Raw genomic sequence first — 95,913 nt, 5'->3', positions numbered from 1 at the left:
CATGCCATCCTCTTCGGGCCCGCACGGGACCCGGGGAGTGCACAACGGGCGTACCACGGTTGCCGTTCGGTTCACACCCCCGGAATCCTCAAGTCAGGCCCGGGACGAGATCTGCTGCACCGCCCAGCCGTTGCCGTCGGGGTCGCTGAAGAACAGGAAGCCGACGTTGTCGAGCGGATCGGGCGTCGGATTCGGGTTCTCACCCAGCTTCTGCACGTCGCTGACCGCAACGCCGCGCTCCACCAGCTCGGCGTGGGCCCGGTTGATGTCCGGCACGACGAGCTGCAGGCCCTTGAGCGAGCCCGGGGGCATGTCGGGCACCGCGCCCTTGCCGATGACGACCGAGCAGCCGGAGCCCGGGGGCGTCAGCTGCACGATCCGGACGTCGTCGCTGATGACGGTGTCATGGTCGACGTTGAAGCCGAGCTTGCCGGCGTAGAACTCCTTGGCCCGGTCGATGTCAGAGACCGGGACGATCACCACTTCCAGGGTCCAGTTCACCGGCCCATCCTGACAGGTACGCCGGTCGCGGCGAACCGTCACCCGAATCCCGGGGGTGGCGTCGGCGCGAGCTCCGGCCCCTTTTCCGGCGAGCCGGTCGGTGCGAAGTCCGGTCCCTTGTCCGGCGAGCCGGTCGGCGTGGGCACGGGCTGCGTTCCCGAGGGCGTCGTCGATAGTCCGGAAACGGAGGGTATGCCCTTCGGTGCGAAGAGTCCGGACCGGGTCGGCGAGGGTTCTGGTCCCGGCACGGCCGAACTCGTGGGCGAAGTGGGCGAAGGAGACGCCGGCACGGTCGCGGCCGGGGCATTCGGCACCCGGCCAGGCCCGCGACCGTCGCGCGGTATCCAGACGGCGAGCCCCACGACGGCGAGCGCGAGGGCCACTCCCATGGCCAGTATTCGCAGGCGCCACCCGCTCCCCGCGAACCGTCGCCGGGCGGGTATCGCCGTCGGCGGCAAGGCAGGTTGCAGATCGCCGGCGGTGACCGCCAGCGCCCGGGCCGCCAGCGCCGCGCGCAGCCGCCGCTCTACGGCGCTCACCGCCGCTCCCCCAGCAGGCCGCGGAGCAGGGCAAGCGCCCGGTGAGCCGTCGACTTCACCGTTCCGCGGGACACGTGCAGCACATCCGCGATCTCCTGCTCCGACAGCTCCGACCAGTACCGCAGGACCATCACCTGACGCTGCCGTACCGTCAGCTCCCCCAGCGCCGCCAGCACCTCCCGGTCCCCCTCCCCCATCAGCATCTGGTCCTCGGCGGCCGGGGCCGTGCCCGGCGGAGGCGGCACGTACGCCCGGGCCGTACGCCGGCGCCGCAACGCCGAGCGGGCGGCGTTCATCACGCCGGACGTCAGGTACGCGTCCGGGTCGGCGACCGACCGCAACTCGGCCCCGTGCCGCCGGTAGAGGGCCGCGAACACGTCCTGGACGATGTCCTCGGCCGTACCCAGGTCGTCGACCATGAGCACCGCCAGCCGCACGAGGTGCAGCCTGCGCGCGTGGTAGAGCTCGTTGATCGCCGGGGGCCGGTCCGGCGCGCCCGGCTCGCGGACGGGCGGCGCGGACCCGGACACGGCCGCACGCAGCCACCGCAGCAGGGGCTGCGGCAGCGGAAGCGTGAGGATCATGGGCGGCGCCTGGGTCAGCGGGTGGTCCGGGTGGGTGACGGTACCGCGCCCACGGTCCGCGACGGCATCGGGACGGTCTCCGGCCCGCCGGTCCGCGTCGGGCTCGGAACGGGTCCAGCCGGCCCGGTCGAGCTCGGGGCAGGTCCACCGGTCCGCGTGGGGCTCGGCACAGGTCCGGCGGTCCGTGTCGGGCTCGGCACGGATCCACCGGTCCGCGTCGGGCTCGGCACAGGTCCGGGCGTCGCCTCGTCCGGGCCGGCGCTCGAAGGCAGCGGTACGGGCGTCGCATCGTCGTCGGTCACGGGCGAAGGCACCGGCCGCGGCTTGCCCGAGTCGGCGAACGCGGTAGCGGCGTATCCCCCGCCCAGAATGACGACGGCGGTCGCTGCGACGGTCAACGTGGCGGCACGGGCGGTGAGACGCATCGGCTGAACTCCTGCGAGGTCGGGAACGGGCTCTCGCAGGGAGGGACGCGCGACGCCGTAAAAGGTTGGCGCTGTGATGGTGACGCCGGTCACAGCGCGCGTCTACCTAGACTTCTGGCCGTGCAGCCTTCGATCCGTGCGTACCGCTCCGGGGACCTCGACGCCGTCTACGACATCTGTGTCCGCACAGCCGATGCCGGGGGTGACGCGCGCGGTCAGTACTCCTCGGATCGCCTCATGGGCGACATCTTCGCGGCGCCGTACGTGGTCCTGGAGCCGGAATACGCCCATGTGCTCGACGACGGCACCGGGACGGCGGTCGGTTACGTGCTCGGCACCGCCGACACCGTACGGTTCGCCCGGCGCTATCGCGAGGAGTGGCTGCCGGCGACGGCGGGACGTTATCCCGAGCCGGCCGACCCACCGCTGACGGCCGAGGACGGCATGCTGGCGCTGCACTACCGCCCGGAGCGCATGGTCGTGCCCGGGCTGGCGGACTACCCGGCGCACCTGCACATCGACCTGCTGCCGGAATGGCAGGGCAAGGGCTGGGGCCGCCGCCTGATCGCGGCGTTCCTGAACGGGCTCCGCGCCGCCGGGGTGCCGCGGGTACACCTGGGCATGGCCGAGCGGAACACGGCGGCGCGGGTCTTCTACGACCGGCTCGGCTTCGTCGAGCTGACCGTCCCCGACGCGGGCCCCGTGATCTACCTCGGCCGCGAAACAACGCCCCTGTAGCGCCCGGCCGGCACAGCACGCCTGCGCGGGCTACTCCCCGCGACGCTGGCGGACCTTGGCGAGCGCCTCGGCCAGGATCGCCTCACCGTCCTCGTCCGAGCGCCGCTCCTTGACGTACGCCAGGTGGGATTTGTAGGGCTCGGCCCGCATGCGGCCCGGCGGGTTGGCCCGGTCGAGGCCGGCCGGCTGGCCGCATCGGGTGCAGTCCCAGGTTTCGGGCAGGGCGACGTCTGCGGCGAAGCGGACCTCCATCGAGTGGCCGGCCGCGCACCAGTACGTCACCTCCCGCCGGGGTGCGGGCTCGCTGCGCTCGTCGGGGCGCATCGGGCTGGAGCCGATGCGGCTGCCGCGGATCGCACTGCCACTGGACACGGATGTGACTCCTGTCTTTCAGGGGCGTCATCGCCGGAGAATGCGGCGGTGGTGAGCGGTGGAAAAACAACCGCGCGGCCCGGACGGACCGGACCGCGCGGCAGAGTCTACGACTCTCGGGGCGCCTGGAGGAAGAGTTGCTGACGAACGGTAAGAAAGCGCCCGTTGACAATCTGTTTCAGGAGCCGCCCTGGGTGGTCTTCAGCCAGAGGCCGAGACCGACGATGCAGGCGAACCAGACGATGCCGACCAGGACCGTGTAGCGGTCGAGGTTCTTCTCGGCGACCGAGGAGCCGGCCAGACTGGAGGTGACGCCGCCGCCGAACATGCTGGACATGCCGCCACCCTTGCCGCGGTGCAGCAGGATCAGCAGGGTCAGCAGGATGCTGGTGATGACCAGCAACACGATCAACGTGTAGGCGAACGCGATCGGCATGGTGGGGTCATTCCTCTCGAAGGGCGCAGCAGCGCCCCCACAATAGCGGGCGCGCAAGGAACCGACCGCCCTGGGGCGGCCGGTTCCTCAACAAAGATTCAGCGCTGGACGTGCTCGCGGAACCGGACGATGGAGGCGAACTCCTCGGCGTCCAGGCTCGCGCCACCGATCAGCGCGCCGTCCACGTCCGGCTGCGCCATGATCGCCGCGATGTTGGCCGCCTTCACGGAGCCGCCGTACTGGATCCGCACCGCGTCGGCCGTCTCGGCGCCGTACTTCTCGGCGAGCCGTGCCCGGATGGCACCGCACACCTCCTGCGCGTCGTCAGGCGTCGCCGTCTTGCCGGTGCCGATCGCCCACACCGGCTCGTACGCGATGACGATCTTCTTGACGTCCGAGTCCTTGAGGCCCTCGAGGGCACCGTCGAGCTGGGTGCAGCAGTGCGCCACCTGCCCGGCCGCCTCGCGGATCTCCAGCCCCTCGCCGACGCAGAGGATCGGGCTGAGCTCGTTGGCGAGCGCCGCCTTGACCTTCGCGTTGACCAGAGCGTCGTCCTCGCCGTGGTACTCGCGGCGCTCGGAGTGGCCGACCACCACGTACGAGCAGCCGAGCTTGGCCAGCATCGCGCCGGAGATGTCGCCGGTGTACGCCCCGCCCTTGTGCGGCGAGAGGTCCTGGGCGCCGTACCCGATCTGGACCTTGTCGCCGTCGATCGCCGTCTGCACGCTGCGCAGGTCGGTGAACGGCGGCAGTACGACGGCCTCGACGTCGGTGAGCTGCTGCTCGTTGAGGCTGGCGGCCAGCTTCTGCACCAGGAGGATGGCCTCGAGGTGGTTGAGGTTCATCTTCCAGTTGCCGGCCATGATCGGCCGGCGGGTCACGTCCGCCATGCTCAGCTCTCCAGCGCGGAAAGACCCGGCAGGGTCTTGCCCTCGAGGTATTCCAGCGACGCACCGCCGCCGGTCGAGATGTGGCCGAAGCCGGACTCGTCGATGCCCAGCGTGCGCACGGCCGCGGCCGAGTCGCCGCCGCCCACCACGGAGAAGCCGTCGATCTTCGTGATCGCCTCGGCCACGCCGCGGGTGCCCGCCGCGAACGGCGCCAGCTCGAACACGCCCATCGGCCCGTTCCAGAACACCGTCTTCGCCGACCCGATCGCCTCGGCGAACAGCGCGACCGACTCCGGCCCGATGTCCAAGCCCAACCGGTCGGCCGGAATCTCTGAAATGTCAACCACGTCGTGCGCAGCATCCGCGGCGAACGAGGACGCCGCCACCACGTCCACAGGCAGAACGATCCGTCCGTCAGCCTGGGAAAGCAGCGAGGCGCAGGTGTCGATCATCTCCGACTCGAGCAGCGACTTACCCACCTCATGGCCCTGGGCCTTGAGGAAGGTGAAGCACATGCCGCCACCGACGAGCAGCTTGTCGACCTTCGGCAGCAGCGCCTGGATCACGGCGAGCTTGTCGGAGACCTTCGAGCCGCCCAGCACCACCACGTACGGCTGCTCGGGGCTCTCCGTCACGCGGCGCAGCACCTCGACCTCGCGCAGCACCAGCCCACCGGCGTAGTGCGGCAGCCGGGCCGGAACGTCGTACACCGAGGCGTGCTTGCGGTGCACGGCGCCGAACGCGTCGTCGACGTAATACTCCGCGAAGGCGGCCAGCTGGCCGGCGAAGGCGCCGCGCACGGCGTCGTCCTTCGACGTCTCGCCCTCGTTGAAGCGCAGGTTCTCCAGGAGCAGCACCTGCCCGTCGAGCAGCGCGTCCACCGCGTCCGAAGCCGCCGGGCCCACGGTGTCCGAAGCGAAGATCACCGGGTTGCCGAGCAGCTCACCGAGGCGCTCGGCCACCGGCGCGAGCGTGTACTTCGGGTCCGGCGCGCCCTTGGGGCGGCCGAGGTGCGAGCACACGATGACGCGGGCGCCCGCGTCGCGCAGCGCCACCAGCGTCGGCAGCACCGCGCGGATGCGGCCGTCGTCGCTGATGATTGTGGGATCACTCTTGTCGAACGGGACGTTCAGGTCGGCGCGCACGAGCACGCGCCGACCCGAGACACCCTCGCCGAGCAGGTCGTCGAGAGCCTTCACGCAGCTCAGCCGACCAGCTTGACCAGGTCGACGAGGCGGTTCGAGTAGCCCCACTCGTTGTCGTACCAGCCGACGACCTTGACCTGGTTGCCGATGACCTTGGTCAGGCCGGCGTCGAAGATGCAGGACGCCGGGTCGGTGACGATGTCGGCCGAGACGATCTGGTCCTCGGTGTAGGTGAGGATGCCCTTGAGCGGGCCGTCCGCGGCGGCCTTGATCGCAGCGTTGACCTCGTCGACGGAGGTCTCCTTGCCGGCCTGGAAGGTCAGGTCGGTCGCCGAGCCGGTCGGGATCGGCACGCGCATCGCGAAGCCGTCCAGCTTGCCCTTGAGCTCCGGCAGCACCAGGCTCACGGCCTTGGCGGCGCCGGTCGAGGTCGGCACCACGTTCAGGGCGGCGGCGCGGGCGCGGCGCAGGTCCTTGTGCGGGCCGTCCTGCAGGTTCTGGTCCTGCGTGTAGGCGTGGATCGTGGTCATCAGGCCACGCTCGATGCCGATCGTGTCGTTCAGCACCTTGGCCATCGGCGCGAGGCAGTTGGTGGTGCAGGACGCGTTCGAGATGACCGTGTGCTGCGCGGCGTCGTACAGGTTGTCGTTGACGCCCATCACGATCGTGATGTCCTCGTTCTTGGCCGGCGCCGAGATGATGACCTTCTTCGCGCCCTTGTCGACGTGCGCCTTGGCCTTGGTGGCGTCGGTGAAGAAGCCGGTCGACTCGATGACGACGTCGGCGCCCAGGTCACCCCACGGCAGGTTCTGCGGGTCGCGCTCCTCGAATGCCTTGAACGTCTTGCCGGCCACGGTGATCTCGTCGGAGGTGGCCTTCACCTCGTGCGGCAGGCGGCCCAGGATGCTGTCGTACTTCAGCAGGTGGGCGAGCGTGGCGTTGTCGGTGAGGTCGTTCACACCCACGATCTCGATGTCCGCGCCGGAGGCGAGCACCGCCCGGAAGAAGTTGCGGCCGATACGGCCGAAGCCGTTGATGCCAACCCGGATGGTCACAGGTCGATCTCCTCGTTTCGGTCCGCCGGGTTCTGCGACCGGCGGAGGTATGCGTGCCGACCATTGCTCGGGGCCGGCTGTGACTGGGCCGCGCTGCCGTGCGACGCCGCGTCTGTCGATCGCGGCGTCCCGGCGCGTTCGGCCGTAGCTGCCGGCACCGTCGCCGTCACCCCAGACCCTAGCCGAGAACGTCGGTCGCCCTCGCGTCGGGGCCGCGACCTTATCGTTACTTCAGGTGGACATTTTTCGAGTACGCCCACACCAGTTCACAAACGCATCACCATCCATCGCCCTCAGGCGGACAGGCCGTCGTGGTCCGGGCCGTACTCCCCCGCCGGGCTACGTCGCAGGACACTCCAGCAGGCTTTCGAGGAGATTGAGAGACTTCTCGATGTCCACGGCGGGATCCAGCAGCCACTGCGTCTGGAGGCCGTCCGAGGCGGCGATGACCAGCGCCGCGGCCGCCTCCGGATCGATGTCCGCGCGGATGCGGCCGGCGTGCTGCTCGTCACGCACCAGGGCGGCAAGCAGGCGGCGCAGGCCTTCGAAGCGGGCGGAGAAGAACAGCCGGGACTCCTCGTGGCCGCTCTCCAGGGCGCTCGCCACCAGCGTCGAGTAGAGCTGCACCAGGCCGGGAACCCCGTGGTTGCGGCGGGCGGCATGGGTCATGAGCCCGACGACGGAGCTGCCCTCGGGCACCGGGTCCGCCACGATCGAGCGTTCCTCGGCGGCCCGGTACACCTCGACGAGCAGTTCCTCGCGCGACGCGAAGTAGTGCTTGAGCGCGGCGTGCGACACCCCGATCGCCTCACCGATGGCGCGCAGCGAGGTGCCCTGGGCGCCCCGCTCGGCGAAGACCTCGATGGCCCGGTCGAGGATCTCGCGCCGCCGCCGCACGCCCTTCTCGTACGCGCCGCGCCGGGTCGCACCCGGACTGACTTCGGCCTCCGTCATCGCACCATCCTAGAGAAATGAAAACTTCCACGTGGAGGTTTTCATTGTTACGCTTTCCGCATGACTCCCCACGCCGGCACACCCCTGGACATCCCGGCCCTGCTCAGCGCCCTCACCCTCGAGGAGAAGGCGGCCCTGCTCGACGGCGCCGACTTCTGGCGTACCCAAGGAATCGAGCGTCTCGGCATCCCCTCGGTGATGGTCACGGACGGCCCGCACGGCCTGCGCAAGCAGGCCGGCGACTCGGATCACGTCGGACTCAACGAGAGCGTCCCCGCCACCTGCTTCCCGCCCGCCGCGGGCCTCGCGTCCACCTGGGACGCCGGGCTGCTCACCCGCATCGGCGAGGCGCTCGGCCGCGAGTGCCGCGCCGAGGAGGTCGCGGTGCTGCTCGGCCCCGGCATCAACATGAAGCGCTCGCCGCTGTGCGGCCGCAACTTCGAGTACTTCTCCGAGGACCCGCTGCTGGCCGGCGAACTGGGCGCGGCGCTCGTGGACGGCATCCAGAGCCAAGGCGTGGGCACGTCACTCAAGCACTTCGCGGCCAACAACCAGGAGACCGACCGGATGACGGTCTCCGCCGACGTGGACGAGCGCACGCTGCGCGAGATCTACCTGCCCGCGTTCGAGCGGGTCGTCACCGGCTCGCAGCCGTGGACGGTCATGTGCTCGTACAACCGGATCAACGGCACGTACGCGAGCGAGGACCCCTGGCTGCTCACCGGCGTACTGCGCGACGAGTGGGGATACACCGGCCTGGTGGTGTCCGACTGGGGCGCGGTCAACCGCCGCGATGCCGGCGTGGCCGCGGGCCTCGACCTGGAGATGCCGTCGTCCGGCGGCGCCGGCACCCGGGTCATCCTGGACGCGGTCCAGGCCGGCACGCTCAGCGAGAAGGACGTCGACCGCGCGGCCACCCGCGTGCTGGAGCTGCTGAACCGGGCCCTGCCGGCGCTCGGCCCCGGGCAGACGTTCGACGCCGACGCCCACCACGCCCTCGCCCGTGAGGCCGCGGCCGCCAGTGCGGTGCTGCTCAAGAACGAGAACGACATCCTGCCGCTGGCCCGCACCGGCGGCCCGATCGCGGTGATCGGTGAGTTCGCCCGTACGCCGCGCTTCCAGGGCGCCGGCTCCTCCCAGGTCAATCCGACCCGGGTCGACTCCGCGCTGGACGCGCTCCGGGCCGGGGAGCGCGAGGTGCTCTTCGCCCCGGGCTTCGCCATCGACTCCGACACCGCGGACCCGGCCCTCGTCGACGAGGCCGTCCGGGCCGCCTCCAGCGCCGACGTGGTGGTGCTGTTCCTCGGCCTGCCGCCCGCGTACGAATCGGAGGGCTACGACCGCGACCACATGGACCTGCCGGCCCACCAGGTGGACCTGCTGCACGCCGTGGCCGACGCCAACCCGCGGCTGGTCGTGGTGCTCTCCAACGGCTCGGTCGTGACCGTGGCACCGTGGCAGGACCGGGCCGCAGCCGTGCTCGAGGGCTGGCTGCTGGGCCAGGCCGGCGGCGCGGCGACCGCGGACCTGCTGCTCGGCGCGGCGAACCCGGCGGGCAAACTCGCCGAGACGATCCCGGTCCGCTACGAGGACAACCCGGCACTCGGCGCCTTCCCCGGCGAGCACGGCCACGTCCGCTACGGCGAGGGCCTGCTCATCGGCTACCGCTGGTACGACGCGCACCGCCTGCCGGTCGCGTACCCCTTCGGCCACGGACTGTCCTACACCACCTTCGGCTACGACGACCTGGCGACGACCCCGGACGGCGACCAGGTGGAGGTCGCCCTGACCGTGACCAACACCGGCACCCGGCCCGGCACCGAGATCGTCCAGGTGTACGTGAACGACCCGCAGGCCACCGTCTACCGGCCCGACCAGGAGCTGCGCGGCTTCGCCCGGGTCACGCTGGAGCCCGGCGCGAGCGAGCGGGTCACCGTACGGCTCGGTCGCCGGGCGTTCGCCTACTGGCACCCGGCCCTGCACCGGTGGACGATCGAGGGCGGCGCGTTCGGCATCCGGGTAGGCGCGTCCTCGCGAGACATCCGCCTGGAGACCACCGTCGAGCTGTCCGGCGACGACGTCCTGACGCCGCTCACTCCGGAGTCCACGGTCGATGCCTGGCTGGATCACCCGCGGGCGGGCGGCTGGCTGCGGGATCAGCTGGGCGAGGGCATGTTCCAGGCGATGCTGTTCGATCCGAGGAACGGCCAGATGATGCGGGCGATCCCGCTGCAGCGGCTGTCCCGCTTCCCCGGCTTCCCGGTCACGGAGCCGCAGGTGTTCGAGGCGGTGGCCCGCTTCTCCTGACCCACGTCCGCCGGCCGGCCCGGGGTGCGCCCCGGGCCGCGCCGCGTCGCCCGACCCTTCTCTCCCACCGGGATGCCCCATGTCCGTCACCGCCACGCCCGACGCGCCCGCCGGGCCCGACCTGCGGACCCGCCGCGCCCGGGTCGCCGTCGCCGCCCTGTTCCTCACCAACGGCGCGCTGTTCGCCAACGTCGTACCGCGCTACCCCGAGCTCAAGGACAGCCTGGACCTGAGCAACGCCCTGCTCGGCACGGCCCTGGCGGCGGGCCCGCTCGGCGCGCTCACCGGCGGCCTCTTCGCCTCGGCCGTGATCCGGCTGATCCGCTCGTCCCGGGCGGGCGCGTACGGCATCTCCGTCGTCGCCCTCGGCTTCCTGCTGGTCGCGGTCGCCCCGGCCTGGTGGGCGCTGGCAGCGGCCCTGTTCCTGGCGGGCGCGGCGGACGCCATCGTGGACGTCGCCCAGAACGCCCACGGCCTGCGCGTCCAACGCCTCTACGGGCGCTCGATCGTCAACTCGTTCCACGGCGTCTGGAGCATCGGCGCGGTCCTGGGCGGCCTCATGGGCTCGGCGGCGGCCGGACTCGGCATCCCGCTGGCGGTGCACCTGGGGATCTCCGGCGCGGTGTTCAGCGGGGTCGCGCTGGTCGCGTACCGATTCATGCTGCCGGGTCAAGACCACGCCGACCGGCCCACCGCCGAGGCCGGACACCGTGCCGTCCGCGGCACGGCCGTCTGGATGCTGGCTGCGCTGGGTGTCCTCGCCATCTTCGGCTCCCTGGTGGAGGATGCCGGCGCCTCGTGGGGCGCGCTGTTCCTGACCGAGGACATCGGCTCCACGGCCGCGACCGCCGGCCTGGCCTTCGTGGCCCTCCAGGTCGCGATGACCACGGGCCGGCTGCTCGGCGACCGCGCGGTGGACCGCTTCGGCCAGCGCACCGTGACCCGCACCGGCGGCGCGCTCGCCGCGGCGGGGATGGGCTTCGCGCTGGCGTTCCCGTCGGTGGGCAGCGCCCTGGCCGGGTTCGCGCTGGCAGGACTGGGCACGGCGACACTGGTCCCGGCGGCCATGCACACGGCGGACGAACTGCCGGGCCTGCCGCCGGGCGCGGGGCTGACGATCGTGAGCTGGGTGCTGCGGGTCGGCTTCCTCGCCTCGCCGCCGGTCGTGGGTCTGGTGGCCGACCACAGCAGCCTGCGGGTCGGGCTGCTCAGCGTGGTGATCGCCGGGGTGGGCACCCTGCTGCTCGGCAGGGCGCTGCTCAACCGCCCGTCCCGGGCCTGATCAGCAGGCCATCATCTCCGGGGTGACCGCCGCCTCGGTGTCCGGGATGCCGAGGTCACGGGCTCGCTTGTCGGCCAGGGCGAGCAGTCGCCTTATGCGTCCGGCGATGGCGTCCTTGGTCAGCGGCGGGTCGGCGAGGGCGCCCAGCTCCTCGAGGCTGGCCTGGCGGTGTTCGAGCCGCAGCCGGCCCGCCGAGGTCAGGTGGTTCGGGGCCTCGTCGGCGAGGATCTCCAGCGCCCGGGTCACGCGCGCCGCTGCTGCCACGGCGGCGCGGGCCGAACGGCGCAGGTTGGCGTCGTCGAAGTTGGCGAGGCGGTTGGCCGTGGCGCGGACCTCACGGCGTACCCGTCGCTCTTCCCAGGCGAGCACGCTCGCGTGCGCCCCGACCCGGGTGAGCAGCGCGGCGATCGCGTCCCCGTCCTTGATCACGACGCGGTCGACGCCGCGCACCTCGCGTTCCTTGGCGGTGATCCCTATGCGCCGGGCGGCGCCGCGCAGGGCCAGGGCCGCCTCCGGACCGGGACAGGTGATCTCCAGCGCGCTCGAACGGCCCGGCTCGGTCAGCGAGCCGTGCGCCATGAACGCGCCGCGCCAGGCGGCCACCGCGCAGCAGACGTTCGCGGACACGACATGGGGGGGCAGGCCGCGGACCGGACGGCCGCGGACGTCGAGCAGGCCGGTCTGCCGGGCCAGCGCCTCGCCGTCCTTGACGATCCGGACGATGTAGTGGCTGCCCTTGCGCAGGCCACCGGAGGCGAGCACGTGAACCTCGCTCGGGTACCCGTACACGTCGGCGATCTCCCGCCGCAGCCGCCGCGCAACCGCGCCGGTGTCGAGCTCGGCCTCGACGACCACCCGCCCGGAGACGATGTGCAGCCCGCCGGCGAAGCGCAGCAGGGCGGCCATCTCCGCACGGCGGCAGCACGGCTTGGGTACGTCGACCCGGCTCAGCTCGTCCTTGACCGCTGCCGTCATCGCCATCTCGAAGTCACCTCATGCTGTTTCGCGCTCTTGTTCCGCGGTCTGTGTCGTGCTGGCCCCATCGCCAGTTGCTTAACGATCGGAGCCGAGGACCGGCACCAACGCAGTGCCCAACGACTCAGGATCATGCTTGGGACTGCCGTCCGCAACGGCCAAAGGGGCAAGTACCAGGCGCGCACCGAGAGCCTGGGCGGCCCGGTGCACCGGATCCGGCTCGCCGACCCACTCGGCGTCGGCGAGCACGATGTCGATCTGCAGCTCGGGCAGGTACCAGTGCAGCGCGGCCAGGTGATCGGCGACAGAGAGCCCGAGCGTCTCGTTGTCGGCGGCCAGATTCAGCGTGACGAGCCGCCGCGCCGAACTGGCCACGATCGCCGCGGCCAGCTCGGGCACCATCAGGTGCGGCAGCACGCTGGTGTACCAGCTCCCGGGCCCGAAGATCAGCCAGTCGGCCGCCCCGATCGCCTCCAGCGCGGCCGGGCAGGCGGGTGGCGAGGACGGCACGATCCGCACAGCCTCGACGTGCCCGCTCGTGACGGCTACGGCGTGCTGTCCTCGTACCGTGATCACCTCGCCGGACCGACCGGGATCCGCGCCCCGGACATCAGCCTCGATCCCGACGGCACGGCAAGCCATCGGCAGCACCCGCCCGCGGGCACCGACCATCCGGCCGGCGTGTTCCAAGGCCTCGACCGGGTCGCTCATGAGCTCCATGAGGCCGAGCAGGAGCAGGTTGCCGACGGCGTGGCCGGCGAGGGGGTCGTGCTTGCCGCCGAGGGCGGCGATCCGGCGGTCGGCGTTCGCGCCGGCGGGGTCCGGGGCGGTCGGTCCCGGCTCGCTTTCCGATTCCGCCGCGGGAGCTGGTTCGCCAGCCGGGCCCGCGACGCTTGCCGATTCCGCGGTGTGGCCCGGTTCGCTCGTGGCGGCGATCGTGGCGCGGCGGTCCGGGTTGCCGACCGGGGCGAACCGGTGCTGCATCAGCCGGACCATGAGCTGGTGCCCGGGTTCGTCGTCGGCCAGCGCCGCCAGGGCCATCCGCAGGTCGCCGGGCGGCAGCTGGGCGTCCCGCTCGGCGCGCAGGCGGCCGCTCGACCCACCGTTGTCGCCGACGGTGACGACCGCGGTGATGTCGAGATCCAGCCCGGGCGTGCAGCGCCGGAGGGCCCTGAGCGAGGCGGCCAGCCCGTGACCGCCGCCGAAGGCCACGACCTTGATGGGCCGGCTCGCGTCCCTGGACGGTCCGGCTGCGTCCGCGGTCACTCCCGGCCCAGGTCGCGGTGCGACGAGTGGGCGGAGAGGCGGATGTCGCGCAGCCGGGTCGTCAACTCCTCGGCGATCGCCACGCTGCGGTGCTTGCCGCCGGTGCACCCGACGGCCACGGTCAGGTAGCGCTTGCCCTCCCGCTCGAAGCCCGGCGCGGTCGCCGCGATCAGATTCGCGTACGTGCCGACGAAGTCGCTCGCGCCCTCCTGGCCCAGGACGTACATGCTGACGCCCTCCTCGAGGCCGGTGTGGTCCCGCAGCTCCGGCACCCAGAACGGGTTCGGCAGGAAGCGGGCGTCCATCACGTAGTCGGCGTCGGGCGGCAGGCCGTACTTGAACCCGAAGGAGAGCACGGTGATCCGCAGCTTGCGCGCGTCCTCCCCGCCGAACAGCTCCTCGACGCGGCGCCGGAGCTGGTTGACGTTGAGGTGGCTGGTGTCGATGATCACGTCCGCATGCTCGCGCGCCTCCTCGAGCAGCTTGCGCTCGGCGGCGATCCCATCGGCGAGGCGGCCGTCACCCTGCAACGGGTGCGAGCGGCGTACTGATTCGAAGCGCCGGATCAGCACCTCGTCATCGGCGTCGACGAACACCACACGCGGTGAGAAGCCACGTTCCTTGAGCGCGCGGACGGCACCGGCCAGGTCCGTCGAGAAGGCCCGGCTGCGCACGTCCAGCACCATCGCCGTACGCCGGGCAGCACCGCCGGCCTCGAACGCGAGCTGGGCCATGTCCAGCATCAACGCCTGCGGCAGATTGTCGACGACGTAGAAGCCGACGTTCTCCAGGGCGCGGGCGACCGTACTGCGGCCGCCGCCGGACACCCCGGTCACCACCACGAGGTCGGTACCGGCCTCGTCGGGAGACGGCTCCGGAGCGAACTCCGGCATCGACTCGGTCACGCACTCCTCCTGCACCGCACAGCCGCCCACCCGTCCGGGCGGACACTGCATCCTAGGCCGACAGGGCCGCCGGAGTCCGCCGGACACCGTGTCCACTACTCGATCCGGCTGCCGGGGCAGCTCACGAGCAGCCCGAATTCGCCCTGTGCCGACTCAACAGCGCACCGGGCCGGCCGTATTCCACCCCTTTCCGCAGCTCACAGCGCGTCACCTCAGCACTGCGCACGGGAAGCGCAGCCACCCGGTCAGGCACCCGCTTCGTCGCCGTCCGCATGACGAGAGCCCGGGAAGCAGGCCCCGGAAAGCGGACCCCGGAAAGCGGACCCCGGAAAGCAGGCCCCAGAACTAGGACCCGGGAAGCAGGCCCCAGAACTAGGACCCGGGAAGCGGGGCACGGAACGTGTCCCCGGGCAAGCTGGACCCGGAAGCGAGAAACCGGGAAAGCGGGAAGCGGGACTCGGGAAGCGGGGACAACGTCAGGCGTCCGCTTCGTCGTCACCTCCGTCCGTCGGGCGAGGCACCGGCCGCGCCACCCGGGATCGGTTCGCGCCCGCCTTGGTTCTGCCCGCGCCGCCGGCCGGCGCCGGGATCGCGCCCTCCCCGCCGGCAGCGGAGTCGGCGCCGGCGCGGTCCGCGGCGTCCTTCGTGGTGGAGTCGCCGATCGCCGCCAGGACCGCCTCAGCCGTACGGCGGCCGATGCCCGGGACCTCGGTGATCTCCTCCGGGCTCGCCTGCCCCAGCCGCTTCAACGACCCGAAGTGCCGCAGCAACGCCTTGCGTCGCGTCTCCCCCAGGCCGGGAATGTTGTCCAAGGCGGACGCCGTCATCCGCTTCGAGCGCCGCTGACGGTGGAACGTGATGGCGAACCGGTGGGCCTCGTCCCGGACACGTTGGAGCAGGTACAGGGCCTCGGACGTGCGGGGCAGGATGACCGGGAAGTCCTCGCCGGGCAGCCAGACCTCCTCGAGCCGCTTCGCCAGCCCGCACAGCGCCACGTCGGTGATGCCCAGGTCGGACAGGACCGCCGCGACCGCGTTGACCTGCGGCTGGCCGCCGTCGACCACGACCAGCTGCGGCGGGTACGCGAACCGGCGCGGCCGGCCGGTCAGCGGGTCGACGCCGGGCAGGTCGTTCGTCGCCGGATCGACATCGTCGGCGGGCAGGCCCTTGGAAACGTCACCAGCGGAAAGGTCACCCGCGGAAGGGCCGGAGGGAAGGTCGCCAGGGGAAAGGTCACCCGCGGAAACGTCGCCCGAGTACGGGTCGCCCGAGTACGGGTCGCCCGTGGAAGGGCCGGAGGGGAAGCTGCCGTCCAGGTCGGACAGATCCGCACCAGCACTACCCACCGCCGAAAGAGAAAGCGCAGACGCGGAGGAAGTAGGCCCGGAGAAAGCAGGCGCGGAAGAAGAAGGCGCGTAAGAGAGGGGTGCCGAGGAAGCAGGCGCGGACGCGGGCGAAGACGCCGCAGAAGATGACGAGGACGCCACGGCCGAAGGCGCGGACGCCCCGGACGGGACCGGCGAGAGGCCGGCGAGCCCGGCAGACGCGAGTCCCGAGGCCGACGTAGCAGCGTCGGCCGCGGCGGCAGCCTCCGTCGCCTGGGCGCGATATCGCGCGAACCGCCGCCGCATCACCTCGCTCATCGCGGCCAGGTCGTCCGTGCCGCTGCCGTCCGGGTTGCCGCGGACCGCGAAGCGGCGGTATTCGCTCTTGCGGGCCAGGCCGTCCTCGAAGACGACCATGCTGGCCACCACGTCGGTGCCCTGGATCTGGGAGACGTCGAAGCATTCGATGCGCAGCGGGGCCGTGTCCATTCCCAGCGCCTCGGCGATCTCGTCGAGGGCCTTGCTGCGGGTGGTCAGGTCGCCGGCGCGGCGCAGTTTGTGGCGGGCCAGGGATTCGCCTGCGTTGCGCGCCACGGTCTCGAGGAGGGAGCGTTTGTCGCCGCGCTGCGGTACGCGCAAACTCACGCGGCTGCCCCGGTGCTCGGAGAGCCAGTTCTCGAGCGCGGCGGCGTCCGGCGGCAGGGCCGGCACGAGCAGCTCGCGGGGGACGTCGCCCTCGCCGTGCTCATCGCCGTACACCTGGCTGCAGAAGTGGTGCACGAGGTCTCCGGTCGTCAGGTCCTCGACCTTCTCGACGACCCAGCCGCGCTGGCCGCGGACGCGGCCGTCGCGGACGTGGAAGACCTGGACGGCGGCCTCGAGCGGGTCCTCGGCGAAGGCGACGACGTCGGCGTCGGTGCCGTCGCCGAGCACGACGGTCTGCTTCTCCATCGCCTTGCGCAGCGCGGCGATGTCGTCGCGCAGGCGGGCGGCCTTCTCGAACTCGAGCTCCTCGGAGGCGTCGAGCATGTCGCGCTCGAGCCGCTTGACGAACGTGTCGGTGCGTCCGGCCATGAAGTCGCAGAAGTCGTCGACGATGGTGCGGTGCTCGTCGGCGGTGACGGAGCCGACGCAGGGCGCCGAGCACTTGCCGATGTAGCCGAGCAGGCAGGGGCGGCCGATCTGACCGGCCCGTTTGAAGACGCCGGCCGAGCACGTGCGCGCCGGGAACACCCGGAGCAGCAGGTCGAGGGTCTCCCGGATCGCCCAGGCATGACTGTACGGCCCGAAGTAGCGCACCCCCTTGCGCTTGGCACCCCGCATGACCTGCAGCCGGGGGAACTCCTCGTTGAGGGTCACGGCGAGGAACGGGTACGACTTGTCGTCGCGGTACTTGACGTTGAACCGCGGGTCGAACTCCTTGATCCACGAGAACTCGAGCTGCAGCGCCTCGACCTCGCTGCTGACGGTGACCCAGTCGACGGAGGCCGCCGTGGTGACCATCTGCTGGGTGCGCGCGTGCAGGCTCCACGTGTCGGCGAAGTACGAGTTCAGCCGGTTGCGCAGGCTCTTCGCCTTGCCGACGTAGATGACGCGGCCGGTCGGGTCACGGAAGCGGTAGACACCAGGAGCGTCCGGAATGGTCCCGGGCGCCGGCCGGTAGCTGGACGGGTCAGGCACGGCTCAACACTAATCCCGACCCCTGACAGAATTACCCGACCGGAGGCCCGTTGCCGCCGCCACGGCGTCGGGTCTCCGGCCGGGACATCCGGATCCGGCGGTCAGGGCCCCGCCGAAGAGCGTCCCGGAAACCACCCACCGGAAGGGAAGCGCCTGCTGAGAGCGGCAGGACGGGAGGGCGGCAGAGCGCGTGATCGGGGCCGGGCCGTGTCGGCAGGGGCGTGACCGACCGCGTCACCAAGCCGCGGCGGCCACCACGGGCCGGCCCCAAGACCTCACGCGGCGACGATGTTGTCGCCGTCCACCTTGACCTTCTTCTCCGGCAGCGCCTTGGTCGCCGGGCCGCCCGTGGGCGTGCCGTCGGTGATGGAGAACGAGCTGCCGTGGCACGGGCAGAGGATGTTGCCGCCGTCGACCTTGTTCACCGGGCAGCCCTGGTGCGTGCACACCTTGCTGAACGCCTTGTAGGTGCCCTTCTCGGGCTGGGTGAAAACGTAGTCACCCTTGATGATGCCGCCGCCCTCGGGGACGTCGGCGACCGCCACGAGGGTCTTGCCTCCCCCGGAGCCGGAGTCCGAGCCGGCGTCGGAGCCGGTGCCGCCCGCGTCGGCGCCCTTGCTGCCCGCGGGGGCGGGGTTGTTGGTGAAGTCGCCGCCGTTGGCGCCGGCGGTGCTGCCGGTGCCGCTGGTGTTCGTACCGCACGCGGCGAGGAGGCACCCGGCGCCGAGCGCGCCGGCCCCCACGAGCACGACGCGCCGCGAGGTGACCGTGCCCATGGCGGCGGCCTTCTCGTCGGTGCCCGTGGTCCCGGCGTCCGGACTCGTCTGCACGTCAGTCATCTGTTCGCCAAACCCTTCCAAGAACCCCTGGTCCCGCGCGCTTGCGTCACGCGGCGTCGCTTCCATATACGCGTGCCCCACCGGAGTGGTTCATGGGCGCCGGGAAATTATGGGTCCGGAAAGCCGGAAATATCCAGGGGACAGCGCGGCACCCCTGCTGTTTTCGCAGCAGAGGTGCCGTGGCTGAGAGTTACCTGTGTCCTCGCTGATTTCAGACGGCGGCCTTGGCACGGGACCGGGTGGCCCGCGGCTTGGCGGCCGGCTTCGCGGCGCCGTTGGCCTTGGCGGCGCGCTCGACGGCGGCCGCCGCCCCGGCCGGCTCGCCGGTCAGCCCCAGCATCGGCCGCAGGAAGTGGCCGGTGTGGCTGCCGGGCACCTCGGCGATCTCCTCCGGCGTGCCGGTGGCCAGCATCAGGCCGCCCTTGTTGCCGCCCTCCGGGCCCATGTCGATGAGCCAGTCGGCCGTCTTGATGACGTCCAGGTTGTGCTCGATGGTGATCACGGTGTTGCCCTTGTCGACCAGGCCGTTGAGCACCAGCAGCAGCTTGCGGATGTCCTCGAAGTGCAGGCCGGTGGTCGGCTCGTCGAGCACGTAGACGGTCCGCCCGGTCGAGCGTTTCTGCAGCTCGGAGGCGAGCTTGACGCGCTGTGCCTCGCCGCCGGACAGCGTCGGGGCCGGCTGCCCGAGCCGTACGTAGCCCAGCCCGACGTCGACCAGCGTCCGGAGGTGGCGGTGGATCGCCGGGATGGCCTGGAAGAACTCCGCGGCCTCCTCAATCGGCATCTCCAGCACCTCGGAGATCGTCTTGCCCTTGTAGTGGACCTCGAGGGTCTCCCGGTTGTAGCGCGCGCCCTTGCAGACCTCGCACGGCACGTACACGTCGGGGAGGAAGTTCATCTCGATCTTGATCGTGCCGTCGCCGGAGCAGTTCTCGCAGCGGCCGCCCTTGACGTTGAACGAGAACCGGCCGGGGCCGTACCCGCGGACCTTGGCCTCGGTGGTCTCGGCGAAGAGCTTGCGGACGTTGTCGAAGACGCCGGTGTACGTCGCCGGGTTGGAGCGCGGGGTACGCCCGATCGGCGACTGGTCGACGCCGACGACCTTGTCGACGTGCTCGAGGCCGGTGATGCGGGTGTGACGGCCGGGCACCATCCGGGCACCGTTGATCTGGTTGGCGAGCACGGTGTAGAGGATGTCGTTGACCAGCGTGGACTTGCCCGAGCCGCTGACCCCGGTGACCGCGATGAACTGCCCCAACGGGAAGCCGACGGTGAGGTTGCGCAAGTTGTGCTCGCGCGCGCCCTGCACCACCAGCTCACGCCCCGGCGTCTGCGGACGGCGGGTGGCCGGCGTGGGGATCTTCTTGCGGCCGGACAGGTATGCCCCCGTCGGCGACTGCTTGTTGGCCAGCAGCCCCTTCACCGACCCGCTGTGCACGATCTTGCCGCCGTGCTCGCCCGCGCCGGGGCCGATGTCGACGATCCAGTCCGCCGTACGGATGGTGTCCTCGTCGTGCTCGACCACGATCAGCGTGTTGCCGAGGTTCTTGAGGCGCACCAGCGTCTCGATGAGCCGGTGGTTGTCCCGCTGGTGCAGGCCGATCGACGGCTCGTCCAGCACGTACAGCACGCCGACCAGGCCGGAACCGATCTGGGTGGCGAGCCGGATGCGCTGCGCCTCGCCGCCGGAGAGGGTGCCGGCGCCGCGGTCGAGCGAGAGGTAGTCGAGGCCGACGTCGACCAGGAAGCGCAGCCGGGCGTTGATCTCCTTGAGCACCCGCTCGGCGATCATCTTCTGCCGGTCGTCGAGCTCGATGGTGGCCAGCAGCTCGGCGCAGTCGCCCACCGACAGGTTGCAGACCTCGGCGATGCTCTTGCCGGCGATCGTGACCGCCAGCACCTCGGGCTTGAGCCGCGTGCCGCCGCAGGTCGGGCACGGGATGTCGCGCATGTAGCCCTCGTACTTGTCGCGCGACCATTCGCTCTCGGTGTCGTTGTGCCGGCGCTCGATCCACTGCACCACGCCCTCGAAGCCGGTGTAGTAGGAGCGCTCTCGGCCGTACTTGTTGCGGTAGCGGACGTGGACCTGGTCCTCGGAGCCGTAGAGGATGGTCTTCTGCGCGCGGCTGGGCAGCGCCCGCCACGGGGTTTCGACGCTGAAGCCCTCGGCCTTGGCCAGCGCCTCGAGCAGGCGCAGGAAGTACTCCAGGGTCGAGCCGCCGGACCAGGGCTGGATCGCACCCTCGCGGATGCTGCGCTCCTCATCCGGGATGATCAGCTCGGGGTCGACCTCCTTCTTGGTGCCCAGGCCGGTGCACTCCGGGCAGGCGCCGTACGGCGCGTTGAAGGAGAAGACCCGCGGCTCGAGGTCCTCGATGGCGAGCGGGTGCTCGTTGGGGCAGGCCAGGTGCTCGGAGAAGCGGCGCTCGCGGGCCGGGTCGTCCTCGGGCAGGTCGACGAAGTCGAGCAGGACGACGCCGCCGGCCAGGACGAGCGCGGACTCCACCGAGTCGGTCAGCCGCTGCTTGCTGCTCGCCTTGACGCTCAGCCGGTCGACCACCACCTCGATGGTGTGCTTCTCCTGCTTCTTCAGCTTCGGCGGCTCGGCCAGCGGGTGGACCACACCGTCGACGCGGGCGCGCGCATAGCCCTTGGACTGGAGCTCGGCGAAGAGGTCGACGTATTCGCCCTTGCGGCCCCGCACGACCGGGGCGAGCACCATGAAGCGGGTGCCCTCGGGCATCGTGAGGACGCGGTCGACGATCTGCTGCGGGCTCTGCTTGCTGATCCGCTCGCCGCAGACCGGGCAGTGCGGGATGCCCGTACGCGCGAAGAGCAGGCGCAGGTAGTCGTACACCTCGGTGATCGTGCCCACGGTCGAGCGCGGGTTGCGTGAGGTCGACTTCTGGTCGATGGAGACGGCCGGCGACAGGCCCTCGATGAAGTCGACGTCGGGCTTGTCCATCTGGCCGAGGAACTGCCGGGCGTACGACGACAGCGACTCCACGTAGCGCCGCTGCCCCTCGGCGAAGATGGTGTCGAAGGCGAGGCTGGACTTGCCCGAGCCGCTCAGCCCGGTGAACACGATCATCGCGTCGCGGGGCAGGTCGAGGTTGACGTCGCGCAGGTTGTGCTCCCGCGCGCCGCGAATGATCAGTCGGTCGGCCACAGCCAGCCACTCCGTAACGTCAAATCAATGGGCGCCGCCACCCTAGCCGCGGGGTACGACATTTTCCGGGCCGCCGAGGTACAGCACCGGCGACAGACCCGGAATTCCCGTCACCCCGCCGGGTGAACCATGCCCCGTACGTCCCACACCTCGACGCCTCCGACCTGCTGCGGGGCGGCGCCGAGCAGATCGGTGACGAGGGTCTGCAGGAGGTCGCGGTTCGGGGTGTCCGGAACGAGCACCACCACCGCGGCCCGCCAGTACCTGAGGTCGGCGACCGCGGCGCGCCGGTCGGCGTCCGTGACCACCGGCATCCGACCGTACGCCCCCGCGAGGCGCAGCAGGTCGGCGGTGGGCCGCGGGGCCGCGTTCCAGGAGCCGGTGCGGTCCTGCGGCGGGTTCGCGGGGACCATGAAATATCCGCGCGGAATCTCGTAGTCCAGGCCGGAGAGGGCGAACCAGCGCATTCCGGTACGCCCGGTTGTCACCTCCGGCAGGGGCACCGTGACCAGCGTGCGGCCCTCGGGCACGTACCGCTCCCACATGCGCTGCGCGATGAACGGCGGCGTCACCGGCGCGGCCACCACCGGCAGCGGCTTGGGCAGCACCGGCGCCAGCGCCAGTGCCAGCCCGACCCAGAAGGCGGTCCGCCGCCGCGACGGCAGCAGCCCGGCCCGGTCGGCTGCCAGCGCGAGCAGCACCCCGATGACGGTGGTCGGCACCATCGCGAACCGGGTCACGCTGACCAGATCGATGATCGGCACGTGCGCGATCAGGGCGAACGGCAGCGGCACGCCGGTGTCGTGCCCGGCGACCCGCAGCTCCGGGCCCATCGACATGACCAGCAGCGCCAGGCCGGCGATCATCGCCGCGCGCGCGGCGACCTGGTGCCAGAGCATCCGGCCGGCGACGACCAGCATCACCAGCATCGGTACGCCCCAGAACGTGTTCTCCTCGGTCGGGCTGACGCTCAGCGCCCGCGCCACGACGCCGTTGCCGGCCAGCGACTGACGGGCGTACGCGCCCAGCGACAGCAGGTCGGTGACGAACTTGCCGGGCTCGAACGGCTGGCCGCTGTAGCTCTGCGGCCCGGCGAACTGGCACCACAACGGGTACCCGAGCAGCACCAGAGCGGTGCCGCCCGCCACCCCCAGCCCGAGCAGGAACCGCCGCGCGGCCTCGATGCTCGCTCGCCGGGCGAAGCACGCGTACGCGACCACGAAGACGAACAGGGTCAGGGCGGTGAAGAGCAGGACCTCCTCGTTGAGGAAGACCTGGAGGACTATCAGCAGCCCGAGGAGCACCCCGCCCCGCAGCACCCGGCCGGGCTCGCGCAGCCGCAGCACCTGCCAGACGATGAACGGCACGGCGAACTGCGAGACGAAGTTGATGTGCCCGTTGGCGTGCGACACCAGCGCGGGCGCGAACCCGCACCAGAGGCCGCCGATCCAGGCCGCGAGCGGGCTGCATACCAGATGCCGGGAGAAAACCCACCACCAGGCCGCCGCCGTGCCGGCCAGGCCGAGGGTGAGCAGCAGCACCATCGAGACGCCGGCGCCGAGGAAGTGCGTCACCGGCGCGAACGGCACGGTCAGGGCCAGCACGGAGGTGTTGGCCATGGTGTTCATGCCGTCGGGCACGTTCATCCGGCCGGTGAAGAACGGGTTGTCGCCGTGGAACACCACGCGCTCGCCGTGCGCCAGCATGGCCAGGAAGAACCCGTGGTCGTCGTCGTTGGCGGAGAGCACCCGGCCCGACGGGTCACGCCACAGCTGGATGAGCACGAGCACACCCAGGGCGAGGTAGCTCAGCAGCGCCCAGGCGCCGAAGCGGCGCACGCGGGCCACCGGCGCCCCGGAGGAGGCGAGGTCGGGCTGGTCGGCGACGACCTCTTCTAGCGCGGGCACCGGTGCATTCTGCCAGAGCTCCGGGTCACCACCGGGTCAGCGGCGGGGTCTGCGCCGCCCGGGACCGGCCGCTCCGGCCAGCCGCTCGGCCCGCCTGCCGCTCTCGACGGCAACCTCCCGGTGCAGTTTGCGCCAGCTCTCGAGCCTGCGGGGCGGCAGCTTGCCGTCGGCCAGCGCGGCCTCGACCGCGCACCCCGGCTCGCCGTCGTGACGACAATCACCGAAGCGGCAGCCGGCGGCGAGGTCCGCGACGTCGGCGAAGGCCCGGTCCAGGCCCTCGGCCGTGTCCAGCAGACCCACCCCGCGGATGCCCGGCGTGTCCAGGACGGCGCCGCCGCCGGGAATCAGGACGAGACTTCGGTACGCGGTGGTGTGACGTCCCTTGCCGTCCGCGCTCCGGATCGACTGGACGGGCATCACATCGGTGCCCGCCAGCGCGTTGACGAGGGTGGACTTGCCCGCCCCCGACCGCCCCAGCAGGGCTAGCGTCCGCCCGGGCGTGACGAGTTCGCGCAGCTCGTCGAGCCCCGAGCCGCGCCGTACGCTGACCGGCAGCACGCGTACCCCCGGGGCCAGCTCGCCGAGCTGGCGCGCGACCGCCTGCGGATCCCGTGCGGTGTCGCTCTTGGAGAGCACGACGACCGGCCGGGCGCCGGACTCCCAGGCGAGGGCGAGCAGCCGTTCGACGCGGGCGTCGTCGGGGGCCGGGTGCATCGGCTCGACCACCGCGACGGTGTCCATGTTGGCGGCCAGGACCTGGCCGGTGGAGTCCTTGTCCGCGGTACGCCGGATCAGCGCGGTGCGCCGCGGCAACACGATCTCGACCGTGGTACGGCGATCCGGCCAGCGCCGCAGCACCACCCAGTCGCCGGCGCACGGCAGGTTGGCGGGGTCCGCGGCGGCGCCCAGCAGCAGGCCGCCGGCGAGGCTGGCACGGTGGACGCCGTCGGCGGCCAGCACGGTGCAGATGCCACGGTCGGCACGCAGCACCCGGCCGGCGAGGGCATCGGTGCGGTCGAAGGGACGATAGGCGGACGCGAGCGTCGCGTTCCAGCCCAGTGCGGGCAGGTCGGACATGAGAAACCCTTTGTGGTGTGGGGAAGCGGCGCCGACGGTGGTCAGGCGCGGACTCCCGTACGAAGCCGGGACGCGCGAACGAAAAGCACGGTGCCCACCTCCTCCGCGGGTCTGCGAACGCGTCTGGCATCGACGGTACGGTCGGCGTGACGGCCGGGAAAGCGAGTTTCCGATCGGCTCCGGCCGGGGGCACCGACTAGGTTGGGTGGGTGACGATCGATCCGCTCGTGCTGATGACCGATGTCGACCAGGCGACCGAACGCCTCATCCGTACCGCTGAGGGCCTGGAACCCGGCGCCGAGTCCGCGCCGTCGCTGTTGCCGGGATGGACGATCGGTCACGTGCTGACCCACGTGGCGCGCAACGCCGACTCGTTCACCAATCTGCTGACCTGGGCCCGCACCGGCGTGGAGACACCCCAGTATCCGACGCCGAGGGCGCGCGAGGAGGGCATCGAGGCGGGCCACCGCCGGCCGCTCGCCGAGCAGATCGCCGACCTGCGCGAGTCCCACGAGCGGTTCGCGGACGCCGGCGCGGCGATGCCCGCCGAGGCGTGGGCGTTCCACCTGCCCTCAACGGGCCGGTCGGCGGCGTTCGTGCCGTGGGCCCGCCTGCGCGAGGTCGAGGTGCACCACGTCGACGTCGGCCGCGACTACACGCCCGAGGACTGGTCCGACGCCTTCGCGCTGCGGCTGCTGCGCGAGATCGTCGGCGGCGCGAAGGCGGAGGACGCCTCCGCGCTGGTGCTGCGCCCGCAGGGCCTCGAGCACCCGCTGACCATCGGCGCGGTGACCGACGCCACCGTGGCGATCGGCGGCCCCACCCGCTCCATCGCCGCCTGGCTCGCCGGCCGCGCCGACGGCGCCGACCTCACCGTGTCCCCGGACGGGACCCTGCCCACTCCCCCGAGGTGGAAGTGACGATGACGTACACCGGAAACGTGAGCCCGGGCTCGGCGCCCGCGGTCCGCGAGCTCAACGGCCTGACCGTCACGAAGGTCTCGGTCGGCCCGATGGACAACAACGCCTACCTGCTGCGCTGCGCCTCGGACGGCACGCAGGTGCTCATCGACGCCGCCAACGAGGCCCAGACGTTGCTGAAACTGATCGGCGATGCCGGCCTCGCCGCGGTCGTGACGACCCACCGGCACTACGACCACCACGGCGCGCTCGCCGAGGTGGTCAAGGCCACCGGCGCCCGCTCGATCGCCGGCGCGGACGACGCCGGGGAAATCCCGGGTGTGACCGACACCGTGCGCGACGGCGACACCATCGCGGTCGGCGACTGCATCCTCGAGGTCATCCACGTCGTCGGGCACACCCCTGGCTCGATCGTGCTGCTCTACCGCGAGCCCGGCGGCATCGCCCACCTGTTCACCGGCGACAGCCTCTTCCCGGGCGGGGTCGGCGGCACCCGCGGCGAGCAGAACTTCACGTCGCTCATCGACGACGTGGAGCACAAACTCTTCGACCGTCTGCCGGACGACACGTGGTTCTACCCCGGGCACGGCAACGACTCGACGCTCGGCGCGGAACGCCCGCACCTGGGCGAGTGGCGGGCCCGCGGCTGGTAGCGCTCCGCTACGCCCGCAGCGCCGCGCTGACCTTCGGCGACTCCATGGGCAACGAGAACATCGGGTAGTCGTACGCGATCGCGTTGTCGTGCTCCTCCGCCGAGGTAGCCGCGACGCAGTCGGTGAGGGTGATCACCCGGTAGCCGTTCTCGTACGCGCTGCGCATCGTCGACTCGACGCAGCAGTTCGTCAGGAAGCCGGCGAGGATGACCGTCTCGATGCCGCGGCTGCGCAGGATGAAGTCGAGGTTCGTGCTGGCGAAGGTGTCCAGGCCCCGCTTGCCCTCGATGAGGATGTCGCTCTCCGCGGGGGTCAGGTCGTCGACGATCGCCGCGCCCCAGGTCCCCTTGACGAAGGCGTTGCCGTCCACCACGCCCTTGAGGATTCCGTACGGGTGACGCGACAGCTCGCCGTACCCGGGGGCGAAGGTGATCGGCGCGTGCATGATCGTCACCCCGGCGGCGCGGGCGGCCTCGACGAGCGCGACCGTCTTGGGGAGCATGCCGGTCTTCTCCATCACGGGCGCGACCGCACCGTGCAGGACGCCGCCCTCCGAGGTGAACTCGTTCTGGTACTCGATGAGCACGATCGCCGTCGTCGCGGGATCGAGGTGCAGCGTGTCCGACATGCCCACTCCCTGGAGTTGTGCACTGGGTCACAATCACCCTAGGCGGGTCAGCCCTGGGCGGAAAGGCGCCGGGACGGGCGCAACCCGGACGTAGGGTCGGAGCACCCCTTCGAGCGCTCCGGAGGCACCGATGGATCTGCCCCCTCACCTGCGCTGGCAGCCCAACCCACCCGCCCCCGAGCCGTGGCACTCGCTCGGCGGCCCGGGCCCGGCCATCCCGGGCTGGCTCGAAGAACGCCTCTTCGACCAGCGCATCGTCATGGTCCGCGGCCCGTTGAACGGCCACGCCGCCTCCGGCATCGCCGCCGCCCTGCTGACCCTCGACGCGGCCGGCCCCGAGCCGATCCAGCTGCACGTGGCCTGCGACGGCGGCGACCTCAACGCCGCTCATGCGGTCACCGACGTGATCGACGCGATGGCGGCCCCGGTGCACGCGGTGGTCACCTCGGAGGCGGGCGGTGCGGTGCTCGCCGTCCTCGCCGCCGCGCAGAAGAGATCGGCCTACCGGCACGCCCGCTTCAAGCTGGCGGAGCCGCGCGCGGCCGGGGTGATGGGTACGGCCGACGCGGTCGCCGCGGCGGCCGGGCAGCACCTGCGGGAGCTGGAGGAGCTGGTCCTGCGGCTGGCCGAGGCGACGGGCCAGACGCGCAGCCGCATCGAGGACGACCTGTCCGAGGGCCGCAACCTCAGCGCCGAGGAGGCGAAGGAATACGGCCTCATCGACGACGTGATCGCCGGCAAGGCGTGAGAAACGCCGCGGCGCGGCTCCCCATGAGGGGAACCGCGCCGCGGGATGTTCCGGGTGACCGACTTACTCGGGGACCTTGACGCCCATCGACCGCGCCGTACCGGCGACGACCTTGATGGCCGCGTCGAGGTCGTTGGCGTTCAGGTCGGGGAGCTTGCGCTCGGCGATCGACTTGATCTGGTCGCCACTCAGCGTGCCCACCGTCTGGGTCAACGGGTTGGACGCGCCCGACTGGATGCCCAGAGCCTTGCGGATCAGGAAGCTCGTCGGCGGCGTCTTGTAGGTGAGCTGGTGGCTCCGGTCCTCGAAGACCGAGACGATGACCGGGATGATCTCGCCACGGTTCTTCGCGGTCGCCTCGTCGTACTCGACCTTGACGGCACGCATGTTGGCGCCGGTGGGGCCGAGCATCTTGCCGAGGTCCACCATCGCGGCGTTACCCGCCTCAAGCGCGAGGGTCACCTCATGGGTCTTCTTCTTGGGCGGCATTGCGCAAAAGCTCCTTAGTGTGTGCTGTGCGGGTCCAAGGCAGGTACGGGCCTAAGTCAGGAGCTCGCCAGCATCATCAACGCACGACAACCCCGAGACTTTACTACCGCGCTCGTTCATGGGTCAAAACGCGCATGCGGGGGCACCGTCTCGGGTTCCACCCGCCAGTGTATCTCGGCCTTCGAGGGCCCCTGCCGACGGGCTCAGTACCTGTCGCAGTAGCACGACTTCATCAACGACCGGACGCTGTCGACGTACGCCGGATTGGGCAGCTTCCTGTCCCCGTACATGTCATCGACCGCGCCGCGACCAGCGTTGTAGGCGGAGATGACCATGTTCAGCAGGCACATGCTGCTGTGGGTCCTGCACTTCCCGGCGCTCAGGTCATAGTTGTCGTGGAAGTACGAGTGACCGAACGCCCGGGTCAGCCACGCCAGGTAGTTGGCGCCGAGGACCGCGTTCTCCCGGTAGTCGTGGCTGTCGTACGCCTTCTCGAACCGCTGGTTGATGAACGCCTCGGTGTCGGGCATCACCTGCATCAGCCCGCGCCCGCCGTCGCAGTTGACGTAGTTGGAGGTCCAGCCGCTCTCGTGCCACGCCGTGGCCAGCACCAGCCGCTTCGGCAGCTTGAGCTCCGGCGCCGAGCCGGGCCAGTACGTCTTGCCGGCCGCCGCCGTGAGGGCGGACTCCGCCTTGACCTTCGAGACCGCCTTGCCCTCCCTGGTGGCGCAGGCCGGCATCTCGAAGTTGTTGGGATCCTCGGTCTTCGTCGGCTTCGCCTTCTTCGGCTTCGGCTCGGCCTTCGACGGCGAGGGAGGCGGCGTGGTCGTCTCCTCCGGAACCGGCTCCTCGGTCACCTCGTCCGACGGCGCCACCTCCACCGGAGCCGCGGTGACCGGCTCCCGCGCGGATCCGCCGCCGCCCAGGCCGCAGCCGGCCGCCACGATCAGGGCCACCAGCACACCGGCCAGCCGTTTCATCGATGGTTTCCTCGCCTCGTCCAGCGCAACGCTGGAACGCTAACAGCCCGGACAAGGCGGTGCAGCCCGGCAAATCGGGCGTACGGGACGACAGCCGCCACCGCTTCCGCGGGAGTAAGCCCCGGAGGCCCGACGGCAACCGAGACCAAGGACAATGGGGGTATGCAGACCCGCACCGACCTACGCAACGTCGCCATCATCGCCCACGTCGACCATGGCAAAACCACCCTGGTCGACGCCATGCTGCGCCAGGGGAGCCAGTCCCACGCGCGGGGCGAGATGGCCGACCGAGCCATGGACTCCATGGACCTGGAGCGGGAAAAGGGCATCACCATTCTCGCCAAGAACACGGCGATCAGCTACCAGCCCGCCGACGGCTCGCCCGTCACCATCAACATCATCGACACCCCCGGCCACGCCGACTTCGGCGGTGAGGTCGAACGCGGCCTCACCATGGTCGACGGCGTCGCCCTGCTCGTGGACGCCTCCGAGGGCCCGCTGCCGCAGACCCGGTTCGTGCTCCGCAAGGCGCTGCAGGCCAAGCTGCCGATCATTCTGATCATCAACAAGGTCGACCGGCCCGACGCGCGGATCAAGGAGGTCGTCGACGAGACGTACGAGCTCTTCCTCGACCTCGACGCCGACGAGCACCAGATCGAGTTCCCGATCGTCTACGCCTGCGCCCGCGACGGCATCGCCTCGCTGACTCAGCCCAAGGACGGCACCGTCCCGGAGGACAGCACCGACCTCGAGGTGCTTTTCAGCACGATCCTCGAGACCATCCCGGCGCCTACCTTCCACGAGGACGCGCCGCTGCAGGCGCACGTGGTCAACCTGGACGCCTCGCCGTTCCTCGGCCGCCTGGCGCTCTGCCGCGTCCACGAGGGGACGATCCGCAAGGGCCAGACCGTCGCCTGGTGCAAGACCGACGGCAGCGTCTCCAATGTGCGCATCTCCGAGCTGCTGATCACCGAGGGCCTGGAGCGTAAGCCCGCCGAGAGCGCCGGCCCCGGCGACATCATGGCCGTCGCCGGCATCCCCGACATCATGATCGGCGAGACCCTCGCCGACGCGGAGAACCCGAAGCCGCTCCCGCTGATCCAGGTCGACGAGCCGGCCATCTCCATGGTCATCGGCACCAACACCTCGCCGCTGGTCGGCCGGGTCAAGGGCGCCAAGGTCACCGCCCGCATGGTCAAGGACCGCCTCGACAAGGAGCTCGTCGGCAACGTCTCGCTGCGGGTGCTCCCCACCGAGCGCCCCGACGCGTGGGAGGTCCAGGGCCGTGGGGAGCTGGCCCTCGCGATCCTGGTCGAGCAGATGCGCCGCGAGTCGTACGAGCTCACCGTCGGCAAGCCGCAGGTGGTCACCAAGGAGATCGACGGCAAGGTGCACGAGCCGGTCGAGCGGCTCACCATCGACGCCCCCGACGAGTACATGGGCGCGATCACACAGCTGCTCTCCACCCGCAAGGGCCGGATGGAAGAGCTGATCAACCACGGCACCGGCTGGCTGCGCATGGAATGGCTGGTGCCCGCCCGCGCCCTCATCGGATTCCGTACGGAGTTCCTCACCGAGACCCGCGGCACCGGCATCATGCATCACCTGTTCGAGGACTACGAGCCGTGGTTCGGCGAGCTGCGCACCCGCCAGAACGGCTCGCTCGTCGCCGACCGGGCCGGCGTGGTGACCGCGTTCGCCATGACCAACCTCCAGGAGCGCGGCCAGCTCTTCGTCGAGCCGACCACCGAGGTGTACGAGGGCATGATCGTCGGCGAGAACAGCCGCCAGGACGACATGGACGTCAACATCACCAAGGAGAAGAAGCTGACGAACATGCGTCAGTCGACCTCCGACGAGACGGAGAAGCTGATCCCGCCGCGCAAGCTGTCGCTGGAGCAGGCCCTCGAGTTCTGCCGCGAGGACGAGTGCGTCGAGGTGACCCCCGCGAACGTCCGGATCCGCAAGGTCGTGCTCGACCAGCAGACCCGCGGCCGGGCTGCGGCACGGCGCAAGCACCAGCAGTAAAAGAAGACGCGGGTACGGTGCTCAGCACCGTACCCCCGTCTCTTTTTCGGTCAGGCCTTCAATAACTCTTTCTTCTGGTCGCGTGACGACTTGGCCAGGCTGGCGACCGTGGCGACGCCCAGCGTGCCGAGGATGACGAGAAGAGAGAGCCAGATCGGAATCTCGGGCGCCCAATGCACGCCGTGGCCGCCGTTGATGAACGCCAGCGAATTGGTGTGCAGCGCCTCGAGGAACAGCTTCACCCCGATGAAGGCGAGCACGAACGCCAACCCGATGTTGAGGTAGATCAGGCGTTCCAACAGGCCGCCGAGCAGGAAATACAGCTGCCGCAACCCCATCAGCGCGAACACGTTGGCGGTGAAGACGAGGTACGGCTCCTTGGTGATGCCGAAGATCGCCGGAATCGAGTCGAGCGCGAAGATCAGGTCGGTGGTCCCGATCGCGATCATGACGATGAGCAGGGGCGTGAACAGCCGACGCCCGGTGTCGGTGACCACCGTCATCCGGCCGCTGTCGAAGGAGCTGGACAGCGGGAAGACCCGCTTGGCCCAGCGGATGAGGATGTTCTCCTTGAAGTCGTCCTCGTCGCTCTCGCCGTTCTTCAGCAGCGTCACCGCGGTGTACACCAGGAACACGCCGAAGATGTAGAACACCCACGAGAACTGCTGGATCAGCGCGGCCCCGGCGGCAATGAACGCCCCCCGCATGACCAGCGCCAGCACGATCCCGATCAGCAGCACCTTCTGCTGGAACTGCCGGGGCACATTGAACCGAGCCATGATGATCATGAACACGAACAGGTTGTCGACACTCAGCGAATACTCGGTGAGCCAACCCGTGAAGAACTCCCCCGCAGGCGTCCCCCCGGCGGTGACCCACAACCCCACCCCGAACGCCAACGCCAGCGCGACGTAGAAGGCCACCCACCCGCCGGCCTCCCGCATCGACGGCTCATGCGGCCGCCGCCCGACGATCAGCAGATCGACGGCGAGCATGACGACAAGGGCACCCAGAGTGATGAGCCAAACCCACGTGGAAACGTTCAATGAGGACCTCCGGCAGACACGGTTCATCGCCGCACCGGAATGGGGGACCGGCTCGGCGACGTGCGACTGTCGGAGGTCTCTTCCGCCTCCACCCGGCGGGCGAAGACCACCGGCCCCGGGCACACCCTCGCGGGGGCAGACCGTGTTGACGAGACCGGCGCAGAGGAATACTCCCCTCCTACGGAAGCCATTGTGTCGCATCGGGAGCCGGTGCGACACCTGACCCCGGACAATCGTGTCCAGTCTCTCGCGGGACGGTGACTTCCGGGCCTGAACCGGCGGTTAGAGCAGCTGGCTGGCAATCTGCGACCGTGCAGCGGAGTTGGGGTGCCTGGAGCTGCCGTGTGGGCTGGCCGCCCGGACTCCATTACCTCGCCCGGGACGACGAGTTCGGCCGCCAGTCACTTGCCTCATCCGCTTCTGGTTCCGTCCGGCTCGACGCACGTGTCTGTCCGGCTCGACGCACGGCGCCTCTTCGCCGGCTCACAATCCGCTGGCCATCCTAGGAGGCTAGTTCAGCCTCTTTCGGCGCTCGCCTCCTCGCGCCGAGCGAGATCGACGGTGGCGCTCAGGCCGCCCGGCGCCGCTCACGGCGGCCCAGTCCTTCCCGGCGTCATCCAACCTGAGCCGGCGACGTCAGGCGCGCCGGCAGCTCGCGGCCTCAGCCCGGCTGGAAGCGAGCCCTGCGCCCGCGGTCCTCGAAGCCCAGCTGCCGATAAAGTTGTCCGGCAGGATTGTCGACGTTGACGTCGAGCCACGCCTCCACGGCCCCGTCCGATCGCATCCGCCGCAACGCCTCTGTGACGAGCGCCGCGCCGAGCCCTCGCCCTCGAGCGGCCGGCACGACACCGACCTGCACGATCCACCCGACTGCCGCCGTCAGGAACCCGGCGTCACCGACCCCCTGAACCGAGGCCAGCACCGACCATCCCGGCCGGAAATCCTCGTCGTCGGCCAAGTCCGCGATCCACTCCTCCGCGGTCCACCCCGGAAAGCCGGGCCGCTCACGGAAAGCCGCGTCATAGACCCGGAAGAACCGCTCCGCATCAACGTCCGGCCATCCGCGAACGGTGGTGCCATCCGGCCACCCCGCTTCGGGTACGCCGCGAGCACCCAGGTCGAACCGCAACACGTCCTCGGCGAAGACCTGCCGCAGCCCCCGCTCGACGAACAGCTGGAGGGCCGCGGCGGTCAAGGACTCGGTTTCCACCGTGACGGTCCCGCCCAACCGCTGCCCCTCGGCCAACCCCCAGTCCAGAAGCCGCCCGCCGAGCCCACACGACCGGAACGTCGGATCGACCAGACCGGCGAACGTGGCGCCGTCCCATTCGCTCCCACCGCCGTGACGCTCCCGAGGCGTGACAGAGGCAGCCGCCGCCGGGCCGAAGCCGGCTGCCGAACCGGTGCCGGCCACCGTCGGACCAGACTCGGCCCGTGTCTCGGCCGGACCGGACTGAACCGACGTAACCCCGCGACGTGCGGTAGGCCGGACCGCCCCGGCGGCGACGAGCCCGCCGTCCCCGGTACGCGCCTGCAGATTCACCACCCCGTCCCCGAGCCAGCGACGCCGGAGAAAGCCCGGATCAGCAGACAGCGGGAGCCCACCATCGGCGTCGAGGCACCGCCGCGCCAGCCCCACCAACTCACCCTCCACAGCAAGGGGCGCGACAGTCCACGCAACGGCGTCAGGCGACACGTGCGACAGCGTAGTGAGCACCAGTCAGCGGTCCCACCGACTTCTCGCCGCCGACAGAAGCGTCCGTCGGCCTCGGAATCGTCACTTCACTCCGGCGACGTCCATTCCCCGCAGCTCCTTCTTGAGCTCCGACACCTCGTCACGGATGCGGGCGGCGAGTTCGAACTGCAGTTCCCGGGCCGCGGCCAGCATCTGGTCGTTCAGGTCCTGGATGAGCTGGGCCAGCTCGGCCCGGGCCATGCCCTCGCGGGCCGGGGCCGACGAGCCGCGCGCCTTCGAGCGGGTCTCCGGGACCGGGCCCTTGCCGCGGGACATCTGGCGGCCCGCGCCGCCGACAACGTGGCCGCCGGGGCCATGGCCGCCGATGGCCGTGTCGGTGTCCTCGGCCTCGCGGTAGATGTCGTCGAGGATGTCGTGGATCTTCTTGCGCAGGGGCTCGGGGCTGATGCCGTTCGCCTTGTTGTGGGCGATCTGCTTGGCGCGGCGGCGGTCGGTCTCCTCGATCGCGGCGCGCATCGAGGGGGTCATCTTGTCCGCGTACATGTGGACTTCACCGGAGACGTTGCGGGCCGCGCGGCCGATCGTCTGGATCAGGGAGCGGCCGCTGCGGAGGAAGCCCTCCTTGTCCGCGTCGAGGATCGCGACCAGCGAGACCTCGGGCAGGTCGAGGCCCTCGCGGAGCAGGTTGATGCCGACGAGTACGTCGTAGTCGCCCTTGCGTAGCTCCTTGAGCAGCTCGACGCGGCGCAGCGTGTCGACCTCGGAGTGCAGGTAGCGGACCCGGATGCCGTTCTCGAGCAGGTAGTCGGTGAGGTCCTCGGCCATCTTCTTGGTGAGGGTGGTGACGAGGACCCGTTCGTCGCGCTCGGTGCGTTCCTTGATCTCGTGCATGAGGTCGTCGATCTGGCCCTTGGTCGGCTTCACCACGACCTGGGGGTCGACCAGGCCGGTGGGGCGGATGACCTGCTCGACGTATTCACCGCCGGACTGCTGGAGCTCCCACGGGCCGGGGGTCGCGGACAGGAACACCATCTGGCCGACGCGCTCGAGGAATTCGTCGAAGCGCAGCGGCCGGTTGTCGGCGGCGCTGGGCAGCCGGAAGCCGTGCTCGATGAGGATGCGCTTGCGGGACGCGTCGCCCTCGTACATGCCGCCGATCTGCGGGATCGTCACGTGCGACTCGTCGATGACGGTGATGAAGTCGTCGGGGAAGTAGTCGAGCAGCGTGTACGCCGGGTCACCGTACGAGCGGCCGTCCATGTGCATCGAATAGTTCTCGATGCCGTTGCAGAAGCCGACCTGGCGCATCATCTCGATGTCGTAGGTCGTCCGCATGCGCAGGCGCTGGGCCTCGAGCAGCTTGCCCTGCCGTTCCAGCTCGGCGAGACGCTCGGCCAGCTCCGCCTCGATGTCGCGGATGGCGCGCTCCATGCGCTCCGGGCCGGCCGTGTAGTGCGTCGCCGGGAAGATCACCAGCTGGTCCACCTCGCGCACGATTTCGCCCGTCAGCGGGTGCAGGTAGTAGAGCTTCTCGATCTCGTCACCGAACAGCTCGATGCGGACGGCCAGTTCCTCGTATGCCGGGATGATCTCGAGGGTGTCGCCCCGGACCCGGAACGTGCCCCGCTGGAACGCCATGTCGTTGCGCGAGTATTGGATGTCGACCAGACGGCGGAGCAGCTTGTCGCGGTCGAGCTCCTGGCCGACCTTCACCTTCACCGCGCGGTCGAGGTATTCCTGCGGGGTGCCCAGGCCGTAGATCGCGGAGACGGTGGCGACCACGATGACGTCGCGCCTCGTGAGCAGGGACATCGTCGCGGAGTGGCGCAGCCGCTCGACCTCCTCGTTGACCGACGAGTCCTTCTCGATGTAGGTGTCGGTCTGCGCGATGTACGCCTCAGGCTGGTAGTAGTCGTAGTAGCTGACGAAGTATTCGACGGCGTTGTGCGGCATGAGCTCGCGGAACTCCTTGGCGAGCTGCGCACAGAGGGTCTTGTTGGGGGCGAGCACGAGCGCCGGCCGCTGCAGCTTCTCGATGAGCCACGCGGTGGTCGCGCTCTTGCCGGTGCCGGTGGCGCCGAGAAGAACGGTGTTGCGGTCGCCGCTGCGCACCCGGCGCTCCAGCTCGACGATGGCCGTGGGCTGGTCACCGGCCGGCTGGTAGTCGCTGACGACCTTGAAAGTGCCGTCGAGTCGTGGGATGTCGAGCGCCATGCAGACCACCGTACGTCGGGGGTGTGACAAGTTTCGGCGGGCTCGGTGGAGCGGGTGTTCGGTGGGTGCACAATCTGCTCGTCACCAGGCATTGTCGGGTGTTCCCGGGCGCCTCTACCCTGGTCGGGTAGGCCGCTCGCGGCGGCCGCCCGGACGACCCGGCGCCACCACGAGGCGCCACGGCCGGGACGGAGACTGCAGCCCCGGCACATGCCGGTGAGCGCATCTCGAGAGGTCACGCAACAAGCGTCGACCGGCCGCCGCGAGCGCCCTTTACTGCCGGGCGGCCGCAAGACCGTCACAACCCGGCAGCTCCAGCCTCGTCAGCCCACGCCACAACCGTCGGCGCCCAGGTTCGAAGCAAGCCGGCGACCAACAGCGTCCGCCCCTCAGGCCACCTCACGGCCCGCCGGCCGCCAGCGCCGCCACAAGCCGGCGGCTCCCAGTCCCTCAGCCCGCGTCGCTACCCGGCGGCCGCCACCCCGTAGCCTCCGCCCACTCATGCGCCGCTACCGCCTCCGCATCGAACCAAGGCTCCTTTGCCGCGGCATAGCTCTCGACATCGGCACAGGCCGCCACCCACCGCTCCTTGACCGCCGCATACCCCTCCCGAGCCTCGGGCACCGCCCGCAGGTGGTCGCGCATCAGCAGCGCGAAACGCCAGCCGGGCGAGCCGGTCACCCGGACGTGAAGGTTGACGGACCGGCCCGGATCCGCGCTCCCATGCAGCCGCTTGGGCCAGGTCTTGCCCGGTATCCCCCGGGCGTTGTCGAACCACTCGCCCTCCCGCGGCGGCAGCCCGACGCCGGCCAGCGCATCGGCGAGCTTGTCGGCGTGCTGCAGCGTCGGGACCGCCAGCATCAGGTCGATCAGGTCCTTCGCCGGCAGCCCGGGAACGGCCGTGGAGCCGATGTGCCAGATCTCCGCGTCCCGGCCGAGGGCGGGCCGCAGCGCGTGGTTGATCCGGGCGATCAGCCGGGCCGCCTGCCGCGGCCAGGTCGGATCCGGGGGTACGACCTGCAGGGCCGTCTCAGCGGCCGAGCGACGGCGAAGTCGGAGATTCTTCTCGTACGGCAGGAGCCGCTCCCGCCACAACGTCGTCACCCGGCTCGTCAGCTCGTCGAGCCCCCCGTTGTTGTCGATGACCACGTCGGCGGCGGCGAGCCGGTCGGCGTCGGTGGCCTGGGCGGCGATCCGGGCGGTGGCCTGCGCCTCGGTCATCCCCCGCGTCCCGACGAGCCGGGCGATCCGCACCTCCGGGGCCGCGTCGACGACGATCACGAGGTGGTAGGTCGGGACGAGCCCCACCTCGACGAGCAGCGGCACGTCGTTGACCACGATCGCATCGGGCGGCGCCGCGGCGGATAGTTCGGCCGTGCGGTCGCGTACCCGGGGATGGATGATGTTCTCGAGCCGGCGCCGGGCGGCCTCGTCGCCGAAGACGCGGGCGCCGAGAGCGGGCCGGTCGAGCTCGCCGTCGGCGCCGAGCACCTCGGGGCCCAGGGCGGCGACGACCTCCGCCAGCCCGTCGGTCCCGGCGGCCACGACCTCCCGGGCCAGCCGGTCGGAGTCGATGATCACCGCACCGAGTTCCTGCAGCCGTTGCGAGACGGCACTTTTGCCGGCGCCGATCCCACCGGTCAATCCCACCCTGAGCACGGGCCCAGTATTCCGGGTGCATCGGGTCCTGTCAGTGCGGGTTCGGCAGCCTGTGGACAACTGAGAAACCCCGCCCTCCCGGCCGAAGCCGGATGAGCGGGGTTCTCGAAGCCGGAGCTACAGCTCGCCGATCCGGGGACCGGCGAGCTGCGGTGCCGTGGTGGTCAGCCCTTGCCGCCGGCGAGCTTCTCGCGCAGAGCGGCGAGGGCCTCGTCGGTGGCCAGGGTGCCGGCCGGCTCCTCCGCGGCGCGCGCCGGGGCCGACGACGTGCTCGTGGAGGTGGAGGAGGAGGAGGACGACGAGGTCGTCACGCCACCCGCCGGAGCCGGGTTGAGCGCGGCCTCGGCGTCGGCCTCGCGGGACGCCTGCACCTGCTTGGTGTGGGCCTCCCAGCGCTCGCGGGCGTCGGCGTACTGCTTCTCCCACGCCTCGCGCTGCTTGTCGAAGCCCTCGAGCCACTCGCCCGTCTCCGGGTCGAAGCCCTCCGGGTAGATGTAGTTGCCCTCGTTGTCGTACGTGGCAGCCATGCCGTAGAGGGTGGGGTCGAAGTGCTCCTCGCCCTCCACGAAGTTCTCGTTCGCCTGCTTGAGCGAGAGCGAGATCCGGCGACGCTCGAGGTCGATGTCGATGACCTTGACCATGACGTCCGAACCCACCTGGACGACCTGCTCGGGCAGCTCGACGTGACGCTCGGCCAGCTCGGAGATGTGCACCAGGCCCTCGATGCCGTCGTCCACGCGGACGAAGGCGCCGAACGGAACCAGCTTGGTGACCTTGCCCGGCACGATCTGGTTGATCGCGTGGGTCCGGGCGAACTGGCGCCACGGGTCTTCCTGGGTCGCCTTCAGCGACAGCGAGACGCGCTCGCGGTCCAGGTCGACGTCGAGCACCTCGACCTCGACCTCCTGGCCGACCTCGACGACCTCGGACGGGTGGTCGATGTGCTTCCAGGAGAGCTCCGAGACGTGTACCAGGCCGTCCACGCCACCCAGGTCCACGAAGGCACCGAAGTTGACGATGGAGGACACGACGCCCTTGCGGACCTGGCCCTTCTGGAGCTTGTTGAGGAACTCGGTGCGGACCTCGGACTGGGTCTGCTCGAGCCACGCACGGCGGGACAGGACCACGTTGTTGCGGTTCTTGTCCAGCTCGATGATCTTCGCCTCGAGCTCCCGGCCCACGTACGGCTGGAGGTCGCGCACGCGGCGCATCTCGACCAGCGAGGCCGGCAGGAAGCCACGGAGACCGATGTCGAGGATGAGGCCGCCCTTGACCACCTCGATGACGGAGCCGCGCACGACGCCGTCGTCCTCCTTGATCTTCTCGATCGTGCCCCACGCGCGCTCGTACTGCGCACGCTTCTTCGAGAGGATCAGGCGGCCTTCCTTGTCCTCCTTGGTGAGGACGAGGGCTTCGATGTGGTCACCGACCGACACCACTTCCGCGGGGTCCACGTCATGCTTGATCGACAACTCACGAGAGGGGATCACACCCTCGGTCTTGTAGCCGATGTCGAGCAGGACCTCGTCCCGATCGACCTTGACGACGGTGCCTTCGACAATGTCGCCGTCGTTGAAGTACTTGATGGTCTCGTCGATGGCTGCGAGGAAAGCTTCCTCCGAGCCGAGATCGTCGACCGTGACCCTGTTGGCGCTCGAGGTGGCCTCGATGCTGCTCGTCATGTGGACTGTTGCTCCGAACGGATGGTTTCGTGGTGTCTCTGCGCGCCGCGGAACTGCCGCCGGGCACAGCACGAACAACCGGTGATCACGACGCTGGAGCTTGGCGATCAAGCAGAGGCGATCAAGCGAGCAGGATCATGCTGGGGCCGACGACTTGCGGAACCTGCTCCCTGCCGAGGCACACGATCCGCGAGCGCATCGACTAGCTTACCGTGCGCATTACCACAGGTTGCAAGCCCTCCTACGGACCGAGGCACATTGTTCTGGCGAAACCCACCACCAAGGCCGTTTTGTGCCATTTCTGCGCCTCGGAGCGTCGTCCGTCCCGCCCTGCAACGGTACGGACTGAGCCGGCTCCCGTGATCCCGGGCGACCCGGCCGGCCGTCGCGCGAAAGTGTCGTACTCCCCCCGTACCGTGACCCGGTGATCGAACCTCAGCCCACCACCCAGGCCGCGACGCTGCGCCGGGCGGTGACCGACGACGAGAGCCGCGTCGCCAGCCGGCACTGGTGGGACCTGGACGCGGACGACTACCAGGAGGAACACGGAGCCTTCCTCGGTGATGTGGATTTCGTCTGGTGCCCGGAGCGCCTGCGGGAGGCGGACGCGCGTCTGCTGGGCGACGTGCGCGGGAAAAGGGTGCTGGAACTGGGCTGCGGCGCGGCCTCGGCGGCGCGCTGGCTCGACGGGCAGGGCGCCGAGGTGGTCGCGATGGACCTGAGCGGGGGGATGCTGCGTCATGCGCAGCAGGCCTCGGACCGTTCGGGGGTACGGGTGCCGCTCGTGCAGGCGGACGCTCTCGCCCTGCCGTTCGCGACCTCGACGTTCGACGTGGTCTGCACGGCGTTCGGAGCCGTCCCGTTCGTCGCCGACTCCGAGGCCGTGATGCGAGAAGTGGCGCGCGTGCTGCGCCCGGGAGGCAGCTGGGTGTTCTCGATCACACACCCCATGCGGTGGATCTTCCTCGACGACCCGGGCGAGGACGGTCTCCTGGCGGTACACCCGTATTTCGACCGTCGGCCGTACGTGGAGCAGGACGACACCGGAAACCCGACGTACGTGGAACAGCACCGGACCCTCGGCGACCGCATCCGCGAACTGGTCGCCGCCGGGTTCGTCCTCACCGACCTGATCGAACCGGAGTGGCCGGAAGGCCACGACCAGATCTGGGGCCAGTGGAGCCCCCTGCGCGGCAGGCTGTTCCCGGGCACGGCGATATTCGTCAGTTACTTGCCCTGACCGCCGGGCATCTGCAGGTCATGAGCGTGGAAAAGGGTGCCAAGGTGACCTGGAGCAGCCACGGCCAGCAGGTGCACGGCACGGTCGAGAAGAAGATCACGTCGCGTACGGAAGAAGCCGGACGCACGGTGAACGCCTCCAAGGAAGACCCGCAATACAAGGTCAAGAGCGACAAGACCGGAGGCACAGCAGTCCACAAGCCTGGAGCGCTGAAGGATGACAACTGACACCTACACGGAGTTCAAGGACGCGGTGAACATGACCGCGTCGGAGCTCGAGAAGTGGCTCAAGACGGACGAGTCGCGAGAGGTAGGCCAGAAATCCTCCGGCAACGGCGAGTCCGTGGGGCACGACAGCGGCCGGAAGATCATTCAGATCCTGCACACGAAGAAGGCGGACCTGAACGACTCGGACGAGGCCCACATGCGAAAGGTGGTCGGGTACGTCCACCGGCACCTCGCCCAGCGGCCGTCGGGGGACGTGAAGGACACGAAGTGGCGGTACTCGCTGATGAACTGGGGACACGACCCGCTAAAGAAGTAGGCGGCGACTCGACCTGAGGAACCCGGTCTGACCGCGAGCGTGTGTGGGCCGGATTGTTCTGGCCGGTGGGCCCGCGCGACTGTCTCTTGCGGCGGTCGGGCACCCAGCTCTCCCCCGACTGCCGGGCGCCTGGCTCCCTCCCGACTGCTGGCTGGGCGCTCAGCGCTCCCCTGACTCCTGAGCGCTCAGCGCTCCCCTGACTGCCGGGACAGCCAGCTCTCCTCCGACTGTTAGGCAGCGCAGCTGCCCTCCGACTGCCAGGGGTCGCGCTGTTCTCGACCGACTGCCAGGTGGGGCGGGGCTCACTCCGATCGTCGCGAGCACGGGAAGCTCACCTCGACTGCCGGCGAGGCGCCTGCGACCGTCAACGGCTCGAAGCCGTAAGCGGGTCCGCCGGGCGGCGAGGCGCCCACAGAAAAGCTCGGCCACGGTCTTCTCGGACGGGGGCGGCCACGCCTTCTCAGACGGAGGCGGCCACGCCTTCCCAGACGCAGGCCGCCACGCCTTCCCAGACGCAGGCCGCCACGCCTTCCCAGACGCAGGCCGCCACGCCCTCTCAGACGGAGGCCGCCACGGCGCCTACGTCGAGGAGGCCGGCGAGGAGGGCCAGGGCGGCCGGGACCAGGCGGTAGTAGACCCAGGTGCCGCGGCGGTCGCTGTCGACGAGGCCGGCTTCGCGCAGGACCTTCAGGTGGTGGGAGATTGTCGGGCCGGTCAGCTTGAAGGAACCGGTGAGGTCGCAGACGCACACCTCGCCGCCGCCGGCTGAGGCGATCATGGAGAGGAGCCGGAGTCGTACCGGGTCGCCCAGTGCCTTGAACATCGGTGCGAAAGCCCGCGCTTGGTCGGCCTCGAGAGGCCGGCGCACCACGGGAGCTAACGTCCCCGATTGGGATGTCATCTCGATGGAAGTGCTCGGCATGCGCCCACCCTTGCAGAGCGAGGCAAGTTGCAGAGGCCGGAATCCCGACAGCTCGCTCTCCCGCGCCGGATCCGCACTGTGCTGGGCCAGAATGCATTCCCAGCAACACTTCTCCCGCTGCCTGCGCTACGCCGGAGCCGGGGCTGTAGCACCTGTTAAATCCGAGGTGGACGGTGCTGGCGGAACGCAACCCATCGGTCCGGCGCCGCCGCGGTGAGTCGCGGCGATCTATAGCCGAAAGACCCAGGGCGGTGCCCGAATAGGCTGCGAATCACATCTCCGGCGGCCACCCGATCGGGTGTGTTACGGCTCAGGTACTGGGATGCGGCGGCACATACCTGTCCAAGACCCGACGCGGATTGATTGTTGATAGGAGCGAACAGGGTCCGGGCCGTAGGTCGGGCAGGGCTGGGGCCGCGCAGGCTTGGCTAGGGTCTGCAAGCTGCCGCGAGGCGATGGCTGAGCCTGCCGCGAGCCGGGAGTGGGTCCAGCACTGCCGCGAGGCGAGGGCTGGGCCTGCCGCGAGCAGGGACTGGGTCCAGCACTGCCGCGAGCCGAGGGCTGGAGGCTGGGGCCGACGCGAGGCTGGGGCTGGGGCCGACGCGAGGCTCGGGCTAGGGCTGCTGCGGACCCAGGCCGTTGCGAATCAGAAGCCGCTGCACACCACCGAGCTGCTGCACACCACCGAACCGCTGCAGGCCGGAACGGCTGACAGGCAGGGCCGGCTGACAGGCAGGGCCGGTGGCGGCCGGCGACGGAGAGACGTCGCCGGCCGGGAGTGGTCAGTGGTCGGCGCCGTTCCAGTCCTGGCCGAGGCCTACCGAGACCTCAAGGGGCACCGACAGCGGGTACGCCCCACCCATCTCGCGGCGTACGAGTGCTTCGAGGGTTTCTCGTTCGCCCGGCGCCACGTCGAAGACGAGTTCGTCGTGGACCTGGAGGAGCATGCGGGATTTGAGGCCGGTCTCGCGGAGGGCCTTGTCGACGTGGAGCATGGCGACCTTGATGATGTCGGCGGCCGAGCCCTGGATGGGGGCGTTGAGGGCCATGCGTTCCGCCATTTCGCGGCGTTGGCGGTTGTCGCTGCTCAGGTCCGGCAGGTAGCGGCGGCGGCCGAGGATGGTGGCGGTGTAGCCGTCCTGGACCGCTCGGCGGACGACGGCTTGGAGGTAGTCGCGGACGCCGCCGAAGCGTTCGAAGTATTCGGCCATCAGGCCTCGGGCTTCCTCCGCGGTGATGCTGAGCTGGTTGCTCAGGCCGAAGGCGCTCAGGCCGTACGCGAGGCCGTAGTTCATGGCCTTGATCTTGCGGCGCTGGTCGGGGACGACCTCGTCGACGGGGACGTGGAAGACCGACGATGCGGTGGCCGCGTGGAAGTCGGCGCCGGAGTTGAAGGCTGCGATGAGGGCTTCGTCGCCGGAGAGGTGCGCCATGATGCGCATCTCGATCTGGCTGTAGTCGGCCGTCATCAGGGACTCGAAGCCCTCCCCCACGATGAAGGCGCGGCGGATGCGGCGGCCCTCCTCGGTGCGGATGGGGATGTTCTGCAGGTTGGGGTCGGTCGAGGAGAGCCGGCCCGTGGCCGCCACCGTCTGGTTGAACGTGGTGTGGATGCGGCCGTCGTCGGAGACCGACTTGAGCAGGCCGTCCACCGTGGACTTGAGCTTGGCCACGTCGCGGTGGCGCAGCAGGTGCTCGAGCACCGGGTCGCCGGTCTGGGCGAACAGGCTCTGCAGCGCGTCGGCGTCGGTGGTGTAGCCGGACTTGATGCGCTTGGTCTTGGGCAGGTTGCGCTCGACGAACAGGATCTCCTGCAGCTGCTTCGGCGAGCCGAGGTTGAACTCGCGCCCGACCACCTCGTGTGCCGCCTGCTGGGCCGCCTTCACCTCGGCGGCGAAGTGGGCCTCCAGCTCGGAGAGGTAGTGGGTGTCCGCGGCGATGCCGACGTGTTCCATCTCGCCGAGCACGACCTCCAGCGGCTGCTCCACCTCGGCGAGCAGGCGCTGCGAGGCACCGTCGTCGCGGGAGAGCTCCTCGATGAGGGTGTCGGCGAGGTCGAGGGTGGCGCGGGCGCGGAGCATCACATTCTCCTCGGCCACGCCCTCGTCGCCGAGGCCGTCGAGGGTGAGCTGGCCGTCCTCGGGGCCGTCGACGCGAAGCTCGCGCTTGAGGTAGCGCAGGGCGAGGTCGGTCAGGTCGTACGCCCGCTGGTCGGGCTTGGTGAGGTAGGCGGCGAGGGCGGTGTCGACGCGGACGCCGGCCAGCGCCCAGCCGTGGGCGCGGAAGGCCAGCATCGCCGGCTTCGCGTCGTGGATGATCTTCGGGCGGTCGGGGTCGGCGAGCCAGGCGGCGACCGCGTGCTCGTCCGTCTCGTCGAGCGCGGCGGGGTCGAACCAGGCGGCCGGGCCGTCGCCGGTGGCCACCGCGATGCCGGTCAGCGAGCCCGTGCCGCGGCCGAAGCGGCCGGTGACCGCGACGCCGACCGGGGCGGCCCGGGCGTGCTCGGTGAGCCACGCCGCCACCTGGCCGGTGCGCAGCACGCTGCCGGAGAGGTCGAAGCCGGACTCGGCCTCGGGCTCGACGGCCTCGAGGTACGAATACAGCCGCTCGCGCAGCACCCGGAACTCGAGCGCGTCGAAGACCTGGTGCACCGCCTCGCGGTCCCAGCCCTGCCACTTGACGTCCTCGGGGCGCAGCGGCAGCTCGAGGTCGCAGACCAGCGCGTTGATCTCGTAGTTGCGCATGACGTCGGCCAGGTGGGCGCGCAGGTTCTCGCCCGCCTTGCCCTTGATCTCGTCGACGTGCGCGATGATGCCGTCGAGGCCGCCGTACTGATTGATCCACTTGGCCGCGGTCTTGTCGCCGACGCCGGGGACGCCGGGAAGATTGTCGCTGGCCTCGCCGACGAGGGCGGCCTTGTCGCGGTAGCGCTCGGGAGGCACGCCGTATTTGGCCTCGATGGCGTCGGGGGTCATCCGCCAGACCTCGGAGACGCCGCGGACCGGGTAGAGGATCGTGACGTGCTCACCCGCGAGCTGGAACGCGTCGCGGTCACCGGTGGAGATGACCACCTCGAAGCCGGCGTCGCGGGCCTGGCAGGAGAGCGTGCCGATGACGTCGTCGGCCTCGTAGCCGGGCGCCTCCACCACCGGGATGCGCAGCGCCTCGAGCACCTCCTTCACCAGGCTGACCTGGCCCTGGAACGGCTGCGGGGTCTCGGACCGGCCGGCCTTGTAAGCCGCATACTTCTCCGTGCGGAACGACTGCCGCGAGACGTCGAACGCCACCACGATGTGGGTCGGCTTCTCGTCGCGCAGCATGTTGATCAGCATCGAGGTGAAGCCGAACACGGCGTTGGTCGGCTGCCCCGTCTGCGTGGAGAAGTTCTCCACCGGCAGCGCGAAGAAGGCCCGGTAGGCCAGCGAGTGGCCGTCGAGCAGCAGCAAGCGGGGGGTCTGGGCGTCGTCGCTCACGTCCGAGAACTCTAGTCCCGGGGTACGACAACTCCGCCGACCGCCCCGCCTGCCCGGCAACGTTTCCGCCGATCATGACCGGCGGAAACGCCCCTTACAGCACCTTGCTCAGGAATGCCTTGGTGCGTTCCTGCTGCGGATTGCCGATGACCTCCCGCGGTGGGCCCTGCTCGACGACGACCCCGCCGTCCATGAAGATCAGCGAGTCGCCGACCTCGCGGGCGAAGCCGATCTCGTGGGTGACCACGACCATGGTCATGCCGTCGCGGGCGAGGTCCTTCATGACGTCCAGCACCTCGCCGACGAGCTCCGGGTCGAGCGCGCTCGTGGGCTCGTCGAAGAGCATCAGCTTGGGCCGCATCGCCAGTGCCCGGGCGATCGCCACGCGCTGCTGCTGGCCGCCGGAGAGCTGGCCCGGGTAGTTGTCCATCTTCGCGCTGAGACCGACCCGTTCGAGCAGGGCGGCCGAGCGGTCACGGACCTCGGACTTGTGCTCCCGCTTCACCCGGCAGGGCGCTTCCATGACGTTCTGCAGCACCGTCATGTGCGGGAAGAGGTTGAACCGCTGGAAGACCATGCCGATGGCTCGGCGCTGCGCGGCGACCTCCTTCTCCTTCAGCTCGTGCAGCTTGCCACCGCGTTCCCGGTAGCCGATCAGGTCGCCGTCCACGAAGATGCGGCCGGCGTTGATCTTCTCCAGGTGGTTGATGCACCGCAGGAAGGTCGACTTGCCCGACCCGGAGGGGCCCAGGACGCAGCACACCTCCCCCGACTTGACCACCAGGTCGACGCCCTTGAGCACTTCCAGGGAGCCGAACGACTTGTGCACGGCGTCGGCGCGCACCATCTCGTCGGTCATACCGGACGCCCTCCTGGTCCTACGGCGGAAATCGGGCCGCCGCCCTGCTCCGCGGCGATGCCTTGCAGCTTCTGGCGGGCCTTGCCGGCCGCGCCGTATCCCTTGCTGAAGTGTCGCTCGATGAAGAACTGCGCGACCATCAGCACGCTGCAGATGATCAGATACCACATCACCGCGGCGATGAGCACGGGCAGCACCACGAACGTCCGCGACTTGATGGCGCTGAGCTGGAAGAACAATTCGATGTTCACGGGTACGAACGCCACGAGCGACGTGTCCTTGACCATGGCGATGATCTCGTTGCCGGTGGGCGGCACGATCACTCGCATGGCCTGCGGCAGTACGACCCGGCGCAGCACCTGACCACGGGAGAGGCCCAGCGCCACGGCGGCCTCGGCCTGGCCCTCGTCGATCGACTGGATGCCGGCGCGCACGATCTCGGCCATGTACGCGGCCTCGGACAGCCCCAGCGCGAGCATGCCGGCGACGAAACCGGCGAGCAGGTCACTGGCCTTGATGCTGTAGAACTGCCCGTTGAAGTTGTCGATGCCGAACAGCTGGCCGATCTGCTTGTCGAACGGCAGGCCGAAGCCGACGCGCGACCACAGGATGTTCAGGTTGCCGAAGAGCACCGCGAGCACGAGTCGCGGCACCGCCCGGAAGAACCAGGTGTAGAGGAAGGCCACGCCGCGCAGGATCGGGTTCTCCGACAGCCGCATGACGGCGATGATCACGCCGAGTACCACGCCGATGAGCATCGACGTGACGGTCAGCAGCAGCGTGCCGCGCAGACCCTCGAGCACCGGCCCGGTGAACATGACACCGTGCTTGCCGGGCTCGTACGAGGAGAAGATGAACGACCAGCGGAACTGATCGTTCGTGACCAGCAGGTGCACGAACATCGCGGTGAGCACCGCGAGTACGGCGATGGCCAGCCAGCGTCCCGGATGCCGTACGGGCACGGCCTTGATGGCCTCCGGCCGTGCCCGTTCGGTCGTCGTCTGGTCGCTCATCCGCGGATCAGGAGGCCTGCGGGTTCAGGGCCGGGTCGGTGATCCCACCGGCCTGGACGCCCCACTTGCTGAGGATCGACGTGTACGTGCCGTCGGCGATCAGGGACTCGAGCGCCTTCTCGATGACCCCGCCGAACTCGGCCTGGTCCTTCGGCAGGACGTAGCCGTACGGCGCCGAGTCGTAGATCTCGCCGGCTAGGACCAGCTGGCCGTTGGTCTGCTGGACCGCGTACGCGCAGACCGGCGAGTCGGCCAGCATCGCGTCGTCCTTGCCGGTCACGACGGCGTTGGTGGCGTCGCTCTGGGCCTGGTACTGGTCGATGGTGATCTTCGCCTTGCCGGCCTCGGTGCACTTCTTCGACCGGGCCGTGATGTCGTCGACCTGCACGGTGGCGGTCTGCACCGCGATCTTCTTGCCGCAGGCGTCGTCGGCGTTGATCGTGGAATCCTTCTTCGCCGCCCACTGCGTGCCCGCGGAGAAGTAGGAGACCATCGTGGCCTCCTTCATGCGGTCGGCGTTGACGGTGAACGACGAGACGCCGACGTTGTACTTCTGGCTGGTGACGCCCGGGATGATGCTGTCGAACGAGGCGGACTTCCACTCGGTCTTCAGGCCCAGCTTCTGCGCGACCGCGTCGAACAGGTCGACGTCGAAGCCCTTGACCGTCTTGCCGTCGGCGTCGAGGAACTCGCTGGGCGCATACGTGGAGTCCGTACCGATGGTGATCTTTCCGGCGGACTTGATCGCGGCCGGGACCTTGTCGGCGAGGGCGGTGTCGGCCGAGGCCGACGGCAGGGGGGTGCCCGAGCCGGTGTCGTTGCCGGACTCCTCGCCGCAGGCGGACAGGGACACGGTCATCGCCGCCGCTATGGCCAGGCCGAGGATCGCCCGGTGGCCCGATGAGATACGGAACATCGTCAAATACTCCTTATTGCGGGGGGTGTGGCTCAGGCAACGCCGAGGTAGGCGTCCTTCACCGAGGAGTCGTGCAGCAGTTCGGCGCCGGTACCCGACTTCACGATCCGGCCGGTCTCCAGCACGTACGCGCGGTGGGCGCGCGACAGCGCCTGCTGAGCGTTCTGCTCGACCAGCAGGACCGTCGTGCCCTGCTGGTTGATCTCGACGATGATGTCGAAGATCTGCTGGATCAGCATCGGCGCGAGGCCCATGGACGGCTCGTCGAGCAGCAGCAGCTTCGGCCGGCTCATCAGCGCGCGGCCGACCGCGAGCATCTGCTGCTCACCGCCGGACATCGTGCCGCCGACCTGCTTCTCGCGCTCCTTGAGCCGCGGGAACAGGGTGAAGGCCCGGTCCATGTCCTCTTTGATCTCGGCGCGGTTGCGGCGGGTGTAGGCACCCATCTCGAGGTTCTCGCGCACGGTCATGCCGGGGAAGATGCCGCGGCCCTCCGGCGACTGCGAGACACCGCGGACGACGCGCAGGTCCGCGCGCATCTTGGTGATGTCCTCGCCGTTGAACCGGATGGAGCCCTGCGCCACCGGGCGCAGGCCCGAGATCGCCTTCATCGTCGTGGTCTTGCCGGCGCCGTTGGCACCGATCAGCGCCACGATCTCGCCCTCGCCGACGGTCATGCTGATGCCGTGCAGGGCCTGGATCCGGCCGTACAGCAGCGTGATGTCCTGCAACTCAAGCAGCATCGGTCGGGACCCCCAGGTACGCCGCGATCACCTTCGGGTCGTCCCGCACCTCGGCGGGCGTACCCTCGGCGATCTTCTTGCCGAACTCCAGCACCACGATCCGGTCCGTGACGCCCATGACGAGGCGCATGTCGTGCTCGATGAGCAGGACGGTGACCCCGGTGTCACGGATCTTGCGGATCAGGGCGAGCAGCTCGACCTTCTCCGCCGGCGTGAAGCCCGCCGCCGGCTCGTCGAGGCACAGCAGCGTCGGGTTGGTCGCCAGGGCCCGGGCGATCTCCAGCCGGCGCTGCTCGCCGTACGAGAGATTCCGGGAGACCTCGCCCGCCCGGCGCTCGATGCCCACGAAGCGCAACAGCTCTAGGCTCTTCTCCCGGCCGGCCCGCTCCTCTTTCCAGAACCGGGGCAGCCGGAAGAGCGCGCCGATCACGCTGGTCTTGTGGTGCGCGTCCGCGCCCACCATGACGTTCTCCAGCGCGGTCATCTCCGGGAAGAGGCGCACGTTCTGGAAGGTACGGGCGATCCCGCCGCGGGTGATCTCGTGCTTCTTCCGGCCGACGATCGACTCGCCCTGGAAGCGGATCGCGCCGCTGGTGGGCCGGTAGACGCCGGTCATCGCGTTGAAGCACGTGGTCTTGCCGGCGCCGTTCGGGCCGATCAGGCCGAAGATCTCACCCCGGCGCAGGCTGAAGCTGACGTCGTTGAGCGCCACGACGCCGCCGAAGCGCAGCGTGACGTTCTCGACCTCCAGCAGCACGTCGCTGGCATGCCCTGCCGGCCCTTCCGGTGCCGCCGAGGCGGTGCCGCCGGTCGGGGCCGGCTGGTCCACCGGGCGCGCGTTGGCGTCGTCGAGCTCCTGCGGAGTCTCGATGTGTGGCTCGCTCACTGGGGAGCCACCTCCTTCTCACGGTCCTTGAGCTCCATCGCGCGACGGCGGCTCGGGATCAGGCCCTGCGGCCGGAAGATCATGATCGCGATGATCACGGCACCGAAGATCGCGAACCGGAACCCGAACAGGTCCGTGTGGAAGATCGGGTCCTGGATGCCCCGGAGCCGGTCCGGGATGTACGAGATCAGCGCGCCGCCCAGGATGGCGCCGAAGATGTTTCCGGAACCACCCATCACGACGCCGGCGAGCACCAGGATCGAGAACTGCAGGATGAACGTCTGCGAGTTCATGAAGCCCTGCTGACCGGCGAACATGACGCCGCCCAGGCCGCCGATGAACGCGCCGATGGCGAACGCCCACAGCTTGTACTTGATGGTCCGGACGCCCATGATCTCGGCGGCCTCCTCGTCCTCGCGGATCGCGAGCCACGAGCGGCCCACCCGGCTGCGGTCGAGGTTCCGGACCCCGAGGATCACCAGGATGATCACCGACAGGCCGAGCCAGTAGTACGGCGTCGCGTCGGCCACACCGAAGATCGGCTTGCCGGAGGCGTACGTGCCCGGCGGGTGCGGGATGTCCGAGAAGCCCCGGTCGCCCCGCAGCGTCTCCGAGCTCGTCGCGGAGATACGGATGATCTCCGCGAAGCCCAGCGTCACGATCGCGAGGTAGTCACCGCGCAGCCGCAGCGTGGGCCAGCCCAGGAGCAGGCCCGAGATCATCGCGACCGCCAGCGCGACCGGGATGGCCGCGACCCACGCCCACTCGGTGTGCAGGATGCTGTCCGGCGAGGTCAGCATCGCGACGGTGTACGCACCGACCGCGAAGAAGCCGACGTACCCGAGGTCCAGCAGGCCGGCGAACCCGACGACCACGTTCAGGCCGAGAGCCAGCAGAACGTAGTAGGACATGTTGAACAGGGCGCTCGGCCAGTCGATGCCCTCGGTGACGATCTGCGGACCGATGAGGGGGACTTGCGCCACGTACGGCAGCAAGTAGGCCAGCACCGCGAACACGATGACCAGAACCGTACGGACGGCCCAGTGCTGGCGCCCGAACCAGCCGCGGACACCGCCCGAGGTCCGCCAGTTCTTCTTGTCCGGCGCCTCCGCCGGAACCGTGGTAGTCGCCTCGGTTGTCATGCGCGTGCCCTCCCGAGAGACTCGCCCAGCAGGCCCGTCGGGCGGACCAGCAGGATCAAAACCAGCAGCACGAACGACGCGGCGTGCAGCCACTGCGTGCCGAACAGGCTGGCCGCGTAGTTCTGCAGCACGCCCAGCATCAGACCGCCCAGCAGAGCGCCGCGCAGGTTGCCGATACCGCCGAGGACCGCGGCGGTGAACGCCTCGATGCCCAGCAGGAAGCCGGCGTCGAACCGGGTGACACCGATCTTCAAGTCGTACATGACGGCGGCGACACCCGCCATCAGACCACCGAGCAGGAAGACCAGCGCGATGACCCGGCTCTTGTTGACGCCCATCAGCGCAGCGCTGTCCGGGTTCTGCGCCACGGCGCGGATGCCGCGGCCGAGCCGCGACCGGTTGATGAAGCGGTCGAGCACGAACATCATCACGAGCGCCAGCACGATGATCAGAATCTGAAGATTCGTCACGTGCATGTTGCCGATCACGAAGACGTCGGTCGGCCGGATCAGCTGCGGGACACCAGTGATGTTGCGCTTGGTGATCACGCCGACGGTCTCGGAGATGAACAGCGAGGCGCCGATCGCAGTGATCAGGAACGCCAGCGGGGGTGCGTTACGGCGGCGGAGCGGCCGGTAGGCCACCATTTCGACGCCGAGGGCGGTCAGACCGGAGATGAGGATCGCCGCCACCAGGCCCAGCAGCAGGTAGCCGAGGACCGCGAACACGTTGGGGGTAGCCGAGTTCTGGTCCAGCCCGAAGAATCCCCACACGATGAGACACGCGTAGGAACCGAGCAGGAAGACCTCGGAGTGCGCAAAGTTGATCAGGCGAAGCACGCCGTAGACCAGGGTGTAACCGAGCGCGAACAGCGCGATGATCGCGCCCTGCGCCAGACCCGTGATCGTGAGCGGCCCGATGTCCTGAATCAGACCGGAGAAGTTCACAAGGGGCTCCTGAAACGAAGAAGTCGGTGCGGCCGGAGATCATCCGGCCGCACCGGCCCTACAGAGAGTTACACAGAAATCAGGAGGTCTTGATTTCCTGGTCCGCGATGGTGTTGCCGGCCTGGTCGAACTTGAACGCCCACACCTTGATCGAGGCCGGGTCCAGCTCGCCGGTCTGCGTCCACTTGTACGTGTTCGCGATACCGGTGTAGTTGGCCGTCGACAGGTAGGTGTTCAGCTTGTCCGGGGTCGTGTTGCCCGCGTCGATACCCGCCAGGAAGACGTTCGCGGCGTCGAACGCCACGTCGCTATACGTACCGGCGTCGACGTTCCACTGCTTCTTGTAGTCGGCGACGAACGTGCCGCCCGCCTTCTCCGGCGGGGAGCAGGGGCACGTCACGATCGTGCCGACCGCCGCCGCGTTACCCGCGGCCTTGGCCAGGCCCGGGTCCTTCATGCCGTCGCCACCGAGGAGGACGCCCTTCCACCCGGCAGCCGTCAGCTGCTTCCGGATGAGGCCCGCGTTCTGGTAGTAACCGCCGTAGAACATCGCCGTCGCGCCCGAGGACACGACCCGCTGCACGACCGCCGAGAAGTCGGTCTGCTTGCCGTCGGCCTCGGTCTTGTCGGTCTTGACGACCGCGCTGCCCAGGGTCTTCTTCACCACGTCGGCCAGGCCGGCGCCGTACGCGGACTGGTCGTCGGCGACGAAGACCTTCTGCGCCTTCAGCACGTCCTTGATGTAGTTGGCCGCCGCCGGGCCCTGCGAGTCGTCGTTCGCGACCGCGCGGTGGAACGTCTTCCAGCCGTTCGCCGACAGCGAGACGCGGGTCGCCGACGGGGTGATCGTCGGGATGCCAGCCTCTTCGAAGATCGGGTCGGCGGCCTCGGACTCGCCCGAGAACGGCGGGCCGACGATGCCGAGGATCTTCTTGTCCGCGACCAGGTTACGAGCGACACCCGGGGCCACGGCCGGCTCGCCCTGCGAGTCGAACTTGGTCACCTCGATGCACTTAGAGCCCTTCTTGGTGTTGTACTGGTTGATCGCGAGCTCGAAGCCCTGCTCGATGTTGACACCGAGGTTGGCCGCCGACCCTGTCAGGGCGCCGAAGAACGCGATCTTGTAGCCGCAGTTACCACTGGCCGAGTCGTCAGAGCTGCTGCTGCTGTTGCAGGCAGCGGCACCGGCGACAAGGCCGATCACGGCCAGTCCACCGATGGCTCGTGCGAGAACCTGCCTCAAGGTTGGAACCCTCCTCCATACCGAACCCACCGAGCCACCGCAGGTCGATTGGCACTTGCAGTGCTCCACGACACAACGCCGCCCGTCATGGGGCCGGACGCTATCCCAACTCCTGGCCAGGGGTAAGGGTTCACACGGGCATTCACCGAACCGTTACGTGCGGTGATGCTCACACCGAGAAGGTGTAACAGTCAGGCAGTATCCGCGGGGGTGCCGGACGACTCCTCACCCTCCGCGAGAATCCGGTCGGCAACCTCTCGCATGGTCATCCGGTGGTCCATGGCGGTGCGCTGGATCCACTTGAACGCCTGCGGCTCGGTCATCTGGTACTTGGTCATGAGCTCGCCCTTGGCCCGTTCGACCGACTTGCGGGTCTCCAACCGGTCCGTCAGGCCGGCGACCTCGGACTCCAGCGCGGCGATCTCCGAATACCGGGAGAGCGCGATCTCGATGGCCGGGACGAGGTCCGACTTCTGGAACGGCTTGACCAGGTACGCCATGGCACCGGCGGCCCGCGCACGCTCCACCAGGTCCCGCTGGCTGAAGGCGGTGAGGATGACGACCGGGGCGATCCGCCCGCCGGCGATCCGCTCGGCGGCCGCCAGCCCGTCCATGATCGGCATCTTGATGTCGAGGATGACCAGGTCCGGCGTCAGGTCCTCGGCCAGTCGCACGGCGGTCTCGCCGTCACCGGCCTCCCCGACGACGTCGTAACCCTCCTCCACGAGCATCTCCGCCAGATCCAGCCGGATGAGCGCCTCGTCCTCGGCGATCAGAACCCGCCTGCGCTCGGCACCCGCCTGCGTGTCGGCCACGGAACCCCTACCCCCACCACTCTGCGAAGACGCGACACCCGGGTATCTGGGTGTCACCCCTGACAGCGTAGTGGGTAGTGTGTGTCCTGCTCGTATCGCCGTGGCCAACTCGGCCCCGAACCGGGCACGGCTCGTCCCCGTAGACCAATCGGCAGAGTCGATGGACTCAAAATCCATTCAGTGTGGGTTCGAATCCCACCGGGGACACCAACCAGATCACATGGCCCGGCAACGTCTCGCAGGTTAGCGCAAACCTGGATGCCCAGGCTCCAGGCTTCTCGCCAGCATCCTCGTACCCGACTCCCTTCACCCCCTCGGGCCATGTACGCCGCGAAGATCGGATGTGTGAGAGTGCAGGATCGACTCCACGCATCTGCACAAAGCCCAAGACGCCAGTAAGCGGCGCCCTTCGAGAGGACGCCGCTCGCAATCTAGCCGAACCAAGTCAAATACTCATTTCACCCAAAGCAGGGGAGGTGAGAATTCGACGTCAGGAAATACTAAAGCTACGCGATACCGCACTGCCACAGCTTGTGTAATTCACGGCTCCGGCGATTTTCTGAGCCCGGCACGCGCGAATGGTGATGTATCCTGATGTATTCCCGCCAAGCTGAGAAATGTCGAAGTAGAAATACTTCGTTTCTCCTGAATGGCAGCCGTTGAACGCGTCGACGGATCGAGATGCCTGCTTCGATCCACCAGCATAGACATCCGCCAAGGTACCTGCCGACTTACTGTCACACTTCGTGTCCATCGCACCCAAGGCGAGTTCCAGGTTGCCCGAGGCGTCTACGTTCGCACTACCCGTACCGTAAGCGGAGCTGGCCGACCAAATTGTATTAGCCTGCGCCACGCCAGGCAGCAAGGCGAGTACCGCAGAGGTAGCGCCCACACTTGCAATGACACTCTTCGCAAATCTCAAAAGTTTCCCCGTCTCACTGGTCACATCAGTGTTGATCGCTGCAGCATGATCACGGTAGCCAAACCGCCCTATCTATGCAAGACCACATCGAGGCTCGTTTGTCACATCAATGACAGACCGCCTCGCAGAGGACGCAGCGCAACTCCGACACCGCCGGTAAAGGCGTTGCTTCAGTCCCCGTCGAATGTTTGAGAGACTTCTTGCAGCCAGAGATGCGGGTCCACATGCTGGCCCTCGCCGCAATCGTCGGATGGAACGACTACTCATCGCAACGTTGGTCGAGCCGCGGGTCACCAAGACGACTAAGCCCCTCATTAACCGCAAGTGACCACGCGTGCAGGGGGCTCGTGGGCTCGCAGCAGCGAGTTGCCGAAGGACGCCCGGGCTACCTAAATTCCCCAAATCTCCGGTCGTCGCTTGCGTGGGGTGCTGTCATGGCAGTACCAGAACTGCCAGGAGGCTTCATGTTGTGGTCCGGCTCGTCGCCCCTGACCGTCGTGCGTAACGGGATGTGGGCGCTGCTTCTGCTGACCGGGGTGGCATGGCTGGCGATCGGCTGGAGCGTGCTGCGGCTGGAGCCCGCCGACATCGGGGACGTCGCCGGGCCGGTGCTGCTCTTCGCCGCCGCGACCGAGGTGGTGCGGGCCGTCGCCGGGTCCCGGACGTGGTGGCTGAACGTGGGCATGGCGCTGTTGTTCGCGGCGACCGCCGCGGTCCTGATGACCGACCGCGCCGATTCGTGGACCACGCCGGCCGCGCTCATCGGGTGGTATCTGCTGGTGCGCGGCGCCGCCGACATCGCGATCGCCATGCAGCCTTCGGTCCGGCGGTCGGACGGGAGCCGGGAGACCGACCGGGTGTGGGGGCTGCTCACCGTCGTCGGCCTGGTGGAGCTCGGGCTGGGGTTCTTCGCCGCCGGCTCCTTTGCGCGTACGGCGGAGATGGTCACCGTCATCCTGGGCGGCGCGGCCGTGATCAGGGGCGTCGCGGATCTGGTCTCCTCGTTGCGGCTGCGGGAGGCGTCGGCGGTGGCGCGAGCGGAGCAACTGCTGGAGTTGCCGCCGGAGCGCGCAATCGGCGTGGCCGGGTACGCGGCAGGCATCACGGACTTCGAGGAGGTGCCCCCGCGGGGGTCCCGGCCTCGGCACCGGGCCGAAGCGCGTGGCTCAATGTCCGGATTATCCGATCTGTCCGGTCCGCAGCCGGCCGGGACCGCGTTCGGGCCGATGTCTTCGGCGGGATCCGCGACGATGTCCGGGGCGGAGTCAGGCGCGGGCAGTTTCCACGACGAGGTGCTGCGGACCACCGCGGATCTGGACGCCATGCTGGCGCTGGCCGGAGTGACGGGTTCGGCCACACCGGGCGCCGCGGCGCAGGCGGCCGAGGCGGTGCAGGTCGAGGTGCCGGACACGGCCGAGGGGGCCGAGCTGCCCGGTCCCGCGCAGATCGGGGCCACGCCCGGACAGCCGGAGGGTGCGGCATCGGCCGGCCCGGAGGCGACCCAAGCTCCGGGAGTGATGCAGGATCAGGGCGCCCGGACCGTCGCGATGCCGATCTGGCAGGACCGGCGGGACGTGCAGGACCCGGCCCAGGTGGCGGCCGCGGCCCAGCCGCCGGCCGGCGGGCACGCCCCCACGGGCGGTCCGGCCGCAGGTTCTCAGCCGCAGGGCGACGGGCCGGTGCCGCCGCTGCCGCTGCTGGACCCGGCGGCACACGCGGCCCGTGCCGCCATGCCGGGCATGGACGACACGTCGGTGATCACGCGCGGACGGCTGGTGGACTGAGCGTCCCTGCCACCGGACGCCGACCGGGTCAGGCGCCGACGCGGCGCAGCAGGCCCTCCTGGACCGCGCTGGCGATGTGCACCCCGTTGCGGGTGAACATGCGCCCGCTCGCCAGCCCCCGGCTTCCGCTCGCCGACGGGCTGACGCAGTCGTACATGATCCACTCGTCCGCCCGGAACGGCCGGTGGAACCACAGGGCGTGGTCGAGGCTGGCCCCGATCACGCCGCCCGGGCCCCACACCTCGCCGTGGAACGACAGGACCGAGTCCAGCAGCGACAGGTCCGACGCGTACGTCAGGGCGCACGCGTGGATCAGCGGGTCGTCCGGCAGCGTGCCGTTGATGCGCATCCAGACGCGCTGCTGCTCGGCGGCGTCGCGGTCGCCCGGGGGCACCCAGCCCGGCGTGCTCACGTAGCGCACGTCGATCGCCTGCGGTGCCGCGGCGAAGGCCTTCTTCCGATGCGGGTACTTGGCGACCCAGTCCTGCATCGTCGGGGTCTCCTCCGGCCCCTGCACTCCCTCCGGCGGCGGCGAGTGGTGGTCGAGGCCCTGCTCGGTCACCTGGAACGACGCCGACATGAAGAAGATGGGCTTGCCGTGCTGCTGGGCGGTGGAGCGGCGTACGGAGAACGAGCGCCCGTCGCGGATCGTCTCGACCGTGAAGTCGATGGGGACGGTCGGGTCGCCCGGCCGGACGAAGTAGCCGTGCAGCGAGTGCACGTGGCGATCCGGGGAGACAGTGCGTCCCGCGGCCACGAGCGCCTGGCCGGCGACCTGGCCGCCGAAGACACGCTGGGCACCGACCTGCGGGCTCTCCCCCTGGAACCGGGCCTCGTCCAGCTGCTTGAGGTCGAGCACCTCGAGCAGCTGGTCGACGGCGGCCTGTCCGTGCAGTGGCGCACTCACACGGTGCCCGGGTCCACGAGCGAGCCGAGCTGGTGTACCCGCAGGGTGTTGGTGGAGCCGGGCGCGTTCGGCGGGCTGCCGGCCACGACCACGACGTAGTCGCCGGGCTTGGCCAGGCCGAGGCCGAGCATGCTCTGGTCGACCTGGCGGAACATGTCGTCGGTGTGCTCGACGAAGTCCGTCAGGAACGTCTCGACACCCCAGGAGAGCGCGAGCTGGTCGCGCACCTCGGGCACCGGCGTGAAGGCGAGCAGCGGCAGCTCACAGTGCAGCCGGGAGAGGCGGCGTACGGTGTCGCCGGTCTGGGAGAACGCGACGAGCGCCTTGGCGCCGATGTTGCGGGCGATGCGCGAGGCCGCGACGGTCAGCGCGCCGCCGTGGGTACGGGGGTCGTGCTGCAGCACCGGCACGCCGAAGGCGCCGCTCTCGGTGGTCGTGACGATCTTCGCCATGGTGCTGACGGTGAGCACCGGATACTTGCCGACGGAGGTCTCGCCGGAGAGCATCACCGCGTCGGCGCCGTCGAGGACCGCATTCGCCACGTCGGAGGCCTCGGCGCGGGTCGGGCGGGAATTCTCGATCATCGAGTCGAGCATCTGGGTCGCCACGATGACCGGCTTCGCGTTCTCGCGGCAGAGCTGCACGGCGCGCTTCTGCACCAGCGGCACCTGGTCCAGCGGGAGCTCGACGCCGAGGTCGCCGCGGGCCACCATGACGCCGTCGAACGCCATCACGATCGCCTCGAGGTGGGTGACCGCCTCGGGCTTCTCGACCTTGGCGATGACCGGGACGGTCTTGTTCTCCTCGGCCATGATCTGGTGCACGAGCTTGATGTCGTCGGGCGAGCGCACGAACGACAGGGCGACCAGGTCGACGCCGAGCCCGAGGGCGAAGCGCAGGTCCTCCTCGTCCTTGTCGCTCATCGCGGGAACGCTGACCGCGACGTTGGGCAGCGACACGCCCTTGTTGTTGGAGACCGGGCCGCCCTCGGTGACCAGGCACCGGATGTCGTTGCCCTGCACGGCGGAGACCTCGACGGCGACCTTGCCGTCGTCGATGAGGAGGCGGTCGCCGACCTTGACCTCCTCCGGAAGCTTCTTGTACGTGCACGAGACGCGGTCCGGAGTGCCCAGGATGTCGTCGCTGGTGATGGTGACGACGTCACCGGTGCTCCACACGTGCGGGCCGTTCGCGAACTTGCCGAGGCGGATCTTCGGCCCCTGCAGGTCGGCGAGCACGGCGACGGCGCGGCCGGTCTGCTTCGCGGCGGCGCGGACCATGTCGTAGATCTTCTGGTGGTCCTCGTGGCTGCCGTGGCTGAAGTTCAGCCGGGCCACGTCCATGCCGGCCTCGACCAGACCGAGCATGCGCTCGGTGGAGGCGGTCGCGGGACCCATGGTGCAGACGATCTTTGCGCGGCGTGTCACAGCCATCAGGCTAGTCTCTCTTTCGGATCGGCCCGCTGGCCGATCCCCGTCATGGGGATGAACGACGAGTGGCGCCGCCCGGAAAACCGCCTCGGGCGCGCTTGCTCGCAAAATCGGTGGCGGGCGTCAGCGACCGCAATCGCCCCCAGCTTATCCGTCCGCCTCGGGCCGCCGCGCACAGATGCCCCGGCAGGGGTACGGGCAGACGACAGCGGCCCGCCCCCGGAACGCGGGAACGGGCCGTCGAAGTCGTGCCGTGCGGCTACCGGATCGAGGTCAGCGGCTGCGACGCCGGGCGTACGGGCGCCGGCAGGTCGCCGTGCGCACCCAGGTACTGGTGGATCGCGGCGGCGGCGGCCCGGCCCTCGGCGATCGCCCACACGATGAGCGATGCGCCGCGGTGCATGTCACCGGCGACGAACACGCCGTCCGCCTCGGTCTGCCAGTTGTCGTGCGCGTCCACCGCCCCGCGGGCGTTGCGGTTCACGCCGAGCTGCTCCAGGAGCGGCTGCTGCTCCGTACCCTCGAAGCCGATCGCGAGAAGGACCAGGTCGGCGCGCAGGTCGCGCTCCGAACCGGGGGTGATGGTGACCGTGCGCCGGCCGTTGATCCGCTCGACGACGACGTCGGCGACGCGGACCGCCGCGACGTTCCCGGAGCCGTCGTCGACGAACTCCTGCACCGCCACGCCGAAGACGCGCTCGCCGCCCTCCTCGTGGGCCGGGTAGTTGCGCAGGATGACCGGCCAGGTCGGCCACGGGTGCAGCTCGGCGGCGCGGGTCTCCGGGGGCAGCGGGTACTGGTCCAGCTGGATGACGTTGGCCGCGCCCTGGCGGTGGGCGACGCCGAGGCAGTCGGCGCCGGTGTCGCCGCCGCCGATGATGACGACGTGGCGGTCCTTGGCGTCGATCGGGGTCGTGTCCTGCAGGCCGGAGACCATCCGGTTGGCCGGGACCAGGTGATCCATGGCCAGGTGTACGCCGTTGAGCTGCCGTCCGGGCGTCTCGTGCGTGTCCCGGCCGGCGAGGGCGCCGCAGGTGAGCAGGACGGCGTCGAAGCGCTCGCGCAGGTCGTCGGCCGTCACGTCCACGCCGACGTTCACGCCGGTCTGGAACACCACGCCCTCGGCCTCCATCTGCGCGAGGCGGGCGTCGATGCGCTCCTTCTCGAGCTTGAAGTCCGGGATGCCGTAGCGCAGCAGGCCGCCGATGCGGTCGTCGCGCTCGAAGACCGTCACCGCGTGCCCGGCGCGCGCGAGTTGCTGCGCGGCGGCGAGACCGGCCGGGCCCGACCCGACCACGGCCACCGACTTGCCGGACAGGGTGGCGGGCGGCTGCGGTCGTACGTACCCGAGGTCGAAGGCGTGGTTGGCGATCTCGACCTCGACCTGCTTGATGGTGACCGCGTCGTCGGCGATGCCGAGCACGCAGGCCGCCTCGCAGGGGGCGGGGCAGAGCCGGCCGGTGAACTCCGGGAAGTTGTTCGTGGCGTGCAGGCTCTCCGCCGCCGACGCCCACGCGCCGGTGCGGACCAGGTCGTTCCAGTCCGGGATGCGGTTGCCCAGCGGGCAGCCCTCGTGACAGAACGGGATGCCGCAGTCCATGCACCGGGTGGCCTGGTCGCGGATGAGCTCCTCGCCGGCCGGCGGGTAGACCTCGCTCCAGTCGCGGATGCGTACGGGCACCGGGCGGCGCTTCGGCAGCTGCCGTTCGTACCGCAGGAAACCGTTCGGATCAGGCACGGGTGACCCCCATAACCGCCTCGTCGACGTCGCGACCGGCAGCCTCGGCGGTCCTGATCAGTTCCATCACTCGCTTGTAGTCACGCGGCACCACCGCGGTGAACTCCGCCACCGCCGCCGGCCAGTCCTTGAGCAGCCGCTCCGCCACCGCGGACCCGGTCTCGGCGTGGTGCTTCTCCACCAGGGCGTGCACGGTCTCCTGCTCGTCGGCGGTGAGCGGGGCCAGGTCGACCAGCTCGGGGTTGACCAGCTGCTGGTCGAGGCCGAGCACGAACGCCTTGCCGCCGCTCATGCCGGCCGCGAAGTTGCGCCCGATCGCGCCGAGGACCACCACGACGCCGCCGGTCATGTACTCGCAGCCGTGGTCGCCCACACCCTCGACGACCGCGGACGCTCCCGAGTTGCGGACCGCGAAGCGCTCGCCCGCGCGGCCCCGCAGGAACACCTCGCCGGCCGTCGCTCCGTACAGGATGGTGTTACCCGCGATGATGTTCTCCTCGGCGACGAACGGCGCCTCCTCGGCCGGCCGCACGCTGACCCGCCCGCCGGAGAGGCCCTTGGCGACGTAGTCGTTGGTGTCGCCGATCAGCCGCAGCGTCACGCCGCGCGGCAGGAACGCGCCGAACGACTGGCCGCCCGTGCCGCGCAGGGTGAACTCGATCGTGTCGTCGGGCAGGCCGTTGCCGCCGTAGCGCCGGGCCACCTCGCCGCCGAGCATGGCGCCCACGCTTCGGTTCTCGTTGCGGACCGTCAGCTCGGCCCGGACCTCGCGGCCGTCGGTCAGGGCGGGCTCGGCGAGCGCGATGAGCTCGTTGTCGAGCGCTTTGTCGAGGCCGTGGTCCTGGGCGACGATCCCGCGGCGGGACGCGCCCTCGGGCAGCTCCGGCACGTACAGCAGCGGGGTCAGGTCGAGGCCCTGAGCCTTCCAGTGGCTCACCGCCGGGACGACGTCGAGCACCTCGGCGTGCCCGATCGCCTCGTCGATGCTGCGGAAGCCCAGCTCGGCCAGGTAGCCGCGGACCTCCTCGGCGAGGAAGAGGAAGAAGTTCTCCACGAACTCCGGCTTGCCGTTGAAGCGCTCGCGCAGCACCGGGTTCTGCGTGGCGATGCCGACCGGACAGGTGTCCAGGTGGCAGACCCGCATCATGATGCAGCCCGAGACGATCAGCGGCGCGGTGGCGAAACCGAACTCCTCGGCGCCGAGCAGGGCCGCCACGACGACGTCGCGGCCGGTCTTGAGCTGACCGTCGACCTGCACTGTGACCCGGTCGCGCAGCTTGTTGAGCAGCAGCGTCTGCTGGGCCTCGGCCAGGCCCAGCTCCCACGGGGAACCGGCGTGCTTGAGCGAGTTGAGCGGGCTGGCGCCCGTACCGCCGTCGTGGCCGGAGATCAGGATCACGTCGGCCTTGAGCTTGGCCACGCCCGCCGCGACGGTGCCGACCCCGATCTCGGAGACCAGTTTCACGTGTACGCGCGAAGCCGGGTTGACGTTCTTGAGGTCGTGGACCAGCTGGGCCAGGTCCTCGATGGAGTAGATGTCGTGGTGCGGCGGCGGCGAGATCAGCCCGACGCCGGGGGTGGCGTGCCGGGTCTTGGCGATCCACGGCCACACCTTGTTGCCCGGCAGCTGGCCGCCCTCGCCCGGCTTCGCGCCCTGCGCCATCTTGATCTGCAGGTCGTCGGCGTTGACCAGGTATTCCGTGGTCACGCCGAAGCGGCCGGAGGCGATCTGCTTGACGCTGGAGCGGCGGGCCGGGTCGTAGAGGCGCTCGACGTCCTCGCCTCCCTCGCCGGTGTTCGACTTGCCGCCGAGCCGGTTCATGGCGATCGCCAGGGTCTCGTGCGACTCCGCGGAGATGGAGCCGTACGACATCGCGCCCGTGGCGAACCGCTTGACGATCTCCGACGCCGGCTCGACCTCCTCCAGCGGCACCGGCTCCCGGTCGGGCTTGAACCGGAACAGCCCGCGCAGCGAACCCGCGGCCGCCGCGAGACCGTCGACCTTCTCCGTGTACTGCTTGAAGACGTCGTACTGCTTACTGCGGGTGGCGTGCTGCAGCAGGAAGACTGTCTCCGGGTTGAACAGGTGGACCTCGCCCTCGCGGCGCCACTGGTACTCGCCGCCGACCTCGAGGCGGCGGTGGCTGCGCTCGGCCGGGTTCTTCGGGTACGCCTTGGCGTGCCGCGCGGCGACCTCTTCGTGGATCTCGCTCAGCCCGCAGCCGCCGATGCGCCCGGAGGTGCCGGTGAAGTAGCGCTGCAGCAGCTCGTCCTCGAGGCCGACCGCCTCGAACACCTGCGCGCCGCAGTACGACGACACGGTCGAGATGCCCATCTTGGACATGATCTTCAGAACGCCCTTGCCGAGCGCCTTGACGTAGTTGCGGACCGCCTTGCTCGCCTCCATGCCGGCGAGCGGCCCGGTGGCGATGAGGTCCTCGACGCTCTCGAAGGCCAGGTACGGGTTCACCGCCGCGGCGCCGTACCCGATCAGCACGGCCGCGTGGTGCACCTCCCTGCAGTCGCCGCTCTCCACGACGAGCGCCACCTGCGTGCGGGTCTGCTCCCGGACCAGGTGCTGGTGCACGGCGGCGGTGAGCAGCAGCGACGGGATCGGCGCCAGGTCGGCGTTGGAGTCGCGGTCGGAGAGCACCAGGATGCGGACGCCGTCCTCGATCGCCTCGGAGACGTGCCGGCAGATCTGGGTGAGGCGGGCCTTGATGCCCTCGGCGCCGTCGCGCAGCGGGTAGAGGCCGGAGACCCGGACCGCCTTGAAGCCGGGCAGGTCGCCGTCGTCGTCGATGGAGAGCAGCTTCGCCAGCTCGTCGTTGTCGATGATCGGCCACGGCAGCACGACCTGGCGGCAGCTGGCCGGCCCCGGGTCGAGCAGGTTGCCCTCGGGGCCGATGGTCATCGACAGGCTGGTGACCAGCTCCTCGCGGATGGCGTCCAGCGGCGGGTTGGTGACCTGGGCGAACAGCTGGTGGAAGTAGTCGAACAGGAGCCGGGGCCGGGTCGACAGCGGCGAGATCGGGGTGTCCGTACCCATCGAACCGAGCGGCTCTGCGCCGGCCCGGGCCATCGGGCCCACCAGGATCTTCAGCTCCTCCTCGGTGTAGCCGAAGGTCTGCTGGCGCCGCATCACCGAGTCGTGCGTGTAGATGGTGTGCTCGCGCGGCGGCAGGTCCTGAAGGTCGATGAGCCCGGCGTGCAGCCACTCGTCGTACGGCTCGGCGGCGGCCAGCTCGGCCTTGATCTCGTCGTCGTGCACGATGCGCCCGGCCGCGGTGTCGACCAGGAACATCCGGCCCGGCTGGAGGCGGCCCTTGGCGACGACGGTGGCCGGGTCGAGGTCGAGCACGCCGGCCTCGGAGCCGAGCACGACCAGCCCGTCGCTGGTGTGCCACCAGCGGCCCGGGCGCAGGCCGTTGCGGTCGAGGACCGCGCCGATGATCGTGCCGTCGGTGAACGCCACGCTGGCCGGGCCGTCCCACGGCTCCATCAGGCTCGCGTGGAAGCGGTAGAAGGCGCGCCGCGCCGGGTCCATGCCCGGGTCGTTCTCCCACGCCTCGGGAATCATCATCAGTACGGCGTGCGGCAGGCTGCGCCCGGCGAGGTGCAGCAGCTCCAGGACGGCGTCGAAGTTCGCCGAGTCGGAGGCCTCCGGCGTGCAGACGGGGAACAGCCGCTTGATGCTGCCGGGCAGGTTCGGCGACGCCAGCAGCGCCTCGCGGGCCGCCATCCAGTTCTTGTTGCCGCGGATCGTGTTGATCTCACCGTTGTGAGCGATGAACCTGTACGGGTGAGCCAGCGGCCACGACGGGAACGTGTTCGTGGAGAACCGCGAGTGCACCAGCGCGATGGCGCTGTTCATGCGCTCGTCGGTGAGGTCCGGGAAGAACTCCGGCAGCTGGTCGGGCGTCAGCATGCCCTTGTACGTGATGGTGCGCGCGGACAGCGACGGGAAGTACGCCTCGACGCCGCGCTGGTGGGTCTCACGCTCGGCCTGCTTGCGGATGCAGAACGCGACGATGTCGAGGTCGACGCCGGACAGTTGGTCGCCGGCCTTGCCGGTCTTGCTGCCGGTGAGCCGGTGCGCGGCGAGGAAGACCTGCTTGATGACGGGGCGGGCGGCCTCCGCGCTCTCGCCCAGCCCGGACGGGTCCACCGGGACGTCCCGCCAGCCGAGGATGTCGCCGCCCTCGACCAGGGCGTACTTCTCGAAGACCGCGATCGCGCGGGCCGCTTCCGACTCGTCGTTGGGCAGGAAGACCAGGCCGGTCGCGTACGCGCCGGGGGCGGGCAGCTCGAAGTCGACGACCTCGCGCAGGAAGGCGTCCGGTACCTGGATCAGGATTCCGGCGCCGTCACCTGTGTTGTATTCGGCGCCGCGGGCGCCCCGGTGGTCGAGGCGGATGAGCGCGGAGAGGCCCTTGGCGACCACATCGTGGGAACGTCGGCCGTGAATATCGGCCACGAAGGCGACACCGCACGCGTCGCGCTCGTTCTCCGGGTCGTACAAACCCTGGGGGTGCGGAAGAGCCACCGGGCCTCCGATCGTCACTGGTGTTTCCGTTGAAGGTCGGGACGACGTCGGCCCTGCAAAAGTCTCTCGATACTACGTTAGTCGTCACCGATCTCCGCCAGGTGCGGATAGATCACACTTCGTCGACGCGGGTTAGGTAGTCTCGCGCGGTGGCGCTAGAGGATACCGACGTCTTCACCCGGCTGGAGCGTTTCTACGATTCCGTGCCCCGCGATGCCACCGTCACGGAGGACATCGGGGGCTTCGTACTCTTCATCCGCGAGGGTGCGGGATGGCCCTACTACGCCCGTCCCCGGATAGGGGGTGAGACGCCGTCTGCCGCCGATGTTACTGCCGTGCGGGCGCGCCAACGAGAGCTCGGCGTCCCGGAAGCGTTCGAATGGGTGCACGAGACCACCCCCGACCTGCTCGCCGTCGCCCGCTCCGCCGGGCTGGAGGTGCTGCTCGCCCCGCTGATGGTGCTCGATCGGGCCGCGCTGGTGCCCGACCTGCCGATCCCCGGCGCCACCATCCGGTTCCTCGACCCGTCGAGCCCCGGCTTCGCCGCCGACATCGCCGCCAGCCGCGCGGTCGGCCGGCTCGGCTTCGGCGCGCCGGCATCCGCGACCGGCGCCGCCCCGGCGACGGACCGGGCCGGCGCCTTGGTGATGGAGCCCGCCGGACCGGCGCAGCGCGACGCGGTCCCGGCGCCGGGTGACGAGGTCATCGCGGATCAGGTACGCCGGCACGCATCCGGCCGCTTCGTCAGCGCGGTGGTCGACTCCCCCGCCGACGGCATCCTCGCCTCCGGCTCGGTGCAGCGCGTGGGTGGCGTCGCAGAGGTGGCCGGCGTGGCGACCCTGCCGGCGGCCCGGCGCCGCGGATACGCCTCGCAGCTCACCGCCAGCCTGGCCCGCCGCGCCCTCGAGGACGGCGACGACCTGGTGTTCCTGTCGGCCGGCGACGACGACGTGGCCCGCCTCTACTCGCGGGTGGGCTTCCGCCGCGTCGGCACCGCCTGCATCGCCTCGCCCACCGTGGCGCCGCTGTAGGCCCCGCTCATTCCGTCGGTTGCCAGCCCGCTCACTCCGGAGGCCTCCAGTCCGCGGCTCATTCCGGGGGTTGCCAGTCCGCGGCGAGGCCGTGGGCGTGGCCCAGGATCCGGGGTCGCAGCGAGCCCAACGCCGCGTCCCGGGCGCGTAACGCGAGGCGGCCGCGGGCCTGCACCACCGCGGACATCCGCCGGCTCTGCCGCACCACCGAGACAGTACGCGGCCGCCGGGCCTTGTCGTATGCCTCCACGGCCTGGCCCAGCGCCGCCCCCGGCTCCACGGTCGCGACCAGTGATCGCAGCGTCGCCGCGTCCTCGAAGGCCAGACAGGCACCCTGGCCGAGGTGGTGCGGCATGGCGTGGGCCGCGTCGCCCAGCAGCACCACGCCGCCGGAGCCGCGACGGAACCCGTACGTCCGGGGCAGCGGCCGCAGCTCGCGGACCTCCTGCGGGACGAGATCCTCGGGACGGGTCGCCGCGAGCAGTTCGCCGATCGGCGCGTGCCAGCTCTTGAACCATCGGCGCAACAGGGCAAGCTGGGTGGCCGGCGGCTCCGGCCGGGACGCTCCGGCCGCCGTGGCGACCCAGTAGACACCGCCCCGGCCGGCCGCGCGCTCGCCCAGCGGCATCGAGACGAAGCGGTAACCCGCGCCCAGGGTCTCGCCACCGGCGGCCTGGTCCGGCGGCAGGGCGGGCACCCGGTACGCCGGGACGACGGCCTGCCACGCGGCGAAGCCGGAACCGACCGCGACCGCCTCGGGGGCGAGTGCGCGGCGTACCGGGCTGTCGATGCCGTCGGCCGCGACGATCAGGTCCGCCTCGTAGAGCTGGCGGCCGGCGCCGACCGCGGGCCGGGCGGCGCGCCGGGCCCGCACGACGGTGATCTCCACGCCGGTGCGGATCTCCACGCCGTCGCCCAGCCCGGCCACCAGGGCGTCGTAGAGGTCTTCGAGGTGCACGACGGCCGGCGCCGGCCCCGCCCCGGGCCGGTTGTGCGGGACGACGAGCCACTGCCCGTCGGGTCGGCGTACGCCGCCGTCGGGCAGCGGGGCGGCGATCGCGGACCAGCCGCCGTCGGGGTTCAGCGACTCCAGCGCGCGGCGGCCGTTGGGCCAGAGCACCAGCGCGGTCGGCGGCGCGGACACGCGTTCACCGCGCTCGAGGAGGGTGACCTGCCAGCCCTCGCGGGCGAGGGCACCGGCGGCGGCCAGCCCCGCCATGCCCGCACCCACCACCACGGCCGTGCGCATGTCGCGGGCCCGGCTTCTAGTGCTCGTCGGAGGTGGAACCCGAGGAGGCTGCGGCCTCGGCGTCGTCGTCCCCGGTGACATCCTCCGGCGTCTCCGGGGCCGCGGCGGGCTTCTCCGGCACCGCGGCGGCAGGTGGCAGCACGCCCGTGCGTTCGTACCCTCGGAACCGTTCCTCGCTGACCACCTGATAGGCCTGCGGGGTCTTGACCACCGGCTCGCCCGCGCCCACGTCCACCTGGTCCACGTCGCCGGCGGAGACCGGCTCGGGTTCGGTCTCCGGCGCGTCGATCGGCACGACGTACTCGCGGGGGCCCCGCACCAGCAGGAAATACGCGAGGGCGAGGGCGAACACCACGATCGAGGTGAAGACGTTGAGCCGGACGCCGAACAGGTGGTTGGCCTCGTCGATGCGCAGCATCTCGATCCAGCAGCGGCCCACCGTGTACGCCATCACGTAGAGCGCGAAGGCGCGCCCGCGGCCGAACTTGAATTTGCGGTCGAGCGCCCAGACCAGCCCGGCCACGCCGACGTCCCAGACGGCCTCGTACAGGAAGGTCGGGTGGTAGAGGTCCGGCAGGGTGACCGGCTTGCCGTCGATGACCGTGGCGTGCCCGGGATCGGCGCGGTCCATGTCGTGCACCCGCAGGCCCCACGGCAGGGTCGTCTCGCTGCCGTACAGCTCGTTGTTGAACCAGTTGCCGAACCGGCCGATCGCCTGGGCCAGCGGCAGGGCGGGCGCGAGCGCGTCGGCGAACACCGACAGCGGCAGCCCCAGCTGGCGGGCGGCGAACCAGGCGCCGAGCGCACCGCCGGCGACCGCGCCCCAGATACCCAGGCCACCCTCCCAGATCTGGAAGATCCGGATCGGCTGGCCGCCGTCGCCGAAGTACTCCGCCGGGGAGGTGATCACGTGGTAGATCCGCGCGCCGACGATGCCGAACGGCACCGCCCACACGGCCATGTCCAGGGACGCCCACGGCGCGACGCCGCGGCGGCGCAGCCTGTACTCCATGACGAAGACGGCGGCGACGATGCCGAGGACGATGCAGAGCGCGTACGCCCGGAGCGGGATGCCGAGGACGTGCCACACCGACGTCGTCGGGCTGGGGATAGCGGCGAGGGTCACGCGCGCACCCTACCGCCGATCGCCGGGGTCGGTGTCAGGAGGGTTTGCCCGCGCGGACGCCCTCGGCCAGTTCCGCGCTGAGCGCCCGCAACCGCTGGTGGCCGGCGGCCAGGTCGGGGGCTTCGAGCACGCAGCGGATCAACGCGCTGCCGACGATCACGCCGTCGGCGAAGGCGGCCACCTCGGCGGCCTGTGCCCCGGTGCCCACCCCCAGACCGACACCGACGGGCATCTCGGGGTCGGCGGCGCGGACCCGCGCCACGAGCTCCGGCGCCTGCGACGACACCGTCGTGCGCGCGCCGGTGACGCCCATGAGCGCGGTGGCGTAGACGAACCCGCGGCAGTTCGCGACGGTCATCGCAAGCCGCTCGTCGGTCGAGGAGGGCGAGACCAGGAAGGTACGGTCGATCGCGTGCCGGTCGGCGGCGGCGATCCACTCCTCGGCCTCGTCCGGGATGAGGTCCGGGGTGATCATGCCGGTGGCGCCGGCCGCCGCCAGGTCCCGCGCGAAGGCGTCGACACCGTACTTCTCGACCGGATTCCAGTACGTCATCAGCACGACCGTGGCGCCGGTGCCCGCGACCGCCTCGATGATGCGCAGCGTGTCGCGGGTGCGTACGCCTCCCGCCAGGGCGATGTCGCTGGCCTTCTGGATCACCGGCCCGTCCATCACCGGGTCGCTGTACGGCAGCTCGACCTCGATGACGTCGCAGCCGGCCTCGGCCATGGCGACCATCGACTTGATGCTGTCGTCGACGTTCGGAAAGCCGGCGGGCATGCACCCGACGAGCACCGACCGCCCCTCGGCCTTCGCCTTGCCGAAGGTCTCGGAAATACTCACGCCATCCCTGCCCTCGGGTCCATCGCGCCGTGACACCCGTTGCGCCGCGTCACTCCTGCTCCCCCGGTACGAGTACCTCGCGCTGGTCGAGGATGCCGAAGTAGGCGCCCGCGGTGTGCACGTCCTTGTCGCCGCGGCCGGAGAGGTTGATGACGATGGTCGGGGTGCGGCCGAGCTCCTTCGTCAGCTGCGGCGCGATGCGCGCGGCGCCGGCCAGGGCGTGCGCGCTCTCGATCGCCGGGATGATGCCCTCGGTGCGGCACAACAGCTGGAACGCGGCCATCGCCTCGTCGTCGGTGACCGGCTCGTAGACCGCCCGGCCGGTGTCGTGCAACCACGCGTGCTCGGGGCCCACGCCGGGATAGTCGAGGCCCGCCGAGATCGAGTGCGACTCGACCGTCTGGCCGTCCTCGTCCTGCAACACGTACGTGCGGGCACCGTGCAGGACCCCCGCCGAGCCGCCGGTGATGGACGCGGCGTGCCGGCCCGTCTCCACGCCGTCGCCGCCGGCCTCGAAGCCGTACAGCCGGACCTGCTCGTCGCCGACGAAGGCGTGGAAGATGCCGATGGCGTTCGAGCCGCCGCCGACGCAGGCGGCAACGGCGTCGGGCAGCCGGCCGATCTGCACGAGGCACTGCTCGCGGGCCTCGGTGCCGATGCCGCCGACGAAGTCGCGGACGATCTCCGGGAACGGGTGCGGTCCGGCCGCGGTGCCGAGCAGGTAGTGGGTCGTGTCGACGCTGGCGACCCAGTCGCGGAGGGCCTCGTTGAGGGCGTCCTTCAGGGTCCGCGAGCCGTTGGTCACGGGGATCACCGTGGCGCCGAGCATCCGCATCCGGGCGACGTTGAGCGCCTGCCGCTCGGTGTCGGTCTCGCCCATGTAGACGACGCACTCGAGGTCGAGCAGCGCAGCCGCGGTGGCGCTGGCGACGCCGTGCTGGCCCGCGCCGGTCTCGGCGATGACCCGCGGCTTGCCCATCCGCTTCGCGAGCAGCGCCTGGCCCAGCACGTTGCGTACCTTGTGCGCGCCGGTGTGGTTCAGGTCCTCCCGCTTGAGCAGGACCTCGGCGCCGATCGCCGCGGACAGCCGCTCGGCCCGGTAGAGCAGCGACGGCGTACCGGCATAGTCGCGCAGCAGGCCGGTGAACCGCTCCTGGAAGACCGGGTCGGTCTTGGCCGACCGGTACGCGGCGTCGAGCTCGTCGAGCGCCCGCACCAGCGCCTCGGGGACGAACCGCCCGCCGTACCGGCCGAAGTGACCGGCGAGGTCGGGCAGGGCCGGTGCACTCATCGCACGGGCCGGGGCGTGGCGGGGTGGTTACCGGCGTTGACCAGTTCCGCCACGGCGTCGCGAGGGCTCTTCTTGGTGACCAGGCCCTCGCCCACCAGGACCGCGTCGGCGCCCGCGGACGCGTACCGGATCAGGTCGTGCGGGCCGCGGACCCCGGACTCGGCGATCTTGACGACGTTGTTCGGCAGCCCCGGCGCGATCCGCTCGAAGACGGACCGGTCCACCTCCAGCGTCCGGAGGTCACGGGCGTTCACCCCGATGACCTGGGCGCCGGCGTCCAGTGCCCGGTCGGCCTCTTCCTCGTTGTGCACCTCGACGAGCGCGGTCATGCCCAGCGACTCGATCCGCTCCAGCAGGCCGACGAGAACGTTCTGCTCGAGCGCCGCCACGATGAGCAGCACGAGGTCGGCACCGTGGGCACGGGCCTCATGCACCTGATAGCTGGAGACGACGAAGTCCTTGCGCAGCACCGGCACGCCGACCGCGGCCCGCACCGCGGCCAGGTCCTCCAGGGAGCCGCCGAACCAGCGGCCCTCGGTCAGCACGCTGATGCATCGTGCACCGCCGGCTGCGTACTCGCCTGCGAGCTCCGCCGGGTCGGGAATGTCGGCCAGTGCGCCCTTCGACGGCGACGACCGCTTCACCTCGGCGATCACCGCCACGCCGGGCTTCCGCAGGGCCGCGTACGCGTCGATCGCCGGCGGGGCCGCCGCCGCGAGCTCGCGCACCTGCTCCAGCGGAACCTGCTCCTGACGTGCCTCGACGTCCTCGCGTACCCCCGCGAGGATCTCCTCGAGCACGTTCTGCGATCCCGCACCACGCTGATCGGATGTCACCTAATGACTCCCCTCTCCGGGTGTCCTCGGCCCGATGCTAGGTGGCCGCCGACGCGTCCGGCCGCCCGGGGTATGGCGCGCCTCACGAGGTGGGCTGCGGCATAATGCGTCCCCGGACGGAACCTGTCTCTTCTGTCACATCCTCCCCCGCGGCATCCGGCGGCTAGCTGGGACCCCCTGGATGATCGGCTGATCCTCCTTCGTGTTGACGGTCGTGTCACCGTTCGGAAATACGACTCCGGCACCATGGGACTCGGGCACACTGGTCCGCGGCGGCACGCACGCCGGGGCCCGCGCGAGCACTGTGGAGGTGACCATGGCCAGCGACGAGAGTGGCTTCGCCGCCCTTTCCCGCACCGTCGTCTCGTACGCCGCCGAGCTGATCGCCGGGGTGGAGCGCCGAGTCGTCGGCGAGGAGAAGATGCGCACCGCCCGGGGCAACGCCTGGGCCGCGATCTGCGCCGACCGGGCCCGTGCACAGGCCCGCGCGGACATGGACGCGATGGTGGCCGTGCTGGCCGCCCAGCCGCGGCGGCGCAACGCCGGCAGCGATGCGGCCGGCTCTTCCCCGCTGTCGAGCGTGTCCCCCGCCGCCCTGGCGACCAGCCGCTGAGCCACGGCGCGGTCGGGTCGTCTCCCCGCTGAGTCACCGCGCGGTCGGGTCGTCTCCTCGGTCGAGGGCGTCCCATACCGCCCGGGTGTCCGCGCGTTGGTCGTCGTCGGCCGGCGGTGCGGCTTGCGGGCGGCGTTCGTAGCGTGCCCCCATGCCGGGCCACTCGTGGCCGTGCCGCGACGCCTGCCAGCCGCCGGCCACGACGAGCAGCCCGCCGAGCGCGCAGACGACCGGCCACAGCGTGCCGCCGGCCCCGGCCGACCCGACCTCCAGCCCGGCGCGGCCCACGACCGCGCCGGCTGTCACACCGGCACCGGCCAGCGCGAGCAGGACGCCGAGCACGCGGCGGGCCGTACCGCGGGTGGCGACCAGCGCCCCGGCCCCGGCCAGCGCCACCAGCGCCAGGCCGATCACCCAGGGAGCCACGTCCGTGCCGGTGCGGGCCGTCCGCAAATCCGGCAGGCCCGGCCGGGTGGTCACCTCGACCGCCCAGGTCCTGGTGATCGCGTAGAGCGCCAGCCCCGCACCCGCCGCGCAGGTCAGGACCGTGACGCCGAGCCTGCGGCCGGGGGTGGCCGCCGCGCCCTTCTTGCCCCCGGGCGTGGCCGCCGCGCCGCTCTTGCCGTCGGGCGGGGTCACCGTGCCGCGCGCAGGGTCTCGGCGGCGGCGATCGCGGCGAGCACCGCGGCCGCCTTGTTGCGCGTCTCCTGCTCCTCGGCGGCCGGGTCCGAGTCCGCCACGATGCCGGCACCCGCGCCGACGTACGCCGTGCCGCCGCGCATCAGCGCCGTACGGATCGCGATGGCCATGTCCATGTCGCCCGCGAAGCCGAAGTAGCCGACCGTGCCGCCGTACAGGCCGCGACGGGTCGGCTCGAGCCCCTCGATGATCTCCATGGCGCGTACCTTGGGCGCCCCGGAGAGGGTTCCTGCGGGGAACGTCGCGGCGAGCGCGTCGAACGCCGTACGGTCGTCGCGGAGCTCGCCGACGACGGTCGAGACGATGTGCATGACGTGGCTGTACCGCTCGATGCGCGCGAAGTCCGGCACCTCGACCGAGCCGGCCCGGCAGACCCGGCCCAGGTCGTTGCGGCCGAGGTCGACCAGCATGACGTGCTCAGAGCGCTCCTTCGGGTCGGCGAGCAGCTCCGCCGCGAGGGCGTTGTCCTGCTCCGGCGTCGCGCCGCGCCAGCGCGTACCCGCGATCGGGTGCAGCAGCGCCCGGCGGTGGCCACCCTCGGCGGCGCTGACCTTGAGATGCGCCTCCGGCGACGAACCGACGATGTCGAAATCATCGAAACGCAGCAGATACATGTACGGGCTGGGGTTCGTCGCCCGCAGCACCCGGTAGACGTCCAGCGGGTCGGCGTCGGTGGCCCGCTCGAAGCGCTGGGCGACGACGATCTGGAAGCACTCGCCGGCCCGGATCGCCTCCTTGGCCGTCTCCACCGCCTTCTGGTAGTCGCCGGGCGGTGTACGGCTGACCACCTCGCCCGACGGCACCCGCTCCACCGTGGAGATCATCGGCGGGGTGGGCCGGGACAGGGCGGTGGTCATCGCATCGAGCCGGCCCACGGCCTGGTGGTAAGCGGCCCGCGCGGTGGCGGCGTCGGCACCGTCGGGCAGAACCGCGTTGGCGACCAGGATCGCCGAACCGTCGTAGTGGTCGAGCACGACGAGGTCGGTGGCGAGCATCATTCCCAGCTCGGGCAGGGGTACGTCGTCCACGGCCGTGGCGGGCAGCCGCTCGAACCGGCGGACGAGGTCGTAGCCGAGATACCCGACCATGCCCCCGGTGAGCGGCGGAAGGTCGCCGGCCGGGTCCTCGTCGCCCGGGGCCGCCAGGGCCGCGACCGTCTCCCGCAGCGCCGCCACCGGATCCCCGCCCAGCGGTACGCCCACCGGTGGGCTCCCCAGCCAAGCGGCCTCACCGTCCCGCTCGACGAGCGTCGCGACGCTGCGTACGCCGACGAACGAGTAGCGCGACCAGGCGGCGGAGCCGGCGCCCTGCTCCGCCGACTCGAGCAGGAAGGTGCCGGGGCCGCCGGCCAGCTTGCGGTAGACGCCGATCGGGGTCTCACCGTCGGCGAGCAGCCGCCGGATCACCGGCACCACCCGCCGGCGCGCCGCCCGGGCGACGAACGTCTCCTCACCGGGTGTGACGGCGCCGCTGGTCATGCGTCCTCCCCGGGCTGAGCGCCGCCCTGGGCCGGCGAGCCGGCCGGCCGGCCGCTTCCGCTGGGCGGTGGGGTGACTGGCAGGTGGTCGTTGAAGCAGGTGTGCTCGCCCGTATGGCAGGCGGCGCCGACCTGGTCCACTGTGAGCAGCAGCGCGTCGCCGTCGCAGTCCAGGGCTACGGAACGGACGTGCTGGTGGTGGCCCGACGTCGCGCCCTTCACCCAGTACTCCCGGCGGCTGCGCGACCAGTAGGTGGCGCGCCCGGTGGTGAGGGTGCGGTGCAGCGCCTCGTCGTCCATCCACGCCAGCATCAGGACGTCGCCGGTGTCGTGCTCCCGCACGATGGCGGCGACCAGGCCGTCGGAGGTACGGCGCAGGCGGGCGGCGACGGCCGGGTCGAGCGCGGACGGCCGGGCGGGCTGATTCTCGAGATCGGTGACGGGCACAGTGCCAGATTGTCTCGCACTCCCCCGGGCGTCCACGGGCCGTATGCCCCCTAGCCCACGATCCGGTCACGGACCCGCACAGGGGGTGTGACGGCGGAGGCGAGGACGGTACCGTCGTCGTGCGCCGCGCCTGCCCGGGTGTCGCGCCCCGCGCCCGACCGCCCGGCCGTCCGGGCCGGTCGCGCCGCCACCGTGACGGGAGTCTCGAAGATGGAGCCGACGGCCAACCCCGAGGACGGCCGGCAGTCGCGCGGCCTCGGCCGCTTCTGGCCGGCGTCCGGAACAGCGGGAAACGACCGGACCGGCACACCGGCACCCGGCACTCCGCCGCCGGGCATTCCGCTGCCCGGGGCCGACTCGCCCCACGCTGACCCGCTCTCCCCAGGGAGGGACGCGCCCGAGCCGCAAACCCCGGGGAGGGACACGCTCGAGCCAGGAATCCCGGGGAGAAACGTGGTCGAGCCGGGAACGGAGCTGCGCGGCCTCGGAGCACCGGAGCGAGTCGTCGACGGTCTGGTGGAGGACGGCAGCGGCGGCCGCGAGGACTTGAGCCCGGCGCACGACCGGACGCCGGGCGGGAGCGAGGAGACGGGCGATCGGCCGCCGGGGGACGCGGAACGTGCCCTGACCCCCTACGCTGCACCGCGGCCGCTGACCAACGACACGAAGCTGGTCGCGCTCGGCTCGCGCCGCCCCGCGGACGCGCTGCTGGGCGGGACGACAAACGCGCCACGCTGGACGAATCAGGGAGGCTTCCCCCCGGTGGAGACGAACGGGCACCGTAACGGAGAGATCGGGCCGCGCCATGGCGGCACGCCGACGGCCAACGGGCAGTCGCCGGTGATCAACGGCGCGCTGCCTCACTCGCGCTCGCCGTTCGCGCCGCCGCCCGACACCCCGCCGCTGTACGCGCCGTCGCCGTTCGCGACCGCGGGCAACCCACCGATGCCGGTCGACCCGCTCGCGCCGCCGCCCGGCTCCGGGCCGGACACCTCCGACGAGCCGCTGGGCGGCCGCCCGGTGAGCGGTCAGCCGTTCCTGAGTGGGCGCTCCGTGACCGGTGAGCCGCTGCCCGGGACCGGCGAACCGTCGCCGCGGACCGGTGAAACGCGTGCCGGTGAGCCGCGGACCGGTGAGCCCCGTGTCGGCGAGCTGCGGACCGACCGGCCGTCACCGAGTGGACGCCCGGTGAGCGGCCAGCCCGCCGCCTCGGGATCGGCCCCGGTGCCGCTCCCGCCCTCCACCCGCCCGGCCGCCACGCAGCCGGTCTCCGGTCAGCCCACCGAGGAGCCCTCGCACGATGCCTGGGCGCCGCCGGTCCACCGCGGCGGCACCGCCGGAAGCGCGTCCATCCCGGCGTCCCCGGGCGGTGCGCCGCTCGATCCCTTCCCCGGATTCGCCCCGGGACTGTCCGGAGCCGGTCTCGCCCCGGGACCGTCCGGAGCCGGTATCGCCCCTGGACCGTCCGGAGCCGGTCCCGCCCCGGGACCGTCCGGAGCCGGCCAGGCACCGGCGGACCGCTACGCGCCGAGCCCGGCGCAGCCGGGAGCCGCGCCGGCGTCCGCGGATCTGCTCGGCGGCTGGGGCTCGGAGCCTTCCGCATCGACGGCGTACCGGCTGGACCCGCTTCCGGCCGGCGGACGGCGCGCGGTCCCGGACCTCGACGAGCCGCAGACCGGGCGCCGCGCCACCGGGGACGGTGACGAGAACGCCGCCCGGCGGACGGGCGACGACCGGCCCGGGGGACGCCGCTCTGCCGATGACGCCCCGGCCGGCCGGCGGGCGGCGCGGGAGACCGCCGGCGTGGCCCCCGGCCAGCCGCTGCGCCCGGGTGACCTGGACGAGAGTTCGATCTCGTTCTGGGACGAGGCCGCCGGGGACCGGCTCCGGGGCGAGTGGCACGAGGTCAAGGCCCAGTTCGTGGACGACCCGGTGGCCGCGCTGACCCGGGCGCACGACCTGCTGACCGACGCCGTCCACGAGCTGACGGAGTCGATGCTCGCCGAGCGCGACCAGCTCGACCCGTTGCGCGGCACCGAGCACCCCGACACCGAGAGCATGCGCATGGCGATGCGCGGTTACCGCGAATTCCTGGACCGCATCCTGGGCCTGTAGTCCCTGCGTGCCCTCCGTGAGGCCGCGATTCCGCCGAGGCGGGATCGCGGCCTTTGTCATGGTCGTGTGCCAGCTTCGCGGGGCCTCATTGCCCGGGCTCCAGAATTCACCTACTGTTGAACTCAACAGTTGATGAGTTCCTGGAGGTCATGATGTCGAGCGCCATCGAGGTCGGTGACCTCGTGGTCGAGCGGGGGAAGCGCCGGGTCCTGCAAGGGATCTCCTGTGCGGTGCCGGCGGGGAGCGTCACCGGGCTGCTCGGGCCCAGCGGCAGCGGCAAGACGACGCTCATCCGGGCCATCGTCGGGGTCCAGATCATCCGGTCCGGCACGGTCACCGTGTTCGGACAACCGGCGGGCTCCGCGGCGCTGCGGCGTACCGTCGGCTATGTCACCCAGTCGCCGAGCGTCTACGCCGATCTGTCCGTACGCGAGAATGCCCGGTATTTCGCCTCCCTCTACGGCCTGTCAGCGGCCGACGCGGACCGGGCCGTCGCGGACGTCGGCCTGTCCGGTGCCGCGGGGCAGCTGGTCGGCAATCTCTCCGGCGGCCAGCGCAGTCGCGCCTCCCTGGCCTGCGCGATGATCGGCAGCCCGAAGCTGCTGGTGCTCGACGAGCCGACGGTCGGGCAGGACCCGGTGCTGCGCGCCGACCTGTGGGGCAAGTTCCACGCCCTCGCCGACGAGGGCACCACGCTGCTGGTCTCCAGCCACGTCATGGACGAGGCCGGGCGCTGCGACCGGTTGCTGCTCATCCGCGAGGGACAGCTGATCGGGGACGACTCCCCGGCCGCCATCCGGGCGGCGGCGGGCACCGAGGACCTGGAGGAGGCGTTCCTGCGCCTGATCCGCGACCGCGAGGAGGTCGGAGCGCGATGAACCTCCGGATCACGTTCAGCACGGCGGGCCGGATCCTGCGGCAGCTGCGGCACGATCGGCGTACCGTCGCGCTGCTGATCGTCGTCCCGGCGGCGTTGCTGACGTTGCTGTACTTCATGTACGCGAACGCCGGCCCGACGTTCGACCGGATCGCGCTGGTGATGCTCGGGATCTTTCCGTTCGTCACCATGTTCCTGGTGACCAGCATCGCCATGCTGCGGGAGCGGACCACCGGCACGCTCGAGCGGCTGCTGACCACGCCGCTCGGGAAACTGGACCTGCTCTTCGGGTACGGCATCGCCTTCGGTCTCGCCGCGACGGTGCAGGGCGCCGTGGCGGTCGGGGCGGCGTACTGGCTGCTCGGGCTCGACACCGTCGGCAGCCCGGGCCTGGTGGTGGTCATCGCCGTGGTCAATGCCGTACTGGGGGTCGCCCTGGGGCTGTTCTGCAGTGCCTTCGCCCGTACGGAGTTCCAGGCCGTACAGTTCCTACCGGTGGTGGTCGTGCCCCAGCTGCTGCTCTGCGGGCTGTTCGTGCCGCGCGGGCAGATGGCGGGCTGGCTGCAGGCGGCCAGCGACGTCTTTCCGCTGTCGTACGCGGTGGACGCCCTGGCGCAGGTCGGCCGGCATGCCGACGCCACCACGACGATGTGGTGGGACCTGGCGGTCGTGACAGTCGCGGCGATCGCGGCGCTCACGCTCGCGGCCGCGACGCTGCGGCGGCGGACCGGCTGAGACGACGGGGGAGATCTTCTTTTGGTACGGCGCAGCGGGCGGCGTCCGGGCAACCAGGACACCAAGCAGTCCATCCTGGAGGCCGCCCGTGCCGTCTTCGCCGAGCGCGGCTTCGACAAGGCCTCGATCCGCGCCATCGCCGGGGCCGCCGGGGTCGACCCGGCGCTGGTGCACCACTACTTCGGCACCAAGGAGAAGCTGTTCCTGGCGAGCATGAACTCGCCGGTGGACCCCGCAGAGGTGATCCCGCAGGCCCTCGCCGGGCCGCGCGAGGAGGCGGGCGTACGCCTGGTGCGGGTAGTGCTGAGCGTGTGGGACTCCCCCGCCGGCGCCGCCGCGGTGGCCCTCATGCGCTCGGCGATGAGCAACGAGTGGACGGCGCGGCTGATGCGGGAGTTCGTGGTGACGCAGGTGCTGCGCCGGGCGGTGGCCGAACTCGGCATCGACGAGAAGGAGGCGCCCACCCGGGCCGCGCTCGTCGCCACCCAGATCGCCGGCCTCGCCGTCGTCCGGTACGTCCTCAAGGTGGAACCGGTGGCGTCCGCCGAGCCCGACCGGTTGGTGGCCGCGGTGGGCCCGAGCGTGCAGCGTTATCTCACCGGCGACCTGCCGGACGTCTTCTGAGGACGCACCACTCGTACGGGGTGCGACGGTGCCCGCGAGTGCTACACCTGAAAGCAGTGGCGGCGCGTAAGGGTGTGGTGACACATGAATGATCTCGGCGAGGTGGCGGCGGACATCGTTCCGTACGTGTCGGCGGCTGCCGCGGCGTACGGCGGGGCGGTGGTGCAGCGGGTCACCGACGCGGCGGCGGACTCCGGCGCGGACGCCTCGGTGCGCCTGGGCCGCCGGCTGCTGACCCGGCTGTTCCTCTCGCGCCGGGCCGAGCAGGTCAAGGACGCGGTGCGGGAGCTGGGCGAGGACCCGGGCGACGAGGCGACGGCGGATCTAGTACGGGCCCAGATCCTGAAGGCCCTGTCGGACGATCCGGAGCTGGCGGCCGAGCTCGCCGGGATGGTGCAGCCCGGTGGCGGTGACCGGTACACGGTGTCGGTGACGTCGAGCAGCGGATTCCAGATCGGCTCGCACAACACGCAGACGAACACATGGACCTCTCGTCCGGAATGAGTGCCCACGTCGAGGGCAGTGACAGATTCCAGGTGGGGTCGGGCAACGTCCAGACCAACGTGGACGTAGACGCCGGCACGCTCCCGCCGCCGCAGACCCCGGGTGCCGGCGTCGTGCCGCACAACCTGCCACCGGCGTCGGGGGTGTTCGAAGGCCGTGACCTGACGGCCGTCACCGAGCTGTTCGACGGCGGCGCCGGTGTCGTGGTGGGTCAGGCGGCGGTGCACGGGCTCGGCGGGATCGGCAAGAGCGAGCTGGCCAACCATTACGCCCGCCGCTTCCTGGACCAGTACTCGCTGGTGTGGTGGATCACGGCCGACAGCCGCCAAAGCGTCGGGCTGGGCCTGGCGGCCCTGACCAAGGAACTGCACCCGGTGGCGACGCTGGCGGATGCCCAGGCGTGGGCGCTGGGCTGGCTGCAGTCGCACACGGGCTGGCTCCTCGTGCTGGACAACGTCGAGGACGTCGCGGACATCACCGAACTCCTGGGCCGGGTGGCCGGCCGGGGCCGGGTGCTGGTGACCACCCGGCGGGACCTCGGCATCGCACGGTGGGCGAAGCTCGGGCTGGTGCCGCTGCGCCTGGGTGTGCTGAGCCGGGCGGCCAGCGTACGCCTGCTGATGAGGTTGACGGCGTCCGGCGACGCGGAGGGCGCCGGACGGCTGGCGGAGGCGCTGGGCGATCTACCGCTGGCGTTGCAGCAGGCCGCCGCCTACATCACGCAACACACCGGCACGGGCTTCGACGAGTACCGGCAGCTGTTGGCGGAGGAGTTCGACCGGGCCGCCGCGGACGCCGGCGAGGGCGAGACGTCGGACCGGTGCGTGTCGGCGGTGTGGACGGTCACCATGGACGCCGTCAGCGCCCGGAGACCGCTGGCCGTCAGGGTGCTGCGGATCTTGGCGTGGCTGGCTCCCGACGACGTGCCCGAACCGGTGCTGACCGCCCTCACCGACGACCCCCGGGACGTCGGTGACGCGCTGGCGACGCTCGTCTCCTACTCCATGATCAGCCGGGAGCGCGGCGGGGTCAGCCTGCACCGGCTGGTCCAGGCGGTCACCCGCAGCGCGATGATCGCCGACGGTACGGCCGCGGCCGTGCACGAGCAGGCGGTGGGGTTGCTCGCGAAAGCGGCGCCGGACGATCCGATCAACAACGTTGCCGGGTGGCCGCTGTGGGCGGCCCTGCTGCCGCACGTCAGCGCGTCGGTCGAAGCCCAGCCGTCCGGCGACTGGTCGATGCTGGTGCTGCACATCCTCGATCGCGCGGCGACCTACCAGCAGTTCCAGGGCAACATCACGGCTGCGATCACCGCGTTCGAACAGGTCGTGGCCGGTGAGCGGCGGATGCTGGGCGATGATCACGCCGTCACGCTGACCGGGCGGAACAACCTCGCCCTGGCGTACGAGTCCGCCGGCCGGGTGGACGAGGCGATCGTCGAGTTCCGGGACGTTCTCGCCGGATACAGCCGGATCCTGGGCGAGCACCACCCGAGCACGCTGAGCTGCCGGAACAACCTCGCGCTGGCGTACCGGTCCGCGGGCCGGGTGGACGAGGCGATCGCCGTCTTCGAGCAGGTGGTCGCCGACCGGCGCCGGGAGCTGGGCGAGGACCATCCGTACACGCTGAACTCCTGGAACAACCTCGCCGCCGCCTACCAGTCCGCGGGCCGGTTGCAGGATTCGATCACCTCTTCCACGGAGGCGCTGGCCGCCCTCCGGCGGGTGCTCTCCGAGGACCACCCGTACACGATGACCGCCCGGAACAATCTCGCCGGTGCCTACCAGGCGGCGGGCTGGGTGGACCGCGCGATCACCGAGTACGAGGAGCTTCTGACCCGGGTACGGCGGGTCCTGGGCGAGGACAATCCGTACACGCTGACCACCCGGAACAATGTGGCGGGTGCGCACCGGGCGGCGGGCCGGTGGGACGAGGCGATCGCCGAGTACGAACAGCTGCGCGACGACTGCGGGCGGGCGCTGGGCGGGGACCACCCCATCTCGCTCACCGTCCGGAACAACCTCGCCCTGGCCTACGACGATGCGGGCCGGGTGGACGAGGCGATCGCGATCCTCGAGCACGTCCTGGCCGATGTGCGCCGGGTGCTGAGCGAGGATCACTTCGATGCGATCAGCTGCCGCAGCAACCTGGCCGCCGCATACCGGGACGCGGGCCGGATGGACGAGGCGATCGCGGAGTACGAGCGGGTGCAGACCGCGTTGGGCCGGGTGCTCGGCGACCACCACGCGCGGACTCTGGTCGCCGGGAGCAGGCTCGCCGCCGTCTACCAGTCGGCGGGCCGGCTGGACGAGGCGATCACCGAGTACGAGCGGGTCGTCCCCTCGTTGCGGCAGGTGCAGGGCGAGGATCACTCGGACACGCTGACGTCGGCGAACAATCTCGCCGGTGCCTACCTGACCGCCGGCCGGGTGGACGAGGCGATCGCGGCCTTCGAGCAGGTCCTGGCCCGTTCGAGGCGGGTGCTCGGCGAGGACCATCCGAACACGCAGACCACGCGGAACAACCTCGCCGCGGCGTACGCGGCCGCCGGCCGGACGGACGAGGACGCCGGTTGACGGAGGGTCAGGCCGCCTCGTCGCGGTGGGCGCAGCGGTTGCACAGCACCGGGTGCAGCAGGTGCGCGAGGTCGTGGCGGTCGGCGACCGGGCGCGGGAACGAGAGCCGGGCGAGCCGGACGCCGATGCGCACCACGAAGCCGTAGCGGTCGAGGCGGACGACGCGGGGCTGGTCGCCGGGGCGCGCGGCCGGGCCGAGCCGGCGGCGGACGTAGCCGGCCATCTCCTCGACGTGGTGGTCGGCCAGGTCGGCGATCAGGTCGAACTCGATGGTGTGCAACGGGTCGGGGTTCGCCGCGGCGAAGTCGTCGGGGTCGACGTCGACCAGGACGGCGTTGCGCTCGTAGCGCACCTCGGCGACGTCCATCCGGTGGATGACCTGGGTGGCGCCCACGTCGAGCAGGTCGGAGGCCGGGTCCGTGTCGGCGTAGTCGAGCGCCGCCTGCCGCACGTCCTCGCCGGTGAGCAGCGTGGCCCAGCCGGCCACCCAGACGCGGCCGAGCGAGGGTCCGCCGGCGACCGGGGGGACATCCGAGATGTCGAGGACCAGGGCGGTGTCGTCGGTGTCCGGGGCGGGGCGCAGGCCGGCGGCTAGCGCGCCGTCGCGCGGCGAGAGCAGCAGCACCCGGCCCTGGCCGTCGGTCACGTGCCGCACCGGCAGCGGGCCGGGGCGGCAGGCGATGTGCGCGGTGGCGGGCAGGTGACCGGCCGCGAGCGTGCGCGCGACCTCGGCATGGGTGGGCTGCATGGGAACCTCCGGGCGCGGTTAGGCTAGCCTTAGTTAGGCGAGGCTAACCGTAGCATCCGTACCCGGAGGAAGAGTCACCCGTGAACAACTCCCGACCCAAGGCCCGGCTGTCGCGGGCACTCGGCATCCCGCTGACGCGCAAGTGCGTGAAGTACTTCGAGCGGCGCCCGTTCCCGCCCGGCATGCACGGCCGGGGCCGGCGCAAGCAGTCGGACTACCAGGTGCGCCTGCTCGAGAAGCAGCGGCTGCGGCACCAGTACAACGTCAGCGAGGCGCAGATGCGCAGGGCGTACGACGACGCGCACCGCGGCGAGGGCAAGACCGGCGAGAACATGGTCGCCCTGCTGGAGAGCCGCCTCGACGCCACCGTGCAGCGCGCCGGCCTGGCCCGGACCGTCTACCAGGCCCGCCAGCTCGTCGCGCACGGCCACTTCACCGTGGACGGCAAGAAGGTCGACCGCCCGTCGTACCGACTCAAGCCCGGCCAGGTCGTCGAGGTGCGGGAGAGCAGCCGGCAGAAGCCGCCGTTCCAGGTCGCGGCCACCGGCGCGCACCTCGACGGGCCGACCGCGCCGTACCTGTCGACGGTGATCGAGGAGCTGCGCACCACCGTCATCCGCAAGCCGCTGCGCAGTGAGGTGCCGGTGATCTGCGACGAGCAGCTCGTCGTCGAGTTCTACGCGCGCTGAGACGGGCTCTCAGCGCGTCTGCTCCAGCCAGCTCGCGTAGAGCTTCGCGTAGATGGACTCCGGGTCGTGCAGCAGGTCGGCGTGCGGGCCGCGCTGCACGACCCGGCCGGCGTCGACCACGATGACCTCGTCGGCCGACTCTGCGGTGGACAGCCGGTGGGCGATCGCCACCGTGGTCCGGCCGCGCGTGACCATGTCGAGGGCGCGCTGCAGGCGTACCTCGGTGGCCGGATCGACCGCGCTGGTCGCCTCGTCGAGCACGAGCAGGTCGGGGTCCGCGACATACGCCCGTACCAGCGCGACCAGCTGCCGCTCCCCCACGCTGAGCGCCTCGCCGCGCTCGCCGACCGGGGTGTCCAGGCCGCGCGGCAGGCCCGCCAGCCAGTCGGCCAGGCCCAGCTCGGTGAAGGCGAGCTCCAGCTCCTCGCCGGTGAGCTCCGGGCGGGCGAAGCGGATGTTCTCGGCCACGGTCGCGTCGAACAGGAAGCCGTCCTGCGGCACCATCACGACCCGTGAGCGCAGCGAGTCGAACCGTACGGTGGTCAGCGGCGTCCCGCCGAGCAGCACCTCGCCGCCCGCCGGGTCCATGAGCCGGGTGAGCAGCTTCGCGAAGGTGGTCTTGCCGCTGCCGGTCTCGCCGACCACCGCCACCTTGGTGCGCGCCGGGATCTCGAGGTCGACGCCGGAGAGCACGACCGGACCGCCGGGGTAGCGGTACGACACGTCGTGGAAGCGCACCGCCAGCGGGCCCGGCGGCAACGCCACGCCCTCGGTGTCCGGGTCGGCCACGTCCGGCTGGATGTCGAGCACGTCCAGCACCCGGCGCCAGCCGGCCACCGCGTTCTGGGCCTCGTTGAGCACCTCGGTCGCGATCTGCACCGGCTGGATGAAGAGCGTCACCAGGAACAGGAACGCGGTGAGCTTGCCGACGCTCAGGCCGCCGTCCACGCCGAGCAGCACGCCCACCACGACGACCGCGGCGAGCGCGACCCCGGCCGCGATCTCGCCGGTGGAGAAGCTGATCACGCTGGTCCGCAGGGCCCGCTGCTGGGAGACCCGCAGGTTCTCGATGGACGTGTCGAGGCGCTTCTCCGTGCGCCCGGCCACCCCGTACGCCCGGATCACGGTGGCCCCGACGACGCTCTCGGCGACCGCGCCGAGCATGATCCCGGTGCGCTCGCGCACGACCCGGTAGACGCCGGCGAGGCGCTTCTGGAAAAGCCGGATGACGATGAGGGCCGGTACGAACGCCGCGAACACCACGAGGGTGAGCTGCCACGAGTAGACGATCATCACCACGGTGGTGACCACGACCTGCCCGCTGGTGAGCAGCAGCATCACGCCGCCGGTCTGCAGGAACTGGGTGATCTGGTCGACGTCGCCGGTGACCCGGGAGACCAGCGAACCCCGCCGCTCGGACTGCTGGTGCAGCATCGACAGGTCGTGGATGTGCCGGAACGTCCGGGCGCGCAGGGCGGCCAGGGCGGTCTCGCTGACCGTGAACAGCCGGCGGGTCATCGCGTACCCGCAGGTCGTGGAGATCGCCAGCACACCCAGCGTGATCAGGACGATGAGGCCGACCGTGCCGAGGTGCGGGCCGCCCGGCGCGCGGATGCCGCGGTCGATGCCCTGCTGGACGGCGATCGGCACGGCGACCCGGCCGGCCATCGACACGAACGCGAGCGCCAGCGTGCCGGCAAGCCCGGGCCGCAGCTCGGGCGAGAGCGCGATCCCGCGCCGCACGGTCGCGAGCGTGCCCTCCTCCTCCACCACAGCGGCGGTCACGGTTCCACCCCCTCGGCGGCTTCGGCCTGCTCGTACGCGGTGACGAGCGCGAGATATCCCGGCTCCGTGGCCATCAGGTGCCGGTGCGTGCCGGTGGCGACCACCTTGCCGTCCTCCAGGTAGACCACCTCGTCGGCCAGGGCGATCGTGGCCCGCCGGTAAGCCACCACGAGGATCGAGGCAGCGGCGTCGTTGCCGCGCAGCGACGCCAGGATCGCCGCCTCCACGCGAGGATCGACCGCGCTGGTCGCGTCGTCGAGCACCAGCAGTCGCGGCCGGCCGGCCAGCGCGCGGGCCAGGGTGAGCCGCTGCCGCTGGCCGCCGGAGAGCGACGTGCCGCGCTCGCCGACCGCGGTGTCCAGCGCCTCGGGCAACTTCGCCACGAAACCGTCGGCCTCGGCCAGCCGCAGGGCCGCCCAGACCCGGGCGTCGTCGACGGCGTCGCGCTCCAGGGCCACGTTGCCGCGCACGGTGTCGTCGAAGACGAACGGGATCTGCGGCACGAGCGCGGACGTGGCGGCCAGTGCCTGCTCGGTGAGCTCGGGCAGCGGCGTGCCGTCCACCGCCACCGTGCCGCTGTCCGGGTCGACGAGGCGTACGGCCAGCGACGCGATGGTCGACTTGCCCGAGCCGGTAGCGCCGACCAGCGCCACCGTGCGCCCGGCCGGGACGGTGAACGAGACGTCGTGCAGGACCTCGGGGCCCTCGCCGTACGAGAAATGGACCTGGTCGAAGGTGAGCGCCGCCGGACCGTGCACCGTGGGCTCGGCCGTGCCGTAGGCGAGGTCGCCCTCGGCGGCCAGCACCGCCTGGACCCGTTCCCAGCCCGCGACGCTGCGCGGCAGCTCGGCGACCACCCAGCCGATCGCGCGCACCGGGAACGCCAGCACGGTGAACAGGAACGCGACGCTGACCAGCTCGCCAACGCTGATCGCACCGGTCTGCAGCCGCCACGCGCCGAGCAGGAGCACGGCGAGGGTGCCGACACTGGGCAGGCTGTCCATCAGCGGGTCGAAGAGTCCGCGCAGCCGGCCGACCGAGATCAGCGCGTCCCGCAGCTCGGTCACGTGCACGCCGAAGCGCTGTGACTCGTCGGCCTCGCGTCCCATGGTCTTGACCACCAGCGCGCCGTCGAAGCTCTCGTGGGCGACCGCGCTGACCTTGGCGCGCAACTGCTGGGCGCGGATCTGGCGGGGCGACATCCGCCGCGAGTAGACCAGGTTGAGGCCGAACAGCGCCGGGAAGAGGCAGACGCCGACCATGGCCAGCACCCAGTCGGTGAGGAACAGCGAGACCACCGCCGCCAGGATCATCACGATCGTGCCGACGGCGAACGGCAGCGGCGCGATCGGCACGAAGGCGGCCTCGACGTCGGAGTTGGCGTTGGACAGCAGCGTGCCGGTGGCGTGCCGCTGGTGCCAGGCCGGCGGCAGGGACAGGTAGCGCCGGGTCACCGCACGCCGGTAGCGCGCCTGCAACCGGAACTGCATGAAGCCCGCGCCGAGGCGGCGGCCGAAGATGCTGGCCACGCGCAGGACCGAGATGCCGATGAACACGGCCGCGATCAGGCCCAGCTCGCCCGTGCCGGCCCGGTGCTCGGTGAAGGCCGGCACGACCACGCGGCCGATGACCGCGCCGACCAGGAACGAGTTGGCGATGACGAGCAGGCCGAACAGGCTGCTGCCGGCGGTGCCGATGGCGAAGAGGCGGGGTTCGGTGCGGATCGCGCGGCCCAGCACGCGAAGGCCGCGACCCAGCACGTCGCGGCTGGCCCTCTTGGTCAAGATCCCCCGCCCTGCGGTAAGTCCCCGCCGGCTCACCCGGCCTTACCGATCCATACTGCCGAACCGCCCGCCCGAAGCCACGGGATTTACATTGTGTCCGCTGTTACATCCGCGCGCAGCCCCGTCGGCGGTCGGCCGCCTACCATCCATCCATGGCTGGTTATGCGCGTGCCGAACGGACGCTCCTCGCGGATCTGCTGCTCGAGGTGGGACCTGAGGCCCCGACGATGTGCGCGGGCTGGACCGCCCGCGATCTCGCCGCCCACCTCGTCGTCCGCGAGCGCCGGCCGGACGCCGCGGTCGGCGTGCTGGTCCCGCCCCTGGCCGGCCATGGCGAACACGTGCGCAGGGCCAAGGCCTCCCGGCCGTACGAGGAGGTCGTGCGGGAGGTCCGCACTCCGCCCTGGTGGAGCCCCGTGAGCAACCCGGTCACCGACGAGCTCTTCAACACCGTCGAGTTCTTCATCCACCACGAGGACGTACGCCGGGCCCGGCCGGACTGGGAGCCCCGGGTCCTGGACCGCGGCGAGCAGGCCGCGATCTGGAAGGCGCTGAAGGTCACCGCGCGGCTGGCCCTGCGCCGGTTGGGCCGGCCCATCCGGGTGGAGGCGCCCGGCTTCGGGGTGTTCCAGGCCGGCGACGGCGAACCGGCCACCGTCCTCACGGGGGAGCCGGGCGAGCTCACCCTCTTCCTCTCCGGCCGCCAGCGCGTCGCGAGGGTCGACCTGACCGGGGACGAGAGCATCCGCACGGCCCGGCTGAGCATGTGAGATTGGCTCCTTTGATCCGCACCGGATTGGCCCGGACGTAGGGCCAATCCGGCCCCTACGGTGGGTCCATGCTGACCCGTGCCCAGGGCACCGCTCTCTGCGTCGGCGCCGTCCTCGGCACCGGCGTCATCTCGATGCCCGCGCTGGCCGCCCAGGTGGCCGGGCCCGCCTCGCTGCTCGCCTGGCTCGCCCTGATCCTGCTCTCGGCGCCGCTGGCCTGGACGTTCGCCGCGCTCGGCGCCCGCCACCCGGACGGCGGCGGCGTTTCCACGTACGTCCGGCTCGCCTTCGGCCACCGGGCCGCCGCGGCGGTGGGCTGGTGCTTCTTCTTCGCCGTGCCGCTGGGCGCGCCGCCGGCCGCCGCCTTCGCGGGCGGATACGTCGCGGACGTCCTGGGCGGCGGCCGGGCCACGGTCGTCGGCACGTTCCTCGTCGTGATGGCGGTCGTCGTCACCATGAACTGGTTCGGGCTGCAGATCTCCGGGCGGGTGCAGCTCTACCTCGCCGCCGCCCTCGCCACCCTGCTCGTGGTCACCGTCGTCGCGGCGCTGCCGCACGCCCGCTGGGGCAACCTGACACCGTTCGCCCCGCACAGCTGGGCCGGCGTCGGCGCCGCCGCGGCGATCCTGGTGTGGGGCTTCGCCGGCTGGGAGGCCGTGTCGTCGCTCTCGGGCGACTACCGGGACCCGCGGCGCGACGTGCCACGGGCGACCGCCGCGGCCGTGCTGATCGTGGGCGTGCTCTACCTGGCGGTCGCCGCGGCCAGCGTGCTCGTGCTCGGCCCGGCCGTCGGGGACAGCCCCGCGCCGCTCGCCGACCTGCTCGCGGTGGGGATCGGCGGCCCGGTCCGCGCCGTCACCGCCGTCGTCGCGGTGCTGCTGACGATCGGCGCGGTCAACGCGTACCTCGCCGGGGCGTCGCGGCTCGGGGTCGCCCTCGCCCGCGACGGCGCCCTGCCGGCCCGGCCGGTCGGCACCCCGCGCCGGTCGCTGGCCTTCGTCACCGCGGGCAGCCTCGTCTCGGTGGCGCTGCCGATCAGCCTGCACACGGCGATGCTGCTGGTCACGGGGTGCTTCACGCTCGTGTACGTCCTCGGCACGGCCGCCGCCCTCAAGCTGCTGCCTCCGGGGTGGTCGCGGCGCGGCGCCGGGCTCGCCTTCCTGGCGACCCTCGGCCTGCTGGTGCTCAACGGGCGGCCGGCGCTGCTGAGCCTCGTCGTCGCGGCCGGGGCGGTGGCCTACGCCTCGCTCAGCACCTCGCCGAAGATCCCGAGCCCCTCGTCGAGCAGCGCCGGATCGATCCATCCGAAGCCGAACACGAACCCGGTCGAGTCGCTGCCGTAGGCGCCGAGATCCTCCACGGCGACCCCGCGGGCGGCGGCCGCGGCCACCACCCCGGCCGACTCCGGCGCCAGCGCGGTCACGTGCAGGCCCGCCGCCGACGGGACGACCTCGAGGCCGGGATGCCTGCTCAACGCCGCGACGATGCGGGCGCGGCGCCCGGCGTACGCCTTGACGGCCCGGCGCACGTGCCGCGCCAGCTGCCCCTCGTCGATGAAGCGGGCGAGGGCGGCCTGGACGGCGATCTGCCCGTACCCGTCGCCGAGCTGCCGCGCCGCACCCAGCGCCTGGAGCAACGCGGCGGGCGCGAGCACGAAACCGGTCCGCACGCTGGGCAGCATCGTCTTGGAGAAGGTGCCGACGTGCAGCACCCGTCCGGCGGTGTCGAGGCCGTACATGGGCTCGAGCGGGCGGGCGGAGTACCGGAATTCGGTGTCGTAGTCGTCCTCGATCACCGCGGCCTGGCGCCGTCCCGCCCAGTCCAGCAGCGCGTGCCGCCGGCTCAGGCTCATCGCGCCGCCCAGCGGGAACTGGTGCGACGGCGTCACGTAGACCACCCGGGCGGCCCGAGGCAGCGCGTCCACCACCAGGCCGTCGCCGTCCACCGGTACGCCCACCACACGCGCACCCAGGGAAGCGAAGAGCCGCCGCGCAGGCGGATACCCGGGCTCCTCCACCGCGACGACGTCCCCGGGGCGCACCAGCACCCGGCCGATCAGGTCCAGCGCGTGCTGGGTCCCGTTGGTGACGAGCACGTCCTGCGCCCCGACCCGCAACGACCGCGAATAGCCCAGGTAGCGCGCGATGGCCTCGCGCAGCGCCGGGTGGCCGAAGGGGCCGGCGTACCCGCCCGGGTCGTGGGCGTGCAGCCGCAGCTCGGCCGCCACGAACCGGCGGCACGTCTCGAACGGGAAGAGCCGGGCGTCGGGGATGCCGGCGCGGAAGTCGTACCGCGGGGCGGGCACCTCGGCGCTCGTGGGCAGCGGGGTGAAGGTCCAGCCCGCGCGGGGGCGCAGCGGATCGGCCGGGGCCCGCCGGGGTGCCGGTTTGTCGCGTACGGGGGCCACGAACGTCCCCGCCCCGGTCCGCGCCACCAGGTAGCCCTCGGCCACCAGCCGCTCGTACGCCGTCGCCACGCTGTTGCGCGCCACCCCGAGGTCAGTGGCGAGCATCCGGGTAGCGGGCAGCCGGTGGCCCTCGGGCAGCCGGCCGTCCACGATCGCCTCGCGCAGCGCACGGTAGACCCGGACCGTCTTCTCGCCGCCTCCGCCGAGGCTGATGACCAGATCCATGCGGAGGACAATCAGTCGTCGTCGCCGGCGTGCGGCACCAGGGCGGGGCGCCCGCCGGAGCACACGATCGTGAACTTGACCCGGTCGTGGTTGTCCGAGGTGCTGCGGAACTCCCCCTCGGTGCTGCCCTGCTCGTGCAGGGAGAAGCCGGGCGCCGGCGACATGGTCACGATCTGGGGCCGTCCGCCGGCGCAGCGGGCGACGACCGTGCCGCCGCGCGTGGCCAGCGTCCGGCTGACGGCGACGGGCGCGTCGCCGGCCGCCTGGGACGCCGACGGTCTCGGCGACGGCCGCGAGGGTGATGCTGACGGGACGGGCGACGGCACGCTTGCGAGTTCCCGGGCCACCTGGGCCTCGGTGCGGGGCCGGCTGCCGGCGTCGGTGAGGTCGGCGCCGATGACGCCGATCGCGGCGATGCCGACCAGCACGGCGAGGACGGCCGCGCCGGCCCAGCCGGCGGTGACGAGCAGCGTACGACGATTCACCCGGTCGACTATGCCCGCCGGGACGCTAAGGCGGGCACGCGGCCACGCTAAAGGACGGTTAAGGGCCCCGATTCCACCGGTACGGCGGGATAGGTTGCGTGCGTGGCCCACCTGCTGCTGATCGAGGACGACCCGGCTATCCGGACGTCGCTGCTGCGCGCGCTGCGGGAACGCGGGCACGCGGTCGCCGCCTCGCACACCGCGATGGACGGGCTGCAGACCGCCCTGGCCGAGCGCCCCGAGCTGGTCGTGCTCGACCTCGGGCTGCCCGACCTCGACGGGCGGGAGCTGCTGCGGATGCTGCGGGCGGTGAGCGCCGTGCCGGTGATCGTGGCGACCGCCCGCGACGACGAGACGGAGATCGTCCAGGTGCTGGACGCGGGCGCCGACGACTACATCGTCAAGCCGTTCACCGCCGCGCAGCTCGACGCGCGGATCCGGGCGGTGCTGCGCCGCGGCGGGGTGAGCGGCGCCGAGCCCGCCGCGCTGACCGTCGGCGGGCTGCGCATCGACGCGGGCGCGCGGACCGCGACGCTCGACGGCGTGACCCTGGACCTGACGCCGCGCGAGTTCGACCTGCTGCACCACCTGGCCACCCGGGCCGGTCAGGTGGTCACCAAGCGGGAGCTGCTCAGCGAGGTCTGGCAGGTCCCGTACGGCGGCGCCGACAAGACCGTCGACGTGCACCTGTCCTGGCTGCGCCGCAAGCTCGGCGAGACCGCCCAGGAGCCGCGCTACCTGCACACCCTGCGCGGTGTGGGCGTACGCCTCAGCGAACCGGCATGAGGCGCCGGCTGACGCTGCTGGTCGCGGCGACGACGTGCCTGGTTCTGATCGCGTTCCTGGTGCCGCTCGCGCTGCTGGTGCGCCAGGTGGCCGAGGACCGGGCGATGAGCCGTGCCAACGGGGTGCTGCAGACGATCGTCCCGCTGATCGGCACCGACGCCGCCCAGCTGACCCTCGCCGTCGAGGGCCAGCCCCTGCCGGTCACCGTCTTCGCCCCGACCGGCGAGGTGATCGGGCAGCAGGCCACGGCCACGCCGGCCGTCGCGCTGGCCGCCGCCCGGCTCGAGTCCTTCGCCGTCGCCACGGCCACGGGCCGGGAGATCGTCGTGCCCGTGAAGAGCACGCGCGGCACGTACGTGGTGCGTACGGTCGTCCCCGCGGCGGAGCTGGACCGCGGCGTCACCCGCTCCTGGCTGGCGCTCGCCGGGCTGGGCCTGGCGCTCGTGGTGCTCGGGCTGGTCGTCGCCGACCGGCTGGCCCGCACGCTGGTCGCGCCGATCGCCGACCTCTCCGCCGTCTCCCACCGGCTGGCCCGGGCCGAGCTGTCCGCGCGGGCGGCACCTGCCGGGCCGCCGGAGGTCCGGGAGGTGGCTCTCGCCCTCAACCACCTCGCCGGGCGCATCCAGGATCTGCTGCGGGAGGAGCGGGAACAGGTGGCCGACCTGTCCCACCGGCTGCGCACGCCGCTGACCGCGCTGCGGCTGGAGGCCGAGTCGCTGCGCGATCCCGCCGAGGCCGAACGGGTCGCCGCGGCCGCGGACGAGATCGCGCGGGCGGTCACCACGGTGATCCAGCAGGCTCGCCGCCGCGGCGGCGAGCGGCAGGCGTGCGACGCGACGGCGGTGGTCGCGGACCGGGTCGCCTTCTGGACCGTGCTGGCCGAGGACACCGACCGGGAGGTACGCCGGGAGCTGCCGCCCGGTCCGGTGCCGGTGGCGATCCAGGCCGACGAACTGGCGGCCGCGCTCGACGCCCTGCTCGGCAACGTCTTCGCGCACACCCCCGACGGCACCGCGTTCGGGGTGGCGCTGGCGCCGCGCCGCGGCGGCGGAGCCGTGCTGATCGTCGACGACGACGGCCCCGGGTTCCCGCCCGGCGCCCTGCGGCGCGGCTCGTCGGGCAGCGGCTCCACCGGCCTGGGCCTGGACATCGCCCGGCGCGCGGCCGAGGCGTCGGGCGGCGCCCTGCGGGTGGAAGCCGGCCCGCGCGGCGGCGCCCGGGTACGCCTCGAACTCACCGGCGTAAATGCGTTGCCGACCGGCTGACGGCTCTGGTGGTGTGGGGGTCATGGCCCCTCCAACCACCCCGCCGCCACCCACAAACGGACTGAAGGCATCGATCCTGGACGACCCCGGACTCTTCGGCCGACAGTGGGCGGCCACGTACGACCGGCCCGGCAACCCGGACCCGGAGCCCGCGGCGGACTTCCTGGCCGGGCTCGCGGGCGGCGGGCCGGCGCTCGAGCTCGCGATCGGCAGCGGCCGGGTGGCCCTGCCGCTGGCCTCCCGCGGCGTAGCGGTCGAGGGCATCGAGGCGGCACCGGAGATGGTGGCGTTGCTGCGGGACAAGCCGGGCGGCGAGGCGATCCCGGTGGTCGTCGGCGACATGGCCGACGTGCCGGTCCCGGGGCCGTACCCCCTCGTCTACCTGGTCTTCAACACGCTGTTCAACCTGACCGGCGCGGGCCGCCAGGAGGACTGCTTCCGCAACGCGGCCCGGGTGCTGGCCCCCGGCGGCGCGTTCGTCATCGAGGCGTTCGTGCCCGATCCGGCCGTTTTCGACCGCGAGGAACAGCAGGTCCAGGTGTGGTCGGTGACCGAGGAGTCGGCGTCGATCCGGCTGCACCGCTACGACCGCGAGACGCAGACCTTCGTCCGCCAGACGATCACGTTCCGCGACGGCGGCGTCGAGCTCAAGCCGTTCGGCATGCACTACCGCTGGCCGGAGCAGATCGACGAGCTGGCCGCCGCGGCCGGGCTGACCCTCGAGGCCCGGTGGGAGAACTGGCGGCGGGACCCGTTCGGCCCGGAGTCCCGCGATCACATCTCGGTCTACCGCCGGCCTTAACCGGGCCTTAGCGATCACACAGCGCGCCCATAGGGCCTGCTGAGGGACCTTCTTGGTGTCACCACGAAGACGACATCCGGAGGAACCCATGAACAGGCTTCGTACCATCTCGACCCTGGCCGCCGGCGCGGCCTTCGCGCTGGCCCTCGGCGGCGTGGCCCTCGCCTCGGACGGCGCCGACGACCCGTCCCACGCGGTGCCGATGCTGCCGAACGGCGACGTCGTCAACCCGTCCCCGTCGGCCGACGACTCGGGCCACGACGCCTCCGACGACTCCGCCACGAAGCCGGCCCCGAGCTCGTCGTCGCCGGCCGGCGCGGGCGCCATCAGCCTCGGCGCCGCGAAGGTCATCGCGCTGCGGGCGGCCGGCGGCGGCCGGGTCACCAAGGTCGAGCAGGAGACCGAGCACGGCCTCGCGGTGTGGGACATCGAGGTGCTCAAGGGTTCGGTCGAACACGACATCGACGTCGACCGGGCCACCGGCGCGGTCGTCCGGCACCGCCAGGAGGCCGGCAAGGCCCGCAGCAGCAGCGTGCGCACCAGCGACGACAACGGCAGCGACGACCGCGGCCGGGGTCGGGGCAGCGACGACAACGCCACGGACGACCGCGGGCGCGGCGCGGACGACAACGGCGCCGACGACCGCGGGCGCGGCGCCGACGACAACGGCACCGACGACAAGGGCGGGCAGCGCGGAGGCCACGGCGCGGACGACAACGGTGCGGACGACAACGGTGGCCGGCGCGGGGGCCACGGCGCGGACGACACCCAGGCGGACGACCGGGGTGGCCGCGGGCACGGGTCCGACGACTGATCCAGCCGGCCCCGGTGCGGAAGGCCGGGTGCCAACGGCCGTACATGAAAAAAGCGGTGCCCGGGCCGAAGAAGCCCGGGCACCGCTGGTTTGCGGGGAAGTCAGCTGACGAAGAGCAGGCGGTTCGGCGAGCCGGAGCCCGGGTTGGTCACGACGTTCGGGGTGGCGTTGGCGACCAGCGTGTCCCGCACCTGGGTGGGGCTGTAGCCGGGGTTGGCGGACAGGACGAGGGCCGCGGCGCCGGCGACGTGCGGCGAGGCCATCGAGGTGCCGCTGATCGTGTTGGTGGTGCTGTCGCTGGAGTACCAGTCGGACGTGATGTTCGAGCCCGGCGCGAAGATGTCCAGGCAGGTGCCGTAGTTCGAGTACGACGCGCGGGCGTCCGTGTTCGTAGTCGCACCGACGGTGACCGCCGAGGCGACCCGGGCCGGCGAGGTGTTGCAGGCGTTGGCGTTCGAGTTACCGGCCGCGAGCGCGTACGTGACACCCGAGCTGATCGAGCCGGCGACCGCGTTGTCGAGGGCGGTGCTGGCGCCGCCGCCGAGGCTCATGTTGGCCACGGCGGGCTTGTGGGCGTTCTGAGTGACCCAATTCACGCCGGCGACGACGCCCGCCGTGGTGCCCGAGCCGGAGCAGTTCAGCACCCGGACGCCGACGAGCCGGACCTGCTTCGCGACGCCGTACGTGGTGCCGCCGACCGTGCCCGCCACGTGCGTGCCGTGGCCGTTGCAGTCCACGCCCCCGCTGCCGACGGCGTCGTAGCCGAAGCTGGCCCGGCCGCCGAAGTCGGAGTGCGTGTACTTGATGCCGGTGTCGATGATGTACGCGGTCACGTTCGACGCGGTCTGCGAATACGTGTAGGTGGTGCTCAGCGGCCGGTTGCGCTGGTCGATGCGGTCCAGGCCCCAGGTGGCGTTCGGCTGCGTGGTCAGCAGGGAGACGTGCTGGTTCTGCTCCACGTACTTGACGTCACGGTTTGCCGCGAGGCGCTTGGCCGCCGGTGCGCTGAGGGTGGCCTCGAAGCCGTTGAGCGCGGCGCCGAAGGTCTGCGTGACCGAACCGCCGTAGCTGCGGGCGAGCGCGCCGGACCGGGTGCGGACGGCCGCCGCCGCCGTCCGGCTGCCGGCCT

80 protein-coding genes, 1 tRNA gene and 1 pseudogene (1 of these 82 only partly in view) are annotated in these 95,913 nt (G+C 71.1%); 28 read left to right on the top strand and 54 right to left on the bottom strand.

Annotation, left to right across the window (positions count from 1 at the left end; genetic code table 11):
• Nucleotides 1–93: 93 nt before the first annotated feature.
• Both AB0368_RS23845 and AB0368_RS23840 read right to left on the bottom strand, forming a co-directional pair.
• Nucleotides 94–501: a VOC family protein gene (locus tag AB0368_RS23845; RefSeq protein ID WP_366156139.1), complete on the bottom strand. Its 408-nt coding sequence runs from the start codon at nucleotides 499–501 to the stop codon at nucleotides 94–96.
• 535 nt (nucleotides 502–1,036) lie between these two features.
• Nucleotides 1,037–1,624 (bottom strand): sigma-70 family RNA polymerase sigma factor, encoded by a 588-nt coding sequence (locus AB0368_RS23840; RefSeq protein ID WP_366156138.1) that lies wholly within the window; start codon nucleotides 1,622–1,624, stop codon nucleotides 1,037–1,039.
• A gap of 30 nt (nucleotides 1,625–1,654) precedes the next feature.
• Between AB0368_RS23840 and AB0368_RS23835 the strand changes: the two genes are divergently transcribed.
• A complete protein-coding gene (locus AB0368_RS23835) occupies nucleotides 1,655–2,056 on the top strand; it encodes a hypothetical protein (protein WP_366156137.1) in 402 nt (133 codons plus the stop codon).
• A 113-nt stretch (nucleotides 2,057–2,169) separates the two neighbouring features.
• A complete protein-coding gene (locus AB0368_RS23830; RefSeq protein ID WP_366156136.1) occupies nucleotides 2,170–2,787 on the top strand; it encodes a GNAT family N-acetyltransferase in 618 nt (205 codons plus the stop codon).
• A gap of 30 nt (nucleotides 2,788–2,817) precedes the next feature.
• On the opposite strand, the gene AB0368_RS23825 is transcribed toward AB0368_RS23830, so the two are convergent.
• The 6 genes from AB0368_RS23825 to AB0368_RS23800 form a co-directional block, all read right to left on the bottom strand.
• Nucleotides 2,818–3,159, bottom strand: a complete 342-nt coding sequence (locus tag AB0368_RS23825) for an RNA polymerase-binding protein RbpA (protein WP_366156135.1) — start codon at nucleotides 3,157–3,159, stop codon at nucleotides 2,818–2,820.
• 178 nt (nucleotides 3,160–3,337) lie between these two features.
• Nucleotides 3,338–3,595, bottom strand: a complete 258-nt coding sequence (gene secG / locus AB0368_RS23820; protein ID WP_366156134.1) for a preprotein translocase subunit SecG — start codon at nucleotides 3,593–3,595, stop codon at nucleotides 3,338–3,340.
• A gap of 98 nt (nucleotides 3,596–3,693) precedes the next feature.
• Nucleotides 3,694–4,485, bottom strand: coding sequence for a triose-phosphate isomerase (gene tpiA / locus AB0368_RS23815; RefSeq protein ID WP_366156133.1), 792 nt, complete (start codon nucleotides 4,483–4,485; stop codon nucleotides 3,694–3,696).
• A gap of 2 nt (nucleotides 4,486–4,487) precedes the next feature.
• Nucleotides 4,488–5,684, bottom strand: a complete 1,197-nt coding sequence (locus AB0368_RS23810; RefSeq protein WP_366156132.1) for a phosphoglycerate kinase — start codon at nucleotides 5,682–5,684, stop codon at nucleotides 4,488–4,490.
• A 5-nt stretch (nucleotides 5,685–5,689) separates the two neighbouring features.
• A complete protein-coding gene (gap, locus tag AB0368_RS23805) occupies nucleotides 5,690–6,685 on the bottom strand; it encodes a type I glyceraldehyde-3-phosphate dehydrogenase (protein ID WP_366156131.1) in 996 nt (331 codons plus the stop codon).
• A 339-nt stretch (nucleotides 6,686–7,024) separates the two neighbouring features.
• Nucleotides 7,025–7,639, bottom strand: coding sequence for a helix-turn-helix domain-containing protein (locus tag AB0368_RS23800; protein WP_366156130.1), 615 nt, complete (start codon nucleotides 7,637–7,639; stop codon nucleotides 7,025–7,027).
• Nucleotides 7,640–7,699: 60 nt separating this feature from the next.
• Between AB0368_RS23800 and AB0368_RS23795 the strand changes: the two genes are divergently transcribed.
• Together AB0368_RS23795 and AB0368_RS23790 are read left to right on the top strand one after the other, a co-directional pair.
• The gene (locus AB0368_RS23795; RefSeq protein WP_366156129.1) at nucleotides 7,700–9,946 is read left to right on the top strand and encodes a glycoside hydrolase family 3 C-terminal domain-containing protein; all 2,247 of its coding nucleotides are present in this window, start codon (nucleotides 7,700–7,702) and stop codon (nucleotides 9,944–9,946) included.
• 79 nt (nucleotides 9,947–10,025) lie between these two features.
• Entirely contained in the window at nucleotides 10,026–11,228 is a 1,203-nt protein-coding gene (locus tag AB0368_RS23790; protein ID WP_366156128.1) for an MFS transporter, read from the top strand.
• On the opposite strand, the gene whiA is transcribed toward AB0368_RS23790, so the two are convergent.
• From whiA to rsgA, 8 genes and pseudogenes are all read right to left on the bottom strand, one after another.
• On the bottom strand, nucleotides 11,229–12,209 hold the full coding sequence (gene whiA, locus AB0368_RS23785; protein WP_071805306.1) for a DNA-binding protein WhiA: 981 nt from the start codon (nucleotides 12,207–12,209) through the stop codon (nucleotides 11,229–11,231). It lies immediately after the preceding gene.
• 72 nt (nucleotides 12,210–12,281) lie between these two features.
• Nucleotides 12,282–13,469, bottom strand: a complete 1,188-nt coding sequence (locus tag AB0368_RS23780; RefSeq protein ID WP_366156127.1) for a 2-phospho-L-lactate transferase CofD family protein — start codon at nucleotides 13,467–13,469, stop codon at nucleotides 12,282–12,284.
• A complete protein-coding gene (rapZ, locus tag AB0368_RS23775) occupies nucleotides 13,466–14,362 on the bottom strand; it encodes an RNase adapter RapZ (RefSeq protein ID WP_366156159.1) in 897 nt (298 codons plus the stop codon). The genes AB0368_RS23780 and rapZ overlap by 4 nt, the downstream gene beginning before the upstream one ends.
• A gap of 671 nt (nucleotides 14,363–15,033) precedes the next feature.
• Nucleotides 15,034–17,379 (bottom strand): annotated as a pseudogene (uvrC, locus tag AB0368_RS23770) (excinuclease ABC subunit UvrC); the annotation flags it as partial.
• A gap of 275 nt (nucleotides 17,380–17,654) precedes the next feature.
• The gene (locus AB0368_RS23765; RefSeq protein ID WP_366156126.1) at nucleotides 17,655–18,218 is read right to left on the bottom strand and encodes a Rieske (2Fe-2S) protein; all 564 of its coding nucleotides are present in this window, start codon (nucleotides 18,216–18,218) and stop codon (nucleotides 17,655–17,657) included.
• Nucleotides 18,219–18,429: 211 nt separating this feature from the next.
• Nucleotides 18,430–21,387 (bottom strand): excinuclease ABC subunit UvrA, encoded by a 2,958-nt coding sequence (gene uvrA, locus AB0368_RS23760; protein WP_366156125.1) that lies wholly within the window; start codon nucleotides 21,385–21,387, stop codon nucleotides 18,430–18,432.
• Between the two features lie 110 nt (nucleotides 21,388–21,497).
• Nucleotides 21,498–23,294 carry a hypothetical protein gene (locus AB0368_RS23755; RefSeq protein ID WP_366156124.1) on the bottom strand — a complete coding sequence of 599 codons (1,797 nt, stop codon included), beginning with the start codon at nucleotides 23,292–23,294 and terminating at the stop codon, nucleotides 21,498–21,500.
• A gap of 36 nt (nucleotides 23,295–23,330) precedes the next feature.
• Nucleotides 23,331–24,371 (bottom strand): ribosome small subunit-dependent GTPase A, encoded by a 1,041-nt coding sequence (gene rsgA, locus AB0368_RS23750; protein WP_366156123.1) that lies wholly within the window; start codon nucleotides 24,369–24,371, stop codon nucleotides 23,331–23,333.
• 209 nt (nucleotides 24,372–24,580) lie between these two features.
• Here rsgA and AB0368_RS23745 point away from each other — a divergent pair, with 209 nt between their 5' ends.
• Both AB0368_RS23745 and AB0368_RS23740 read left to right on the top strand, forming a co-directional pair.
• Nucleotides 24,581–25,291, top strand: a complete 711-nt coding sequence (locus AB0368_RS23745) for a maleylpyruvate isomerase family mycothiol-dependent enzyme (protein WP_366156122.1) — start codon at nucleotides 24,581–24,583, stop codon at nucleotides 25,289–25,291.
• A 2-nt stretch (nucleotides 25,292–25,293) separates the two neighbouring features.
• A complete protein-coding gene (locus tag AB0368_RS23740) occupies nucleotides 25,294–25,944 on the top strand; it encodes an MBL fold metallo-hydrolase (protein ID WP_366156121.1) in 651 nt (216 codons plus the stop codon).
• Nucleotides 25,945–25,951: 7 nt separating this feature from the next.
• Here AB0368_RS23740 and AB0368_RS23735 read toward each other — a convergent pair whose 3' ends face one another.
• Nucleotides 25,952–26,572: a cysteine hydrolase gene (locus AB0368_RS23735; protein ID WP_366156120.1), complete on the bottom strand. Its 621-nt coding sequence runs from the start codon at nucleotides 26,570–26,572 to the stop codon at nucleotides 25,952–25,954.
• 130 nt (nucleotides 26,573–26,702) lie between these two features.
• On the opposite strand from AB0368_RS23735, the gene AB0368_RS23730 reads away from it, so the two are divergent.
• Complete coding sequence (locus AB0368_RS23730; RefSeq protein ID WP_366156119.1) at nucleotides 26,703–27,320, top strand: ATP-dependent Clp protease proteolytic subunit; 618 nt, start codon at nucleotides 26,703–26,705, stop codon at nucleotides 27,318–27,320.
• Between the two features lie 63 nt (nucleotides 27,321–27,383).
• Here AB0368_RS23730 and AB0368_RS23725 read toward each other — a convergent pair whose 3' ends face one another.
• Both AB0368_RS23725 and AB0368_RS23720 read right to left on the bottom strand, forming a co-directional pair.
• Nucleotides 27,384–27,809, bottom strand: coding sequence for a 50S ribosomal protein L11 (locus tag AB0368_RS23725; protein WP_366156118.1), 426 nt, complete (start codon nucleotides 27,807–27,809; stop codon nucleotides 27,384–27,386).
• A gap of 203 nt (nucleotides 27,810–28,012) precedes the next feature.
• Complete coding sequence (locus AB0368_RS23720) at nucleotides 28,013–28,789, bottom strand: lytic transglycosylase domain-containing protein (RefSeq protein WP_366156117.1); 777 nt, start codon at nucleotides 28,787–28,789, stop codon at nucleotides 28,013–28,015.
• Between the two features lie 162 nt (nucleotides 28,790–28,951).
• Between AB0368_RS23720 and typA the strand changes: the two genes are divergently transcribed.
• Nucleotides 28,952–30,817: a translational GTPase TypA gene (gene typA / locus AB0368_RS23715; protein WP_366156116.1), complete on the top strand. Its 1,866-nt coding sequence runs from the start codon at nucleotides 28,952–28,954 to the stop codon at nucleotides 30,815–30,817.
• Between the two features lie 50 nt (nucleotides 30,818–30,867).
• Here typA and AB0368_RS23710 read toward each other — a convergent pair whose 3' ends face one another.
• The 5 genes from AB0368_RS23710 to rpsA form a co-directional block, all read right to left on the bottom strand.
• Nucleotides 30,868–31,863 (bottom strand): TerC family protein, encoded by a 996-nt coding sequence (locus tag AB0368_RS23710; protein ID WP_366156115.1) that lies wholly within the window; start codon nucleotides 31,861–31,863, stop codon nucleotides 30,868–30,870.
• A 661-nt stretch (nucleotides 31,864–32,524) separates the two neighbouring features.
• A complete protein-coding gene (locus AB0368_RS23705) occupies nucleotides 32,525–33,073 on the bottom strand; it encodes a GNAT family N-acetyltransferase (RefSeq protein ID WP_366156114.1) in 549 nt (182 codons plus the stop codon).
• Between the two features lie 567 nt (nucleotides 33,074–33,640).
• Complete coding sequence (gene uvrB, locus AB0368_RS23700) at nucleotides 33,641–35,773, bottom strand: excinuclease ABC subunit UvrB (protein WP_366156113.1); 2,133 nt, start codon at nucleotides 35,771–35,773, stop codon at nucleotides 33,641–33,643.
• 450 nt (nucleotides 35,774–36,223) lie between these two features.
• Complete coding sequence (coaE, locus tag AB0368_RS23695) at nucleotides 36,224–37,432, bottom strand: dephospho-CoA kinase (protein WP_366156112.1); 1,209 nt, start codon at nucleotides 37,430–37,432, stop codon at nucleotides 36,224–36,226.
• Nucleotides 37,433–37,596: 164 nt separating this feature from the next.
• The gene (gene rpsA / locus AB0368_RS23690) at nucleotides 37,597–39,114 is read right to left on the bottom strand and encodes a 30S ribosomal protein S1 (protein ID WP_366156111.1); all 1,518 of its coding nucleotides are present in this window, start codon (nucleotides 39,112–39,114) and stop codon (nucleotides 37,597–37,599) included.
• Nucleotides 39,115–39,538: 424 nt separating this feature from the next.
• On the opposite strand from rpsA, the gene AB0368_RS23685 reads away from it, so the two are divergent.
• From AB0368_RS23685 to AB0368_RS23675, 3 genes are read left to right on the top strand one after another with little or no spacing between them, the layout of a single operon-like run.
• A complete protein-coding gene (locus AB0368_RS23685; protein WP_366156110.1) occupies nucleotides 39,539–40,354 on the top strand; it encodes a class I SAM-dependent methyltransferase in 816 nt (271 codons plus the stop codon).
• Nucleotides 40,355–40,374: 20 nt separating this feature from the next.
• Nucleotides 40,375–40,581, top strand: coding sequence for a DUF2945 domain-containing protein (locus AB0368_RS23680; RefSeq protein ID WP_366156109.1), 207 nt, complete (start codon nucleotides 40,375–40,377; stop codon nucleotides 40,579–40,581).
• On the top strand, nucleotides 40,571–40,897 hold the full coding sequence (locus AB0368_RS23675; protein ID WP_366156108.1) for a DUF3140 domain-containing protein: 327 nt from the start codon (nucleotides 40,571–40,573) through the stop codon (nucleotides 40,895–40,897). The genes AB0368_RS23680 and AB0368_RS23675 overlap by 11 nt, the downstream gene beginning before the upstream one ends.
• 556 nt (nucleotides 40,898–41,453) lie before the next feature.
• On the opposite strand, the gene AB0368_RS23670 is transcribed toward AB0368_RS23675, so the two are convergent.
• The 11 genes from AB0368_RS23670 to AB0368_RS23620 form a co-directional block, all read right to left on the bottom strand.
• Nucleotides 41,454–41,798: a metalloregulator ArsR/SmtB family transcription factor gene (locus AB0368_RS23670; protein ID WP_366156158.1), complete on the bottom strand. Its 345-nt coding sequence runs from the start codon at nucleotides 41,796–41,798 to the stop codon at nucleotides 41,454–41,456.
• Nucleotides 41,799–42,601: 803 nt separating this feature from the next.
• Entirely contained in the window at nucleotides 42,602–45,292 is a 2,691-nt protein-coding gene (polA, locus tag AB0368_RS23665) for a DNA polymerase I (RefSeq protein WP_366156107.1), read from the bottom strand.
• A gap of 94 nt (nucleotides 45,293–45,386) precedes the next feature.
• Nucleotides 45,387–46,151 carry an amino acid ABC transporter ATP-binding protein gene (locus AB0368_RS23660; protein ID WP_366156106.1) on the bottom strand — a complete coding sequence of 255 codons (765 nt, stop codon included), beginning with the start codon at nucleotides 46,149–46,151 and terminating at the stop codon, nucleotides 45,387–45,389.
• On the bottom strand, nucleotides 46,148–47,164 hold the full coding sequence (locus AB0368_RS23655) for an amino acid ABC transporter permease (protein ID WP_366156104.1): 1,017 nt from the start codon (nucleotides 47,162–47,164) through the stop codon (nucleotides 46,148–46,150). Before AB0368_RS23655 ends, AB0368_RS23660 begins: the two co-directional genes overlap by 4 nt.
• 7 nt (nucleotides 47,165–47,171) lie before the next feature.
• Complete coding sequence (locus AB0368_RS23650; RefSeq protein WP_366156102.1) at nucleotides 47,172–48,080, bottom strand: ABC transporter substrate-binding protein; 909 nt, start codon at nucleotides 48,078–48,080, stop codon at nucleotides 47,172–47,174.
• A 32-nt stretch (nucleotides 48,081–48,112) separates the two neighbouring features.
• Nucleotides 48,113–48,823: an ABC transporter ATP-binding protein gene (locus AB0368_RS23645; protein ID WP_366156101.1), complete on the bottom strand. Its 711-nt coding sequence runs from the start codon at nucleotides 48,821–48,823 to the stop codon at nucleotides 48,113–48,115.
• On the bottom strand, nucleotides 48,813–49,580 hold the full coding sequence (locus tag AB0368_RS23640; RefSeq protein ID WP_366156157.1) for an ABC transporter ATP-binding protein: 768 nt from the start codon (nucleotides 49,578–49,580) through the stop codon (nucleotides 48,813–48,815). The genes AB0368_RS23645 and AB0368_RS23640 overlap by 11 nt, the downstream gene beginning before the upstream one ends.
• A gap of 125 nt (nucleotides 49,581–49,705) precedes the next feature.
• Nucleotides 49,706–50,851: a branched-chain amino acid ABC transporter permease gene (locus AB0368_RS23635; RefSeq protein WP_366156100.1), complete on the bottom strand. Its 1,146-nt coding sequence runs from the start codon at nucleotides 50,849–50,851 to the stop codon at nucleotides 49,706–49,708.
• On the bottom strand, nucleotides 50,848–51,798 hold the full coding sequence (locus AB0368_RS23630) for a branched-chain amino acid ABC transporter permease (RefSeq protein ID WP_366156099.1): 951 nt from the start codon (nucleotides 51,796–51,798) through the stop codon (nucleotides 50,848–50,850). The genes AB0368_RS23635 and AB0368_RS23630 overlap by 4 nt, the downstream gene beginning before the upstream one ends.
• A 79-nt stretch (nucleotides 51,799–51,877) precedes the next feature.
• On the bottom strand, nucleotides 51,878–53,041 hold the full coding sequence (locus tag AB0368_RS23625; RefSeq protein ID WP_366156098.1) for a branched-chain amino acid ABC transporter substrate-binding protein: 1,164 nt from the start codon (nucleotides 53,039–53,041) through the stop codon (nucleotides 51,878–51,880).
• A gap of 191 nt (nucleotides 53,042–53,232) precedes the next feature.
• Nucleotides 53,233–53,856, bottom strand: coding sequence for a response regulator (locus AB0368_RS23620; RefSeq protein WP_366156097.1), 624 nt, complete (start codon nucleotides 53,854–53,856; stop codon nucleotides 53,233–53,235).
• A 133-nt stretch (nucleotides 53,857–53,989) separates the two neighbouring features.
• Between AB0368_RS23620 and AB0368_RS23615 the strand changes: the two genes are divergently transcribed.
• Nucleotides 53,990–54,066: transfer RNA gene (locus AB0368_RS23615), tRNA-Leu, on the top strand.
• Between the two features lie 280 nt (nucleotides 54,067–54,346).
• Here the strand turns inward: AB0368_RS23615 and AB0368_RS23610 are convergent.
• Complete coding sequence (locus AB0368_RS23610; RefSeq protein WP_366156096.1) at nucleotides 54,347–54,802, bottom strand: hypothetical protein; 456 nt, start codon at nucleotides 54,800–54,802, stop codon at nucleotides 54,347–54,349.
• A 410-nt stretch (nucleotides 54,803–55,212) separates the two neighbouring features.
• On the opposite strand from AB0368_RS23610, the gene AB0368_RS23605 reads away from it, so the two are divergent.
• Nucleotides 55,213–56,562, top strand: coding sequence for a hypothetical protein (locus AB0368_RS23605; protein WP_366156095.1), 1,350 nt, complete (start codon nucleotides 55,213–55,215; stop codon nucleotides 56,560–56,562).
• A 28-nt stretch (nucleotides 56,563–56,590) separates the two neighbouring features.
• On the opposite strand, the gene AB0368_RS23600 is transcribed toward AB0368_RS23605, so the two are convergent.
• The 4 genes from AB0368_RS23600 to gltB form a co-directional block, all read right to left on the bottom strand.
• Nucleotides 56,591–57,469 carry an acyl-CoA thioesterase II gene (locus AB0368_RS23600; RefSeq protein ID WP_366156094.1) on the bottom strand — a complete coding sequence of 293 codons (879 nt, stop codon included), beginning with the start codon at nucleotides 57,467–57,469 and terminating at the stop codon, nucleotides 56,591–56,593.
• Entirely contained in the window at nucleotides 57,466–58,902 is a 1,437-nt protein-coding gene (gene pyk / locus AB0368_RS23595; RefSeq protein ID WP_366156093.1) for a pyruvate kinase, read from the bottom strand. Before pyk ends, AB0368_RS23600 begins: the two co-directional genes overlap by 4 nt.
• A 256-nt stretch (nucleotides 58,903–59,158) precedes the next feature.
• Nucleotides 59,159–60,637 (bottom strand): glutamate synthase subunit beta, encoded by a 1,479-nt coding sequence (locus AB0368_RS23590; RefSeq protein ID WP_366156092.1) that lies wholly within the window; start codon nucleotides 60,635–60,637, stop codon nucleotides 59,159–59,161.
• Complete coding sequence (gene gltB, locus AB0368_RS23585; RefSeq protein ID WP_366156091.1) at nucleotides 60,630–65,201, bottom strand: glutamate synthase large subunit; 4,572 nt, start codon at nucleotides 65,199–65,201, stop codon at nucleotides 60,630–60,632. Before gltB ends, AB0368_RS23590 begins: the two co-directional genes overlap by 8 nt.
• Nucleotides 65,202–65,332: 131 nt before the next feature.
• Here gltB and AB0368_RS23580 point away from each other — a divergent pair, with 131 nt between their 5' ends.
• Nucleotides 65,333–66,214 carry a GNAT family N-acetyltransferase gene (locus tag AB0368_RS23580; RefSeq protein ID WP_366156090.1) on the top strand — a complete coding sequence of 294 codons (882 nt, stop codon included), beginning with the start codon at nucleotides 65,333–65,335 and terminating at the stop codon, nucleotides 66,212–66,214.
• Between the two features lie 58 nt (nucleotides 66,215–66,272).
• Here the strand turns inward: AB0368_RS23580 and AB0368_RS23575 are convergent, their stop codons facing one another.
• The 5 genes from AB0368_RS23575 to trpC are packed head-to-tail and all read right to left on the bottom strand — an operon-like array spanning nucleotide 66,273 to nucleotide 71,521.
• Nucleotides 66,273–67,463 (bottom strand): NAD(P)/FAD-dependent oxidoreductase, encoded by a 1,191-nt coding sequence (locus tag AB0368_RS23575; protein WP_366156089.1) that lies wholly within the window; start codon nucleotides 67,461–67,463, stop codon nucleotides 66,273–66,275.
• Between the two features lie 16 nt (nucleotides 67,464–67,479).
• Nucleotides 67,480–68,589 carry a prolipoprotein diacylglyceryl transferase gene (lgt, locus tag AB0368_RS23570; RefSeq protein ID WP_366156087.1) on the bottom strand — a complete coding sequence of 370 codons (1,110 nt, stop codon included), beginning with the start codon at nucleotides 68,587–68,589 and terminating at the stop codon, nucleotides 67,480–67,482.
• A 34-nt stretch (nucleotides 68,590–68,623) separates the two neighbouring features.
• Nucleotides 68,624–69,430 (bottom strand): tryptophan synthase subunit alpha, encoded by an 807-nt coding sequence (trpA, locus tag AB0368_RS23565; protein ID WP_366156086.1) that lies wholly within the window; start codon nucleotides 69,428–69,430, stop codon nucleotides 68,624–68,626.
• 49 nt (nucleotides 69,431–69,479) lie between these two features.
• The gene (gene trpB / locus AB0368_RS23560; RefSeq protein ID WP_366156085.1) at nucleotides 69,480–70,721 is read right to left on the bottom strand and encodes a tryptophan synthase subunit beta; all 1,242 of its coding nucleotides are present in this window, start codon (nucleotides 70,719–70,721) and stop codon (nucleotides 69,480–69,482) included.
• Entirely contained in the window at nucleotides 70,718–71,521 is an 804-nt protein-coding gene (gene trpC / locus AB0368_RS23555) for an indole-3-glycerol phosphate synthase TrpC (RefSeq protein ID WP_366156156.1), read from the bottom strand. The genes trpB and trpC overlap by 4 nt, the downstream gene beginning before the upstream one ends.
• 352 nt (nucleotides 71,522–71,873) lie before the next feature.
• Here trpC and AB0368_RS23550 point away from each other — a divergent pair, with 352 nt between their 5' ends.
• Nucleotides 71,874–72,170 carry a hypothetical protein gene (locus tag AB0368_RS23550; RefSeq protein ID WP_366156084.1) on the top strand — a complete coding sequence of 99 codons (297 nt, stop codon included), beginning with the start codon at nucleotides 71,874–71,876 and terminating at the stop codon, nucleotides 72,168–72,170.
• Nucleotides 72,171–72,203: 33 nt separating this feature from the next.
• Here AB0368_RS23550 and AB0368_RS23545 read toward each other — a convergent pair whose 3' ends face one another.
• The 3 genes from AB0368_RS23545 to hisI are packed head-to-tail and all read right to left on the bottom strand — an operon-like array spanning nucleotide 72,204 to nucleotide 74,793.
• Nucleotides 72,204–72,809: a Trp biosynthesis-associated membrane protein gene (locus tag AB0368_RS23545; RefSeq protein ID WP_366156083.1), complete on the bottom strand. Its 606-nt coding sequence runs from the start codon at nucleotides 72,807–72,809 to the stop codon at nucleotides 72,204–72,206.
• Complete coding sequence (locus AB0368_RS23540) at nucleotides 72,806–74,347, bottom strand: anthranilate synthase component I (protein WP_366156082.1); 1,542 nt, start codon at nucleotides 74,345–74,347, stop codon at nucleotides 72,806–72,808. Before AB0368_RS23540 ends, AB0368_RS23545 begins: the two co-directional genes overlap by 4 nt.
• Nucleotides 74,344–74,793: a phosphoribosyl-AMP cyclohydrolase gene (gene hisI / locus AB0368_RS23535; protein ID WP_366156081.1), complete on the bottom strand. Its 450-nt coding sequence runs from the start codon at nucleotides 74,791–74,793 to the stop codon at nucleotides 74,344–74,346. Before hisI ends, AB0368_RS23540 begins: the two co-directional genes overlap by 4 nt.
• 453 nt (nucleotides 74,794–75,246) lie before the next feature.
• Here hisI and AB0368_RS23530 point away from each other — a divergent pair, with 453 nt between their 5' ends.
• From AB0368_RS23530 to AB0368_RS23505, 6 genes are all read left to right on the top strand, one after another.
• On the top strand, nucleotides 75,247–76,908 hold the full coding sequence (locus AB0368_RS23530; RefSeq protein WP_366156080.1) for a hypothetical protein: 1,662 nt from the start codon (nucleotides 75,247–75,249) through the stop codon (nucleotides 76,906–76,908).
• A 152-nt stretch (nucleotides 76,909–77,060) separates the two neighbouring features.
• Nucleotides 77,061–77,786 (top strand): ABC transporter ATP-binding protein, encoded by a 726-nt coding sequence (locus AB0368_RS23525; protein WP_366156155.1) that lies wholly within the window; start codon nucleotides 77,061–77,063, stop codon nucleotides 77,784–77,786.
• Nucleotides 77,783–78,520 (top strand): ABC transporter permease, encoded by a 738-nt coding sequence (locus AB0368_RS23520; protein ID WP_366156079.1) that lies wholly within the window; start codon nucleotides 77,783–77,785, stop codon nucleotides 78,518–78,520. The genes AB0368_RS23525 and AB0368_RS23520 overlap by 4 nt, the downstream gene beginning before the upstream one ends.
• Before the next feature lie 21 nt (nucleotides 78,521–78,541).
• Nucleotides 78,542–79,144: a TetR family transcriptional regulator gene (locus tag AB0368_RS23515; RefSeq protein WP_366156078.1), complete on the top strand. Its 603-nt coding sequence runs from the start codon at nucleotides 78,542–78,544 to the stop codon at nucleotides 79,142–79,144.
• Nucleotides 79,145–79,228: 84 nt separating this feature from the next.
• Nucleotides 79,229–79,648, top strand: a complete 420-nt coding sequence (locus AB0368_RS23510; protein ID WP_366156077.1) for a hypothetical protein — start codon at nucleotides 79,229–79,231, stop codon at nucleotides 79,646–79,648.
• Nucleotides 79,627–82,224, top strand: coding sequence for a tetratricopeptide repeat protein (locus AB0368_RS23505; RefSeq protein WP_366156076.1), 2,598 nt, complete (start codon nucleotides 79,627–79,629; stop codon nucleotides 82,222–82,224). The genes AB0368_RS23510 and AB0368_RS23505 overlap by 22 nt, the downstream gene beginning before the upstream one ends.
• A 7-nt stretch (nucleotides 82,225–82,231) precedes the next feature.
• Here AB0368_RS23505 and AB0368_RS23500 read toward each other — a convergent pair whose 3' ends face one another.
• Nucleotides 82,232–82,972, bottom strand: coding sequence for a DUF2470 domain-containing protein (locus AB0368_RS23500; protein WP_366156075.1), 741 nt, complete (start codon nucleotides 82,970–82,972; stop codon nucleotides 82,232–82,234).
• Nucleotides 82,973–83,052: 80 nt separating this feature from the next.
• On the opposite strand from AB0368_RS23500, the gene rpsD reads away from it, so the two are divergent.
• Entirely contained in the window at nucleotides 83,053–83,661 is a 609-nt protein-coding gene (gene rpsD / locus AB0368_RS23495) for a 30S ribosomal protein S4 (protein WP_366156074.1), read from the top strand.
• A 9-nt stretch (nucleotides 83,662–83,670) separates the two neighbouring features.
• On the opposite strand, the gene AB0368_RS23490 is transcribed toward rpsD, so the two are convergent.
• Together AB0368_RS23490 and AB0368_RS23485 are read right to left on the bottom strand one after the other, a co-directional pair.
• Complete coding sequence (locus AB0368_RS23490; RefSeq protein ID WP_366156073.1) at nucleotides 83,671–85,446, bottom strand: ABC transporter ATP-binding protein; 1,776 nt, start codon at nucleotides 85,444–85,446, stop codon at nucleotides 83,671–83,673.
• Complete coding sequence (locus AB0368_RS23485) at nucleotides 85,443–87,206, bottom strand: ABC transporter ATP-binding protein (RefSeq protein WP_366156154.1); 1,764 nt, start codon at nucleotides 87,204–87,206, stop codon at nucleotides 85,443–85,445. Before AB0368_RS23485 ends, AB0368_RS23490 begins: the two co-directional genes overlap by 4 nt.
• 176 nt (nucleotides 87,207–87,382) lie before the next feature.
• Here AB0368_RS23485 and AB0368_RS23480 point away from each other — a divergent pair, with 176 nt between their 5' ends.
• Both AB0368_RS23480 and AB0368_RS23475 read left to right on the top strand, forming a co-directional pair.
• Entirely contained in the window at nucleotides 87,383–88,000 is a 618-nt protein-coding gene (locus AB0368_RS23480) for a TIGR03085 family metal-binding protein (protein WP_366156072.1), read from the top strand.
• Nucleotides 88,001–88,068: 68 nt separating this feature from the next.
• On the top strand, nucleotides 88,069–89,343 hold the full coding sequence (locus AB0368_RS23475) for an amino acid permease (protein WP_366156071.1): 1,275 nt from the start codon (nucleotides 88,069–88,071) through the stop codon (nucleotides 89,341–89,343).
• On the opposite strand, the gene AB0368_RS23470 is transcribed toward AB0368_RS23475, so the two are convergent.
• The gene (locus AB0368_RS23470) at nucleotides 89,238–90,632 is read right to left on the bottom strand and encodes a PLP-dependent aminotransferase family protein (RefSeq protein ID WP_366156070.1); all 1,395 of its coding nucleotides are present in this window, start codon (nucleotides 90,630–90,632) and stop codon (nucleotides 89,238–89,240) included. The two genes, AB0368_RS23475 and AB0368_RS23470, sit on opposite strands and share 106 nt — an antisense overlap.
• A gap of 11 nt (nucleotides 90,633–90,643) precedes the next feature.
• The gene (locus AB0368_RS23465) at nucleotides 90,644–91,117 is read right to left on the bottom strand and encodes a hypothetical protein (protein WP_366156069.1); all 474 of its coding nucleotides are present in this window, start codon (nucleotides 91,115–91,117) and stop codon (nucleotides 90,644–90,646) included.
• Between the two features lie 102 nt (nucleotides 91,118–91,219).
• On the opposite strand from AB0368_RS23465, the gene AB0368_RS23460 reads away from it, so the two are divergent.
• From AB0368_RS23460 to AB0368_RS23445, 4 genes are all read left to right on the top strand, one after another.
• Entirely contained in the window at nucleotides 91,220–91,903 is a 684-nt protein-coding gene (locus AB0368_RS23460; protein ID WP_366156068.1) for a response regulator transcription factor, read from the top strand.
• A complete protein-coding gene (locus AB0368_RS23455; RefSeq protein ID WP_366156067.1) occupies nucleotides 91,900–93,168 on the top strand; it encodes a HAMP domain-containing sensor histidine kinase in 1,269 nt (422 codons plus the stop codon). The genes AB0368_RS23460 and AB0368_RS23455 overlap by 4 nt, the downstream gene beginning before the upstream one ends.
• Before the next feature lie 22 nt (nucleotides 93,169–93,190).
• Nucleotides 93,191–93,970 (top strand): class I SAM-dependent methyltransferase, encoded by a 780-nt coding sequence (locus AB0368_RS23450; protein ID WP_366156066.1) that lies wholly within the window; start codon nucleotides 93,191–93,193, stop codon nucleotides 93,968–93,970.
• Between the two features lie 88 nt (nucleotides 93,971–94,058).
• Nucleotides 94,059–94,784 carry a PepSY domain-containing protein gene (locus AB0368_RS23445; RefSeq protein ID WP_366156065.1) on the top strand — a complete coding sequence of 242 codons (726 nt, stop codon included), beginning with the start codon at nucleotides 94,059–94,061 and terminating at the stop codon, nucleotides 94,782–94,784.
• Between the two features lie 101 nt (nucleotides 94,785–94,885).
• Here the strand turns inward: AB0368_RS23445 and AB0368_RS23440 are convergent, their stop codons facing one another.
• On the bottom strand, nucleotides 94,886–95,913 hold the 3' portion of the coding sequence (locus AB0368_RS23440) for a S8 family peptidase (protein ID WP_366156064.1). Its footprint extends 190 nt past the window's final position; the window shows 1,028 of its 1,218 coding nt (coding positions 191–1,218); its start codon lies off the right edge, out of view; it ends in the stop codon at nucleotides 94,886–94,888.

This window comes from Actinoplanes sp. NPDC051475 (genome assembly GCF_040689425.1).
Classification (GTDB): Bacteria; Actinomycetota; Actinomycetes; order Mycobacteriales; family Micromonosporaceae; genus Actinoplanes.
The sequence above is the reverse complement of the archived record's forward strand: the minus strand, read 5'-3'. Positions and strand labels throughout refer to the sequence as shown.

Coding starts and splice junctions, on each gene's coding strand:
- AB0368_RS23450 (WP_366156066.1), top strand. CDS start 93,191: ATGGCCCCTCCAACCACCCCGCCGCCACCCACAAACGGACTGAAGGCA.
- AB0368_RS23795 (WP_366156129.1), top strand. CDS start 7,700: ATGACTCCCCACGCCGGCACACCCCTGGACATCCCGGCCCTGCTCAGC.
- AB0368_RS23735 (WP_366156120.1), bottom strand. CDS start 26,572: ATGTCGGACACGCTGCACCTCGATCCCGCGACGACGGCGATCGTGCTC.
- AB0368_RS23550 (WP_366156084.1), top strand. CDS start 71,874: ATGGCCAGCGACGAGAGTGGCTTCGCCGCCCTTTCCCGCACCGTCGTC.
- AB0368_RS23480 (WP_366156072.1), top strand. CDS start 87,383: ATGGCTGGTTATGCGCGTGCCGAACGGACGCTCCTCGCGGATCTGCTG.
- AB0368_RS23730 (WP_366156119.1), top strand. CDS start 26,703: ATGGATCTGCCCCCTCACCTGCGCTGGCAGCCCAACCCACCCGCCCCC.
- AB0368_RS23510 (WP_366156077.1), top strand. CDS start 79,229: ATGAATGATCTCGGCGAGGTGGCGGCGGACATCGTTCCGTACGTGTCG.
- AB0368_RS23660 (WP_366156106.1), bottom strand. CDS start 46,151: ATGACCGACGAGATGGTGCGCGCCGACGCCGTGCACAAGTCGTTCGGC.
- AB0368_RS23740 (WP_366156121.1), top strand. CDS start 25,294: ATGACGTACACCGGAAACGTGAGCCCGGGCTCGGCGCCCGCGGTCCGC.
- AB0368_RS23765 (WP_366156126.1), bottom strand. CDS start 18,218: ATGACTGACGTGCAGACGAGTCCGGACGCCGGGACCACGGGCACCGAC.
- trpB (WP_366156085.1), bottom strand. CDS start 70,721: ATGAGTGCACCGGCCCTGCCCGACCTCGCCGGTCACTTCGGCCGGTAC.
- AB0368_RS23720 (WP_366156117.1), bottom strand. CDS start 28,789: ATGAAACGGCTGGCCGGTGTGCTGGTGGCCCTGATCGTGGCGGCCGGC.
- AB0368_RS23645 (WP_366156101.1), bottom strand. CDS start 48,823: ATGCTGCTTGAGTTGCAGGACATCACGCTGCTGTACGGCCGGATCCAG.
- secG (WP_366156134.1), bottom strand. CDS start 3,595: ATGCCGATCGCGTTCGCCTACACGTTGATCGTGTTGCTGGTCATCACC.
- AB0368_RS23670 (WP_366156158.1), bottom strand. CDS start 41,798: ATGACATCCCAATCGGGGACGTTAGCTCCCGTGGTGCGCCGGCCTCTC.
- rpsA (WP_366156111.1), bottom strand. CDS start 39,114: ATGACGAGCAGCATCGAGGCCACCTCGAGCGCCAACAGGGTCACGGTC.
- rapZ (WP_366156159.1), bottom strand. CDS start 14,362: ATGCCGGAGTTCGCTCCGGAGCCGTCTCCCGACGAGGCCGGTACCGAC.
- AB0368_RS23725 (WP_366156118.1), bottom strand. CDS start 27,809: ATGCCGCCCAAGAAGAAGACCCATGAGGTGACCCTCGCGCTTGAGGCG.
- AB0368_RS23790 (WP_366156128.1), top strand. CDS start 10,026: ATGTCCGTCACCGCCACGCCCGACGCGCCCGCCGGGCCCGACCTGCGG.
- AB0368_RS23455 (WP_366156067.1), top strand. CDS start 91,900: ATGAGGCGCCGGCTGACGCTGCTGGTCGCGGCGACGACGTGCCTGGTT.
- whiA (WP_071805306.1), bottom strand. CDS start 12,209: ATGGCGATGACGGCAGCGGTCAAGGACGAGCTGAGCCGGGTCGACGTA.
- AB0368_RS23505 (WP_366156076.1), top strand. CDS start 79,627: ATGGACCTCTCGTCCGGAATGAGTGCCCACGTCGAGGGCAGTGACAGA.
- pyk (WP_366156093.1), bottom strand. CDS start 58,902: ATGGCTGTGACACGCCGCGCAAAGATCGTCTGCACCATGGGTCCCGCG.
- AB0368_RS23680 (WP_366156109.1), top strand. CDS start 40,375: ATGAGCGTGGAAAAGGGTGCCAAGGTGACCTGGAGCAGCCACGGCCAG.
- AB0368_RS23605 (WP_366156095.1), top strand. CDS start 55,213: ATGGCAGTACCAGAACTGCCAGGAGGCTTCATGTTGTGGTCCGGCTCG.
- AB0368_RS23635 (WP_366156100.1), bottom strand. CDS start 50,851: ATGACAACCGAGGCGACTACCACGGTTCCGGCGGAGGCGCCGGACAAG.
- AB0368_RS23520 (WP_366156079.1), top strand. CDS start 77,783: ATGAACCTCCGGATCACGTTCAGCACGGCGGGCCGGATCCTGCGGCAG.
- AB0368_RS23675 (WP_366156108.1), top strand. CDS start 40,571: ATGACAACTGACACCTACACGGAGTTCAAGGACGCGGTGAACATGACC.
- AB0368_RS23500 (WP_366156075.1), bottom strand. CDS start 82,972: ATGCAGCCCACCCATGCCGAGGTCGCGCGCACGCTCGCGGCCGGTCAC.
- AB0368_RS23840 (WP_366156138.1), bottom strand. CDS start 1,624: ATGATCCTCACGCTTCCGCTGCCGCAGCCCCTGCTGCGGTGGCTGCGT.
- AB0368_RS23540 (WP_366156082.1), bottom strand. CDS start 74,347: ATGACCAGCGGCGCCGTCACACCCGGTGAGGAGACGTTCGTCGCCCGG.
- AB0368_RS23650 (WP_366156102.1), bottom strand. CDS start 48,080: ATGTTCCGTATCTCATCGGGCCACCGGGCGATCCTCGGCCTGGCCATA.
- rsgA (WP_366156123.1), bottom strand. CDS start 24,371: ATGTCCGACCTGCCCGCACTGGGCTGGAACGCGACGCTCGCGTCCGCC.
- AB0368_RS23445 (WP_366156065.1), top strand. CDS start 94,059: ATGAACAGGCTTCGTACCATCTCGACCCTGGCCGCCGGCGCGGCCTTC.
- tpiA (WP_366156133.1), bottom strand. CDS start 4,485: ATGGCGGACGTGACCCGCCGGCCGATCATGGCCGGCAACTGGAAGATG.
- typA (WP_366156116.1), top strand. CDS start 28,952: ATGCAGACCCGCACCGACCTACGCAACGTCGCCATCATCGCCCACGTC.
- AB0368_RS23470 (WP_366156070.1), bottom strand. CDS start 90,632: ATGGATCTGGTCATCAGCCTCGGCGGAGGCGGCGAGAAGACGGTCCGG.
- AB0368_RS23575 (WP_366156089.1), bottom strand. CDS start 67,463: ATGCGCACGGCCGTGGTGGTGGGTGCGGGCATGGCGGGGCTGGCCGCC.
- uvrB (WP_366156113.1), bottom strand. CDS start 35,773: ATGGCGCTCGACATCCCACGACTCGACGGCACTTTCAAGGTCGTCAGC.
- AB0368_RS23800 (WP_366156130.1), bottom strand. CDS start 7,639: ATGACGGAGGCCGAAGTCAGTCCGGGTGCGACCCGGCGCGGCGCGTAC.
- AB0368_RS23475 (WP_366156071.1), top strand. CDS start 88,069: ATGCTGACCCGTGCCCAGGGCACCGCTCTCTGCGTCGGCGCCGTCCTC.
- AB0368_RS23525 (WP_366156155.1), top strand. CDS start 77,061: ATGTCGAGCGCCATCGAGGTCGGTGACCTCGTGGTCGAGCGGGGGAAG.
- AB0368_RS23655 (WP_366156104.1), bottom strand. CDS start 47,164: ATGAGCGACCAGACGACGACCGAACGGGCACGGCCGGAGGCCATCAAG.